This is a genomic window from Duganella fentianensis, assembly GCF_009857835.1.
GTDB lineage: Bacteria > Pseudomonadota > Gammaproteobacteria > Burkholderiales > Burkholderiaceae_D > Rugamonas > Rugamonas fentianensis.
Genome location: NZ_WWCL01000001.1, coordinates 398,565 through 511,681 on the forward strand (window position 1 = coordinate 398,565; position 113,117 = coordinate 511,681).

The window sequence follows — 113,117 nt, forward strand, 5'->3', positions numbered from 1 at the left end:
CCTTGATGTTGCGTGTGCCGATTTCCCGTTCGCCGTCGTAGTCCTTGTAGTTACGGGCTTCCCACACTTTGACGGCAGTGCGGTTGCCGCCCTTGCCGCCTATGCGTATGCCTTCCGGATTGGTGCCGCCGTGGCCGAACGGCGAAGTGCCGCCCGTGCCTATCCATTTGCTGCCGCCTTCGTGGCGTTCCTTCTGCTCCTTGAGCAGCTCCTGCAGGCGGTCCATCAGCTTGTCGTAGCCGTACTTTTCCAGTGCGGCGCGCTGTTCTTCGCTCAGTTCGCGCTTCATGCGCTGCACCAGCCAGTCCAGCGGTATCGTACCGTTTTGCTCGAAGGCGGCCTGTATGCCTTTGAAATACAGGCCGAACGCGCGGTCGAACTTGTCGAAATGGGCTTCGTCCTTGACCAGCGTGATGCGGGCCAGATAGTAGAAATCATCGAAGGAGGGGGCTATCACCTGCTTCTGCAATGCCTCCAGCAAGGTGAGAAATTCCTTGATGGTGACGGGGATCTTGGCGTCCCTCAGCGTGTAGAAAAAATCGATCAGCATGTCAGACGGTTCCGTGTTGCGCCAGCTTGTAGCGCAGGTGGGCTTTGATTTCCGGCCATTCGCCGGCCGTGATGCTGTACATGACGGTGTCGCGCACGCTGCCGTCGCGGCGCAGGGCGTGGTGGCGCAGCACGCCATCCTTCTTCGCACCCAGCCTTTCGATGGCGGCCTGCGAGGCGTGGTTGAAATTATCCGTGCGCAGGCCGACCAGCGCCGCGCCCAGCGTTTCGAAGGCGTGCGTCATCAGCATCAGCTTGCAGCTGGTGTTGACGTGGCTGCGCTGGGCGCTGCGTGCATACCAGGTATAGCCGATTTCGAGCCGGGCGATGGCCGGCACGATGTCGTGGTAGCTGGTGGTGCCCAGCACCTTGCCGCTGGCCGCATCGAGCACGGCGAAGGCCAGCCGTTCGGGGCGCTGGCCCAGTGCCTTGCTGATGTAGGCGTCCACCTGATCGGGTTCCGGCACGGAAGTGATGCGCAGCTTCCACAGTTCGCCGTCGCTGGCAGCGGCGCGCAGGCCGTCCGCATGCTGCGGACCCAGTGGCTCGAGGCGTACGCCGTGCAGTTCCAGCGTGACGGGCGCGATAGGTGCGGCAGGGTGGGCGAGAGTATGCATCAGCGATTATTCCGTGACATATAGACCAGACGTTCGAACAGGTGCACATCCTGCTCGTTTTTCAGCAGGGCGCCATGCAGCGGCGGCACGATGGCCTTGGCATCGTCGCTGCGCAGGGCGGCAGGCGGAATGTCTTCTGCCATCAGCAGCTTGAGCCAGTCGAGGAATTCCGAGGTGGAGGGCTTCTTCTTCAGGCCCTGTACGTTGCGCAGGTCGTAGAAGGTCTGCAGTGCCTGTGCCAGCAGCTCTTTCTTCAGATGCGGGTAGTGCACCTGCACGATCTGCTCCATGGTGTCGCGGTCCGGGAACTGGATGTAGTGGAAGAAGCAGCGGCGCAGGAAGGCGTCCGGCAGCTCCTTCTCGTTGTTGGAAGTGATGATCACCAGCGGACGGTGTTTGGCGCGCACCATCTCGCGGGTTTCGTAGACATAGAATTCCATGCGGTCCAGTTCGCGCAGCAGATCGTTGGGGAATTCGATGTCGGCCTTGTCGATTTCGTCGATCAGCAGCACTACCGGCTGATCTGTTGTAAAAGCCTGCCACAGCACGCCTTTGACGATGTAGTTATTGATCTCGCGCACGCGCTCGTCGCCGAGCTGGGAATCGCGCAGGCGCGAAACGGCGTCATATTCATACAGGCCTTGCTGGGCTTTGGTGGTCGATTTGACATGCCATTGCAGCAAGGGCATGCCCAGTGCGGCGGCCACTTCTTCCGCCAGCATGGTTTTGCCGGTGCCCGGTTCGCCCTTGATCAGGAGCGGGCGTTGCAGCGTCAAAGCCGCATTCACGGCCAGTTTCAGGTCATTGGTAGCGACGTATTGAGCGGAACCTTCGAAGCGCGGTGTAGCAGACATGGGGCTTTGATTTCTACAGTAAAAAAGGGAAACGTCAGTATAGGGGAGAACGCTAGAGGCGGGGCTCGGATGCTGCGTGCAACAGAGTGCGGGGCAGTGTGTTGTAATGGCAATGAATTGCGTAGCCGCGCAATATTTCTTGAGTTAGAATCGCAAGCTCAATGCAAATGTCAAGTTTTTGCATCCGCGGTAGTATCCGATTACTTACCTTGCACACACTATGAAAAAAATCTCCGCACTCCTCGTGCTCGCTGGTTGCGCTAGTCTGGCTTCAGCAGCTGACCTCGTGGGCAATGCCCAGAATGCCAAAGCAAAGATTGAAATGTGTATCGGTTGTCATGGGATTCCCGGCTACAAAGCCAGCTTCCCCGAGTCGTTCCAAGTGCCTATGATAGGCGGCCAGTCGGCCAAGTTCATCGAAGGCGCGCTGAAGGCCTACCAGAAGGGCGATCGCAAACACCCGAGCATGAAGGGTATCGCGGCCAGCCTGTCGGATCAGGATATCGCGGATGTGGCAGCGTACTATTCGCAGCAAACGGCTAGCGCAAAATAAGGATAGGGACATGAAAAAACTGTTAATCGCACTGGCATGCGCCACCGTGTCCTACTCCGCTGTTGCGGGTGGCAATATCGATGCAGGCAAAGCCCTGACGGAGAAATACAGCTGCTTCGCCTGCCATGGCAAAGACTTCAACAGCCCTATCGATCCCAGCTATCCGAAGCTGGCTGGCCAGCACAAGGATTACCTCGAGCACGCGCTGACTGCCTACAAGCGCGGCGATGCGGCCAACGGCCGTAACAATGCCATTATGGGTGGTCAGGTTAAAGCGTTGAGCGATCAGGATATCCGCGACATCGCGGCCTACCTGCACAGCCTGCCGGGCAGTCTGGTGTCGCACCGCTAAGCGGCTACCAGGCTTACTCAGCCGTCGGGGCCAGACGGGCAGCGCAGCAGATCAGTGATCTGCCGGCGCGGCCCGCTGGCCCCGATGCTTTTAGCGGCGGATTTTCTTTGTTCTTGCCGCTTACAGCAGACGGCGTACCGCTTCGATATAGGCGGCGCCGTCAGGCTGGGTGCCGTTGCGCTGGGCGTTCCAGATCATTTCACCGAGACATTCCATGATGGCGTGCTGGGCGGCGTGGGCGTCATCCAGCTTCAGCGTTAGCGCTGTGGCGGCGGCACGGATGCCGGGCGGCTGGTCGATGGAAATCTGCTCGTCGATCGACAGGTGCATGGACAGATGCAGGAAGGGATTGCTGACATTGCCGCCCGAGTAGTCGCGCGTCAGTGCCTGTTCCACATCGGCCAGCACATCGTGGTATTCGGGGTGGTGGCGTATCCAGTCGCTGGCCATGGCTTCGAGCGGGGTCAGGAGTTCGTTGGCCCGCTGCTTGCGGAAGGTCTCGCAGAAGAAGCGGCGGACGTCGTCGGAAGATGGATTAAACATGGCGGTATTGTACCTGCTAGGCCGTTGCGGGCAGAAATGACAACGGGACAGCATGCTGTCCCGTTGGTGTTTGTTGCGTTGCGATGCCGGCTGTTTTTAGCTGCTTTTGCTGGCTGCAGCGTCGCTACCGGCCGGTGCGGGCGCTGTTTCTGCTGCGTTGCCGCATGGTGCGGCCGGCGTTGCGCTGGCCGTGTTAGCGGTCTGTACTGCAGCCGGCGGGTTGTTGCGCGGCTGGCGCAGATAGCGTGCGCCGTGGCGACGCTCCTGACCGTTGGCGGGCCAGGTCAGGAAACGCGACAGCTCCTGCAAGGCACGCTGATAGACGTCGCGCTTGAATTCAATCACCACATCCAGCGGCACCCAGTAGTCATGCCAGCGCCAGGCGTCGAACTCGGGGTGGTCGGTCAGGCGCAGATTTACATCGTTGTCGCGTGCGCACATGCGCAACAGGAACCAGATCTGCTTCTGGCCACGGTAATGGCCACGGATTTCCCGCTTGATAAAGTGATCCGGTACCTCGTAACGCAGCCAGTCACGCGTGCGACCGACGATTTTTACATGTTCTGCCCTTAATCCGATTTCCTCTTCCAGCTCCCGGTACATCGCCTGTTCCGGCGTTTCTCCATATTTAATGCCGCCTTGCGGAAACTGCCAGGAGTGCTCGCGCACCCGTTTACCCCACCACACCTCGTTCTGGGCGTTTAGCAGGATAATGCCGACGTTGGGCCGAAACCCTTCACGATCGAGCATATTGCACCTCAATACTTTCTGCGACCGAGCTCCCTGCTTATATTTTTGCCCACAAAACCGCACGCCGGCACGTCTTTCGGGGTACGAAAGCGGCCGGACAGGCATCAATTGAACGCATTTGTATAAAGTATGGACGCATCAGCCAGCTAATCCTTTAAAATTAGGTTGATTATAACCCTCTCTTTTTAAAAAGAATTCACCGTATGCGCGCCTCACGATTTTTTATTTCCACGCTTAAAGAAGCTCCTTCCGACGCCGAGATCGTCAGCCACCAGCTGATGATGCGCGCCGGCATGATCAAACGCCTCGGTTCCGGTATCTATACCTATATGCCGATGGGCCTGCGCATCATCCGTAAAGTCGAAGCCATCATACGTGAAGAGATGAACAAGGCCGGCGCTATCGAGCTGCTGATGCCGCTGGTACAGCCTGCCGAACTGTGGCAGGAGACTGGCCGCTGGGACAAAATGGGCCCGGAACTGCTGCGCGTGAAAGACCGCCACGGCCGTGACTTCGCCATCCAGCCGACGTCGGAAGAGGTGATTACCGACGTAGTCCGTACGGAAATCAAATCCTACCGTCAGCTGCCGTTGAATTTTTACCACATCCAGACCAAGTTCCGCGACGAGCGCCGTCCACGCTTCGGCTTGATGCGCGGCCGCGAGTTCACCATGAAGGATGCCTATTCCTTCGACCGCGATCAGGCCGGCATGCAGCAGTCCTACCAGCGCATGTTTGACGCCTATGTGTCCATCTTCAACCGCTTCGGTCTGAAATTCCGCGCCGTGGCTGCCGATAACGGCGCCATCGGCGGTACCGGCTCGCACGAATTCCACGTCATCGCCAGCACCGGCGAAGATGCGCTGGTGTACTGCGCCGATTCCGATTACGCCGCCAATATGGAAGCGGCCGAAGCGCTGCCGCTGGTCGCCAGCCGTCCGGCCGCTGCCGAAGCACTGACCAAGGTGGCCACGCCTGACGCCACCAAGTGCGAGACCGTGGCCGAACAGCTCAAGCTGGACCTGAGCCGCACCGTGAAAACCATCGCCCTGACGGTGGAAACGGAAACCGACGGCAAACTGACTAAACAGTATTTCATGCTGCTGTTGCGTGGCGACCACGAACTGAACGAAGTCAAGGTTAACAAAGTGGCCGGTCTGGGCGCCTACCGCTTCTCGACCGAAGCGGAAATTCTGGAAGTCTACGGCTGCGTACCGGGCTATCTGGGCCCGGTCGGCACCAAAGCGCCAGTCACCGTGGTGGCTGATCGCACCGTGGCCAATATGGCCGACTTCGTCTGCGGCGCCAACGACGCCGGTTTCCACTACACGGGCGCCAACTGGGGCCGCGATACGGCCGAGCCTAGCATCGTCGCCGACCTGCGCAACGTGGTGGCTGGCGACGCTTCGCCGGACGGCAAAGGCGTGCTGGCGATCGAGCGCGGCATCGAAGTGGGCCACGTATTCCAGCTGGGTACCGCCTATTCGGAATCGATGAAAGCTACCTTCCTCGACGAAAACGGCAAACCTGCACCGCTGCAGATGGGCTGCTACGGTATCGGCGTGACGCGTATTCTGGGCGCCGCCATCGAGCAGAACTTCGATGACAAGGGCATCATCTGGCCAGCCGCGCTGGCACCGTTCGAACTGGTGCTGTGCCCTATGGGTATGGATCGCAGCGAGGCGGTCAAGGAAACCACCGAGCGTCTGTATGCAGAAGCCGTGGCGGCCGGCATCGACGTGATTCTGGATGATCGTGGTCTGCGTCCGGGCGGCATGTTTGCCGACTGGGAGCTGATCGGCGTACCGCACCGCGTGGTGATCGGCGACCGTGGCCTGAAAGAAGGCAATCTGGAATATCAGGGCCGTCGCGATACGGAAGCGACTGCCGTGCCGGTGGCCGATGTGATCAGCTTCATCAAAGGCAAGATCGCAGCGTGAAACGGCAACGCAGGCTAGTGCGATGGGGCGCTGCGGCAGTGTTACTGGCCGCAACGCTGCCCGCGCTGGCCGGCAACCAGAAGGAAGAAGCGCTGGCCGACTCGGTGCGGCTGGCGCTGGCCAACGCCATCCGCGATGCGGCGCCACCGCAGCCCAGCTTCCGCACGGAAGCGGAGCGTCAGCGTTACCAGCAGTGGCTGGAGCAGATGTCGGCACGCCTGCAACGGCGCCTGCCCGACCAGCAGACCCGTACCGAATTCCTTGCCACCGTGTGGTATGAAGCGCGCCGCGCCGGGCTCGATCCGGCCATGGTGCTGGGCCTGATACAGGTGGAATCAGCCTATCGTAAATATGCCGTGTCTATGGTGGGCGCGCGCGGCTATATGCAGGTGATGCCGTTCTGGACCAGCGTGATCGGCGACCATAACCGCAGCGCGCTATTCAATATGCAGACCAATCTGCGCTATGGCTGTGCCATCCTGCGCATGTATCTCGATATGGAAGCAGGCAATCTGTTTCTGGCGCTGGGCCGCTACAACGGCAGCCGCGGCAAGTCCGATTATCCGAATGCCGTACTGGCAGCATGGAACCACTGGAAGCTGCCCGCCGAAATAGGCAACGCGATCGCGCCGCGCATGGCAGTGGGTAGTGCGCGCTAGCCGGCTACTTGCTTACTGACCGCGCGCCGCATCAGGTGCGTCGATATTCACGACCTGAACCAGCGTCTGTGTGTGCAGTTCATAGAGGATGTTGCTGTCGAAAAGGACTAGCGCCATTCAGCCCTCAGAGCGCGCTGATAATCCAGTCCATCTGCAGGAATGTCTTCCCGTTCTGCCCACAAGCCGGCGATCTTCCGGAGTGCAGCCATGCGGCGGGCACGAGCTTGCGCTATGGTTTCTTCTGGGGTGACGGGGCTCTCGCAGCGGGCCTTTGCTGGTGTTTCGTGAGGACGGTTTAGCCTAGCCATGGCGGCCTCGCACTAATCTGGATGATTTATCCAGTCTAGCCGAATTGCGCTGGTCCGGCATCGTTGCCGCTAAGTGTGGAGTTGGAAATACGGGGTGATATTTGACGGCGCTCAAAGAAGCAAGCGGAGTCGGCAGAAGGTTGCGCGGAAGGGATGGAAACGCAAGAAGGGGAATTCTGTAACCCTTTGATTTAAAGGGTTACAGCGCAGTACTGCGATTACTTCAGGTGGTCGGAAATGAGCTTGGTCATTTCGAACATGGACACCTGAGCTTTGCCGCCGAATACAGCTTTCAGCTTGTCGTCGGCATTGATCATGCGGCGGTTGGCCGGATCTTGCAGGTCGAGCTTCTTGATGTAATCCCAGACTTTTTTGGTGACTTCCGTGCGTGGCAGCGGAGCTGCGCCCACCACGGCTGCCAGTGCGGCCGATGGGGTCATGGCCTTCATGAAGGCGGCGTTGGGTTTGCGCGGTGCGGCCGGCGCTTTTTTCACTGCGGCAGGCTTGGCGGCTGCTGCCTTGGCTGGTGCGGCTTTCTTCGCGGCTGCCGGTTTAGCGGCCGCAGCTTTCTTAGCGGGTGCTGCTGGGGTTTTTTTGGCTGTTGCCATATTCGAGCCTCCTTAACGAACACATGGAAAAATTGCGCAATTGATCGCACCGGTTAATATTGGTGGTGATTTGCGCTATGTGCAAGTGTTTTTCGCGTTTTTTCCCGGAAACACCACGTAAACACGGGCTTTCTCGAGGGAGGCACAACGTTGCGGGGCGTTTTGCCCCGCATTTTTCTACTTATGGCTTTGCCTAGCGCATGCCCGGCATCATGCCCTTCATCGAGCGCATCATCTTCATCATGCCGCCGCCCGAGAGCTTTTTCATCATGGTCTGCATCTGCTCGAACTGGGTCAGCATGCGGTTCACTTCCTGCACCTGCACGCCGGCACCGGCGGCAATACGGCGTTTGCGGGTGGCTTTGATCAGCTCCGGCTTGGCGCGTTCCTGCGGTGTCATCGAGTCGATAATACCGACCATGCGGCGTACCTGCTTGTCCGCCTGATCCATGTTGGCGCCGTTGGCGGCCTGCTGGAACTGGGCTGGCAGCTTGTCCATCAGATTGGCCATGCCGCCCATTTTCTTCATCTGGCCCAGCTGGGCCTTGAAGTCGTTCATGTCGAACTTGCCGCCCACCTTGATCTTGTTGGCCAGATCGGCAGCGGCCTTGCTGTCCACGCCTTTGCGGGCTTCTTCCACCAGCGCCAGAATGTCGCCCATGCCCAGCACGCGGTTGGCCATACGGGTAGGGTCGAAAGCTTCCAGACCGTCGAGTTTTTCCGACACACCGGCAAACTTGATCGGCTTGCCCGTAATGTGGCGTACCGACAGCGCTGCACCGCCGCGCGAATCGCCATCGAGCTTGGTCAGCACGATACCGGTCAGCGGCAGCGCATCGTTAAAGGCCTTGGCTGTGTTGATGGCATCCTGACCCAGCATGGCATCGACCACGAACAGGGTTTCGATAGGCTTGACGGCGCTGTGCACGGCAGCGATTTCGCGCATCATCTCTTCATCGATACCGAGACGGCCGGCCGTGTCGATGATCAGCACATCGTGGTAGTGCTTCTTGGCCCAGTCCAGTGCCGCCAGGGCGATATCGACCGGCTTGTCCTGTGCGGTGGAAGGGAAGAAGTCGGCGCCAACCTGACCCGTGACCGATTGCAGCTGGGCGATAGCGGCCGGACGATACACGTCGGCCGACACGGTCAGCACTTTCTTTTTCTTCTCTTCTTTCAGATACTTGGCCAGTTTACCGACCGTGGTGGTTTTACCCACACCTTGCAGACCGGCCATCAGGATGATGGCGGGCGGCTGCTGGGCGAAGCTGAGCTGGGTGGCTTCGGCGCCCAGATCGGCGCCCATCAGGGCGGCCAGTTCGCGTTGCACCACGCCGACCAGCGCCTGACCCGGCGACAGCGAGGCGATGACTTCTTCACCCAGCGCTTTTTCCTTGACGCGGGCGATGAATTCGCGCACGGCTGGCAGGGCCACGTCGGCTTCGAGCAGGGCCATGCGCACTTCGCGCAGCATTTCGGCGGTGTTGGCTTCCGTCAGGCGGGCCTCGCCGCGCATGGTTTTAACGACCTTGGCAAGGCGTTGGGTAAGATTGTCTAGCATGATGAACCCGGATTAAAACAGTGGCCGCCATTTTACCCCATCCACTGCCACTAGTCCCCCGCCACGGAGGCGCTTATGGTTTATATTCTTATGTGGAAACAGACAGCGCAGCGCAAGCTGTTGGTATGATGCAGTGATCACAAGAATCGGGAGGATGAACACGATGAAACGTACGATCTGGTGGAAGACGCTGGTGCTGGGCGCCCTGATGACGGCGCAGGCCGTATCTCCGGCACAGGCGCAGGAAGTGGTGCGGCTGGGTAATCTGAAATTCGCCCACTACGGCGCGGTCTCCTATATTAAGGAGATTGCTCCCAAATGCGGCATCAAGGTGGAGGAGCGCGTGTTCGCCAAAGGCCTGGATGTGATGCAGGGGATCATTGCCGGCGAGCTCGATGTCGGCACCACGGCTTCGGAAGCGGCGATTTCCGGCCGTGCCAGCGGCGCGCCCATCGTGGTGGTGGCCGGCTTTGCCAAGGGCGGTGCACGGCTGGTCAGCCGCGCCGACCTGAAACTCAAATCCGTCAAGGATCTCAAAGGCAAGCGCGTGGGCGTGACCCGTGGCGGCATCCAGGAAGTGCTGCTGCTGGCCGAGCTGCAGATGGCCGGCCTGACGGCGTCCGACCAGCCGGGCAAGGATGTGCAGCTGATCTATCTGCCTTTCGCTGACCTGAATCAGGCGCTGATCGGCAAGAACATCGATGCCATGATGAACTCCGAACCGCAGTCTTCTCAGGCCATCAACAAAGGCTTTGGCACGGAAATCATCAAGCCTTACGACACGCCTATCGGCGAACCGATCCGCACCATGGTGATGACGGAGAAGTTCTATAAAGAGAAGCGCCCGCTGGCGGAAAAATTCATGCGCTGCTTCGTCGAAGCCACCAAGACCTTTATCGAACAGCCGGCGCTGGCCGAAAAATATGTGCGCGAAACCGTGTTCAAAGGCCAGATCACCAAGGATGATTTCGACGATGCCATCGGCAATTCGCCATATTCCTACGACGTCACGCCGGAACATATCCAGATTACGACCGACGTGATGTTCAAGACGGGCGTGGGCCGCATGGCCAAACCGCCGGCTGCCAAAGAGTGGGTCAAGACCGACCTGCTGGACGCGGCCAAGAAAAGCGTGGGCGTTAAATAATGGCCGGCGCGGGCCGCAAAGCAGGGCAGGGCTGGCGCCAGCTGGCGGTGGGCATGATCGTGCCCGTCATCGTGATCGCCATCTGGCAGCTGGCCGCCACGCAGGGCTGGGCCAATCCGCAGATGCTGCCGTCGCCGCTGGCGGTGGCCGAGCGCTGGCTGGCCTATCTGCTGCCCGTGCAGCCATATAGCGCGGAGCAGGGCAGCTGGCTGGCGTGGGCCGTATCGGGTGAGCTGATTCTCGATGCGCTGGGTAGCCTGTACCGCGTGGCGCTGGGCTTTGCCATAGGCGCGGCACTGGCGCTGCCACTGGGCCTGCTGATGGGCGCCAGCCCGCTGGTGTACGCATGGTTTAACCCGCTGATGCAGTTGCTGCGCCCTATCCCGCCCATCGCCTATATTCCCCTGTCCATCCTGTGGTTCGGGCTGGGGAATGCGCCGGCCGTGTTCCTGATCGTGCTGGGCGCCTTCTTCCCTGTGCTGATGAATACCATCGCCGGAGTACGGCAGGTAGACGGTATTTATCTGCGCGCGGCGCGCAATCTGGGTGCCAGCGGCAGCACGCTGTTCATCCGCGTGATCCTGCCTGCTGCCGTGCCGTATATATTGTCGGGCGTACGGATCGGCATAGGCACTGCCTTCATCGTGGTGATCGTGTCCGAGATGATCGCCGTGAACAACGGCCTCGGTTTCCGCATCCTGGAAGCGCGCGAGTACTTCTGGTCGGACAAGATCATGGCCGGCATGATTACCATCGGCCTGCTGGGGCTGGCCATCGATAGCGCCGTCAACAAACTGAATAACTATCTGCTGCGCTGGCACCGCGGTCTGGAGAACTAATGGATAGCGCACATATCAGCGTGGCACATGTCGGCAAGGTGTTCCAGACCGACGAACGCGCCGTGGTGGCCCTGCAGGACATCAATCTGGAAATCCCGCGCGGCCAGTTCGTCTGCCTGCTGGGCCCTTCGGGCTGCGGCAAATCCACCCTGCTCAATGCAATTGCCGGTTTTGCCCTGCCCAGCAGCGGCAGCATCGTGGCCGATGGCCAGACTGTCACCGCACCGGGGCCGGAACGGGGCATGGTGTTTCAGGAATATGCGCTGTTCCCCTGGATGACGGTAGCGGAAAATATCGCTTTCGGCTTGCAGATCAAGGGCTTAGCCAAGGCCGAAATCAATGCGACGGTGGACCGGCTGCTGGCCATGCTGTCGCTGAGCGACTTCCGCAACCGCTATCCGAAGGACCTGTCCGGCGGCATGCGCCAGCGGGTGGCGATTGCCCGCGTGCTGGCGCTCGATTCACCCATCATGCTGATGGACGAGCCGTTCGGCGCGCTCGATGCGCTGACCCGGCGCAATCTGCAGGACGAGCTGCTGCGCATCTGGGCCGAGCTGAAAAAGACCATCATCTTCGTCACCCACAGCATAGAGGAAGCCATCTATCTGGCCGACCGCATCATCGTCATGACCTACCGCCCCGGCACCGTCAAGCGCGACCTGATGGTGGAACTGCCGCGCATGCGCGATCCGGCCGCACCGGAATTCAATGCGCTCAAGCGCGAACTGGGGCAGCTGGTGATGGAAGAACAGCAGCGCCACCATAACGATGAGCTGCGCATGGCTGCCGTGGACTGAGCGATAGTGTAAACTGGGGCTTATGCAGAATTTCCTACTCATCGCAGCCATCGTGCTGTACCTCGTATGTGCGGCGCTGCCTTCGCGCCGTGCCGGTCTGATTTCCGCCATGACGGCGCTAGCCTGGCTGCTGCATGGCGCCGGCCTGTGGTTCGATCTGGCCACTGTCGGCACCATCCGTCTCGGCTTTGCCGCCATGCTGTCGTCCGCCCTGTGGGTGTCGGTCGCGGCCTACTGGGTGGAAAACCGCAACTTCAGTCTGGACAGCATGCGCCATCTGGTCATGCCGAATGCCGCGCTGGTCGTCGCGCTGCAGGTGGGCTTCCCCGGCAGCGTGATTGCGCTGGAAGACAAGTCGCCCCTGTTCGGCTGGCATATCGCGATTGCCACCATGGCCTACAGCACGCTGACGGTAGCGGCCTTCCATGCCGTGCTGATGGCCCTGCAGGAGCGCCACCTGCACGCGGCCACCCAGCGCAAAACCTTCCTGACGAATGCGCTGGATCAGTTGCCGGCCCTGCTGACCATGGAAAAGCTGTTGTTCCGTATGATCAGTTTCGGCTTTGCCCTGCTCAGCCTGACCGTGTTTTCCGGCATCGTGTTCTCGGAACAGGTGTTCGGCCAGGCCCTCAAGTGGGACCATAAATCCGTCTTCACGCTGCTGTCATGGCTGCTGTTTGCTGCCCTGCTGGCCGGCCGCCGCTTCCGCGGCTGGCGTGGCCGCACGGCGCTGAGCTTCACGCTGGCCGGTTTCGCCACGCTGCTGCTGGCCTATGTGGGCAGCCGCTTTGTGCTGGAAGTGCTGCTGCACAAGGGGGCCATATGAGCCGCCTGCTGTTCTGGCTGGCGCTGATCTTCCTGGTCGGCTTTGCCATCCGCAGCAAGATCCGCGAAGCGCAAAAGCGTCAGCAGCCGTTCGACCAGCCACCGCCGGCCGGTGCCGGCCCGGCCCCGGGCCCCGCCGCTGCACGCCAGCATGGCAATACCGAAGTCGAGACCATGCTGCAATGCGCCCACTGCGGCGTGTTCTATCCCGCTTCCGAAACGGTGCAGGCGCGCGGACGCGACTACTGCAGCGCAGCCCACGCGGCCATGCCGCCGGCCTGATCCAGCGTGGAATCCGGCCACACCGCCGCTCCGGCCGAAGCGCGCGCCTCGTTCTGGCGCTCGCTGCAGACGCTGAGCATTTCGCGCGTCGTGATCGCGCTGGTGCTGCTGGTGTATCTGAGTTTCGACCGCAACGGCCTGCGCGCCGATAGCTCCTACCTGAACCTGCAGCTCTGCGTGGTCTACCTGATGGTGGCACTCGGCTATGCCCTGCTGGCCGTGTACTGGCAGCAGCGCTTCCGCTGGCAGCTGCTCTCCCAGATCGCAGCCGATCTGGTGATCATTTCGCTGCTGTTCATCGTCGGTGGCGGCCTGCGTAGCGGGCTGGCCATCCTGTATCTGTTCCCGCTGGCCGGTGCGGCCATCCTCGCGCCGCTGCTGCTGTCGCTGTTCTGCACGGCGCTGGTAGCCCTGTTCATGCTGGGCGAAAGCATCTGGCGCGTGCTGATGATGGAAAGCGAACGGCCTTTCCTGCAGGCCGGCCTGTACGGCGCGGCCTTTTTCGCCGCCGTGCTGGTGGTGAACCGGCTGGCCGCGCGCCTGATCGGACAGGAAGAACTGGCCATCCAGCGCGGGGTGGAAGTGAATGTGCAGCAGGCCGTCAACCAGCTGGTGATGGCCAATGTGGGCGATGGCATCCTGGTGGCCGACCGTGCCGGCCATATCTACGCCAGCAATCCGGCGGCGCAGCAGATGCTGGGCATGCTGGGCGCGCAGCAGGATTTCAGGCTGGCCGATTCGGGCGCACTGGCGCCGCTGGCCGAGGCCTATGCTGCCTGGTGCGAAGAACGCAGCCGCAGCACAGCGTATGTCACCATCAAGCCCTATGCCGACGACGCCCTGCAGCAGGTAACGGCGGCATGGAGCGTGCGGCGCGACCTGTCGGCCCACCTGAAAGTGCGCTTTGCCGCGGTTGACACGGCAGGACTGGGCACGGAACGCAGCGTGATCTTCCTGCAGGATGTGACGGGCATAGAAAATCAGGCGCAGCAGCTGAAACTGGCCTCGATGGGCCGGCTGACGGCCAGCATTGCCCACGAAGTGCGCAATCCGCTATCGGCCATTGGCCACGCCACTGCGCTGCTGGGCGAGGACATGACAGACGGGGTGCAGACCCGTTTGCTGAAGATCATAGGCGATAACGTCAGCCGGGTGAACCGCATGGTGGAGGACATATTGCAGCTGTCGCGCAAGGCGCAGCCGCACAATGAACCGCTGGCGCTGCAAGGCTTCCTCACCGAGCTGGTACAGGAATTTACCGAAACCCATGGCCTGCCGGCCGACATGCTGGGACTCACGCTGGCGGAGGCGGCGCCGGTGCGCTTCGATGCCCTGCATCTGCGCGAAGTGCTGCTTAACCTGCTCAATAATGCTGTGCGCTATGCCAGTGGCAGCGCCCGCTCGATCCGGCTGGACCTGCGCAGCCTGCCCTCGCACGCGCTGGAACTGCATGTGCAGGATGATGGCCCCGGCATAGAGCCGGAAGTGCGGGCCCACCTGTTCGAGCCGTTCTACACCACTTCGAGCAAGGGCACGGGGCTGGGGCTGTATCTGGCGCGGGAATTATGTTTGAATAACGAGGCGCGGCTGGACTATGAATACCGTTTCGACGGTCAGCAGGATGCCAGCGGCAAGCCGCGCTCGAGCGGGCGTTTCGTAATCACTTTCGCCCATCCGGCCCCGAAGTAGAGAGGTAGTTTGATGACTGTTCGATTCCCTCGCGTGCTGGTGGTGGATGATGAAGCCGACCTGCGCGAGCTGCTGGAACTGACTCTGCTCAAGATGGGGCTGGAGGTCGATTGTGCCGCCACGCTGGGCGAAGCGCGTGCGCTGCTGGCGCAGGCCGGGGTGGAATACCAGCTGGTGCTGACCGATATGCGCCTGCCCGACGGGCTGGGGCTGGAACTGGTACGCGAAGTCAGTGCCAGCCACCGCAATACCCCTATCGCCGTAGTGACGGCTTTCGGCAGTGCGGAAAATGCCGTGGTGGCGCTGAAAGCCGGCGCCTTCGACTATATTTCCAAGCCGGTGGCGCTGGACCAGCTGCGCGTGATGGTACGTTCCGCCCTGCGCCTGAGCTCCGGCCAGCCGGAAGATGAAGCGCCGGCCGCCAAGCCGGCGGCCAGCCGGCTGCGCGGCAATTCGGCCGTGATCGAAGCGCTGCGCGCCCAGATCGCGCGGCTGGCCCGTTCGATGGCGCCTATCGCCATCAACGGCGAATCGGGCAGCGGCAAGGAACTGGCGGCGCGGGAAATCCATGCCCAGAGTTCGCGCGCAGCCAAGCCTTTTATCGCCGTCAATTGCGGCGCGATCCCGGAAGCCCTGATGGAGGCCGAGTTCTTCGGCTACCGCAAAGGTGCGTTCACCGGTGCGGCCGACGAGCGCGATGGCTTCTTCCAGGCGGCCAATGGCGGCACCCTGATGCTCGATGAAGTGGCCGATCTGCCGCTGGCCATGCAGGTCAAGCTGCTGCGTGCCATACAGGAGCGGCGCGTGCGCAAGATAGGCGCCACTGCCGAAGAGCCGGTGGACGTGCGCATCATCAGTGCCACGCACAAGAATCTGGCCCAGTGCGTGGAGCAGGGCAGCTTCCGTCAGGACCTTTATTACCGCCTGAATGTGATCGAACTGAGTCTGCCGCCCCTGCGCGAGCGCCTCGACGACCTGCCCGTGCTGACCGACGGCATACTGGAAAGGCTGGGTACTTTCGAATCCGAGGTCAGGCTGGGCGAGGGCGTGCTCGATGCGCTGCGCAGCTATTCCTTCCCCGGCAATGTGCGCGAGCTGGAAAACATCCTCGAACGGGCGCTGGCATTTGCCAATGATGGCGTGATCGAAGTGGCCGATCTGGCGCTCAAGGGCGCGCGCATGGTGGAGGCCACCGTGCCGCTACCGACGCCGACCACGCCGACGCCATATCTGGCGGCCACGGAAGCTGCGGCCATGCGGCTGCCACAGACGGATGACGGCGCCGCGACACATAGCGCTACTGACCTGCATCCGCCATCCATGGTCACGGGACTAGCCGCTGCCGGCGCAGGTGGCGTGCTGGCAGCAGCAGCTGCGCCGCTGGCGCTGGACAGTGCGCAGACTGCGGCCGACTGGCCGCCGCTGCCGCAGATCGATGTGCTGCCGCCGAATCTGCCGGACTTCCTCAACCGTATCGAGCGCGAGCTCATATTAAGAGCACTGGCCCAGACCCAGTTCAACCGCACCCAGGCTGCCCAGCTGCTGGGCATCAGCTTCCGCCAGCTGCGCTACCAGATGCAGAAGCTCGATATCCAGGAGCCGGACACGTGAACCCGTCCCCGTCCAACGCCGTGCCGGACATGACGCCGGTGGATGACGGCGGCTGGTGGCCGCTGGCACAGCGCTACGACAGCCCGCACTACGACGAGCGGCCCGACCCGGCCGATATCACCCTGCTGGTGATCCACAATATCTCGCTGCCGGCCGGCCAGTTCGGCGGGCCGCACGTGTCCGACCTGTTTACCGGCCGTCTCGATTATAATGCTGACCCCTCGTTTGCCGACCTGCGCGGGCTGAGAGTGTCCAGCCACTTTTTCATCCGCCGTGACGGCCGCGTACTGCAGTATGTTTCTGCTAACGCGAGGGCCTGGCATGCCGGACGCTCCGAGTTCTGCGGACGGGAAAAATGTAATGATTTTTCCATCGGTATCGAGCTGGAAGGTACGGACAACACGCCATTCGAAGCGGCCCAGTACGAGGCACTGGCGGTGCTGACGCTGGCACTGCAGCAGCGCTATCCGCTGGCCGATGTGCTAGGTCATGAACACATTGCGCCGGGCCGCAAGACCGATCCCGGAGTGTTGTTTGACTGGTCACATTATCAGCAAAGCTGGCGCAAAAACCGGCAGCTGGCGCTGTCGCAATGCGCCACGTTAGTGGGCGCTCTCGGGGAACTGCGCTTTGTAAAAGGGCTCCTGCAAAGTCAATAGAAAAATTGCCGTTTATAGCAAAATTTCCACTTGTCTTAGCCCACTCCGATCACTACAATCAGTGTATCGATTCACGTCTATCACTAGATATAGTAGTTCCCAAGACACTGGTTCTTAAACTATTTGCAATTCGTTGAGACCAGTCGATCACGCTTTTTATTGCAGCTTATTTGGCAATTGAGTCAGCCAGCAATCAGGGCTGAACGCAGTATTTCGGCCTTTTTTATACAACATTACGTCGCGCAGCACTGACTGCACGCTGTTTTCGGGGAGCTTAAATGCAATCTACTCAAGACATCACCATCAATCCGGCACTGGTACCTTCAGTTGCTGCGAGCACCGCCAGCAGCCCTGTTACGGCCGCCAGCGACCTCGGTGACTACCGCATCATCCGCCGTAACGGCGCGGTCGTCGCGTTTGAACCGTCGAAGATCGCCGTAGCGATGACCAAAGCCTTCCTGGCCGTGAATGGCGGTCAGGGCGCGGCTTCGGCCCGCATCCGCGAACTGGTAGAACAGCTGACCGCCAGCGTGGTGGCAGCACTGGTGCGCCGCCAGCCTTCGGGCGGCACTTTCCACATCGAAGATGTGCAGGATCAGGTTGAACTGGCGCTGATGCGTTCGGGCGAACACGATGTGGCCCGTGCCTACGTGCTGTACCGCGCCAAGCAGATGGAAGAGCGCCGCGCCGCCAAGGAAGCCGCCGGCGCCACCGCTATCACTGCACCGCAGATCCACGTGCTGGAAAACGGCGAGCGCAAGCTGCTGGAACTGGACCGCGTATCGAACCTGATCAATGCCGCCTGTGCCGGTCTGGAAAAGCACGTCGATGCCGACGCGATTCTGGCCGAGACCATGAAAAACCTGTACGACGGCGTGCCAGTGGAAGAGCTGCACAAGTCGGCCATTCTGGCGGCCCGCGCCCTGATGGAAAAAGATCCGGCCTACTCGCAAGTGACGGCCCGCATCCTGCTGCACACCATCCGTAAGGAAGTCTTCGGCAAGGAAGTGGCACAGGCTGCCGCTGCCGCCGAATACGTGAGCTACTTCCCGCAATACATCGCCAAAGGTATCGCCGCCGATCTGCTGGACGCCAAACTGGCCGAATTCGATCTGGCCCGTCTGGCCAAGGCACTGGTGGCCGACCGCGATCTGCAGTTCGGCTACATCGGCCTGCAGACCCTGTACGACCGCTACTTCCTGCACGTGCGCGACATCCGCATCGAAATGCCGCAGGCCTTCTATATGCGTGTCGCCATGGGTCTGGCCCTGAACGAAACCGACCGCGAAGCGCGCGCCATCGAGTTCTACAACCTGCTGTCGACCTTCGACTTCATGTCGTCCACCCCGACCCTGTTCAACTCGGGCACCCAGCGTTCGCAGCTGTCGTCGTGCTACCTGACCACCGTTTCCGACGATCTGGAAGGCATCTACGACGCCATCAAGGAAAACGCACTGCTGGCCAAGTTCGCCGGCGGTCTGGGCAACGACTGGACGCCGGTACGTGCACTGGGCGCCCACATCAAGGGCACCAACGGCAAATCGCAGGGCGTGGTACCGTTCCTGAAAGTGGTCAACGACACCGCCGTGGCGGTGAATCAGGGCGGCAAGCGCAAGGGCGCCGTCTGCGCCTACCTGGAAACATGGCACATGGACATCGAGGAATTCCTCGACCTGCGCAAGAACACCGGCGACGACCGCCGCCGTACCCACGACATGAACACGGCTAACTGGATTCCCGACCTGTTCATGAAGCGCGTGATGGAAAAAGGCGACTGGACCCTGTTCTCGCCTTCGGACACGCCTGACCTGCACGATCTGGTCGGTAAAGCCTTCGAAAAAGCCTATCTGGCCTATGAAGCCAAGGCCGCTGCCGGCGAAATCCGCGTGTCCAAGAAAGTGGCTGCGCTGGACCTGTGGCGCAAGATGCTGTCCATGCTGTTCGAAACCGGCCACCCATGGATCACCTTCAAAGACCCATGCAACATCCGTTCGCCACAGCAGCACGTGGGCATGGTCCACAGCTCCAACCTGTGCACCGAGATCACCCTGAACACCAATGCCGACGAAATCGCCGTCTGCAATCTGGGTTCGGTCAACATGCCGGCCCACATGAAAGAAGGCAAGCTGGATCACGTCAAGCTGAAGAAAACCATCCGCACCGCCATGCGCATGCTGGATAACGTGATCGACATCAATTACTACGCCGTCGACAAGGCCCGTAACGCCAATATGCGTCACCGTCCGGTCGGTCTGGGTGTGATGGGCTTCCAGGACTGCCTGCACATGATGCGCATTCCTTACTCGTCCAACGAAGCCGTGGCCTTTGCCGATACTTCGATGGAAGCAGTGTGCTACTACGCCTATCTGGCTTCGACCGAGCTGGCCGAAGAACGTGGCCAGTACCAGTCGTACAAAGGCTCGCTGTGGGACCGCGGCATCCTGCCACAGGATTCCGTCAAGCTGCTGGCCGAAGAGCGCGGCGGTTATCTGGAGCAGGATCTGTCGGCGAGCATGGACTGGGCACCGGTACGCGAACGCATCCAGAAGTTCGGTATGCGTAACTCGAACTGCGTGGCGATCGCTCCAACCGCCACCATTTCGAATATCATCGGTGTGTCGGCCTGTATCGAGCCGACCTTCCAGAATCTGTACGTGAAGTCCAACCTGTCGGGCGAGTTCACCGAGATCAACGCCTATCTGGTACGTGACCTGAAAGCTCGCGACCTGTGGGATGAAGTGATGATCGCCGACCTGAAGTACTTCGACGGCTCGCTGGCCAAGATCGACCGCATCCCGCAAGATCTGCGTGACATTTATGCAACCGCCTTCGAAGTCTCGCCGACCTGGCTGGTGGAAGCGGCTTCGCGTCGTCAGAAATGGATCGATCAGGCGCAATCGCTGAACATCTACATGGCAGGCGCGTCCGGTAAGAAGCTCGATGAGACCTACAAGCTGGCATGGCTGCGTGGCCTGAAAACCACCTACTACCTGCGTACCATTGCAGCGACCCACCTGGAGAAATCCACCACCCGTACCGGCGCGCTGAATGCCGTGGCGGTCGATGGCGGTGTTTCGGCCAGCGCGGCAGCCGCCGCGCCGGCAGCACCGGCACCGGTAGTGGCCGAAGGTGCGGCCTGCTACCTGCGTCCGGGTGACGACGGTTTCGAGGAATGCGAAGCCTGCCAGTAAAAACTCTGCGTGCCGGTGCATCGTGTGATGGGCCGGCCGCTCCGATTTAATTAGAAACTTAATTAATCCAACCGAATTCTGAAGGAAAACACTATGTCGCTGTCCTGGGACGATGAGGCCTCTACGGCCGCACCACAAGCTGTCAATCAAGCTGCACTGGAGTCGGGCGAAGCTAGCGCCGAGCAGGTCGCCCTGCGTGTCAACGCCGACGACAAGCGCATCATCAACGGTAAAACCGACGTCAACCAGCTGGTGCCGTTCAAATACAAATGGGCCTGGGATAAATACCTGGCCGGCTGCGCCAACCACTGGATGCCGCAGGAAGTGAATATGCAGCGCGATATCGAGCTGTGGAAGAATCCGAACGGCCTGACCGACGACGAGCGCCGTCTGGTGAAACGCAATCTGGGCTTCTTCGTGACGGCCGACTCGCTGGCCGCCAACAACATCGTGCTGGGCACCTACCGCCACATCACGGCGCCGGAATGCCGCCAGTACCTGCTGCGTCAGGCCTTCGAAGAGGCCATCCACACCCACGCCTACCAGTACATCGTCGAGTCGCTGGGTCTGGACGAGGGCGAGATCTTCAACGCCTACAACGAGATCAAGTCCATCCGTGACAAGGACGAGTTCCTGATCCCGTTCATCAACACCCTGACCGATCCTAAGTTCACCACCGGCACGGTGGAAAGCGACCAGACCCTGCTCAAATCGCTGATCGTGTTCGCCTGCCTGATGGAAGGCCTGTTCTTCTACGTCGGCTTCACCCAGATTCTGGCGCTGGGCCGCCAGAACAAGATGATGGGCGCCGCCGAACAGTACCAGTACATCCTGCGCGACGAGTCCATGCATTGCAACTTCGGCATCGACCTGATCAACACCATCAAGATGGAAAACCCGCTGCTGTGGACTCCAGCCTTCAAGGAAGAAATCAAGCAGCTGTTCCTGCGCGCCGTGGATCTGGAATACGCCTACGCCGAAGACACCATGCCACGCGGCGTGCTGGGTCTGAACGCCACCATGTTCAAAGGCTACCTGCGCTTCATCGCCAACCGTCGTGCTACCCAGATCGGTCTGGAGACGCTGTTCGATCAGGAAGACAATCCATTCCCATGGATGAGCGAGATGATCGACCTGAAAAAAGAGCGTAACTTCTTCGAGACCCGCGTCACCGAATACCAGACCGGTGGTGCTCTGAACTGGGACTAAATGTCCGGCCAAATGGCCACGCTGAAAAACGGATCCTGCGGGATCCGTTTTTTTTGCGCGCGCTGCACGATTGCGGTGCTTGCCATTCGCTGCGCTCTGTCTCATAATCGCGACGAATTTGTAAACAGCGTGTCGTGTTCGCGTGATGGCTACGCAGCGGCGCTCTCGAAACAGCAAGCAGCAGCAAACAGAATTCATCCGGAACCGGAGCGATTCAAAGAAACCCAGATGGAATAAGGCGCGCTTTAAAGTGCGAAATTTCCGCCGGAGTTTGCAGCCAGCGCTTTCTGCGACGATCGAGCGCGCGCAGTGGTCAGCGCCTGGCGATACGAGGCAGCAGATTGTGTGCTCGAAGGTGAGCCGAGTCGCATAGCGCAGAAAAAATGCACGTGAATCCGTATCGTGCTGGTTGCGCACCGACAAGGTTTTCGTGTACTTTACGAAATTGAAAAAGCGTGTTTGCAAATCAGCGGATTTTTTGATACGCACGGGCTGCAAAACAGGACGCTAAACAGGATACAGAACCACAACCATATGCTGACACCACACTGTTTTTGATCGACCGTCTTGCCTGAACCGGTTCAGGCCGGGCGGTTTTTTGTTTTGAGAGTGAGACAGTAGTGGTCTGCGACGTAGGTCCCTGGAGCTGAGTACACGCCCGACCACCCGCAAAACGTCGCGACAAGATTTGTATCTGTACGCTGCGCCGGCCACGGACTGCGAACAGATCGATGGCTGAAGTGCTGCACTCGTGAGGAGGGGCAGCAGTTCAGCTAGTGCCGAATTCATTAGCGCAAACGGCTTTCGTTTGTGCCGATGAATAATTCGCCTAGCCTAATCCCGGGCTGGACGGGTTTAAATCTTGTAATGAATTTTCCCATCCCCGATGAAGGAGAACTAAAAATGGCAACCGCCGCAAAAAAACCAGCTGCCAAGAAGCCGGCAGCGAAAGCTGAAGCTCCAGCAAAAAAAGTAGCCGCCGCTAAACCGGCCGCCAAACCAGCAGCTAAAGCCGCTGCCAAACCAGCCGCTAAACCAGCAGTGAAAAAAGCCGCTGCCAAGCCAGCCGCTAAAGCAGCAGCCAAGCCAGCAGTGAAAAAAGCTGCAGCTAAACCAGCCGCTAAACCAGCAGTGAAAAAAGCCGCCGCTAAACCAGCAGCCAAAGCAGCCGCCAAGCCAGCAGTGAAAAAAGCTGCCGCTAAACCAGCAGCTAAACCAGCAGCTAAGGCAGCCGCCAAGCCAGCAGCAAAAGCTGCAGCTAAACCAGCAGTGAAAAAAGCCGCTGCCAAGCCAGCCGCTAAAAAAGCTGCAGCTAAACCAGCCGCCAAGAAGACCGTCGCTAAAGCCGCTGCCAAACCAGCTGCCAAGAAGGTAGCCGCTAAGCCAGCCGCGAAGAAAGCCGCTGCCAAGCCAGTCGCTAAAAAAGCTGCTGCCAAGCCAGCCGCAAAACCAGCAGCTAAAAAAGCTGCCGCCAAACCAGCTGCTAAACCAGCAGCCAAGAAAGCCGCTGCCAAGCCAGCAGCTAAAGCCGCCGCCAAACCAGCTGCTAAAGCCGCAGCCAAGCCAGCTGCTAAAAAAGTAGCTGCCAAAAAACCAGCGGTAAAAGCGGCAGCCAAACCGGCTGCAAAGGTGGCAGCTAAGCCTGCAGCAAAAAAGCCAGTTAAGGCTGCGGCTACCAAGCCAGCAGCCAAAGCAGCGGCCAAGCCAGCTGCAAAGCCAGCCGCTAAGCCAGCGGCTAAAGCTGCAGCCAAGCCAGCCGCGAAAAAACCAGCTGCCAAGAAAGCTGCTCCAGCCGCTGCTCCGGTAGCTGCTGCTCCAGCCGCACCAGCTGCTGCCAAGCCAGCTGCTAAAAAAGCTGCGCCGAAAAAAGCTGCTGCTAAACCAGCTGCCAAGCCAGCCGCTGCACCAGCTGCTGCGCCGGCCGCTGCTGCTGCGCCAGCTCCGGCCCCAGCCGCTGCTCCGGCACCAGCACCAGCTGCTGCCGCTCCAGCCCCTGCACCAGCTGCTGCGCCAGCAAAGACCGTGGTAGCTCCAGCAGCTGCCTGGCCTTTCCCGACCAGCACCCGTCCATCCTAAGCTTGATAAAAAGCTAGGTGGCCTGCTGAGGCAACCAGCCGCTGTGTGAGACAATCACACAGCGGTTTTTTTTTGGAGGAGTTCCGTGCTGAGTATCGTCATGTTGATCGTCGACGCCATCGCCACCCTGTTGGGCGGTGCGCTGCTGCTGCGCTTCTGGATGCAGGCTATCCGCGTACGGCCACCGGCCTCGGTGGCACAATTCACTTTCCAGTTGTCGGACTGGCTGGTGCGTCCGCTGCGCCGTATCGTGCCCGGGGTAGGCGGCTATGACTGGGCCAGCCTGATTGGCGCCTTCCTGATCGTGCTGTTGGCGACTTCGGTGCTGCTGCTGGCAGGGCTATCGCCGCAGATGGTGGCGCTGGCGGCCTTGCAGCGCTTCCTGAGCTGGATACTGTACGGCTTTATGGCCTTGCTGATCGTCGAAGCGATCTTCAGCTGGGTGAATCCCCATGCGCCGCTGGCGCCCTTCGTGCGCGCGCTCAACGAGCCGCTGCTGCGGCCTATCCGCCGCACCGTGCCGCTGGTGGGTAATCTCGATCTGTCGCTGCTGGTGGCCGTGATCCTGCTGCAGATCGCCCAGATTCTGCTGGGGATGCTGTTCAGCGGTCATTTCTAGGTAGGAGAGGCTGCGGGCACGCCGCAGCCGGAGTCAGACCATGCAGCGCCAGATCAGACTGGGCCTGGCGCGCTGCATGCGGGACGACGCCTGCGGGCGTCGTTTTGCTTAGTAGCGGTAGCCGAAAGCCGCTTCGAAGCGGTCGGCGATTTGGGCCGGCGTGAACTTGTGGTTCTGCGCACCCTTGTGGGCGATCTTGATGGCGCCCAGCAGGCTGGCCAGACGGCCCGTGGTTTCCCACTTCCAGCCCTGCGTGATGCCGTACAGCAGGCCGGCGCGGTAGGCATCGCCGCAGCCGGTAGGATCGAGCACCTGTTCCGCCTGCACGGCCGGAATCACGATGCGTTCGCCCTGGGTGTAGATCTCGGAACCCTGCTCGCCACGGGTCACGATCAGCGCTTCCAGACGGGACGCGATGTCCGGTATGGTCAGGCCGGTGCGCGACATCAGCAGTTCGATTTCGTAATCGTTGGCGGTGACGTAGGTGGCTTTGTTGATGAAATCGATGAGTTCATCGGCATTGAACATCGGCAGCTGCTGGCCCGGATCGAAGATGAACGGAATCTCCAGCTTGACCAGATCGGCCGCGTGCTTCTGCATGCCCAGATGGCCGTCCGGCGAAATGATGGCGATGCGCGCCGGACCGGCTTTGGCGATATCGTTCTCGTGCGCGTAGGACATGGCGCCAGGGTGGAAGGCGTTGATCTGGTTGTTGTCTTCATCGGCCGTGACGAAGCACTGGGCGTTGTAGGCTTCCGGCTTGATCAGGATGTTGTCCGTCGACAGGCCCAGCTTGCGCAGGCGTTCCGTATAGGCGCCGTGGTCCTGGCCCATCACGCCGACGATGCGCGGATCACCGCCCACCATCATCAGGTTGTAGGCGATGTTACCGGCGCAGCCACCGAATTCGGTGCGCATGGTCGGAGCGAGGAAGGACACATTCACCTTGTGCAGCTGGTCGGCCAGCAGCAGGCTGTCGAAACGGCCGGGGAATTGCAGAATGGTGTCGATAGCGATCGAGCCGCAGATCAGGGAAGTCTGGTTCATGGTGTGCTTTATGGGTAGAAGACGGCGATATGATAGCCGGAGGCTTTCAGCTGGTTCAGTTCGAAGAACAGTTTGACAGCTTGTTCGGTGTGCGGAGCGAAGCCCTTATCGAGCGGCACGTCGGGGCCGAGGTAGTCACGCGGGGTGAATACGCGGCGCAGTACGGCCTTGTCGCTGGCATCGTCCAGCACCAGTTCGATGTGCGGCCAGCTTTGCGCCGTGGCGCTCTGGTTACGCAGCAGGGTGTTGAACGAGAAGGTGGTGTCGCTCAGGGTTTGCAGTTCGCCCTGTTCGATGTTCAGATCGTCGATCTGGGCCGGCAGTTCGATTTTGCAGCCCAGTGCATTGCAGGCTGCCGTCAGCGCCGGCTTCAGGGGCGGCATGGCTGCGGCTAGCTGGTTGCGGAAGGTGGTCACGCCTTGTGCGCCCAGTGCGCCGACCAGCGCGACGCTGCCCAGTGCCATGGCAATGCTGATGGCTTTGCCGTATTTCTGACGGCGCCGGTCGCTCTTGATAAAGCCGGGTTCCTCGCCAGCTGCCTCTTCGGCGGCAGCTTCGGTGGTGCGGGCCGGTTGCAGCAGCAGGTCGGCCTCGGTGCCAGCCTGCGTCATGGGATGGTTGCTGGCGGCCTGTTTGCTGGCCGACGACAGCTCCACCAGCGTATCGTCATCGTCATCCAGCGCGTGCAGATCGACCGCAGACGTGGCCGGCGCGTTGAAGGATGGTTCTGGCGTCAGCGGGGCATCGAAACTCGGTTCGATGCGCTCACTGGCGCTGCTGGCCTTGGGCTCATCGTCAGCGCCTATGCTGCGCTCCATCACGGCCAGTTCGGCAGCCAGTGCTGCTTCCAGCTCGGCATCCGACATGGTTTCGATCGCCAGCTGCTCTTCCAGCGCGGGATGATCCACCATCGCGGGACCAGACTGGGCTTCCGCTGCTGGCGGCCAGCTATCCGTCTGCGCCGGGCTGGCTGGTTCGGTGTATGGTTCCGGCTCTGGTTCTGGCTCCAGAGCCAGCATCAGTTCAGGTTCGGCTGGTGCCAGCTCTGGCTCCAGCTCTGGCTCCGGTTCCGGCGCCAACTCCGGCGCTGCGGGCGCTAGCTCGACCGGTGCGACTGGCGCTGCTTCGGATTCGATGTCCAGATCGAGTTCCAGTGGCAGGTCGATGGCATTGGGCAGGCTGGCCGGGGCCGGCGGTAATTCCAGCGGATCGGCGATTGCTTCGGTCGCTGCAGCGTACATAGCCTGTGCCGCAGGATCGCCTTCGTGGCTATCGAGCTCGATGGCGGTATCCAGTTCCAGCGCTGCTTCGGTATCGGCAGCTTCATCCTGCAGTGCTTCCGCTGCGCGTGTGTCGAGCGCGTCCATTTTGGCGTCAAATGGCGTCTGCTGCGGCAAGGGCGCAGGCGTAGGCTCGGGAGCAGGGATAGGCGCAGGCTCAGGTTCAGGCTCAGGCTCAGGCTCAGGTTCCGGCTCAGGCGTAGGCTCGGTTTCGAGCGGCGCATCATGGTCATCATCGACCGGCAGGACGGGTAAATCAGCGAGACTGCTGTCTGCAGCGGCAGCGGCAGTGGCAGGGGCAGTGCTGAGTTCTGGTGCCGCTGGCGCCGGAGTCGGCGCAGGTGCTGCTACAGGAGGTGCTACGGACGCTGCGGCAGGCGCAGCAGGCAGGGGAGCGGCAGCGGGCGGCGCCAGTAGCGCCGCATTGCCGTCAAAGACTTCGTTACAGGAGCCGCAGCGTACTATGCCCCCACGTAATTTCAGTTGGTCGTGAGCGACCCGAAATACCGTGTTGCAGTGGGGGCATTTAGTGGCGAGCGCCATTGCTGTGGTTAGCGTGCCGCTGGAACCACGTCACTGCCGAGGCGGCCATGCAGCGCCACCCAGCCATCCTGTTCGGCCCACACGCCCAGTTTGATGAACGGAGCGTAGGCAGCCGCTACTTCTTCCGCCTGACGTGCCAGCACGCCGGACAGGATCAGCGAACCGCCTTCGGCCACGCGACCCGACAGCATAGGTGCCATCAGTTTCAGCGGGCTGGACAGAATGTTCGCCACCACGATATCGAAACGCTGCGTCGCATATTGCGAGGTGGCGAAGCTATCGGGCAGGAAGTAGTCGATCTCGCACTGGTTGCGCAGCGCGTTATCCTTGGCCGATTCGATGGCCTGCGGATCGATGTCCACACCAGCCACCGTGCCGGCGCCGATCTTCTTGGCCACCATGGCCAGAATGCCGGAACCGCAACCGTAGTCGAGCACGGTTTTACCCGGTGCCGGATGGGCTTCCAGCCATTCCATGCACAGGCGGGTGGTCGGGTGGCTGCCCGTACCGAAAGCCAGACCGGGGTCCAGTTCCAGTATCAGGGCGTCCGGGTCTGGTGCTTCGTGCCAGCTCGGCACCACCCAGATGTTCTTGCCGATGTGAATAGGCGCAAACTGCGACTGGGTCAGACGTACCCAGTCCTGCTCTTCCACCTTGCGGGTGGTGAAGCGGGGCAGGGTCTGCAGGCCGATCTGGGCGGCTGCTGCGCCCACGATCAGCGCGTGATCATCGTCCTCGTTGGTCAGGGCGACCACGCGGCTGTGATCCCAGGCCGCTTCGGTCGGTTCCATGCCCGGCTCGCCGAACAGCGGTTTTTCCGCGTCGGTGCCTTCGTCTGCATCCTCGACGGAAACCGACAGGGCGCCGACATCCATCAGCGCTTCCGACAGGGTTTCCGCGTGGTCGCGGGCGATTTCGATGACGATTTCAGTCCAGCTCATTTTTATGCTTGTGCCTTGTTACTCAGACTCAGTTTGTGCAGATCGGGCATATCGGCCAGTTTCTGCTCCAGATAATGGATGTTGGTACCACCTTCGATGAAACGGGCATCAATCATCAGTTCGCGGTGCAGCGGGATGTTGGTCTGGATACCTTCGACCACCATTTCCGACAGCGCGATCTGCATGCGACGGATAGCCTGTTCACGGGTCGCGCCGTAAGCGATCACTTTGCCGATCATCGAATCGTAGTGCGGTGGTACATAATAACCTGCATACGAGTGCGAGTCGACGCGTACGCCCGGACCGCCCGGTACGTGCCATGCCGTGATGCGGCCCGGCGACGGGGTGAACTTGAACGGATCTTCCGCGTTGATACGGCATTCTACCGCGTGACCGGACAGCATCACGTCGCGCTGACGGAAGCGCAGCTTCTCGCCGGCGGCGATGCGGATCTGTTCCTGCACGATATCGATGCCGGTAATCATTTCCGTCACAGGGTGTTCCACCTGCACGCGGGTATTCATTTCGATGAAGTAGAACTCGCCGTTTTCGTACAGGAACTCGAAAGTACCTGCGCCACGGTAGCCGATCTTGCGGCAGGCTTCAGCGCAACGATCGCCGATTTTCTCGATCAGTTTGCGTGGAATGCCCGGTGCCGGTGCTTCTTCGATGACCTTCTGGTGGCGGCGCTGCATCGAGCAGTCGCGTTCGCCCAGCCAGACGGCGTTTTTATGTTCGTCGGCCAGAATCTGGATTTCCACGTGACGCGGATTTTCCAGATACTTCTCCATGTAGACTTCCGGATTGCCGAAGGCAGCACCGGCTTCCGATTTGGTCATGGCCACGGCGTTGATCAGGGCAGCTTCCGTATGCACCACGCGCATACCACGGCCACCACCGCCACCAGCGGCCTTGATGATCACAGGGTAGCCGACTTTGCGGGCAATTTGCACGATCGCCTTAGGATCGTCTGGCAAAGCGCCATCCGAACCTGGCACGCACGGTACGCCGGCGCGGATCATGGCCTGCTTGGCCGAAACTTTGTCGCCCATCATGCGGATCGAATCCGAACGTGGACCGATGAAGACGAAGCCGGATTTCTCCACGCGCTCGGCGAAGTCGGCGTTTTCCGACAGGAAGCCGTAGCCCGGGTGGATAGCTTCCGCATCCGTGACTTCAGCGGCGCTGATAATCGCCGGCATGTTGAGGTAGCTCAGGCTCGATGGGGCAGGGCCGATACAGACCGACTCATCAGCCAACTTCACGTATTTGGCGTCTTTGTCGGCTTCCGAGTGCACTACAACGGTTTTGATGCCCAGTTCGCGACAAGCGCGCTGAATCCGGAGGGCGATTTCGCCACGATTGGCGATGAGGATTTTTTCAAACATGATAGGTTCGCTAGGTCTGTGAGTACCGGTCGCGCCGGTGACGTCAGGTAGAGGAGGGAAGGCGGACCAAGCCGGTCAGCCCGCCACCAGCAGGGGCGGGCAGGAACCGGTCTTAGCCTATCACAAACAGCGGTTGGCCGAATTCGACCGGTTGGCCGTTTTCGACCAGAATCTGGGTAATGGTGCCGGCTTTGTCGGCATCGATTTCGTTCAGCAGCTTCATCGCTTCGATGATGCACAGGGTGTCGCCTTCTTTCACGGTGGCGCCCACTTCAACGAAAGCTGGCGAGCCCGGAGCGGACGAACGGTAGAAGGTGCCGACCATAGGCGACTTGACCACGTGGCCAGTCGGTTCGGCGGCCACAGCGGCAACCGGAGCGGCAGCGGCGGCAGCGGCCACTGGGGCGGCAGCAGGGGCGGCGTGGTATTGAGGCATGCTTTGCGGCTGCATCATGACCATCTGATTTTGTGGCATGGCGGACGACTTGACGATGCGAACTTTGCTTTCGCCTTCGGTCACTTCGAGTTCGGCGATGTCCGATTCTGCGACCAAATCAATCAAGGTCTTCAGCTTGCGTAGATCCATGTAACCCCCAGGAATGTCTTTGATTAGTGTAATGAGCGACCCGGCCTTTTGAGCTAAATCGCAGCGGTTGCGCGCAGATTGCGTAGGTTATCGCTTTTTAAGAACGAAGTCGATGGCAAACCGATATCCTTCGATACCTAGTCCGCAGATCGTACCCAGTGCGATCGCGCTAAGAAAAGAGTGATGGCGGAACGATTCCCGTTGATAAATGTTCGAGATGTGTACCTCGACAAACGGTATCGCCACGCCCGCCAGTGCGTCGCGTAACGCCACGCTGGTGTGTGTCAGTCCTCCCGGATTGATAACGATGGCCTCCACTCCCTCGGTACGGGCTGCGTGGATGCGGTCTATCAATGCGCCTTCGTGGTTGCTCTGAAAACAGGACAGGCTGGCACCGGCCGCTGCAGCCTGAGCTTCGGCAGCGCGTTCGATGTCGGCCAGCGTCTGCACGCCGTAAACCTCAGGCTCGCGTGTGCCTAACAAATTCAGGTTAGGACCGTTGAGCAGTAACAGCTTAGTTGCCATGGTTTCAGGACCGTTTTCCGCGAAAGTTCCGCATTTTGCCGCCAACCGCCGGCAATGGCAAGAAAAAAAAACTCATGAAACCAGTTAAAGACTTGCTAAATCCTTGCGCAACTCGTCGAATTTGAGGCGGCCCAGATAGGTCTTCTTGACCTGACCATCGGCGCCGATCAGAACCGTGTAGGGCAGGCCGCCGGCACCGTTGCCGAACTGGCGCGACAGCTCGGTTCCGGCCATGCCGGCCACGAAGACCGGATAGCTGATTTTAAACTTGTTGCTAAAATCGGCGATATTTGTTGCCGAATCAATACCAATTCCGATAACTTGCAGCTTCTTGCCCTCTTCTCCGGCGGCCAGTGCTGACAGTTCCGGCATCTCCTGCACGCAGGGGGCGCACCACGGGGCCCAGAAATTCACCAGCATGGCCTTGCCCTGATACTGGGATAGTGCATGGGTTTTGCCAGCCGCATCCGGCAGGCTCTGCTTATATAGTTCGGCTACCGGACCCGTCACGCCGGCCGGCATGGTGGTGGTCAGCGGTGGTGCTGGCGCTTTCTTATTCATGCCGACATAGGCGCCGGAAGCACCAAATAACAAAGCGACAACAGCATAAGCAGCCAGATGTTTTTGATTCATGATAAGTTTTATTCGTTAGTTGTTTGATCGGTACTAATATTGCCGTGGGTAGTATTAATTAGTAGGGCACGCACACTATCCAGATCGGCTCGCATGATTTTGCCATCGGCGCGGCTTTTCACGGCACCCCGCAAATCATCCAATTCATACAATTCCGCGTGCACGCCTTCCTTGTGCCACATAAAACTGACTGTTTCCACCATGCCGAAGCGGGGCCCTTTGAAATGAGGCGTCTCGGAGATGTCAATTTGCAAATTTTTATTGAGCAGGAAGATTTCCACTTCCTTGGCGCTGTCGGCAAACAGTTGCAAATGGATGTCGTCGTGCGGACCGGCCGTGCCATTTAATACAGAGCCTGTCAGGTGAGGCTGGTAGGCCGACAGCTTCTCCATGATTTCCACCGCCAGCGTGCGCAGCCGGAATAGCCGCGCCGGCTGGGTATTGCTATGGAATAAAGACTGGTAAAGCCGGACTTCGGCTTCGATCTGCGCGTGATCAGGTAATAGATTAGGCGGCGGCTGGGTATCGCCCAGAATCTGGCGCGCCGCTTTGCGTTTGGCACTGTTGTAGTCAGCGCCGTCCTGCGCGATCAGGCGTGCCGCCGCAGCAGCAATCTCGGCACGCAAAAGCAGGACTTCGGGAATTCCATGTGCAGTCATGAACGTGATCATACTCTGAACCGGGAAAAGGGCGGCAGGTCGGGTAAAATCTCATCTTCTGTTCGCCTTCATATTAATTACTTTAGTTCCGGTTCTCGCTTTATGCACATTCACATACTTGGTATCTGCGGCACTTTCATGGGTGGTCTTGCTGTTCTGGCAAAAGAAGCGGGGCACCGCGTGACGGGCTGTGATGCCAATGTCTACCCGCCTATGAGCACGCAATTACAGGCGCAGGGCATAGAACTGATACAGGGCTTCGGGCCGGAACAGGTGGAGCTCAAGCCTGATCTGTATGTGATCGGTAACGTGGTTTCGCGCGGTAATCCGCTGATCGAGGAAATCATGAATCGCGGTCTGCCCTTCGTTTCGGGCCCGCAGTGGATAGGCGAACATATATTAAAGGACCGCTGGGTGCTGGCCGTGGCCGGTACGCACGGCAAAACCACCACGTCGTCCATGCTGACGTGGATACTGGAAGATGCCGGCTACGCGCCGGGCTTCCTGATCGGCGGCGTGCCGATGAACTTCGGCGTGTCGGCGCGTATGCAGGGCGACAAGGATTCCATCTTCTTCGTGATCGAAGCCGACGAATACGACACGGCCTTCTTCGACAAGCGCAGCAAGTTCGTGCACTACCGCGCCAAGACCGCCATCCTGAATAATCTGGAATACGATCACGCCGACATCTTCCCCGATCTGGCTGCCATCGAAACCCAGTTCCACCATCTGGTGCGCACTGTGCCCGGCATCGGCCGCGTCATCGTGAATGCCGATCAGGACTCGCTGCAGCGCGTGATCAAGCGCGGCTGCTGGAGCGAGCGCGAAGGCTTTGGTGCCAGCGAGGCGGCGGACTGGCGCATGAAGGAATACGACGACGGTAGTTTCGATGTGATCTTCCAAGGCGAGGTAGCGGGCCACGTGCAGTGGCAACTGACGGGGCAGCACAACCGCAACAATGCGCTGGCGGCCATCGCTGCGGCGCGCCATGTCGGCGTGCCGGTGGTGCAGGCGGCGGCCTCGCTGGCTCGCTTCGAGAACGTCAAGCGCCGCATGGAAGTGCGCGGCGTGGTGAATGGCGTAACCGTGTATGACGACTTTGCCCACCACCCGACGGCAATCGAAACCACCGTGGGCGGCCTGCGCCAGAAGGTGGGCGCGGATACCCGCATCCTCGCTGTGCTGGAACCGCGTTCCAACACCATGAAGCTGGGCGCCATGAAAGATGCGCTGCCGGGCAGCCTGCATGCGGCCGATCTGGTGTTCGGCTACGGCAGCGAAGCAGCGCTGGGCTGGAGTCTGGGCGACACGCTGGCACCGCTGGGCGACAAAGCCAGTGCCTATGACGACATCGATACGCTGGTAGCAGCCATCGTCAAGGCAGCTCGCTCCGGTGATCAGATACTGGTCATGAGTAACGGCGGCTTCGGCGGCATCCACGGCAAAATTCTCGCGGCGCTGTCTCAATGATTCTCTATCTGCACGGATTCCGTTCCTCGCCGCGCTCCATGAAGGCGCGCCTGATGGCCGAGCGCATGGTGACACTGGGGCTGGAACAGCAATGGCTATGTCCGCAGTTGCCTGCTTCGCCCAAGCTGGCGATGGAACAGGTGCTATCTCTGATCGAAGGCGTGCCGGCCAGCGAACTGCGTATCGTCGGTTCTTCGCTGGGCGGCTATTACGCCACCTGGCTGGCCGAACGTCTGGGCTGCCCTGCCGTGCTGCTCAATCCTGCCGTGGTGCCGCTCAAGGATCTGGACAAGCATGTGGGCGTGACCACGGCCTACCACTCGGACGAGCCGTTCGAATTCAAGCGCGAATATATTGATGAACTGCGCGCGCTGGCCGTCGCCAAAATCACTGAGCCACAGTGCTATCTGCTGCTGGCCGCAACCGGCGACGAAGTGCTCGACTACCGCGACATGGTGGCCCACTATGCCGGTGCACAGCAGCACATCATCGAAGGCAGCGACCACGGTATTAGCGAATTCGCCAACTATCTGGATGAGGTGCTGGCCTTCTGCGGTATCGGAGCAAAGTCTTGAAGCATACTCTGACGCCTGCGCGCAGCGCCTCGCTGCGCCAGACCCGCTGGCAGCCGCACGTGCTGGCACTGAATGCTCCGGTCGCACTGCGTCCGTGGCTGACGGAAGATGGCTCGCTCACGGCACGCCTGAAAGCTCACAGCAGCAGCTTCCGTGTGCAGTGTCTGCACCAGCAGACTGCCCTGTGCCTGAACGACGAAGCGGCCAGTATCGGCATGCACCGCGCCGGGCGGGTGTGGGAGCGCGAGGTGCTGCTACGCTGCGATAATACGCCTGTGGTATTTGCCCATACTGTGGTGCCGATGTCGGCCACGGCCAGCGACTGGCCTTTATTCAGTGCGCTGGGAGAACGTTCGCTGGGCACCACGCTGTTCGGCGATCCGCAGGTGCGGCGAGGCGAACTGGAATTTGCCCGTCTGCGTGCGGGCCATCCGCTGGCGCTGCGGGCGCGCAAGGCGCTGGGACTGGATGGCCCCGACGCTGCCGGCGCAGATGAACTGATACTGTATGCGCGCCGCTGCCTGTACCGGCGGCGGCAGGGCAGCCTGCTGGTGACGGAAGTGTTTCTGCCCTCCGTGCTTGCGCTGCTGCCGCAGCATACAAGTAAATAAACAAGCAATAACGATAGCAACAACGAATCAACCCTACAGAAAAACAGCAATGAATTTATTCTTCGAAGAATCCGGCGATTTCAAGGTCGGCACCATGATGACGCAGGCTGGCGAGGCCTATCAGGTTGAAATGGCCAGCGGCAAGCGTACCAAGGTCAAGGCCAAGGACGTGCTGCTGCAGTTCGAAAAGCCGGCACCGGCCGAACTGATGGAGCAGGCCCAAACCATCGCCGCCGAGATCGACCTCGATTTTCTGTGGGAAGTGGCCGGTGAAGAGGAATTCGGTTTTGCCGAACTGGGCGCCGAGTACTTCGGCCATGCGCCACTGCCAGCCGAAGCAGCGGGCCTGATCCTTTGCCTGCATTCCTCACCCATCTATTTCTACAAAAAAGGTCGTGGCCGTTACAAGGCGGCGCCCGAGCAATCGCTGCGCGCTGCGCTGGCCGGCATCGAGAAGAAGAAACAGCAGGCGCTGATACAGGCCGGCTATGTCGATCAGCTGAAAGCCCAGCAACTGCCGGAAGCCATGCAGAGCATGGTGCTGCAACTGCTGTTCAAGCCGGACAAGAACACCATCGAATTCAAGGCACTGGAAGCGGCGGCCAATGAACTGCACACCACGCCGCAGCGTCTGATGCTGGCCGTGGGCGGCGTAGCATCGCCCAAAGCGCTGCACATGGCGCGCTTCCTGTTCGAGAACTTCCCCCGTGGCGCAGGCTTCCCTGAAGTGCCAGTGCCGCAGGCACCTGCTGGTTTACCGGTGGCCGATGTACAAGCTTTCTCGATCGACGATGTGACCACCACCGAAATCGACGATGCCTTCTCGGTCACCATGCTGGATGAGGGCAAGGTCAAAATCGGTATCCACATTGCTGCGCCGGGTCTGGGCATCAAGCCGGACGACGCCGTGGACAAGCTGGCACGTGCGCGCATGTCCACCGTGTATATGCCGGGCGATAAAATCACCATGCTGCCGGACGCCGTGGTGGAAGCGTTCACGCTGGCTGAAGGCAAAACCTGCCCGGCGTTGTCGCTGTATGCCACGCTGAATATGGCCGACTGGTCTGTGCTGGCTACCGAAACCCGTGCCGAACTGGTGCCGATTGCAAACAACCTGCGCCACAACGATCTCGATGATCTGGTCAACGAAGAAACGCTGGCCAGTGGCGAGGGCGAGTACCCGCACAAGGAATCGCTGCGCCTGATCTGGCAATGGGCACAGGTGCTGGAAGCAGCCCGTATGGTCAAGCGTGAAGCGTGGGGCCTGAAGCCGGAACAGAACAACCGTGTCGATTTCAACTTCTATGTGGAAGACGATGTGGTGACGGTAAGCCGCCGCAAGCGTGGCGCGCCGCTGGACAAGATCGTGGCCGAGCTGATGATCTTTGCCAATAGCACCTGGGGTAAGCTGATGCACGACCATGGCGTGCCCGGCATCTACCGTAGTCAGGGGCAGGGCGTGGGCGGCTGGGCTGCCAAGATGCAGGTGCGTATGCTGACGCACGCGGCACCCCATCAGGGGCTGGGCGTGGACCAGTATGCATGGAGCACCTCGCCGCTGCGCCGCTACACCGATCTGGTCAACCAGTGGCAGATTCTGGCCTGCGCCGAGCATGGCGTGACGGCGCCGCTGGTGGCCAACTTCAAGCACAAGGATGCCAATCTGTTCGCCATCGTGTCGCAGTTCGATGCGGCATATGCAGCCTATAACGATCACCAGTCCACCATGGAACGTTACTGGTGTCTGCGCTGGCTGGGTCAGGAAAATGCCCGCCAGGTCGATGCCGTGGTGCTTAAGGACGAGGTGCTGCGTCTGGTCGATATTCCGCTCATTATCCGTCTGCCGGGCATGCCGCAGGTGGCGCGTGGTCTGCAGGTCAAGCTCGATATTCTGCGCTGGGACGAAGTGGATCTGAGCATCGAAGCCCGTATTCTGGAAATACCGGCCGCCGATGCGGCACCGGCCGATGCCGATCTGGACTTCGAAGACGACGAAGCACCGGAAGAAGCCGTGGATGCGCCGGAACTGGCAGTGGAAGCGCAGGCCGAAGCCGGCGCGGAAACGCCGGCCGAAGGCGAAGCGGCAGCCGATGCTAAAAATGGCGACGGCGAGGATGCGGCGCCGGCGGCCTAAAAAGCCGTTGCCGCGCGCCTGCTTTCACGTAAAATCAGCCCATATTATCTGCCTATAAAGCGCCAACCCTAGCTAGCGGCCCTGTGTGAAGTCCTTCCGAGAAAATCGCCTCCTGTATCTGGCCTGCGGCATATCGCTGCTGGCCCACGGTGCAATGCTGGCCGTGCGGCTGGTGGCGCCTGTTGCGGCGCCTGTGAAGCCGACCGATCCCGGACTGGAAGTGATTCTGGTGAATGCCAAGCATAGCAAGGCGCCGCTCAAGGCCGATGCACTGGCGCAGGCCAATCTGGATGGCGGCGGCACGGTCGATCAGGGTCGTTCCAAGTCGCCCATGCCCGATATGCGCAAGATGGAAACGGGCGACAGCATCAAGGCGGCCAAGCGCCGCATCGCCCAGCTGGAAGAGCTGCAGCAAAAGCTGCTGACGCAGGCCAAGGTGGCCACCCCCTTTGTGGCACCGCCCGTAACGGAAAAGAGCAAGCCCGATCCGACCCCGACTGGCGCCGACCTGCTTGACGCCAGCAAGGCGATAGCCCGCCGTGCGGCGGAAATCAGCGAAAGCATCGAAGACCAGAACAAGCGCCCCAAGAAAACCTTTATCACGCCGAGCACGCGCGGGGTGGGCTACGCCATGTATTACAAGGCGATCCAGAAGCGCATCGAGGATATCGGTACGCTGAATTTCCCGCAGGCGCGCGGGCGCAAGCTGTATGGCCAGCTGGTGCTGTCGATTCCGGTTTTCCAGGATGGCACCATCTACATGGCTGATGGCGGCATCAAGGTAGACCGTAGTTCCGGCAACCCTGAGCTGGATGCTGCAGCCGTGAACATCGTGCGCCGTGCCGCGCCATTCGGCAAATTCCCGCCGAATATGCTGTCGAATGAAAAAGACGATCTGTGGGTGATCGTCACCACGTTCAAATTTACCCGCGAAGATAAACTACAAGCCGATTTAAGCGGCGGAGGACACTGATGGATCGCTACTGCGTTTTTGGCAACCCTATCGCCCATAGCAAATCACCCGATATCCACGCTGCGTTTGCAGCCCAGACGGGGCAGCAGCTCAGCTACGAGCGCCGGCTGGCGCCACTGGACGGTTTTGCCGCCGCAGTGCAGGACTTCATCGCCGAAGGCGGCAAGGGCGCCAATGTCACCGTGCCGTTCAAGCTGGAAGCCGTCAAGGTGGCGCAGGCGCTGACCATCCGTGCCCGCGCTGCCGGTGCCGTCAACACGCTGCACTTTACGGACGAAGGCATCATCGGCGATAACACTGATGGCGCCGGGCTGGTGGCCGATATCGTGCGCAATGCCGGTGTGCCGATTACGGGCAAGCGGGTGCTGCTGCTAGGTGCCGGTGGTGCAGCGCGCGGCGTGGTGCTGCCGATACTGGAATACCGTCCGGCCCAGCTGGTGATTGCCAACCGCACCGTGGCGACGGCCGAAGCGCTGGTCGAGCAGTTTGCTGCACTCGGTGGCGAGGGCGTGGTATCGGCCTGCGGCTATGCCGAAATTCAGGGGCAGTACGACATTATCATCAATGCCACGTCGGCCAGCCTGAGTGCCGAGCTGCCGCCCGTGCCGGCCAGCGTGTTCGCGCCGGCTGCGCTGGCGCTGGACATGATGTACGGCGCCCAGCCTACCGTGTTTCTGCAGTTCGCGGCCCAGCATGGCGCGCGCCTGCGTGACGGGCTGGGCATGCTGGTCGAGCAGGCAGCGGAAGCCTTCAGCCTGTGGCGCGGCGTGCAGCCGGAAACGGCGGCCGTGCTGAAGGCACTGAGGGAGCAGCTGTGAGCGCGGGCAAGCGCGGTATCTGGCGCTGGCTCAAGTGGTTGATACTGGCGCCGCTGCTGCTATTCACGCTGGTGCAGCTGTATTTCTTCGTGCAGATCTGGTGGTGGGTAGACCATAACCCGAGCAGCACCAGCTTTATGCGCGCCCAGCAGGCCGCGCTGCGCGAAAAGAACCCCAAGGCGAATATCCAGCAGCTGTGGGTGCCGTATGCGCGCATCTCGAATAACCTCAAGCGCGCCATCATCGCTTCGGAAGATGCCAACTTCTCCGACCACGACGGGGTGGACTGGGAAGCCATGCAGAAGGCTTACGACAAGAACGCCAAGAAGCACAAGGTGGTATCGGGTGGCTCCACCATTACCCAGCAGCTGGCCAAGAACCTGTTCCTGTCCGGCTCGCGCAGCTATCTGCGCAAGGGGCAGGAGCTGATCATCACCTATATGCTGGAAACCATGATGGAGAAGGAGCGCATCTTCGAAATCTACCTGAACGTGGTGGAATTCGGCACGGGCACCTTCGGCGCCGAGGCAGCAGCGCGGCATTACTACGGCGTCAGCGCGGCCAATCTTGGCCCGGCGCAGGCGGCCAAGCTGGCCGTGATGCTGCCTAATCCGCGCTTTTTCGACAAGCACCGCGATTCCAACTATCTGGCGAAGCGCACGGAAGTGATCCTGCGCCGCATGAATTCGGCAGAATTACCCTAGACGGGCAGAAAAAAGCACGGTAGGTGCGGAAATTCGCCTATACAGGCTGGCTTAGGCAGGGCCTTTGCGGGTACACTTGCGCTGTTTCCAGAAGGCTCGCGCACCCATGATTAATGTTTTCGTACTCCAGAACGGCCGGCTCAACCAGGTACCTATCGATACGCGCGCCGATCTGGAGCAGGTCGAACCGGTCTGGGTGGACCTGACCGACCCGACGGATGACGAACGTGCATGGGTCAAGACCATCTACGGCGTAACGCTGCCGGGTGAAGACGAAGTCAAAGACATCGAAGCGTCGGCCCGTTACTACGAAGCGGAAAACGGCGATCTGCACCTGCGCACCGACTTCCTGCTGGAAGAAGAGGATGGCCCTTCGCGCATCGTGACGGTGGCGTTCATCCTCGCGCGCAAGATGCTGTTCTCCGTACATACCGACGATCTGCCGGTGTTCCGGCTGGTGCGCATGCGCGCCCGTTCGCGCCCCGGCTCGATTGCCGACTACATGGACGTGCTGCTCGACCTGTACGCCACCGACGCCGAGTACTCGGCCGATGCGCTGGAAGGCATCTACCAGAATCTGGAAGAGGTCAGTGGCCGCGTGCTGCAGGAAGAATTCACCGACCAGGACGCAGCGGCCGCACTGAACGCCATCGCCCACGAGGAAGATTTGAATGGCCGTATCCGCCGCAACATGATGGATACGCGCCGCGCCGTCAGCTTCCTGATGCGTGGCCGTTTGCTCAACTCCGAGCAGTTCGAGGAAGCGCGCCAGATTCTGCGCGATATCGAATCGCTGGACGGGCACACCTCTTTCCTGTTCGATAAGATTAACTTCCTGATGGACGCCACCGTCGGCTTCATCAACATTAACCAGAACAAGATCATCAAGATCTTCTCGGTGGCCAGCGTGGCCTTCCTGCCGCCTACCCTGATCGCCTCTATCTACGGCATGAACTTCAAGTGGCTGCCGGAACTGGAATGGTCGCTCGGCTATCCGTTCGCGCTGCTGCTGATGGTAACCAGCGCCATCGCCCCGTTCTGGTACTTCCGCCGGCGCGGCTGGCTGAAATAAGCCCACTGTTCGAACTTTCAGTTCTGTAATAAAGCTGGCCGGTTTTATCGCTTAAAATCGCGCCAGTGTCACTTTCCGGTCAAACGCATCGGGTATGCTGGCCATCGAAAGTGCGAACATGAACAAAAAACGGCAATTTTTCCCACGCCAGGTCGTGGAAGCCGGCGGTAACCGCTGGGACTGGGCTTTGCTGCCCATCGTATTAGCAGTCTTTGTGCTGATGGCCTATGGTAGCCAGCAGATGGCGCGCCCCTATGAGCTGGGGCAGGCGCTGCCCCTGTCGCTAGACCCCAGTTATCTGCCTTACTATCTGTTGCGTACCACACTGCGCATGTTTATCGCGCTGGGTGCCTCGATGGTGTTCAGCTGCGTGTTCGCGGCGCTGACCACCAAGTACCGGCTGGCGGAAAAAGTGCTGGTGCCGCTGCTCGATATACTGCAGTCGATCCCGATTCTGGGTTTTTTGTCGATTACCGTGACGGCGTTTATCGCGCTATTCCCCGGTAATCTGCTGGGCGTCGAATGCGCGGCCATCTTCGCCATCTTCACGTCGCAGGCGTGGAATATGGCTTTCTCGGCCTATCAGGGCTTCCGCACCGTGCCGGCCGAACTGTCCGAAGCAGCGCAGGTGTACCAGTTGTCGGGCTGGCAGCGCTTCTGGCGGCTGGAGCTGCCGTTCGCCATGCCCGGCCTGCTGTGGAATATGATGATGTCGATGTCCGGCGGCTGGTTCTTCGTGGTGGCTTCGGAAGCGATTTCGGTCTCGGGCCAGGACATCAAGCTGCCCGGTATCGGCTCCTACATCGCGCTGGCAATTGCGCAGAGCGATATGCACGCCATCGGCTGGGCGATTGCCGCCATGTTCGTGGCCGTGCTGATGTACGATCAACTGTTCTTCCGTCCTTTGCTGGCATGGGCCGACCGCTTCCGTTTCGAGGAAACGGGTAGCGACACGGCACAGCAATCGTGGCTGCTGACGTGGCTGCGCCGTACCGAGCGCACGCAGGCCATCGTGGCATGGTTTGGCGATCTGCTGGGGCGTTCGATTGCGCTGTTCCGTCTGGGCCACGATGGCACCTCGATCCGTGCGCGGCGCGATCAGCCTTCGCTGGTGCCGCAGCGCGTATGGGATGCCGTGATTGCTGCCGTGGTGTTCTATGCGCTGTGGAGTCTGGGGCACTTCATCAGCACGGAAGTGGGCTGGAGCGAAGTGGGGCACGTGTTCGTACTGGGCCTGTACACGCTGGTGCGCGTCATCCTGCTGCTGGCGCTGGCCGCGCTGGTGTGGGTGCCGGTCGGTGTGTGGATAGGCATGAACCCGCGCTGGGCTTCGCGCACGCAGGCGGTGGCGCAGTTCCTGGCGGCCTTCCCGACCAATCTGGTGTTTCCGGTAGCGGTAGTGGCCATCGTGCGTTTCCATCTGAATCCCGATATCTGGCTGTCGCCGCTGATGATCCTCGGTACCCAGTGGTATCTGCTGTTTAACGTGATTGCCGGTGCTTCCACCATCCCCACCGAGTTGCGCCACGCGGCGCAGAACTTCGGCCTGACGGGCTGGCTGAAATGGCGCCGCTATCTGCTGCCGGCCATCTTCCCCAGTTTTGTCACGGGGGCGATTACGGCAACGGGCGGTTCGTGGAATGCCAGCATCGTGGCCGAATATGTGAGCTGGGGGCCGACTACGCTGAAGGCGCACGGCATCGGCAGCTATATTCAGGAGATGACCACGGCGGGCGACTTCCCGCGCATTGCGCTGGGCATAGGCGTGATGTGCATCTTCGTCATGGGCTTCAATCACTTTGTCTGGCGCCGCCTGTACACGCTGGCCGAGAGCCGCCTGCACTTCTAGTGCGCTAACAGTATCAGTATCAGTATCGGAATCGAATTATGAGCACTCCTATCGTCGAATTGAAAGCCGTCGGCAAGCATTTCCGTGGCGCCGATGGTTCTGCCCGTGCAGTGCTGGAAGGCGTGGACTTCACGCTGCATGAAGGCGAGATCGTGGCGCTGCTGGGCCAGTCCGGCTCGGGCAAATCCACCATGCTGCGGATTATGGCGGGGCTGATCCAGGCCGATGCGGGGCAGGTGCTGTATCGCGGCATGCCGCTGTACGGCACGGCGCGCGGTATCCGCATGGTGTTCCAGTCGTTCGCGCTGTTCCCGTGGCTGACGGTGCAGAAGAATGTGGAACTGGGCCTGGAAGCGCAGGGCATGCCAGCTGAAGAACGGGCGCGCCGCGCGGAGAAAGTGATCGACCTGATCGGCCTGTCCGGCTTTGAAGGCGCACTGCCGCGCGAGCTGTCGGGCGGCATGCGCCAGCGTGTCGGCATTGCCCGCGCGCTGGTGATGGAACCGGAAGTGCTGCTGATGGACGAAGCGTTTTCCGCGCTCGATGTGCTGACGGGCGAACGCCTGCGCGAAGAAATTCTGGAACTGTGGCAGTCGGGCCAGATTCCTACCAAGGCCATACTGGTGGTGTCGCACAACATCGAAGAAGCCGTGATGATGGCGGACCGCGTACTGATCTTCGCCAGCGATCCGGGCCGTGTGCGCGCCGAGCTGCCGATTTCGCTGCCGCAGCCGCGCAAGGCCGAAAGCAATGAAGTGCGCCAGCTGATCGACAAGGTGTACGAGCTGATGACGGCAGGAGCAGGGCGCCGTGGCCTGATCAGCGAGAAGGAAGTCAAGCTGCAACTGGGCGACCGTCTGCCGCAGGCCGGCATCGCCCACATGGAAGGGATACTGGAGCTGCTGGCGGAAGAGCCGTTCCATGGCCGGGCCGACCTGCCGCAACTGGCAGAAGAAACCGAGCTGACGGACGCGGAACTGCTGGAAGTGCTGAATGGCCTGATACTGCTGGGCTTTGCCTACCTGACCAACGGCGACATCCTGCTCACTGAGCTGGGTAGCAAATACGCGGCCGCCAGCAATACGGAGCGGCAGGAAATGTTCGGCCACCAGCTGCTGGAGCACGTACCGCTGATTGCCTACATCTGCCACGGGCTGGAGCAGGACAAATCGGGCGACCTGCCGGAAGACCTGTTCCTCAAACTGCTGCGGTTTACGCTGAGTGCGGAAGAAGCGGAAAAAGCGTTGCGTGTAGCGATCGAATGGGGACGTTACGGCGATCTGTTCGAGTACAACTTCAACACCGGCGTGATCCAGATGGCCAAGGAAGACGAAGAGGACGAAATCTAGGCGGATTGCCTAGGCGGTAAACGCCGGCGGGCAGGTCCCGCAAACCAGCGATGCAATATAAGCATCGCCAGTTTGCCGGACCTGCCCGCCGTTTTCTTACGCCAGTTTTTTGAAGACGCGTGCAGCAGCAGCGATGGTTTCGTCGATCACGGCATCCGTGTGCTGGGCCGAAACGAAGCCTGCTTCGAAGGCGGCCGGTGCGAAGTACACACCTTCGTCCAGCATGGCGTGGAAGAACACGTTGAAGCGTTCGCGGTTACCGGCCATCATTTCGGCGTAGTTGTTCGGCGGCGTAGCGCTGAAGTACAGGCCGAACATGCCGCCGATGGCGTCGGCGCAGAATTCGATGCCGGCATCCTTGGCAGCCTGGGTCAGGCCGGCAGCCAGACGGCTGGCGCTGGCGCTCAGGCGGTCGTAGAAGCCGTCTTCCTGAATCAGCTTCAGGGTGGTCATGCCGGCCGCCACGGCGACCGGATTGCCGGACAGGGTGCCGGCCTGATACACGGCACCCAGCGGCGCCATTTTGCTCATCAGGGCTGCGCTGCCGCCAAAAGCTGCCACCGGCAAGCCGCCGCCGATCACTTTGCCCAGCGCCGTCAGGTCCGGCTTGATGCCGTACAGCTGCTGGGCGCCGCCCAGTGCCACGCGGAAGCCGCACATCACTTCGTCGAAGATCAGGATGGCGCCGTGCTTGGTGCACAGATTGCGCAGGGCTTGCAGGAACTCGGGCGTGGCCTTGATCAGGTTCATATTGCCGGCCACTGGCTCGACGATCACGCAGGCGATTTCGTCGCCGTAGGAGGCGAAGGCGTCTTCGATCTGCTGCACGTTGTTATAGTCCAGTACCAGCGTGTGCTTGACGAAGTCTTCCGGCACGCCGGCCGAAGTCGGGTTGCCGAAAGTGAGCAGACCGCTGCCGGCCTTCACCAGCAGGGCGTCGGCGTGGCCGTGGTAGCAGCCTTCGAACTTGATGATCTTGTCACGGCCGGTAGCGCCACGGGCCAGACGCAGCGCGCTCATGGTCGCTTCCGTGCCCGACGAAACCAGACGCACCTGTTCGATCGATGGCACCAGTCGGCAGATTTCTTCCGCCATCAGGATTTCGCCTTCGGTCGGCGCGCCGAACGACAGGCCGCGCGTTGCCGCTTCCTGTACGGCTTTGATCACGGTCGGATGGGCGTGGCCGACGATGGCCGGACCCCAGGAACCGATGTAGTCGATATAGCGCTTGTCATCGGCATCCCAGAAGTAAGGGCCTTCGGCACGGGTGATGAAGCGCGGCGTGCCGCCTACCGAGCGGAAGGCGCGCACGGGCGAATTGACACCGCCGGGCGTGGTTTTCTGGGCGCGTTCGAACAGCTGATCGTTCTTGGAAGTGGTAGTCATGATGGCGTCGTCGAGTTCAAATAGGTAAAGCTTGCTGGAGATGGAAAAAACGGTTGGGCACCAGTTTGCCCATACCGTAGCGCTGTGCATGGGCCAGCGCGCCGACAGTATATTCCTGCGCCGTGGCCACGGCGTCAACCGCGTCGGCGCCGCGCGCCATGAAGGCGGCTATGGCAGCCGACAGTGTACCGCCGGCGCCGATGAAGGGGCCGGCCATGTGCTGCCAGGCGTCGTGGCTGAGCAGGCCGTCGGCGCCATACAGGGTGTTGGCCAGTGTGTTGGGTGCGGCGCTTTCGCCTTGCGCGGCAGCGGCGCTGGTGCCGGTGACCAGCACGAATTCGCAGCCCAGTGCCAGCAGGTGGTCGATGTCCGACTCCATGCTCTCGTCGCCGCCTTCGCGCCAGGTTTCGGCCAGCCGGCCCAGCTCCACCTGCGACAGCATCAGCAGGGTGGCTTGCGGCACCAGTAGCTGGCGCACAGCCGTCATGACTTCTTCGGCATCGTCATCGGACAGGGCCGGCAGGCGCGAACTGAAGGGATCGAGGATCAGTGGGGCATCGGGATAGTCGGACAGGATTTCCGCAATCGCGGCCACCTGCTCGACGTTGGTCAGCGCGCCCACCTTGAAGGCGGCCACGGTCATATCTTCCAGCAGCACGCGGGCCTGGTCGGAGACCCAGTCGGGATCGACTTCCTGCACGTCTTCGATGCGGGCACTGTCGCCGATCAGCAACGCGGTGGTGGTGCTCAGACCCGTGCAGGCCAGCGCGGAAAAAACCGCCAGATCGGCCTGCACACCGGTGGCGCCGGCCGGATCGGCGGCGCCAAAGCTTAATATCAAGGGAGAAGTTTGGATTTGCACGGCGGGTAGATTAAGATACCTGATTCAGCATTTTACTAGATTGAAGGGTAGGCCAACGTGAGTAGCAATGAAACAACGCAGCCATTCAAGACGTGGATGTGCCTGATCTGCGGCTGGATCTACGACGAGCAGGCCGGCCTGCCGGATGAGGGCATCGCGCCCGGTACCCGCTGGGCCGATGTGCCGATGAACTGGAGCTGCCCGGAGTGCGGCGCGCGCAAGGACGATTTCGAGATGGTTGCCATCTGATGTCGCCGGGCCGGGATTTACGCCGATGGCGCCCTGCCTATGCTATGGTATGGCTATCCATCCAGTGTCTAGCGTGTAGCGTATGACTGTCTCTCCGTCCGCTCAAAATCTGATCATCATGGTGATCGACGATAGCAACACCATCCGTCGGTCGGCCGAGATTTTTCTGACGCAGGCCGGCTATCAAGTCGTGCTGGCCGAAGACGGCTTCGATGCGCTCGCCAAAATCGCCGATCATCAGCCGGCACTGGTGTTCTGCGACATACTGATGCCGCGCCTGGACGGCTACCAGACCTGCGCGCTGATCAAGAAAAGCGCCAGATTCCATGCCACGCCCGTGCTGCTGCTGTCTTCCAAGGATGGCCTGTTCGACCGCGCGCGCGGCAGTATGGTGGGCGCCGCCGCCTACCTGACCAAACCTTTTACCAAGGACAGCCTGCTGGCCGCCGTGCGCGAGCACACGGGCGCAGCGCCGGCCGCCGATCCGATAGTCGAGGCATAGCATGGCCATACACCACGTCCTGATTGTGGATGACTCGCCCACTGAGCGTTATTACCTGAGCGATATCCTGGTACGGCAGGGCTATAGCGTGAGCACGGCCGAAACGGGCGAAGAAGCCATGCTGAAAATCCGCGCCAGCAAACCGGACCTGATCCTGATGGATGTGGTGATGCCGGGGGCGAACGGTTTTCAGGTAACCCGCTCCATCGCTCGTGACCCGGAGTTGAAGGATGTGCCAGTCATTATCTGCTCAAGCAAGAATCAGGAGACCGACAAGATCTGGGGTTTGCGGCAGGGCGCCTGCGCCTATCTGGTGAAACCGGTGGTAGCGGGCGAGCTGCTGGCGCAGATCGCCGCACTGGGCTGAAGATGGAAGCCAGCATGCCGGAACGCCGCAGCCGTTTGCGCCAGTATCAGGTGCAGCTGCTGGAACGTATGCAGGCTGCGAAGACAGGGCCGGCCAGCACGGGCCGCGAACTGGGCGTGATGATAGGCGGGCGGCACTGCCTGCTGGACTTGACCCAGATCAGTGAAATCGTGCCGCTGCAGGCGCTGACGCCGGTGCCGCTGACGCAGCCATGGTATCTGGGGCTGGCCAATATCCGCGGCCAGCTGACGGGGGTGGTGGAACTGGCCAGCTATCTGCATGGCCAGCTGCCGGCACCGACAGCGTCGGGCCAGCGTGACATTACGCTGTCACCTGCGCTGAAGCTGCATTGCGCTGTGCGGGTAGAAGCGGTGCTGGGCTTGCGCTATCTGGCGGATATGGTGGCGCAGGACGATGCAGCGCAGGCACCGCAGTGGTGCCGCCAGCAGTTCGAAGATAGCGAGGGCTGCCGCTGGAACCGGCTCGATCTGGCCCAGCTGGTACGCGAACCCGGCTTTCTGCAGGTAGGCTTATAAGAATTTTCAGGGATCAGGGATGCTGCCCGGGCAGCGTCAGTGATGGTGATTGCAAGGAAAGGCGACCAAGATGGGGATATTCTCGCGCGGCACCCGGCCAACCCAGCCAGCGGTGGACGATGCTGGCGGCGATACGCTGATGATGGGACAGGAGCCGGCCGGGGCCAGCGAGGGGGATGCGCCTTTGCGTCTGCGCGATGCGCTGGTGTTGCGCACGCCGGCGGCGGCTGCGCCGCTCGATGCGGGCGGCAGCTTCCGCCTGCCGCTGATCGGCCACCTGCCTGCCCAGCGTCAGCTCAGCATTCTGTCGACCACGCTGGCCCTGAGCCTTTTGCTGAGCGTGGGGGCGGTCGCCCTGAATACCATCCACAGTGGCTATCGCTCTACCCAGACCCAGGTGGCCAGCGATGCGCTGGTGCACTCGCAACGGATAGGCAAGGCGGCATCGAGTGCCGTGCAAGGCAGCGAGGAAGGCTTCCGCCAGCTGGAACAGAGCCGCAAGGAGCTCAATGGCGCCTTCCATCTGATGCTGCGCGGCGGCAGCTATCAGGGACGCGGACTGGGCGAACCTATCGAAGCGCTGGCCCCCACGGTCGCGGCAGCGCGCAAGCAGTGGCAGGCTTCCGATCTGGCCGCCGGCACTATCCTGTTGCTGAAGAAGGACCTGAGCGGCGTGGAAAAGACGCTCAAGGAATTGAACGCCATGTCGCCGGACCTGCTGCAGCGTACCGAGGAAGTGCTGGCGTTGAAGGTGCAGCAGGGTGGCACGCCGCGCGAAATTGCCGCACTGGGCAAACTGACCATGCTGACCCAGCGCATGAGCCGCAATGCTGGCGAATTTCTCACCATGGGTGGCGTCAGTTCGGAAACGGCATTCCAGCTGGGGCGCGATACCACCGTGTTCCGCAATACGCTCGATGGCTTCCTGAACGGCAGCCCGGCGCTGGGACTGAGCGCCGTACATACGACGGAACTGCGGGAAAAGATCGCCGGTCTGAAAGCCGACTTCGAGGATTATCAGAAGCTGGTCGCGGGCATACTCGACAAACTGGATAAATTCAGCGCGGCGAAAAATGCAGAGCAGCTGATTTTCAATGATAACGAGGCGCTGCGCCAGCGCCTGAGCGGCTTGCAACAGGCCTACCGCGCGGAACAGGATGCGCTGGGTCTGGCGTTCTGGCTGATGGTGGTGTGCGGTACGCTGACGCTGCTGCTGGCCGCTGCAATCGGCCGGGTGCTGCTGCTTGATTCGCTGCAGCGGGCCCGCAGTTCGGAGCGGCGCCGGCGCGAGGCCGAGGCCATGCGCCAGCAATCGCAGCAACAGGAAGAGCAGGCCAAGGCGGCCAATGCACAGAATCAGGCGGCGATTTTGCGCCTGATGAACGAACTGCAGGAAGTGGCCGATGGCGACCTGACCGTGCAGGCGACGGTATCGGAAGACATCACGGGCGCAATCGCCGATTCCGTCAACTACACGGTGGAAGAGTTGCGCGGGTTGGTAGGGCGGGTGACGGAAACGGCCGTGCAGGTGACGCAGGCCTCCAGTCAGGCACAGAATATTTCCAGCGGCTTGCTGGCCGCTTCGCAGCAGCAGTCGCGCGAGATTATCGACGCTTCTGCTACGGTGGTGCAGATGGCGGACCAGATTAACGATGTGTCGCGTTCGGCCAGCGAATCGGCCGAGGTGGCGCGCCAGTCGGTCGCCGCAGCCCAGCAGGGTGCGACCGCGGTGGCCAATGCCATCAAAGGCATGCATGAAATCCGCGAGCAGATACAGGACACGTCCAAGCGCATCAAGCGGCTGGGCGAATCGTCGCAGGAGATCGGCGAGATTACCGAGCTGATTTCCGATATCACTGAACAGACCAATGTGCTGGCGCTGAATGCCGCCATTCAGGCTGCGTCGGCCGGCGAGGCCGGGCGTGGCTTCTCGGTGGTAGCCGAAGAAGTGCAGCGGCTGGCCGAGCGCTCTGCCGGAGCGGCCAAGCAGATCGGGGCACTGGTGCGCACCATCCAGACCGATACCCATGACGCCGTAGCGGCGATGGAAAAATCCACGCAGGGCGTGGTAGAAGGCGCACGCCTGTCCGATGCGGCCGGCGCCGCTCTGAACGACATTTCGCAAGTGTCGGACCGGTTGGCCGAACTGATTTCCGGCATTGCGCTGGCCACCAGCCAGCAGGCCACTTCGGCCAGCGGCGTGGCGCAGAATATCCAGCATATCCTGATGGTGACCGAGCAGACGCAGGAAGGTACCCAGCAGACCACTTTATCCATTCACAAGCTCTCAGTGCTGGCGCAGGAATTGAAGAATTCCGTCGCGCGCTTCCGCATCGCGACCTGATGCGCCAGTATTGAAAGACCGAGGCAAGTATGACCACAGCAGATTTTCCACCTCTTCCGCAGTTCGATACCGGCCCCCTGTCGTGGGTGATGGTAGAGATACGCGAAGCCCTGGCACGCTCGAAGACGGCACTGTTCGAAGCGGGCGGACGCGCGGCAGAAGATCAGGCCACCCAGTTGCAGCATGCGCGCTCGCACCTGCATCAGGCGCACGGCGCGCTGCAGCTGGTGGATCTGGACGGACCGACCCAGCTGACCCGCCTGGCCGAAACCGCGCTGGACCGCTTCAAGGATGGCAGCCTGAAATGCACGACCGATCATGCACAAGTGGTGGCCGATGCGTATCAGGCGCTGGTGGAATACCTGCAGGAGCTGCTCGACGGTTCGCAGGTGCAGCCGCTGCGCCTGTTCCCCTACTATCAGGCTTTGCAGCAGATGCTGGGGGCGGAGCGCATCCATCCGGCCGATCTGTTCTATCCGCCCATGCAGCCGGCGCAACCCTTGCCGGTAGCCAGCGCGCCAGCGGCACCGGCTGATTACGCTGCCTACCGTGCCAGCTTCGAGAAGGCGCTGCTGCCGTATTTGCGCAGCACTGATCTGGAACAGCAGCAGGAACATGCGGAAGGCTTGCTGGCGGCCGTGCAGTCGATTGCCGGCGCGCAGACGGATGTGCAGGCGCAGACCTTCTGGCGTGCCATGCAGGCTTTCGCCGAACTGGTGGCAACGGGAAAACTGGCAGGCAGCCTGTATGTGAAGCAGCTGTTTGGTCTGATCAATCTGCAGATCCGCCGGCTTAGTCAGGGTAATCCGGCGCAGCCGGAAGGTATGCTGCGTGATGCGCTGTTCTTTGTCGCCTCGGCCGACACCACGCTGGCCTCCGACACGGTGCAGCAGATCCGCAAAGGTTTTGCACTGGATGGGCAGGTACCGGCCAACTATGAGCAGAAGCGTTACGGCCGCATCGACAATGGCGCGCTGGCACATGCGCAGGCTGGCATGACCAAGGCCAAGGCAGCGTGGGACCGGCTGGCAGCTGCCGAACATGATCCTGCGCTGGAGGCAGGCTTCAGCTCTGCGCTCGCGGACGTGGCGCGCGCTTCCGAGCAATTGAGTTTGCCGGCGCTGGGGGCGCTGATGCGCGAGCTGTCCAGCGTGGCCGACCATACGGCGCACGGCGGGCGCAGTGATGCGCTGGCGCTGGAAATCGCTTCGACGCTGCTGTTTGCCGAACATGGGCTGGCGCAGATCCGTCATCTGCCCGGCGACTTCGCGGCCCATGCCGATACGCTGGGCGCCCGTCTGCATGCGCTTGCCAGCGGTACGACGCCACCGCCTACGGGGCAATGGCAGGATGGTATCGCCGAGCATATGCAGCAGGACGATACGGTGGTGGCGCTGGCGCACGAGTTGAAGAATAGTCTGCGTCAGGTCGAGAAGACTTTGGATGAGTTCTATGCTGATGCCAGCCAGCGTGCAAGCTTGCTGGAACTCGATCCCGTGCTGCATCAGTTGCAGGGGGCACTGGCCGTGCTGGATCAGGATGACGCAACCCGTGCGGCGCAACATGTGCAGGCTACCGTGGCGGCGCTGGCGCAAGGCCGCAGCACGGGCAGCGATGCTGCGACGCTGGAAGAGGTGGCGCAGAATGTGGGCGCATTGGGCTTCTTCCTCGATATGCTGGGCCAGAATGCGGCTGCGGCACGTCAGCGCTTTGCTTTCGACGCCACGCTGGGGCGCTTCCGTTCCGTGCCATTCCGTAAGCTGGCCGCGGTCAGTAGTGTGCCAGTGCTGGATCAGGCGGTCAGCACTGCGCCGGCACCGCTGCAGTTAGTGCCGCCGATTGCGCCGGTTGCGGTGCAGGAAGAGGCGTCGCAGGCGGAATTGCTGGAGATTTTTGTCGCCGAGGCGCAGGAAGTGCTGCACACGGTTGGCGCCGCGCTGGCGCAGGGTGCACATGCGGGCGAAGCGGAACTGGCGACCTTGCGCCGTTCCTTCCATACGCTCAAAGGCAGCGCGCGCATGGTGGCGCTGTTCCAGTTTGCCGATGCTGCCCATGCCGTGGAGCGGGTGCTGAATGTCTGGCTGGCAGAAGGCAAGCCTGCCACGACGGCATTGTTTGACATGCTGGAACTGGCGCACCGTGAAATGAAAGTCTGGGTAGGGGAGTTGGCCGCAAGTGGTACATCGGCGCTCGATGGCACTGCTATTATCGCGGCCGCAGCGCGCTTGCAGCATGGTGGCGATGAAAGCGGCGCTGAAGTACAGGCCGCATCGGACGCCGTGGCAAGCGCAGAAGTCGAAGCCGACGCAGAAGCAGAAGCAGAAGCAGAAGCAGAAGCAGAAGCAGAGGCAGAGGCAGAGGCAGAGGCAGAGGCAGAGGCAGAGGCAGAAGAGAGTACCGCGATCGAAGTGGACGAGGTCGAGCCGTCGGAGCCGGCAGCGCCGCCGCGTCCAGCGCCTGCAGTCAGCGGGAATGTCATCGAATTCCCGACAATCGCGGCTGCTCCGCGCGACGACAATGTGAAACAGGTAGGCGAGCTGGAAATCCCGCTGCCGCTGTATAACATCTATCTGCACGAGACGGATGAACTGGTGCGTCTGCTGGCGCAGGATTTCGGCGAGTGGCGTCATGAGCCGCGCCGTCCCGTCAATCCGCAGGCCTTGCAGGCAGCGCATACGCTGGCCGGAACTTCCGGCACGGTGGGCTTTACTGCCTTGCGCGAGCTGGCGCTGGCACTGGAAGCCACGCTGGAAGCATTGTTGCCACCGGCTCCCCATCTGGATCAGGTGCAGCATGATCTGCTGGACTTTACGATAGCCCGTATCCGCCAGATGCTGCAAAGCTTTGCCGCAGCAGAAATGCCGGCGGCGCAACCGGAGCTGATTGCGGCTCTGCGTGATCTGGCCGAACAACTGGCCGCCACGGCGCCTGCAGCAAGCCCCGATATCGAAGCGCGGCTCGACGATCTGGTGGCCGACACCATGGACAGCCTGAATGCGCAGAAGCCTATGGATGCCGCGCTGGATCAGTTGTTCCGTGATACGTTTGCTGAAATCAGCGCCAGTGCGAAAGACAGCGCCGGCGAGGCGGCTGCTGCTCCGGAAATGGTCAAAGCGCGTGGCGAGGATAGTATTGATGATCTGTTCAATGCTGCCTTCGATGACACTTTTGCCGAGCCGCCGCTGCGGATGGCGGAACCAATAGCACTCGCACCAGAACTGGCGCCTATTCCTCAGGTAGAACCAGAGCCGGTCATAGCGCCAGAGCCAGAACCTGAATCGGAACCAGAGCCAGAACCTGAGCCAGAACCAGAACCAGAGCTTGAGCCCGAGCCCGAGCCCGTGCTGGAGGCCGTTCCCGCGCCTATGTCCATGCAGGTGGTGCCAGCAGCGGAGGCCGAGCTGATCGAACCTGTTCCACCGGCCGTGTACACGGATGAGCTGGATGCCGATCTGCTGCCGGTCTTCCTTGAAGAAGGTGCTGATCTGCTGCCGCAGGTTGGTGCAGCGCTGCGTGCGTGGCAGCACGAGCCGCAAGACAAGGAGCCGGCACAATCGCTGGTGCGCCTGCTGCACACGCTCAAGGGCAGTGCACGCATGGCCGGTGCAATGCGACTGGGCCAGCATGTGCACGAAATGGAAACCCATATCGAGAACATGCTGCACGCCGGTGCCGCTACTCCACAGGCCTTCGAAGAATTGCTGACGCAGTATGACCATGCGCTGCTGCTGTTCGAGCAGTTGCAGCAACCACCTGTCGCCGACGAAGCCAGTGCGGCTGGTGCCGACACTCCGGCCGAAGAAGACGCGCAGGCAAGCGGCAAGGCGCCTATGGTACGCGTGCGCGCCGATATCCTCGACCGGCTGGTGAATCTGGCTGGTGAAGTGTCGATAGCCCGCTCCCGACTGGAAAACGAAGTGGCCACTTTACGCACTTCGCTCGGCGACTTTTCGGAGAATCTGCAGCGCTTGCAGCGCCAGTTGCGCGAAGTGGAAATGCAGGCGGAATCGCAGATCGCTTCGCGCATGTCGATTTCCGGCGAGCGTGAGTTTGATCCGCTGGAATTCGACCGCTTTACCCGCCTGCATGAGCTGACCCGCATGATGGCCGAAAGCGTCGCCGACGTCGCCGCCTTCCACGAAGGGCTGGAGCGCAGTGTGGAAAGTGCTGGCGATGATCTGGTACAGCAAGCCCGTTTGACGCGCGAGCTGCAGCACGATCTGATGCGCGTGCGCATGGTGCCGTTCTCCAGTATTGCTGAACGCCTGTTCCGGGTTGCCCGTCAGAGTGCCAAGGAAGTCGACAAGCGCGTCAACCTTGATATCCGTGGCGGTAACGTAGAAATCGATCGCAGCGTGCTGGAACGCATGGCCGCACCGTTCGAACATCTGGTGCGTAACGCGATTGCGCACGGCGTCGAAAGCCGTGCAGCACGTAGCGCGGCCGGCAAGCAGGAAGTGGGCGAGCTGCTGGTGCAGGTGAGCCAGCAAGGTAACGAAGTAGTGCTGGAATTTAGTGATGACGGCGCCGGCCTCGATCTGACCCGCATCCGTGCCAAGGGCATAGAAAATGGCCTTCTGGCTCCTGAAGCATCGCCTAGCGATGCCCAGATCGCCCAGCTGATTTTCACCCCCGGTTTCTCTACTGCCAGCGCGCTGACCGAACTGTCGGGCCGCGGCGTGGGCATGGATGTGGTGCAGTCGGAAGCCCAGTCGCTCGGTGGCCGCGTCGAGCTGGCAACCGAAGCGGGCAAGGGTGCCCGCATAACGATACATCTGCCGATCACGCTGGCCGTTTCGCAGGTGGTGCTGGTACGTGCAGGCGACAAGTCCTATGCCGTGCCCGCCGTGATGGTGGAGCAGGTGGCGCAGTTGAGGGAATCGCTGCTGGCGGAAGGCCAGAGCCACGGCAGCATCAGCCTGCAGGGCCAGCAACTGGCATTTGATTATCTGCCTGCGCTGCTGGGACATCCCGGCCCATCGGCAGCGTTGCGTGCTGCTCCCGTGCTGATGCTGCGCCATGGCGCGGAGCGGCTGGCGCTGGTGGTCGATGAAGTGCAGGGCAACCGCGAAGTGGTGATCAAGAATCTGGGTCCGCAACTGGCGCGCATGGTCGGCATTTCCGGTGCGACGGTGCTGGGGTCTGGCGAAATCGTGCTGATTCTGAATCCGCTGGCGCTGGTGCAGCATCTGGCCCAGCATCCGGAACTGCGCCAGCGCTATGCTCAGGCGACGCAGGAGCATGCGCTGCCACAGGTGGCGGCTCGCAGCGTGATGGTGGTGGATGATTCGCTCACCGTGCGCCGCGTTACCCAGCGTCTGCTCGAACGCGAGGGCTATCAGGTCATGCTGGCCAAGGATGGCGTGGATGCGCTCGAACAGCTCCAGACCAGCGTGCCGGACCTGATGCTGGTCGATATCGAGATGCCGCGCATGGATGGTTTCGATCTGACGCGCAATGTGCGCGGCGATGAGCGCAGCCGCCATGTTCCCATCATCATGATCACCTCGCGTAGCGCCGACAAGCACCGCAATCTGGCGCTGGAACTGGGCGTGAATGCCTTCTTCGGCAAGCCGTATCAGGAAGAGGTGTTGCTGCAGGCGATAGCCGGCTTGCTCGAGCAGAGCAAGCAGTAGCGCCTGACGGATAGCGGGGACGGGGTATGAGCAGGGCCGGCGCTGCGGCCTGCTGCGGTTTTAGTCGGTCTTTTTGACGACGGCGTAGCGCTCCAGTGTACGTTTGCGCGCTTCGTCGTGCATCACGATAGGCTCGGGATAATCGGGCCGCAGCATACGCGGCACCAGCCATGGTGCATGGATTTCCTTGTCGCTCAGGCTTTTCAGTTGCGGCAGATAGCGGCGGATGAATTTGCCGCTGGCGTCGAATTTCTCCGACTGCGTGATCGGATTGAAAATGCGGAAGTAGGGCTGGGCATCGCAGCCGGACGAGGATGCCCACTGCCAGCCGCCGTTGTTCGAAGCCAGATCGAAGTCGTTCAGATGCAGGGCAAAATAGGCTTCGCCCCAGCGCCAGTCTATGCCCAGATCCTTGATCAGGAAGCAGGCCGTGACCATGCGCAGGCGGTTGTGCATATAGCCGGTCTGGTTCAGCTGCGCCATGGCGGCATCCACCAGCGGGTAGCCGGTGCGGCCTGCGCACCATGCGGCAAACAGCTCTTCCGCCTGCGCTCCCTGTTCCCACTCGATGGCGTCATAGGCCGGCTTGAACGAGCCGCCCACCACGTACGGGTGGTGGTAGAGGATCATGGCGTAGAACTCGCGCCAGATCAATTCTGCCAGCCATATGGCAGCACCTTCGCCGCCCGCGCCGCGCTCCATCAGATCGACGATGGTGCGCACCACATGGCGTACCGACAGCGTACCGAAGCGGAAATGCAGCGACAGATAGGACGGGCCTTTCACGGCCGGGAAGTCACGCGCATCCTTGTACTGGGCGATACGGGGCAGGAACTGCTCGAACAGACTGGCCGCGCCGGACATGCCGGTAGGGATCTGCAGGCTGGCCAGATTGCTAGGTTCGAAACCCAGTTCGGCCAGCGTTGGCAGCGGCGTGGCGGTGGCTGGCGGCGGCGCCAGTCGCGCCGCATGCGGTTCGATATGGTAGGGCGCCAGCACAGTGGGATCGGCGGCCAGCTTTTTCAGCCAGGCGTTCTTGTAGGGCGTGAACACGGAGAATACGCCGCCCGTCTGCGACAGCACTTCGCTTTTCTCGAAGATCACCTGATCCTTGTAGCTGTAGAACTGGCGGCCGTCGGCCTGCAGGGCCAGCTGCACGGCTTCGTCGCGGGCGATGGCCTGCGGCTCGTAATCGTGGTTGCAGAACACGGCATCGACACCCAGTTCGGCCGCCAGTTGCGGGATGGCCTGTAGCGGATCGGCATGGCGGGTGATCAGATAGCCGCCCAGCTGGCGCAGTTCGGCATCGACTTCGGCGATGCTGGCGTGGATGAAATCGACGCGGCGGTCTATGCGCGGCAGTACGGATAGGATGGTGCTATCGTAGATAAAAACACAATACACGCGTTCGCTATGTTGCAAAGCCTGATGCAGGGCCACGTGGTCGAAGGCGCGCAGGTCGCGGCGCAGCCAGACCAGCGAAGATTTCAGTTTCATTCTGTCTGTCTCAAGAGGTTCGGGTGTGGTCAAACGTGGTTGTTGGCGCAATTCAGTGTAAACTATCGCTGAAATGATGGCTGTACACCGAGAGAGTTGCTCGCCGGCAGGCAGAAGCAGGACGCTGCCCCGCGCGAATACTACAGGAATTGTTGGCAGCTCAGAAAGATCACGATTATGACGAAAAGCAAACTCGGCACCACCACGTCTGCGCCCGGCCCCCTGCCTGAGGCCGCCGATCCGCTGGCCGCCGTCGCCCAGGGCGCGCCCGCCGCGCTGAATCTGGCGGATAATTTCCTAATTGCAATGCCGTCCATGCAGGACCCGGTCTTCGGCGGCACGGTCGTCTACGTTTGCGAGCACAATGAAAACGGTGTGCTGGGCGTAGTGATCAACAAACCCACCGATATGACGATGGAAACTCTGTTCGAGCGCATCGACCTGAAACCGGTCGATAGCGTGGACATCGATGAACCCATCATGTTCGGCGGCCCCGTGCAGGATGACCGCGGCTTCGTGCTGCACACGCCGGGCAAGCGCTATTCCTCCTCGCTGACGGTGACCAAGGACGTGGCCTTCACTACGTCGATCGACGTGCTGGAAGCCGTGGCTGCAGGCGAAGGGCCGCGCCGCATGCTGGTGTCGATCGGTTACGCGGGCTGGAGCCCCGGCCAGCTGGAAGGGGAAATCAGCCGCAATGGCTGGCTGACCGTCAGCGCCGATCCTGAAATTCTGTTCAATCTGCCCATCGAGCAGCGCTACACGGCAGCCATGCGCCTGCTCGGTATCGACCCGCTGATGCTCACTTCCGAGGCTGGCCATGCATAAGGATGCCTTGCCACTGTGAGCGCTGAAACCATTTTCGCCTTCGATTTCGGCGTCAAACGCATCGGCATCGCCATGGGCAATACCCTGATCCGTCAGGCCCAGCCTATTAAAGTCATCAGCGCGGTCGACAATGCCACCCGCTTTGCCGCCATAGCCGCGCTGCTGGAAGAATGGCAGCCCGGCCTGCTGGTGGTGGGCTTGCCGCTGCACCCCGATGGCGCCGAACACGAGATGACGGCACGCTGCCGCAAGTTTGCCAACCAGCTGCATGGCCGCTTCAACCTGCCGGTGGAACTGGTCGACGAACGCTATTCTTCCGCCGTGATCGGCGGCCAGCGCGGCGAAGTGATCGACGACCGCGCCGCCGCCATCATCCTGCAGCAGTATTTTGATACCCACTGATTTCTAAAACGAGAACGCGCCCTAAGCAGGTGCTAGCCACCCCATGACCTTACTCAACCCTCAACAACTCGACGCCGAAGCGCTGTACGCCACGCTGCTGGCCGACGTGCGCGCCGGTCTGGCCGGTGTGGCCGATGTGGCCATCGTCGGCATCCACTCGGGCGGCGCCTGGCTGGCCGAACGTCTGGCTGCCGATCTGGGCCTGACCGAACGCTGCGGCGTGCTCGATGTGTCGTTCTACCGCGACGACTACGCCAAGAAAGGCCTGCCGGCCGACGTCAAGCCGACCCGCATCAATTTCGATGTCAACGCTGCCACCATCCTGCTGGTGGACGACGTGCTGTACACGGGCCGCACCACCCGCGCTGCGCTGAACGAACTGTTCGACTACGGCCGTCCGGCCCGCATCATGCTGGCTGCGCTGGTGGACCGTGGCGAGCGCCAGCTGCCCGTCGCCGCTGATTTCGTCGCCGCCCACGTCAAGGTGGAAGCGGGCAAGGCGCTGGTGCTGCAGCAGTCCGACGATGGCAAATTCACGCTAACCATAGACCAGGCTTAATTCATCATGCTCAATCCGCAACTCAACAAACACGGCGAACTACAGCACCTGCTGTCGATCGAAGGGCTGCCCAAGTCTATCCTCAACCACATCCTCGATACGGCTTCTTCCTTCGTCGGCATTTCCGACCGCGATGTGAAGAAGGTGCCACTGATGCGCGGTAAGTCGGTGTTCAATCTGTTCTTCGAGAACTCGACCCGTACCCGTACCACTTTCGAAATCGCCGCCAAGCGTCTGTCGGCCGATGTGATCAACCTGAATATTCAGGCTTCCTCGGCCAGCAAGGGCGAATCGCTGCTCGACACCATCGACAACCTGTCGGCCATGCATGCCGATATGTTCGTGGTGCGCCACGCGCAATCGGGTGCGCCTTACCTGATCGCCAAGCACCTGCAGGATTCCGGCCAGTCGCATGTGCACGTGGTGAACGCCGGTGACGGCCGCCATGCCCACCCGACCCAGGGCCTGCTGGATATGTACACCATCCGCCACTACAAGAAAGACTTCACCAATCTGACGGTGGCCATCGTAGGCGACATTCTGCACAGCCGCGTAGCCCGTTCCGATATCCATGCACTGACCACGCTGGGCGTGCCGGAAGTGCGCGCCATCGGCCCGCACACGCTGCTGCCCGGTGGTCTGGAGCAGATGGGCGTGCGTACATTCACCAATATGGATGAAGGCCTGAAAGGCGTGGACGTGATCATCATGCTGCGTCTGCAGAACGAGCGCATGAGCGGTGCGCTGCTGCCGTCGGCACAGGAATACTTCAAGAGCTACGGCCTGACGCCGGAACGGCTGGCGCTGGCCAAGCCGGATGCCATCGTGATGCACCCGGGCCCGATGAACCGCGGCGTGGAAATCGATTCGGCCGTGGCCGACGGCCCGCAGGCCGTGATACTCCCGCAGGTCACTTTCGGTATCGCAGTACGGATGGCAGTAATGAGCATAGTCGCAGGGACGCAAGCATGAAACTACACATTAAAAACGGCCATCTGATCGATCCGGCCAATGGTATCGACGCCCAGCAGGATCTGTTTATCGAGGCCGGCAAGGTGGTTGCCGTAGGCGCGGCGCCAGCCGGCTTCAGCGCCGAGCAGACTATCGACGCCAGCGGTCTGGTGGTAGCACCGGGTCTGGTGGACCTGTCGGTACGCCTGCGCGAACCGGGCTACGAATACAAGGCCACGCTGGAATCGGAACTGCAGGCCGCGATGCAGGGCGGCGTCACCAGTCTGGTGTGCCCGCCCGATACCGACCCTGTGCTCGACGAGTCGGGGCTGGTGGAGATGCTCAAGTACCGCGCCAAGACGCGCAATCAGGCCAATGTGCACCCGCTGGGCGCACTGACGGTGGGCCTGAAAGGCGAGGCGCTGACGGAGATGGCGGAACTGACGGAAGCGGGCTGCATCGGTTTCTCGCAGGCGGAAGAGCCGATCGAAGACACCACCGTGCTGCTGCGCGCACTGCAGTATGCCAAGACCTTTGACTACACCGTCTGGCTGCGTCCGCAGGATGCCCACATCGGCCGTGGCGGCATTGCGGCCAGCGGCGCGATCGCTTCGCGTCTGGGCCTGTCCGGCGTGCCGGTGATGGCCGAGACCATCGCCCTGCACACCATCTTCGAACTGATGCGCGCAACCGGCGCCCGCGTCCACCTGTGCCGTCTGTCCTCGGCGGCCGGCATCGAGCTGGTACGTCAGGCCAAGCGCGAAGGCCTGCCGGTCAGTTGCGACGTCGGTGCCCATCATGTGCACCTGACTGATGCCGACATCGGCTTCTTCGATTCGAACGCGCGCCTGACGCCGCCGCTGCGCAGCCAGCGCGACCGCGACGCCATCCGTCTCGGTCTGCTCGATGGCACCATCGATGCGCTGTGCTCGGACCACACGCCGGTGGACGATGATGAAAAACTGCTGCCGTTCGGCGAAGCCTCGGCTGGTGCCACCGGTCTGGAACTGCTGCTGTCGCTGACGCTGAAGTGGGCCAACGACTACGCTGCCACCCAGGCTGCTAGCGGTCCGCGTCCGCTGGCACGTGCAGTGGCGCTGATTACTTCGCAGGCGGCCAAAGTGGCCGGGCTGTCGGCCGGTACGCTGTCGGTCGGTGCCTCTGCCGACGTCTGCATCTTCGATCCGCAAGCTCACTGGACGGTGCAGGCGGCTGCGCTGGCCAGCCAGGGCAAGCATACGCCTTTCCTCGGCTATAACCTGGCAGCTCAGGTGCAGACCACCATCGTGGCAGGACGTGTGGCTTACCAGCGCAATGCTGCCTGACTGAGTGGGTGGCATGAAACTGCTGACGTTTTTCCGCATCGTGCGGGTGCTGCTGCACGTCCTTAAGGGCATGCTGATCTGCGCCGTGGTGTTTCCGTGGCTGGGCCATGCGGCGCGCAACGCGCATATCCGCCGCTGGTCCACCCATCTGCTGGGCCTGTTCAATGTGACGGTGCGCCAGTCGGCGACTAGCGCGCCGGTGCTCGATACGGCGATGGTGGTGGCCAACCACATTTCGTGGCTGGACATCTTCGTGATCCACAGCCTGCACCCCAGCCATTTTGTCGCCAAGGCCGAGATCCGTTCCTGGCCGCTGGCGGGCTGGCTGGCGCAGAAAGCCGGTACGGTGTTCATTTCGCGCGGTAGCCGGCGCGATCTGCGGCATATCTTCAAAGGGCTGGTGCACAGCCTGCAGAACGGCGAGCGGGTGGCCTTCTTCCCCGAGGGCACCACGGCGGCGCAAGGCACGCTGCTGCCTTTCCACGCCAATCTGTTCGAAGCCGCTATTGACGCCCATGTGCCGGTGCAGCCGTTTGCACTGTCGTATCAGGGCGGCGACGGCGGCCACCATCCGTCGGTGGATTTTATCGGCGAGATGAGTTTCGCCGAGAGCATCATGCTGATACTGGATGGCCCGCCCGTCGTGGCGACGCTGGATATCCTGACCCCGCTGAGCAGCGCGGGGGCGCACCGGCGCGAGCTGGCGCAGGCGGCCGAGCAGGCTGTTGCAGCGGCGCTCGGCGTGCAGGTGCTGAGCGCGCCGGCCGCGACGGCCGACTAGCGCGGACGCGCGGCGAGCCGCCGCGCTGGGACCGGCCTGTCACGCCGTGCCGGCCGTTCAGCTGGCCGCCTGTTTGCCGCTGTGCTGCTGGAATTCCGGGCACTGGGCCTGCAGCAGGCTGCGGTCCTGCAGGCAGACGGCCGAGAGCTGGCCACCCCAGACGCAGCCGCTATCGAGGCCTATCACTTCCGGCCGCATGATCAGCCCCAGGGCCGACCAGTGGCCGAACACCACGGTCTGGCCGGCGCTGCGCCGCTGTGGCACCTCGAACCACGGCATCAGGCCGGAGGCCGGATCGGCCGTGCCGCTATCCTTGATCTTGAAATCCATCACGCCGTCGGCCGTGCAGAAGCGCAGCCGTGTCATGGCGTTGATGATGCAGCGCAGCCGGTCGGCGCCCTGCAGGCTGTCATGCCAGCGGTCGGGCTGGTTGCCATACATATCGGCCAGAAAATTGCCCAGGCCTTCGCTGCGCAGCATCTGCTCCACTTCGGCCGACAGGGCCAGCGCCTGTGCGCCATCCCACTGGGGCAGCAGCCCCGCATGCACCAGCAGATGGCCGTCCGCCTCCAGTGCCAGCGGACGCTGGCGCAGCCAGCCTATCAGTTCGTCGCGGTCAGGCGCGGCCAGTATCTCGTCCAGCGTGTCGGAGGCATGGGCGGGGCGGATGCCGTAGGCCACTGCCAGCAGATGCAGATCATGGTTGCCCAGCACACTGTCGATGCGGCCGTTGCTTTCTTGCGCCAGCTGGCGCACATAGCGCAGGGTGGCGAGGGAGTCCGGGCCGCGGTTGATCAGGTCGCCGGCGAACAGGATGCGCAGCTCGGGCGTGCCGGCATGGGCCTGTATGCGCGCCACCATGTCGCGGGCCTGCTGGTGGCAGCCCTGTAAATCACCGATTACGTAGGTTTTCATGGGGATACTCTTGAGTTGGTGGCAGGGCAAACTGGTTTAATCTGTTATTCGGGTGCAGAGTTTCGATATTTGCCCGTTATGGTGTGGCTTTCACATAGAATAATGCCTACTCCTCTTTTGACTCTTGCTGCGGGATACTAAATGATTTTTGTGACTGGTGGGGCGGGTTTCATAGGCTCGAACTTCGTGCTGGACTGGCTGGCCCAGTCTGATGAGCCGGTGATTAACTACGACAAGCTGACCTATGCCGGCAATCTGAATAATCTGGCATCGCTCAAAAATGACAGCCGGCATATCTTCGTGCGTGGCGATATCTGCGATCAGGCGCAAGTGCTGGCGCTGTTCCGCCAGCATCAGCCGCGCGCTATCGTGCACTTTGCGGCCGAGAGCCATGTGGACCGTTCCATTCTCGGTCCCGGCGAATTCATCCAGACCAATATCAACGGCACGTTCAGCCTGCTGGAAGCGGCGCGCGCCTACTGGTCGGAACTGGCGGAAGCCGAGAAAGCGGCGTTCCGCTTCCTGCACGTTTCCACCGACGAGGTGTACGGCACGCTGGGGCCGGACGATGCACCGTTCAGCGAAACCACGGCGTTTGCACCGAACAGCCCGTACTCGGCGTCGAAAGCGGCCTCCGACCATCTGGTGCGGTCCTATCACCACACCTATGGCCTGCCGACGCTGACCACCAATTGCTCGAATAACTACGGTCCATATCACTTCCCCGAGAAGCTGATCCCGCTGATTATCGCCAATGCGCAGGCCGGCAAGCCGCTGCCTATCTATGGCGACGGCCAGCAGATCCGCGACTGGCTGTATGTGAGCGACCACTGCGCGGCCATCCGCCGCGTGCTGGAAGCGGGCCGTCTGGGCGAGACTTACAACGTGGGCGGCTGGAACGAAATGGCCAACCTCGACGTGGTGCATACCCTGTGCGACATGCTGGACCAGCAGAAGCCCAAAGCCGATGGCAGCAGCTATCGCGCCCAGATCACCTATGTCAAGGACCGTCCCGGCCACGACCGCCGCTACGCCATCGATGCGCGCAAGCTGGAGCGCGAACTGGGCTGGAAACCGGCCGAGACCTTCCAGACCGGCATCGCCAAGACCGTGCAATGGTATCTGACGCATCAGGACTGGGTGACGGATGTGCAGTCTGGCAGTTATGCCAAATGGGTAGAAACCAATTACTTTAATCGCGAAGGCTAGCCATGAGTACGACCACTCCTCGCCGCAAAGGCATTATTCTCGCCGGTGGTTCGGGCACCCGTCTGTATCCGATCACCATGAGCGTGTCCAAGCAGTTGCTGCCGATTTACGATAAGCCCATGATCTACCACCCGCTGACGGTGCTGATGCTGGCCGGGATTACGGAAATTCTGCTGATTTCCACGCCGCAGGATACGCCCCGTTTCCGCGATCTGCTCGGTGACGGCAGCCAGTGGGGCTTGCAGCTCAGCTATGCGGTCCAGCCTTCGCCCGATGGTCTGGCCCAGGCTTTCATTATCGGCCGCGAATTCGTCGGCGATGCACCGTCCGCGCTCATCCTTGGCGACAATATCTACTACGGCAATGACCTCGATGCGCTGCTGCGCCACGCCACCGAGCAGACCGATGGCGCCACCGTGTTTGCCTACCACGTACAGGACCCCGAACGTTATGGCGTGGTGGAGTTCGATGCCGACCATCAGGCCGTGTCCATCGAAGAAAAGCCGCTCAAGCCCAAGTCCAACTATGCCGTGACGGGGCTGTATTTCTACGACAATCAGGTATGCGATATCGCTGCCGGCATCAAGCCGTCGGCGCGGGGCGAACTGGAAATTACCGACGTCAACCGCGTGTATCTGGAAAAACAGCAGCTCAATGTGGAAGTGATGGGGCGCGGCATGGCCTGGCTGGATACCGGCACCCATGAATCGCTGCTGGACGCTTCGCAGTTTATTGCTACCATCGAAAAGCGTCAGGGCCTGAAAGTGGCGTGCCCGGAAGAGATCGCGTATCGCAAGGGCTATATCGACGCAGCCCAGTTGCGCAAGCTGGCCGAGCCGCTGAAAAAGAATAACTATGGCCAGTATCTGCTGCAGATTCTTGAAGATAAGGTTGTACCGCGATGAAAGTGATTACTACGCCGCTGGAAGGCGTACTGCTGCTGGAGCCCAAGGTGTTTGGCGACGAGCGCGGGTTTTTCTTCGAAAGCTATAACGGCCGCCGCTTTGCCGAGCTGACGGGCGTGGAGGCCGCCTTTGTGCAGGATAACCACTCGCGTTCGCTCAAGGGCGTGCTGCGTGGTATGCACTACCAGATCCGTCAGGCCCAGGGAAAACTGGTGCGTGCTAGTTCGGGCAGCGTGTTCGATGTGGTGGTGGATTTGCGCAAGAGTTCCAGCACCTTTGGCCAGTGGTTCGGTACCGAGCTATCGGCCGAGAACAAGCTGCAGATGTGGATCCCGCCCGGCTTTGCCCATGGTTTCATGGTCACCAGCGATGCGGCCGAATTCCTCTACAAGACGACCGATTACTGGGCGCCCGAACACGAACGTTCTATCCTGTGGAACGACCCGGCCATAGGCATACAGTGGCCTGAGCTAGGCATGGCGCCGCTGCTGTCCGGTAAAGATCAGGCTGCAGCGTTGCTGGCCGATGCCGAGGTGTTCGCATGAAAATCCTGCTGACGGGCAGCACGGGGCAGGTAGGCTACGAGCTGGCCCGCAGTCTGCAAGGTGTGGGTGTAGTGGTGGCCGTGGACCGTCAGCAGATGGATCTGGCTGATCTGGATCAGGTACGCCGCGTGATCCGCACCGTGCAGCCGAATATGATCGTCAATCCGGCTGCCTACACGGCCGTGGATAAGGCCGAGAGCGAGCCGGAACTGGCGTTCCGGGTGAATGCCGAAGCACCGGCCCTGATGGCCGAGGAAGCCCGTACCCTGGGGGCATCTCTGGTGCACTACTCGACGGACTATGTGTTCGATGGCACTCAGGCCGGCGCAAGGGTGGAAGATGACGCCACGGGGCCCCTGAACGTGTATGGCGCCAGCAAGCTGGCCGGTGAACAGGCCATCGCTGCGGCGGGGATACCGCACCTGATCTTCCGTACCAGCTGGGTGTATGGAATGCGCGGCAAGAATTTTCTGCTGACCATGTTGCGGCTGGCGCGCGAGCGCGACGAGCTGCGCGTGGTGGCCGACCAGCACGGCGCCCCCACCTGGAGCCGCACCATCGCCGATGTGACGGCGCAAGTGCTGGCGCAAGCTCATGCCGGCGGGCGCGAATGGTGGGTACAGAACCGCGGGGTCTATCATCTGACGGCGCAAGGCCAGACCACATGGTATGACTTCACCCGCGCCATTCTGGCCGAAGCGGGCATAGACTGCCGCGTGGTGCCGATTAGCAGTGCCGAGTATCCGGTGCCGGCCCGGCGCCCCGAATTCTCGGTGCTCTCCAGCGAACGGCTGATGAGCCGTTTCTGCCATTTGCCAGAATGGCAACAGGCGCTGCAGCTATGCATGCGCTAGTCTGCTCACGGTTCCCCTCCAGTTGTATCCTTTGGTAAGCAAGCCTGCCTGATCGGCGGCGGGCTGCTATGATGCCGGCGCCCTGCAACGGACGCCGGCAGGCCGGTGCCGTTGCAAAAGCGCGGCGGCAGGTCTGGTTTAGGACAGACTTGCTGCGTAAATGCCGGTCCGGACGGCTGAATCCGGTACAATCGCGTGTCAGTCTGCAGGCAGCGGGAGGCGCACAAGGCCTGCCGGATGTCGCCAGTCTTTTTACTATAAAAATATGTTTTCCTTCCTCCTGAGCTTTGTTGCTTCGGCACTGCTAACCCTGCTGGTGATCAAAGAAGCGCGCTTGCATGGCCCGGCGCTGGATGCGGATTTCTTGGGAGTGCAAAAAGTCCATGTGCACCATGTGGCACGCATAGGCGGCTTGTCGATCTTTCTCTCGGTCGCCCTGAGTTCCGTGATTTCCCTGTGGCGGGTGCCGGCCATGACTTACTGGCTGCTGGCGCTGCTGGGCTGTTCCTTCTTCGCCTTTGTGGGCGGCATCGTGGAAGACTACACGGGCCGGGTAAGTGCCGGCCGGCGGCTGGTGCTGACCATGATCGCGGCGGCCATGGGCTATTTCCTGCTCGATGCGCGGGTCGACCGGCTGGACTGGCTGTTTTCCTCGTGGATGCTGCCGTATATGTGGCTGACCCTGCCGCTGACCGTGCTGGCCGTGGCCGGCATCGCCAATGCCGTCAACATCATCGACGGCTTCAACGGGCTGGCCAGCGTGGTGGTGATCTGCATGCTGCTTTCGCTCGGCTATGTGGCACTGCAGGTCAACGATATGTTCGTGCTGATTGCGGCCCTGATGGTGGCCGGTGCCACGGCGGGCTTCCTGATCTGGAACTACCCGGTGGGCATGATCTTTCTCGGCGACGGTGGTGCCTATTTCATCGGTTTCATGCTGGGCGAACTGGCCCTGCTGCTGGTGATGCGCAATCCGCAAGTGTCGACCTGGTATGCGGCCCTGCTGCTGATCTATCCGACTTTCGAAACCCTGTTCTCGGTCTACCGCCGCATGTTTGTGCGCGGTAAGTCGCCCGCCATGCCGGACGGTATCCACCTGCACAGCCTGATTTTCCGCCGCATCGTCCAGTGGGCCGTGGGGCGCAAGGAAGCCCGTGCCCTGATCCGGCGTAATTCCATGACTTCGCCCTACCTGTGGCTGTTCTCGTTGATGGCAGTAATACCGGCCACCATATTCTGGCGCCATACGTGGATCTTGATGCTTTCCTGTATATTGTTTATTGTCAGTTATGTATGGATTTACGTCCGCATCGTGCGCTTCAAGGCGCCGCGCTGGATGATCCGGCATAAAAAAACCTGAGCGGCTGACTCTGCCCCTTTCAACTTTTAAATCTGATCGATACATCATGGTTCCTATTTCCCCGTCTATTTTCAAAGCTTATGACATCCGCGGCATCATCGATAAAACCCTGGATGCTGGCGTCGCGCACAAGATAGGCCAGGCCTTTGGCCAGGCCGCGCTGGCCAAGGGCGAACGCACGGTGGTGATCGGCCGCGATGGCCGCCTGTCCGGCCCTGCGCTGGCCGCCGCACTGGCACAGGGCCTGCAGGCCGCTGGCGTGAACGTGATCGATCTGGGCGTGGTGGCCACGCCCATGGTGTACTTCGGTACCAATGTGCTGGGCGCTGCTTCCGGCATCATGGTTACGGGTAGCCACAATCCACCGGACTACAATGGTTTCAAGATGGTGCTGGCTGGTGAAGCTATCCACGGTACCGCCATTACCGCCCTGTACGATGCCATCGTGGCGCATGACGGCAGCAGTGCCGCCACGCCGGGCAGCTACAGCACCCACGATATCCGCGCCCAGTACCTCGAGCGCATCATTGGTGACGTCAAGCTGGCGCGCCCGATCAAGATCGCCGTCGATTGCGGCAATGGCGTGGCCGGTGCGTTTGCGCCGGACCTGTTCCGCGGCATGGGCTGCGAAGTGATCGAGATGTTCTGCGAAGTCGATGGCAACTTCCCTAACCACCACCCTGATCCGGCCCATCCGGAAAACCTGCAGGACCTGATCCGCATGCTGCAGGACACCGATGCGGAACTCGGTATCGCCTTCGATGGCGATGGCGACCGTCTGGGCGTAGTGACCAAGGATGGCCAGATCATCTTCCCTGACCGCCAGATGATGCTGTTCGCGGCCGACGTGCTGACCCGCCATCCGGGCGAGCAGATACTGTACGACGTCAAATGCACGCGCCATCTGGCACCGTGGATCAGCAAGCACGGTGGCGTGCCGCTGATGTACAAGACCGGCCACTCGCTGGTGAAAGCCAAGCTGCGTGAAACGGGCGCTCCGCTGGGCGGCGAAATGAGCGGCCACATCTTCTTCAAGGACCGCTGGTACGGTTTCGACGATGGCCTGTATTCGGGCGCACGTCTGCTGGAAATCCTCACCCGTGTAGCCGATCCCTCGGCCCTGCTGAATTCGCTGCCGCAGTCGGACAGCACGCCGGAACTGCATCTGCACCTGAACGAGGGCGAAAACGTCAAACTGATGGATCAGCTGCGCAGCAATGCCGAATTCCCCGGCAACCAGCAGATCATTACCATCGACGGCCTGCGCGTGGAGTACGAAGACGGCTTCGGTCTGGCCCGTTCGTCCAACACCACGCCGGTGATCGTGATGCGCTTTGAAGCGGAAACCCCGGCTGCGCTGGCACGCATACAGGGCCAGTTCAAGCGCGTGATTCTGGCGGCCAAGCCGGACGCCGAGCTGCCGTTCTGACGCCATGACGCTAGCTACCACCGGCAGCAAGCCGTTAAACATTCTGCTGGTGCGCGTCTCCTCGCTGGGAGACGTGCTGCATAACCTGCCGATGGTGGCCGACATCGCGCGCCACTACCCCGACGCGAATATCGACTGGGTGGTGGAAGAGGGCTTCGTCAGTCTGGTGCGGCTGAACGCGCGGGTGCGCAACATCATCCCGTTTGCACTGCGGCGCTGGCGCAAGAGTCTGGGCAAACCGGAAACCCGCGCCGAAATGAAAGCCTTCTGGCGCACCCTGCGCCAGCAGCAGTACGACTATGTATTCGATACCCAGGGCCTGCTGAAGACGGGCGTGATCATGGGCGCGGCACGCATCGTGCCCGGCGGCCGCAAAGTGGGGCTGGCCAACGGTAGCGAAGGTTCGGGCTACGAAGGCATTTCGCGTATCTTCCATAACATCAGCGTGCCGACCGATCCGCGCACCCATGCCGTAGCACGGGGCCGTATCGTGGCTGGTGCTGCACTGGGCTATGCGGTCGATACGCCGGCCGATTTCGGTCTGCCTGAAGTGTCGCCGAATGAGCCGCGTCCCGACTGGATGCCGGACCAGCCGTACGCCGTGTACTTCCATGGCACGGCGCGCGACGCCAAGAAATGGGCGCCGGAAAACTGGATCGCACTGGGGCGCGAACTGGCGCCTATGCCTATTCTGCTGCCATGGGGCTCACCGAAAGAACTGGCGGAGGCACAGGTGCTGGCCGCCGGCCTGCCGAATGCGCGCGTGCTGCCCAAACTGTCCATGGCCGATGCCATGCTGCTGGCGCGCCACGCTGGGCTGGTGATCGGCGTCGATACGGGCCTGACCCATATTGCAGCGGCCTTCGTGCGGCCGACGGTGGAAATCTATGCCGACTCGCCACGCTGGAAGACGGAAGGCAACTGGTCGCCGCGCATCCTTAATCTGGGTGATCAGGGCACGCCGCCCTCGGTGGCCGAAGTACTGGCCGCAGCCCGCAGCCTGCTGGCGCAAGGCTAAGGACTGCTGGCACGACTATGCGATTGATCTACTCCTTACTCTGGTGGCTGGCCTTGCCGCTGGTGCTGACCCGTCTATGGCTGCGTGGCCGCAAAGAACCCGGCTACCGCCAGCATTGGGGCGAGCGGCTGGGTTTCTATGGTGCGCCCATGGCCGGCGCTGGCCAGGTGCTGTGGGTGCACGCCGTCTCCGTGGGCGAAACCCGCGCGGCCGAGCCGCTGGTGGATGCTTTGCTGGAGGCCTATCCGGACAGCCGCATCATCCTGACCCACATGACGCCGACGGGCCGCGCTACCGGCAAAGCTTTGTTTGCCCGCCATGGCGTGCGTCTGCAGCAGGCATATCTGCCGTATGACACGGCCAGCATGGTGGGGCGCTTTATCCGCCATTTCCGTCCTGCCATCTGCATCCTGATGGAGACGGAAGTGTGGCCGAATCTGATCGCCGTCTGCGGCACGCGCAGTGTGCCGGTGGTGCTGGCCAATGCCCGCCTGTCCGAACGGTCGCTGCGCAAATCGCGCCGCCTCGGTTCGCTGCTGCTCGACGCGGCGCGCGGCATTACGCTGGTAGCAGCACAGACGCAAGCTGATGCCGAACGGGTACGCTCGCTGGGTGTAGCGCGGGTGGAAGTCACGGGCAGCATCAAGTTCGATGTGGTGGTAGCACCTGCTGCGCTGGAGATAGGCGCGCGCCTGCGTGCTGCCATCGGATCTCGTCCCGTACTGCTGTGCGCCAGCACGCGCGAAGGTGAAGAGGAGCTGATACTGGCTGCTTTCGAACAGGCGCGGGCCAGTCTGCCGCAGGATGTGCTGCTGCTGATCGTGCCGCGCCACCCGCAGCGCTTTGCCGATGTGGAAGCGATGATCGCGGCCCGTGGTCTGCGCGTGCAACGGCGCAGCACGCTGGCACTGGAGCCGGCTGGCGCTGCGCAGCAGGGCGCTGATGCTGCCAACGACGCTATGCTGCCAAGCGATACCGATGTGCTGCTGGGTGACTCGATGGGCGAAATGTTTGCCTACTACGCTGCGTGCGACTGCGCGTTTGTGGGCGGCAGTCTGCTACCGCTGGGCGGGCAGAATCTGATCGAACCGGCCGCACTGGGCAAACCCGTGCTGATCGGCCCGCATACCTTCAACTTTGCACTGGTGACGGAAGATGCGCTGGCCGCCGGTGGCGCGCTGCGCGTGGCCGATGCCGCGGAGCTGATGCAGACTGCAGCACGGCTGCTCAACGATGCTGCCGTCCGCGACAGCATGGGCCAGCAGGCGCTCGCCTTCGCCAACCAGCACCGTGGCGCCACCGCCCGTACGCTGGCTTTGCTGCCTGCCCTGATCGCGCCGGAGCAGCAGTCTAGCCGCTAAATTTCACGGAAACAGTACCGGCAGCTCCTGCGCGCGCTTGCGCAGCAGGTTGCGGGCTTCTTCGTATTCGGGATAGATCAGGCCTACCGTGTTCCAGAAGCGGGCGCTGTGGTTCATTTCGAGGATGTGCGCCAGTTCGTGCGCGATCACGTAGTCGATCAGCGGCAGCGAGAAGTGGATCAGCTTCCAGTTCAGGCGGATTTTGCGCTCGGCCGTACATGAGCCCCAGCGCGTGCCGGCCGACGACAGGCCGAAGGCGCTGTAGCGCACGCCCAGCCGCTCCGCATACAGGTCGAGCCGCTGCACGAAGAGCTGCTTGGCTTCCTGCTGATACCACGCTTTGACGCGTTCCTTGAGCATTTCTTCCGTCGCACCGGGCACGAGGATGATGCTCAGGGTGCGCGTCTCGGCATCATAGCTGCTGCGGTTGCGGCCACCGACCAGCAGGCGCAGGCTGATGTCGCTGCCCAGATAGGGCAGCTTGGCGCCATCGATCCATTCCACCGGCGGTTTTTCCAGCCGCGCCGCGCGGCGTTCGCGCCGCTCTTTCAGTTTGCTGAGTATCCAGTGCTGTTTGGCGTGGATGGCATTGTCGATTTCGGCGATGCTGATGCGCTTGGGCGCGGTGATGCGCAGCCCTTCATCATCGATCATGAAGCCTATCGAACGGCGGGTAGAGCGGCGTAGCGAATATTCGAGTACGAAGTCGCCCACCAGCAGCTGGCGCTTGGGCGGCTGCTCGGCTGTGGGCGGCGTGGTGGCACGCGGCTTTAAGGGAACGGCGGTTTGTGGTGGTGCGACGTAGGGAGAAACGGGAGGTGGCTGGCGCGGCGTGGCACCGGATGGCGTAGTCCATACCGGTTCGGTATAGACGGGCCGCGCAGGCGCTGCTTCGCGGCCGAACAGATCTAGCTGGCTGGTGTCCGGCTTGGCCGGCTGCACCAGCGTGACCAGATCGTCTAGCCAGCGTTGTAGACGTGGGGCGAAATGACGCGCATTTCTGATTCTATCCAATTTTCCACCTGTTGCATCATCGCTTCCGGAGTCTGGCCTTCCGGTGAAATCGGTTTGCCTATCGATACTGTAACAAGACCGGGGCGCTTGATGAAAGAATTTTTTGGCCAGCATTCGCCGGAATTATGCGCAATCGGTACGACCACGGCGCCCGTTTCGATGGCGAGGCGGGTGCCGCCGCTTTTGTATTTGCCGGCCTGACCGACAGGGATGCGCGTCCCTTCCGGGAACATGATAATCCACTGGCCGTCGGCAAGGCGGCGCTTGCCGTGACGGACCACGTGCTGGAAGGCGTTTTTACCTTGCGAGCGGTCGATGGGAATCATGCGCAGCAGCGCCATGGCCCAGCCGAAGAAGGGAATGTAGAGGATCTCTTTTTTGAAGACGAACACCAGCGGGCGTGGCAGGTTAGGCAGCAGGAAGATGGTTTCCCATGCCGACTGGTGCTTGGCCAGCACTACCGCTGGGGCATCAGGGAAGTTCTCCGCGCCTTTGATTTCGTAGCGGATGCCGCAGATGACTTTCAGGCACCAGATCATGAACACGTTCCAGCGCGCGGTGACGTAGAAGCGCTGGTTGTATGGCAGCGGCGCGACGAGGAAGCACACGCAGGCCCAGACGATGGTGGAGATCACCATGATGATGGTGAAAATCAGGGAACGTAAAAACAGTACGGGATGACCCAATGCAGACTCCAAAAACGGTTTAGCTGGCCGAGGACGAGGCGGCGGCCGCGTTACTCTTGAGCAGATGATTGACCATGGCAGCGAGGTCGGGGAAGACCATGGTGCCGGGCGGCAGACCGCCGGTAGCCTGAGTCTTTTCGCCTTTGCCGGTCAATACCAGATAGGGGATGCAGCCGCTGACAAAGCCGGCCTGCAGATCGCGCAGCGAATCGCCCACGGTGGGCACGCCTTTCAGGCTGATTTTGTAGCGCTGCGAGATTTCCGTGAACATGCCCGGCTTCGGTTTGCGGCAATCGCAGTTGTCGGCGCCGGCGTGCGGGCAGAAGAAGATGGCATCGATGCTGGCGCCTACCTGCTGGGCCAGATTGTGCAGCTTCTGGTGGATGGCGTTGAGGGTGGCCATGTCGAACAGTTCGCGCGCAATGCCGGACTGGTTGGAGGCCACCACCACTTTGTAGCCCGCCTGATTCAGACGGGCGATCGCTTCCAGCGAGCCGGGTACAGGGATCCACTCGGCCGGCGATTTGATGAAGTCCGGCGAGTCGTGGTTGATAACGCCGTCGCGATCGAGAATGATCAGTTTCATAGACGGCGTTCCCATTTAGGCCGCCAGCTTGGAAATGTCGGCCACGCGGTTCAGCATGCCGTGCAGCGACGACAGCAGCGCCAGACGGTTGTTACGCAGCGCCACATCCTCGGCCATTACCATCACGTCGTTGAAGAAGGCGTCTACGTCGTCACGCAGCTGGGCCAGGGTTTTCAGCGTGCCGGTGAAATCGCCCTTGGCGAAAGCCGCATCGACTTCCGGCAGCACGCGCACCACGGCGGCGTGCAGGTTTTTCTCGGCCACGTCCTGCAGCAGCGCGCTGTTCACGCCTGCGCCACCGGTGGCAGCCAGCGCTTCTTCGTTCTTCTTCAGGATGTTGGTGATACGCTTGTTGGCAGCAGCCAGCGAGGCCGATTCCGGCAGGGCAGCGAAAGCCTGTACCGCTTCCAGACGCTGCACGATGTCGTCCAGACGGTCCGGATTCTGTGCCACCACGGCTTCGATTTCGTTAGGCGAGAAGCCACGTTCGCGCAGGATGCCGCGCAGACGGTCGATCATGAACACGGTGACTTCGGCCGACGGGTCTTTGAAACCGGCCACATCGCCGAACAGGGCAGCGGCTTGCGCCAGCAGGGTGCTGATGGCCAGCGGCAGACGTTTTTCGATCAGCATGCGCAGCACGCCCAGTGCATGACGGCGCAATGCGAACGGGTCTTTGTCGCCGGTCGGTGCCAGACCGATGGCCCAGATGCCGACCAGGGTTTCCAGCTTGTCGGCCAGTGCCACGGCGGTGCCGGTCACGGTCGAAGGCAGGGCGTCGCCAGCGAAGCGCGGCTGGTAGTGTTCGGAAGCAGCCAGTGCCACATCTTCGTGCTCACCGTCGTTGCGGGCGTAGTAGGTGCCCATGATGCCTTGCAGCTCAGGGAATTCACCGACCATTTCCGTGACCAGATCGGCCTTGGACAGTTTGGCTGCGCGGGTCGCCAGTGCAGCGTCGCCGCCGATGGCGCCGGCGATGAAGGCAGCCAGCTTGGCCACGCGTTCGCCGCGGGCAGCCTGGGTACCCAGCTTGTTGTGGTAGACGATTTTTTCCAGCAGCGGCAGACGCGATTCCAGCGTCTTCTTGCGATCCTGCTCGAAGAAGAACTTGGCGTCGGACAGGCGCGGACGCACCACGCGCTCGTTACCGTCAATGATTGCGGCTGGCGTATCAGTTGCGATGTTGGAAACGATCAGGAAGCGCGAGCGCAGTTTGCCCTTGCTGTCGGTCAGAGCGAAGTATTTCTGGTTGGTCTGCATGGTCAGGATCAGGCATTCCTGCGGCACAGCCAGATATTCTTCTTCGAATTTGCATTCATAGACCACTGGCCATTCGACCAGCGCAGCCACTTCGTCCAGCAGGGCTTCCGGCATCAGCACCGTGTCGGCACCGGCTTTGGCCAGCAGTTCGGCGCGGATTTTCTCCTTGCGCTGCTCGACGCTGGCCAGCACTTTACCGGCGCTTTCCAGCGTGGCGGCGTAACTGTCGGCATCGGCGATGGTGACCATGCGCTGACCCGGCGCGGTCAGGAAGCGGTGGCCTTCGCTGACGTTGGAGGCGGTCAGACCCAGCAGGGTGAGCGGAATCACGCTAGTGCCATGCAGCGCGATCAGGCTGTGCGCCGGACGCACGAACTGCACGGTGCTGCCGTCAGGACGCTGGTAGCTCATCACTTTCGGAATCGGCAGCTTGGCCACGGATTCTTCCAGCGCAGCCTGCAGGCCGCTTTGCAGCGCGCTACCGGCTGCCGTGTAGGTGTAGAAGAAGCTTTCGGCCTTGCCGTCCTGCGCGCGTTCCAGATCGGCCACTTGCAGGTCAGGGAAGCCCAGTGCTGCCAGTTTCTTGGCCAGCGGAGCGGTCGGGTTGCCATTGGCATCGAGTGCCACGGCGACCGGCAGCACTTTTTCGCGGATGGATTTATCGGGCGAAGTGGCGCGCACTTTGGTGATGGACACGGCCAGACGGCGTGGCGAGGCGAACGGGGTGGCAACGCTGTCGGCTTCGAGGAAGTCGCGCGATTTCAGGCCGTTGACGATGCCGGCGGCGAACGCTGCGCCCAGTTTGGCCAGCGCCTTCGGTGGCAGTTCTTCGGTCAGCAGTTCGATGAGCAGAGTTTGAGTCATAAGATTTATACGGTTTATTCAGCGGCGGCAGCGGTAGCCTGGGCAGGCAGCATAGGGAAGCCCAGACGTTCGCGCGAATCGTAGTAAGCCTGTGCAACCAGACGCGACAGGGCGCGCACACGGCCGATGTAGGCAGCGCGTTCCGTCACGGAGATGGCGCCACGGGCGTCCAGCAGGTTGAAGCTGTGCGAGGCTTTCATGATCTGCTCGTAGGCTGGCAGAGTCAGCTGGGCTTCGATCAGGCGCTTGGCTTCCGATTCGTGATTGTTGAACTGGGTGAACAGCAGTTCCGTGTTCGAGTGCTCGAAGTTGTAGGCCGATTGCTCCACTTCATTCTGGTGGAACACGTCGCCGTACTTGAGCACTTTGGTCTCGCCGTTTTCTTCCCAGGTGGTCCAGATCAGGTCGTACATATTTTCTACGCCCTGCAGATACATGGCCAGACGCTCGACACCGTAGGTGATTTCGCCCAGCACGGGCTTGCAGTCCAGACCGCCCACTTGCTGGAAGTAGGTGAACTGGGTCACTTCCATGCCGTTCAGCCAGACTTCCCAGCCCAGACCCCAGGCGCCCAAAGTTGGCGATTCCCAGTCGTCTTCGACGAAACGCACATCGTTCTGTTTCAGATCCAGACCCAGCGCTTCCAGCGAACCCAGATACAGGTCAAGGATGTTTTCCGGTGCCGGTTTCATGACGACCTGATACTGGTAGTAGTGCTGGCCACGGTTAGGATTTTCGCCATAGCGGCCATCTTTCGGACGGCGCGAAGGCTGCACATAGGCAGCGCGCCAGGGTTCCGGGCCGATTGCGCGCAGGAAGGTGCCGGTGTGGAAGGTACCCGCACCCACTTCCATATCGTAGGGCTGGAGCAGGGCGCAGCCTTGCTTGTCCCAGTAGGTTTGCAAGGTCAGGATAATTTGTTGAAATGTCAGCATCTTGTGTCGTCAAAGGCGCGGCCTGTGGGCGCGCGGTGTGAGGTTCGCTAAAAAAACAATTTTAGCGGGTTTTACTAGGAGCCTGTAGAGATTAAGCGGCTTTTGGCCCCTTTTTTGTGCGCTGCGACCAAAACCATGCCGCTGCCAGCGACACGGCGGTGAGCAGCAGCAACAGGCGGTTGCCCCAGAGAATGTACGGGGTGTTGCCCTGCATGCCTTGCACGCGGGCGGCCAGCGTGCCGCTCTGGTTGACCGGCAATTGATGCAGTACCTGTCCACGGCCATCGATGATGGCGGTGGCGCCGGTATTGGTGGCGCGCAGCATGGGGCGGCCTGTTTCCAGCGTACGCATCTGCGAAATCTGCAAATGCTGGGGGATGGCGATGGTGTCGCCAAACCACGCGAGATTGGAGACATTCAGCAGCATGGTAGCCGGCTGCTGGCCTGCGGCCGGCTGGTGCAGCTGGGCCGCGATTTCCTCACCGAACAGGTCTTCGTAGCAGATGTTGGGCAGCACGCGCTGGTCACGTACGGTAAAGGCGGGCTGGATGTCAGCGCCGCTGGTCTGGTCACCGAGCGGTATGGCCATCAGATCGACGAACCAGCGGAAACCGAGCGGGATGAATTCGCCGAACGGCACCAGATGGTGCTTGTCGTAGCGGTAATAGCTGGCGCCCGGCTGGCCGGTTAGGCCCAGCACGCTGTTGAAGTAGGCGGTCTGGCTATCGGCCACGGGGATGCCGAGGATGAGCTGGCTGCCTGTGCTCTTGAGGAATTCGGAGATGGTCGGCAAGTAGTCGGTCGGCAACTGGTGCGGCAGCATGACGATGGCCGTTTCCGGTGTGGCGATCAGATCGGCTGGCGCTTCCATGATGGCGCGCTGGTACTGGGTGATGGCGGCGGCCACATGGGCGCCATTAAATTTCTCATCCTGCGGCACATTGCCTTGCAGCAGGCGCACGCTGATGGGCTGGCCTTGTGGCATGGTCCATTGCACCAGGCTCAGGGTGGCGCCTCCGGCCAGCGCAGCCACGGCCGTGCCGGCAGCGATCCAGCGCGTGCGGTGGAAAGTCAGTAACAGGGCGCCGGCCAGCGTAGCGGCCAGCCAGCCCAGACCGTACATGCCGATAATCGGCGCGAAACCGGCCAGCGGGCTGTGGTTGTGCGCATAGCCGGCCGATAGCCACGGGAAGCCCGTGAACAGCCAGCCGCGCAGCCATTCGGCCAAGGTCCAGCAGGCTGGCAATACCAGCAGATTGGCAGCGGCCAGCGGCAGCGCCCAGCGCTGGCGCAGCCAGGCTGCGCCGCCCATGGCTAGCGCCACGTACAGGCCCATGCCTGCAGCCAGCAGCAATACGGCCAGCGCCGCCAGTGGTGCGGCCATGCCGCCATAGGTATGCAGGGAAACGTAGAGCCAGTGGGTGCCAGCAGCGGTCCAGCCCAGGCCGAAAGCCCAGCCGATCAGGGCAGCGCTTTTTATGCTATCGCTGCGCAGCACCTGATAGAACAGTGTAGCCAGACCCATGATCTGCAGCGGCCACCAGCCGAACGGGGCAAAGGCGAACACGCACAGGGCGCCGGCGACGGCCGTGATGGTCATGCGGCCGCGGGTGGAACGCTGCGGCCGAGGCTGGTTCGGGTCGGTACGGCGAAAACGCATCAGGCGTCGTCGTCCGCCGTGCTGGCAGGCGGCAGTTTTTCTACCAGCAGCACGTGGATCTGCCTTGCATCCGCGCGCAATACTTCGAAACGCATGCCTTCGTAGTCGAACACGTCGCCTTTGTGCGGCATACGGCCCAGATGTTTGGCCACCAGACCGCCTATGGTATCGACTTCGTCATCGGGTAGGGCGGTGTCGAGCTCTTCGTTGAACTGGGTGATCTCGGTCAGGGCCTTGATGCGCCAGCGCGGACCATGGGCACCTTCCTTGATCGACAGGATGTTGTCTTCTTCTTCGTCGAAATCGTATTCATCTTCGATATCGCCGACGATCTGTTCCAGCACGTCCTCGATCGTGATCAGGCCGGCAACGCCGCTGTATTCATCGACCACGATGGCCATGTGGTTGTGGTTGGCGCGGAAATCGCGCAGCAGCACGTTCAGGCGTTTGGATTCGGGTATGAAGATGGCGGGACGCAGCATGTCGCGCACGTCGAACGATTCTTCGGCGTAGTAGCGCAGCAGGTCTTTGGCCAGCAGGATGCCGATCACCTTGTCGCGTTCGCCTTCGATGGCGGGGAAACGCGAGTGCGCCGTCTGCAGCACGGTGGGCAGCCATTCTTCTATCGGTTTGGCGATATCGATCACGTCCATCTGGGAACGGGGAATCATGATATCGCGGGCAGACAGATCGGAAACCTGGAACACCCCCTCGATCATCGACAGGGCGTCGGCATCGATCAGGTTGCGTTCATGGGCGTCGTGCAGAACTTCCAGCAGTTCGGCGCGGTTCTCTGGTTCGGGGGAAATCAGTGCGGTCAGGCGTTCAAACAGTGACCGGTGGGGTTTAGCGTCAGTCTTGACGCTACTAGAGTGCTCTTGCATAGGAGGCGTGAGCCGTTGTTTCGATGGCCTATAGGATACACCAAATGGGAGTGGCTAGCCGATTTTGTCAGTTTGACCACTCCAATCGGGCGCTCAGGCGTAGGGATCGGCGTAGCCGAGGGCGGCCAGCAGTTCGGTTTCTATGCCTTCCATTTCGGCCGCTTCCTCGTCTTCGAGGTGGTCATAGCCTTGCGCGTGCAGCACGCCGTGGATGATCAGGTGGGCGGCGTGTTCTTCCACACTCTTCTTCTGTTCGGCCGCTTCCTTTTCCAGCACGTCGGTGCACAGGATGATGTCGGCGCGGGTCGGTTCGTCTTCGGCAAACTCTTCGCCTTCATTGTAGGCAAAGGTCAGCACATTGGTGGCGTAGTCTTTTTCGCGGTATTCGCGGTTCAGGGCGCGGCCTTCTTCCGCGTCAACGAAGCGGATGGTCAGCTCGGCCGGTGCGAACAGGGCAGCCTGTACCCAGCGACGGATTTTCGGACGGGGCAGGGCGTCCTGCAAACGGGTATCGGCGTACTGGACGGACAGGGAGAGTTTATTTTTTGCGGACATTTTTGATCGCAGTCGCTTTGATTAAGGGGGCGATTTCCGCCTCATGGGTTTGCGCCGTTTCGTAGGCGTCGACGATGCGTGCCACCAGCGGGTGGCGCACCACATCTTCACTGCCGAAGTGGCTGAAGGCAATGCCGCGTACGTCTTTGAGTACCTGCATGGCATCGATCAGGCCGCTCTTCTGGCTCTTGTGCAAGTCCACCTGCGTCACATCGCCCGTGACCACGGCCTTGCTGCCAAAACCTATGCGGGTGAGGAACATCTTCATCTGTTCCACCGTGGTGTTCTGGGCTTCGTCGAGGATCACGAAAGCATGGTTGAGCGTGCGCCCGCGCATATAGGCCAGCGGCGCGATTTCGATCACTTGTTTCTCGAACATTTTCTGCGTGCGGTCGAAGCCCAGCAGGTCGTACAGTGCATCGTACAGAGGACGCAGATAGGGATCGACTTTTTGACTCAGATCACCGGGCAGGAAGCCCAGCCGTTCGCCCGCTTCCACCGCCGGGCGGGTCAGGATAATGCGTTTGATGGCATCGCGCTCGAGCGCATCGACGGCGCAGGCCACGGCCAGATAGGTTTTGCCGGTGCCGGCCGGCCCCACGCCGAAGCTGATGTCGTGTTCGAGGATGTTGCGCAGATAGCGGATCTGGTGCGGGGTACGGCCGCGCAGATCGCTGCGGCGAGTCTTCAGGACCGGGCTATCGATGCTCGGTTCCACAAACGGCGCCGCCACCACCTGGGCCACGGCGGCTGCATCGCCGCTGGCAACGGCCGCCACCTGCTGGCTGGTGCGCTGCTCGACCAGTGCCAGCTGCACTTCTTCGATAGGAATGACTTTTTGCGCTACGGCATAGAACTGTTCGAGGATCTGCACCGCGCGTTCGGCATTGTGGCCGCTGACGATGAATTTCTCGCCGCGGCGGAAGATGGTGACGTCGAGTGCGGCCGAAATCTGGCGCAGGTTTTCGTCGAGCGGGCCGCACAGGTGCGCGAGCCGGGTGTTATCCATGGGCTCGGGCACAAAGTAGTGGGGCTGAACAGGTGTTTTGGTTTTCAAGGTCGTGCTTTTCAGTAAGGCCGCCTGACGCGGCGCAGGCGCTAGTTTACCGTACTTTGTCCCGCCCCCGCCTATGTAAAGACAGCCATGCCTGATGTAACAGTTTCCTACAAGTTCTTGCGTGCGCCACCTCCCAGCCCCATGTGCTGAAATAACCATGTTGCCAAGCTTTCTAGCTCGCGCTTGATACGGCTTAAGTTCCGCTCAGTGGGCGATGCAGGAATGCACGGTAATGCGCATAGAATTAAATTGCGCATATGGCAACTTGGCGCGGTCGGACTAGGTAAGAAATTGCAGCGCAGTTTGTATCTAAGTTGCATTTAAGTTCAGGCTTGCACACTCCATCCACCTAACCAATGAAGGAAACATCATGGCACATCATGCACTTGCTTCGCAGGAAAGCTATAACCCGAATCACTTGCTCGATATCTTGCTGGGCAAGATGCAACTGAAAAACGATGCGGCGCTGTCGCGTCTGCTGGAAGTTGCGCCGCCCGTCATCAGCAAGATCCGTCACCACCGTTTGCCGGTCGGCGCTTCGCTGCTGATCCGCATGCATGAAGTGACGGGCATGAGCATCCGCGATCTGCGCGACCTGATGGGCGACCGCCGCACCAAATACCGTCTGTCCGATGCGCAGGGCCGACCGAAGCCGGAAGAGCGTCAGGGACAGGATAAGGTCGAGGCCGGAAATTATGCGCGGCATTGATGCGCGCCCATTGCTGTAGTGCAGAGTGCTGCGCTGGACGGCACACCGTACCAGCGCAGCCACAGCGGAGGTTCTACCGGTTGAACTGAATTAACCGAGCAGCACCATGGAAATCTCTTCGTACTGCAGTTCCGTTTCGCGGAACAGATGCAGATAGGCTTCTTCGTTCAGTCCCAGCGCATTCCAGGCCACGCTGGAAATAGGAGGGACCAGATCATCTTCATCTTCCACCAGATCGAGCGCATGCACGACGGCATTGGCGATATGGATGATGGCGGCAAGGAAACCGGCACCGGGCGTTTCCGGATCATGGTGGCCCGCGATGGCGAGGCGCATGGTATCGGAGAAGTTCCAGTGTTCGGCCAGCGCCAGACCGGCATCCACATGGTCCACACCTAGCACGCTGCGCTCCGCTTCGAGCATATAGCAGTCGTGGGCTTTGCGATAAGCCAGCGCCTGGCCGTACTGCTGGGGGAAACAGGATACCAGCACCAGCCGGCCTATGTCGTGTAACAAGCCCGCCGTGAAAGCATAATCCTGATTGAAACGCATCTGCCGCGCCAGCACTTTGGCGCAGGCGGCAGTAGCGATCGAGTGGCGCCAGAAGGCCTGATGGTGGAAGCCGGGGCAATGGCTTTCGGCAAAACAGCCTGTCAGCGCGGCGGCCGTGATCAGGTTGCGTGTGGTCTGGAAGCCGAGGAAGGTAATTGCCTGCTGGATGGTAGTGACTTTGACCTGCAGACCATACAGCGAAGAATTGGCCAGTCGCAAGGTCTTGGCCGTCAGCGCCTGATCGTGCGAGACTTTTTTGGCCAGCACGGCGATATCGACATCTTCCTGATCTATGCTGTTGAGCAATTCCATCACCACGGCCGGCAGCGAAGGCAGATCGTCCAGCGTGCGGACCACGTCTTCGTAGCTGACGACGCTGCTCACGATGTTATTGATCGGATTACTCATTTTCAGGCGCCTCCTCTGCACCATGCCGGTAGTCACTGATGAAACGGCGCAATTGCGCGGTGGCCCAGTGGGTATCGATGTCGGCGTCGTTTTTACGGAACAGCCGCGCTAGCCGGGCTTCATGATGGTGCACCGTGGCTTCGATGGCCTCGGCCGTATATTCGGCCTGCTGTATGGGCAGCACGCTGATGCCATGACGCGGCATCAGGGTCAGCATGGCTTCGGTCAGCACCGTGCCTTGCGGCAGCAGTACTTGTCCTTGCATATCTAGCAACTCATCGGACAAAACCATGCCGGGCCGGACGTCCGTCAGTGCCATCTGGTGAAAATTTCCGCTCATGGGGTGCTCCTTGGGTGTGCTGCAAGATTGCCGTATTGCCACATTGCCTGATCTTGCGCCGGGGTGCAAGTAAAGTCTGTCATAGGGCACACTGGCGCAGGTCGAACTTGCCAAGACGCATGTCATACCGTACATTGGGGCGTAATTCCTACTTGTATGCGAGGCTGGTCAATGTTTGGTATTCAAGGCCGTTTGACACTGCTATTTGTGGTCATCGTGACCCTGGTACTAGGCATTTCAGGTACCTACGCCCAGTATAGTCTGGGGCATGAACTGGAGGTGGCCAATCAGCGTCTGCGCGAAGGGGTGCTGACGCGACTGCAGACCAGCCTGCCTTCCGCCCTGTGGGACCTGGATAAAGCCAAGGTCGATAATATCGTGGCGGCGGAAATGCTGCCGCCGGAACTGGTATCTATCCGCGTCTACGATACTTCGGTAGGCCTGTTCTCGGGCAAGCTGCGTAACGAAAACGGTTCGGTCAGTGCCATCGAGAATGACCTGAATGTGGGCGGCACGCCCGTGGTGGCCGATCTGGCCTACCGCGATTCCGGCGCGGCCGGGGCTTCCCTCAAGCCGGTGATCGTGGGCCGGGTGGTGGTCAATTTCAGCCGCGCCCAGATCGATGCGACACTGGCTGCGGAAGTGCGGCGCAAAGTCACGGAAGTGCTGCTGCTCGATCTGATTCTGGTGGCGGCACTGGCGCTGTCGCTGCGCATCGTGTTCGATCCCCTCAAGCGCCTGCGCGATGGTCTGTTTGATCTGGCCACGCGCGGTAGCGACGAAGTGGAAGAGTTGCCGGAAAACCGGCAGGACGAGCTGGGCGAAGTGATCCGCGGCTTCAACGCCATCCAGCGCAAGATCAAATCGAATATCCAGCGCATCCGCGAAGCGGAAGACGAAGCGCGCAAATCGGCCCAGACCACCACCAAGGCACTCGATGATCTGCGCCGTACCCAGGAATCGCTGCTGCAGGCCGAGCGGCTGGCATCGCTGGGCGGTCTGGTGGCGGGCGTGGCCCATGAAATCAATACGCCGGTGGGCATCGCCCTGACCAGTGCCTCGGTGCTGCTGGAGGCAACGGAAAAAGTCCATCATGCCGTCGATGGCGGCAACGTCAAGAAGTCCGACATCATGCGCTATCTGGAAACGGCGTCGGAAAGCACGCGCCTGATCATGAACAATGCCTACCGCGCTGCACACCTGATCCACAGCTTCAAACAGATCGCGGTCGATCAGGTCAGCGAAGCGCGGCGCCGCTTCGAGCTGCGCGATTACATCAACGAGGTTGTCTCCAGCCTGCAGCCCAAGCTGAAGAAAACCCGTATCGCCGTCAGCATCAGCTGTCCGCCTGATGTGATGCTCGATAGCTACCCCGGCGCGCTGGCGCAGGTGATTACCAATCTGACGCTGAACTGCCTGGAGCATGCTTTCAATCCCGAGGACGAAGGGCAGATCCGCATCAGCGTGGTACAGCAGGCCGACTGGATAGAAATGCAGGTGGCCGATGACGGCAAAGGCATCGCGCCGGAAATGCTGGATAAAGTGTTTGATCCATTTGTCACCACCCGGCGCGGTCAGGGCGGAACGGGGCTGGGTCTGAATATCGTTTTCAACCTGATCGTCAAACAGTTCTGCGGCACCATATCGGTGGCCAGCAAGCTGGGCGAGGGCGCCTGTTTCACGCTGCGTATTCCCTGTGTTACTCCAACGGAAGAGCAGCACCATGCTTTACCAACTGAACAACAGCAGCACGACTAGAGTGAGCCATCATGCCTAAAGTGAGTGGAGAATTCAGCGTCAGAATCACGCCGGAAAGCATGTCCAGCGTGGCCAATGAGAGCAGTATCAACCGGATGTCGCTCGACAAGCAGTACACGGGGGCGCTTTCGGCCAGTGGCCGTGGCGAGATGCTGGCATTTATGAACCGCGATATCGGTTCGGGCGCCTATGTGGCGATGGAGCGGGTGCAGGGCACGCTGGATGGCTTGCACGGCAGTTTTCTGCTGCATCACTGTGGCACCATGCAGCGTGGCACCTCAGGCCTGACCGTAGCGGTGGTGCATGATTCGGGACAGGATGAACTGGCTGGCCTGAGCGGCACGCTGCAGATCCGCATCGAAGAGGGCAAGCATTACTACGATTTCGATTACCAGCTCCATCCCGCTACGTGATCGTCGCGGTAGCAGCGCACCTACTGCAGGCAAAAAAAATCCCGCTATCTGCGGGATTTTTTTTCTGGCCCAGCGGCTGGCTAGTCGGTGAATTTTTCCGAGGCGCTGCCACGGCGCGAGGCAAAACCGAGAACAACCAGACCCAGCATCAGCATGACAAAAGTCTGCGGCTCGGGAATCTGGGCAACCGGCTCTACTTCCTGCGCCCGTTTCGGGTCGTTGGCAGGCAGGGCTTCCGGCTCGCTATTTTTACCAGCAGTATTATTACCATCATTATCCAGACCGCATGGTTGGGCCGCGTGCTGGTCGCAATGCGCTAGAACAATTGTTGCAGGTGCAATATTGGCTTTTTCAGCCTGCGCCTGAGCACCGCCAGCGAGGCTGAGCATGACGAACGCGCAATTGAGCAAAGTCGAAATTTTCACTATGTACTCCTGTAAGGCATACTGGACAAGGTGTTAAGGCAGACCTAACGCAAAATCGCTAGAGTTTTTCTTTGCGACGGAGCATGCGCTGTCCAATGAATAGCATTAAACCACAATTCGTAACAAATTGCCATCTGTGTTTTATTTTAGACAAGCAAATAATGCAACGCAACACGAAATATATTAATTGACGCCTGTGGCGCAGGTCTGCGCCAATATGCAAGCAATAATTGAATTTGATCGGAGACAGCTTTAGATGATTTCTTTATTTGGACGGCGGGTCGGCTTGATTTTGCTCATGGCCGCATTTCTTGCGGGCTGTAGCACGGCGGGCAGTCCTGTAGTGAACAAAACTGCGCCAGATGTTGTTGCGGCGCAAGTCTGGCTGCTAGGAGAAGTACACGATAATCCGGCTGGCCAGCGCCAGCGCCATGCCTTGCTGCGCCAGCGGGTGGAAGCGGGCTGGCGGCCGGTGCTGGTGCTGGAACAGTTCGACCGCGAGAATCAGGATCTGCTCGATAAGGCGCAGAAATCCTGCCTCGACGCCCAGTGCCTGATCCGCGTCGCCGGTGGCGGGCGCTGGGACTGGCAGCAGTATTATCCGCTGCTACAGCTGGCGCTGGATTACCACCTGCCGCTGGTCGCCGGCAATCTGTCGCGTGCCGATGCTTCGCGCGTGGTGCGCGACGGCATGCGTGCCGTGTTCGATGCCCAGAGCATGGGCGACTACCAGCTGGAGCAGGCGTTACCGGCCCGGCTGCGCGCGGCACAGGCGGCCGAAATCGCCAGCAGCCATTGCAATATGGTGCCGGAAATGATGGTCGATGGTATGGTCAACGCGCAGGTAGCGCGCGATATCTGGATGGCCAGACTGATACGCGAGCAGCGCCCGCGCGATGTGGTGCTGATCGCCGGCAATGGCCACGTGCGCAAGGATATCGGTGTGCCGTACTGGCTGGCTCTGCTGCAACCACCGCTGAGCCTGCATAGTGTGGGCTATGCGGAAGCGCCCGTAGCAGCGGGGCAGTATGATACGGTGGTGCAGGTGGCTGCACCTGTGCGGCCCGATCCCTGTGCCAGCCTGAAACAGCGAGCAAATTAAGCATGGAAACTGTGTACACCCCCGCTGCACCCGAGCGCAGCAGCATCGATGCACTGGCTGGCGCTGCCGTACTGGAATTCGGCACCAACTGGTGCGGCCACTGCATGGCCACCCAGGCGCCGCTGGCGCAGGCCATGGCGGCCCACCCGCAACTACGCCATTACAAGATCGAAGATGGTCCGGGCCGCGCTCTGGGGCGCTCCTATCGCGTGAAACTGTGGCCGACGCTGGTCTTCCTGCGCGATGGCGTGGAAGTGACGCGGCTGGTGCGGCCTTTGCAGGCAGACGATATCGCTGTGGCTTTGGCGCAAATTGTTGACTAGTCGACAGCCTTAACTTCTTGGCAGCATCTGCCAGGCCTGTGTATGATCGTGGCCACTTTTCCTTTTGCAGGAGTTGCCCCGCATGTCACAGCCACACCCGAGCACGACCCCGCGTAACTCGCCCGCCACGGTGCTGTTTGCCAGCCTGATAGGCACCACCATCGAGTTCTTCGACTTCTACATTTACGCCACGGCGGCCGTGCTGGTGTTCCCCAAGCTGTTCTTCCCTGCCGGTGATGCGGCGGCGGCCATGCTGCAATCGCTGGCCACGTTTGCCATCGCCTTCTTTGCCCGTCCTGTCGGCTCCGCCCTATTCGGCCATTTTGGCGACCGCATAGGCCGCAAGGCCACGCTGGTGGCGGCACTGCTGACCATGGGTCTGTCCACCGTGCTGATCGGCGCCTTGCCCACCTATGCCAGCATAGGCACGTGGGCGCCGGCGCTGCTGGCGCTGTGCCGCTTCGGCCAGGGCCTGGGTCTGGGCGGCGAGTGGGGCGGGGCCGTGCTGCTGGCGACGGAAAATGCACCGGCCGGCAAACGCGCCTGGTATGGCATGTTCCCCCAGCTGGGCGCACCGATAGGCTTCTTCATGTCGGGCAGCATTTTCCTGCTGCTGAGCCAGACGCTTAGCGACGCCGATTTCTTCAGCTATGGCTGGCGCATTCCCTTCCTCGCCAGCTCCTTGCTGGTGGTGGTGGGCCTGTACATCCGACTGAAAATCCATGAAACGCCGGACTTTCAGAAAGTTATCGAGCGTAATGAACGGGTGCAGGTGCCGGCCTTGACGGTGTGGCGCGAGCATCGCCGCGTGCTGCTGCTGGGCACGCTGATCGCCATGGCCACCTTTGTGCTGTTCTACCTGATGACGGTGTTTGCTCTGAGCTGGGGCACCACGGCGCTGAAATTCAGCCGCAAGGACTTCCTGATCCAGCAACTGTTTGCCGTGCTGTTCTTCGGCCTCACCATCCCTATCTCGGCCCTGTGGGCGGACCGCCATGGCCGCCGCATCACCCTGATCGCCGTATCGGCTGCCATTGCCGTGTTCGGCCTGAGCATGGCGCCGCTGTTTGGCTCCGGCAATAGCCTGCTGGTCAGCGTCTTCCTGTCGCTGGGGCTGGGCCTGATGGGCATGACTTACGGCCCGCTGGGCACGATCTTGTCGGAACTGTTCCCGCCCGCCGTGCGCTACACGGGCGCTTCGCTGACCTTCAATCTGGCTGGCATACTGGGAGCTTCGCTGGCGCCGTATGCGGCGACATGGCTGGCCACCAACTACGGCCTGCAGTACGTGGGCTACTATCTGTCGGCTGCGGCGCTGATCAGTCTGGTGGCGCTGCTGCTGGTCAAACGCGAGACCACTCACTAAGTTGTCGTATGACTTGCTAGCTTGCCCGTAGCGGCAAGCTACTGATTTTTCAGGATAGATAGAAAAATTACGGTTTTACTTGCCTCGCCAGTTTTATGGTTGTACGATGACATACAACCAGTGATCTCGTGGAGACCGAGAGATCATCACTAGAACATCCGATAAGAAGTGATGCCATGAACCTGAACGAGCCCGTGAACGTCGGTGCGGCCATCGGTAAATACCGCTGGACTATTTGCGCCCTGCTGTTTTTCGCTACCACCATCAACTATCTGGACCGGCAGGTGCTCAGCCTGCTGGCGCCCCAGCTGTCGCGTGAATTCGGCTGGAGCAATACCGATTACGCCAACATCACGGCGGCCTTCCAGTTCGTGTATGCGCTGTCCATGCTGTTCGCGGGACGGGTGGTGGACCGCATCGGCACCCGTGCTGCCTATGTGGTAGCGATCTGCATCTGGTCGCTGGGTGCGCTCATGCACGCTTTCTCCGTTCCCATGGGCGAGGGCGTGGGCGTGCTGCTGGGGGCGGCCGGCATCGTGGTGGCGCCATCGATACTCGGCTTCATGCTGTCGCGTGCCGTGCTGGCCATAGGCGAAGCCGGCAACTTCCCTGCTGCCATCAAGGCCACGGCCGAATACTTTCCCAAGAGCGAACGTTCGCTGGCCACCGGCATCTTCAATTCCGGCGCCAATGTGGGCGCCATCCTCGCCCCCATCACGGTACCGCTGATCGCCAGCATCTGGGGCTGGCAGAGCGCCTTCATCATGATAGGCATGGTGGGCTTCATCTGGATGAGCGTGTGGCTGACGCTATACGATACGCCGGAACGCCAGCCACGCCTGTCGGCGCAGGAGCTGGCGTACATCCGGCGCGATCAGATTGCGGCACCGGCGGCGGCAACTTCTGCCGCGCCGGCCACCAAAGTCTCGTGGCTGCAGTTGCTCAAATACCGCCAGACCTGGGCCTTCGCCTTCGGCAAATTCATGACGGATGGCGTGTGGTGGTTCTTCCTGTTCTGGCTGCCCACCTATCTGTCGGCCCAGTACGGCATGAAGGGCGATGCCATCGTGGTGCCACTGGCCGTGTTGTACAGCATGACCATGATAGGTTCCATAGGCGGCGGCTGGTTCCCCAGCTATTTCATGGCACGCGGCTATGCACCGTATGATGGCCGCATGCGTGCCATGCTGGTGATCGCCTTCTTCCCGCTGGTGGTGCTGCTGGCCCAGCCGCTGGGCAGTGTCAGCTACTGGGTGCCGGTGCTGCTGATCGGCGTGGGCGCTTCGGCCCATCAGGCATGGTCGGCAAATATCTTCACTACCGTATCCGACATGTTCCCGCAGAAGTCGGTCGCCTCCGTGATCGGCCTGGGCGGCATGGCAGGTGGCATAGGCGGCGTGCTGCTGACCAAGCTCGGTGGCTGGGTGTTCGACTACTACAAGGCGCGCAACGATATCGGCACCGGCTACATGATACTGTTCACCATCTGTGCGCTGGCCTATCTGGTGGCCTGGTGCGTGATGAAAACGCTGGTGCCACGGCATAAGGAAATCACCGATCTGTAAGCGCTTTCAGTTAGCGGATGCAGACATGAAAACGCCAGACCAGCCGTCGTTGCGGCGGGTCTGGCGTTTTGCCTTGAAGCGCGCCGTTGTACAGCGCGCCAGTGCCCGGGTTTAGAAGAACTTGCTGACGTCAGGACGGGTAGCCAGTGCCTGCTGCACGATGGCGGTAACGCGGGCGCGGTCGGCGCCTTGCAGCGGCTGGCGCGGACGGCGTACGTTTTCATTGCCTACACCGGCCAGCGTTTCGACCAGCTTCAGGTTCTGTACCAGCTTGGTGGAAACGTCGAGGTGCATCAGCGGCATGAACCACTGGTACAGCTTCAGAGCCTCGTCGAAGCGCTTGGCCTTCATCAGTTTGTACAGAGCCACCGTCTCTTTCGGGAAGGCCACCACCAGACCGGCCAGCAGGCCGTCGGCACCAACGGCCAGACCTTCGAAGGACAGATCGTCCACGCCCATGAACAGCTGATAGCGCTCGCCCACCGCATTACGTAGGTCGGTAATACGGCGCACGTTGTCGGTCGATTCCTTGATCGCCACGATCCATTCGCAATCGGCCAGTTCCTTGAAGTCTTCCGGCGTCAGGTCGACTTTGTAGGACACGGGATTGTTGTACACCATGATAGGCAGCTGGGCTGCTTTGGCGATGGTGCGCAGGTTGTCCATGGCTTCGCGCGAGTCGGCTGCGTACAGCACGGATGGCATCACCATCAGGCCCTGCACGCCCAGATCGCGCGCCTGCTCGACGAAGCGGCAAGCAGTGGCGGTACGGGTTTCGCTGACGTTGACCAGCACCGGCACGCGGCCAGCGGCCACGTTGAGCGCCGTCTTGGTGACTGCCAGCTTTTCATCGAACGACAGGGTGCTGGCCTCGCCCAGCGAGCCGCAGGTCAGCAGCGCATCGACACCGCTATCGATCTGGAAAGCAAAGTGCTTTTCCATCGCGGCGTGGTCGAGATCTTCGTTCTCCTTGAATTTGGTGGTCACTGCAGGGAAGACCCCTTGCCATTTTGCTGCTGCCATAATGCTCTCCTTGTGATGGTTCGGTTGGGCGTACGCTTACTGGTTTACTTAATTGTCCGGCGTCTATTCCGGGGCTGATTCGATCATGCTGGCTACGCGGGCCGGTACGATAGGGCTGCGCACGGCCGCTGGCCGCCAGCCGTACAGCAATTCGGTGGCGCCACCGCAGATACGGCCCTGACAGGGGCCCATGCCGCAGCGCGTATGCAGCTTGGCACTACGCCAGCTGCTATGGGTTTTCAGTTCGCCGTGGCAGACATCTTCGCAACGGCAGACGATGGTGTTGTCCTCGGCCAGCGCCAGTATTTCGGGACGCAGTGCGAAGGTGCGTTCCAGCCGGCTGGCGAATTTGCGCCAGCGGGTGCGCTGATGGAACAGTGTTGCCGTTTGCGCCACGGCGCCGCTGGCCGCAAGTCCCGCAATACGGCCTTCGACCAGCGCCAGATCCACACCGCCTATGCCCGTGCCTTCACCGGCGCAGTACACATTGCTGATGCGGGTCTGCTGCCAGCTATCGATGGTGACGGCGGTCTGGCCCTTGCGGCTATGGGTAGCGGCGCCCAGCGCCTGCGCCAGCTCCACATTCGGCAGCAAGCCGTAGCCGCAGGCGAGGTAGTCGCATTCGAGCGTGATGGTGCTGCTGCCCTTTTGTATGCGGACGGCGCGCAACTGCGGTGTGGCCGCAACGGCGGCGTTGCCAGATGTATCCAGCGCAGCGCGCACATAGCTATCGGACCAGTAAGGGATGCCGCGTAACTGGCGCGCCAGCTGCAGCGCCTGCGCCGCTTTGGACGGTGTCGCCAGCAGGCCGGCGCCAAAGCGGGCCAGTGCCGGCAAAGGCGCCTGCTCGACGATGGCGACGATCTGCGCACCGCGCGCGCGCAGCGTGGCCGCCACCGCCAGCAGCAATGGTCCGGTACCGGCCACCACTACGCGCTTGCCGGCGACCGGATAGCCGCCTTTGCTGAGCGCCTGCAGGCCGCCTGCTCCGGTCACGCCGGGCAGAGTCCAGCCGGGGAAGGGCAGCAGGCGTTCGCGCGCACCGGTGGCCAGTATCAGGCGCTGGTAGTGCACGGTCATGGCGCTGCTGGCTGTCTGTACCTGCAGCTGCTGCGCGGCCGGTGCGTACAGCACCCGCGTCTGGCTGAGGAATTCCACATTCGGCGCATCCTGCAGGGATAGCCACAGGGCGCGTGCCCGTGCATCGCTCTGGCTGGCGGGACCGCCGCGCCAGATCTGGCCACCGGCCTGCGGATTGTCGTCGATGATGCCGACCGTGCGCCCGCTGGCCGCAGCTGCCTGCGCTGCCGCCAGTCCGGCCGGACCGGCACCGATGACCAGAATATCGTAATGCTTCATCGCGCTACCTCGCAGCGTTCGATGCGCATGCCTTCCACACATGGCGTCTGGCAGGCCAGCTGGTGCGGCAGGCCGTTGATGGTGGTGCGGCATTCCTGGCATACGCCCATGCCGCACAGGGGCGCACGGGCGGTACCCGTGACCGAGTAGCGCGTCACGGTGCTGCCATGGATAGCCAGTGCGGCAGCCACACTAATGCCGGCTTCCACGCGTACAGCCTGCTGGTTGAGATAGATGGTGATGTCAGCCATGGAATCGTTCCGGCAAATAGGGGCTGGTGGCAATCGCGCTGCTGCCGCCACACATCTGGCTGGCCAGCAGCTGCGCCGTGGCCAGCGAGGTGGTAATGCCCAGCCCTTCGTGGCCTGTGGCCAGCCACAGGCCCTGGCGTGCAGGGTGGGGGCCGATCAGGGGCAGGCCGTCCGGCGTGGCGGCGCGCAGGCCGGTCCAGCAGCGCAGGATGTGGTGCTGTGCCAGTGCCGGAGTAAAGCTGACGGCATGGCGCAGCATGGCTTGTAGCATGGCGTTATCCACGGCCAGATCGGTGGTGCCGAACTGGCGCGACGAGCCGATCAGAATCTGGCCAGTGGGACGCGGTTGCAGATTGAAGGCGACCGAGCTGCCGCTGGCAGCGTGGGCGCTCTTGATGTAGCCCAGTTCTACCAGCTGGTGGCGGATAAAGCCCGGATAGCGGTCAGTAACGGCGATATGGCCTTTCTTGGGCTGCAGCGGCAGTTCCGGCAGCAGCAGGCTGCAGCGCGAGCCGGCCGCCAGCACAATGTGTTGGGCGCGCAGCGTGCGGCCATCGGCCAGCACCACGCCATGGTCTTCCAGTGCCGTCACGCTGCCGTATTCCAGCACGGCGCCGCGCGCCTGCGCTTTGCCCAGTAGCAGGCGGGCGCTCTTGGGGGCATATACCAGCCCGTCACCGCCTACCAGCAGGCCACCGGCCAGACCGGCGCGCAGCTGCGGTTCCGCCGCATACAGCTGGTTCGCATCGAGCATGTCGCAGGCGATGCCGTGGGCGCTGAGCACTTCGGCCTTGGCGCGGGCCGCCGCCATTTCTTCTTCGTCAGCCGCGACCCAGATGGTGCCGCACTGGCTGTATTCGTGCCGGGCTGCCTGATCCTGTCCGGCCGCCAGCTGGCGCCACAGCGTCAGCGAGTAGGACGACAGGGCCAGTTCGGCCGCATTATCGTCCATCACCACCAGATGGCCCATGCCGGCGGCGGTGGCACCGCTGCCCGGCACATCCTGTTCGATCACCGTGACCTGCAGCCCGCGCTCGCTGAGCGCGTCGGCACAGGCGGCGCCGATGATGCCGGCGCCGACGATGATGACGTCGGCCTGTCTCACTTGATGCCCCAGCCGAAAGGATCGCTAGGATCGATCAGCAGGCGCGCTTCCGCATTGACCCAGGCGCGGCCACGGATGCTGGGGATCAGCTTGCCGTCGCGGTAGTGGTAGCGGCCTTCGAATACGCTGCCGATTACACTTTCCTGTTTCCACAGTGCGCCTTCGGCCAGCTTGCCGTCTGCCGCCAGACAGGCCAGCTTGGCGCTGGTGCCCGTGCCGCAAGGAGAGCGGTCGTAAGCCTTGCCAGGGCACAGCACATAGCTCTGGCTATCGGCGCCTGTGCGCGATGGGGCGAACAGTTCGATGTGGTCGATCAGGCCGCCGTTATCGCCGCGGATGCCGGATTGTTCGAGCGCAGCGCTGATGGCCACCGAGAAGTCGGTCAGCGCATCGATGTTTTTCAGGCTGACTTCCATGCCGTGATCGGACACCAGGAAGAACCAGTTGCCACCCCAGGCGATATCGCCCGTGACAGGGCCGTAGTCCGGCACGTAGACGGTGACACCGGCCTGACTGCGGTAGGCGGCCACGTTATCGAGCGTCACGCTGCCGTCGGCATGCAGTTCCGCTTCCACCACGCCCACTGGCGTATCGATACGGTGGCGGCCCACGCCGATGCGGCCCATGTGGGCCAGCGAGGCGACCAGACCGATGGTGCCGTGACCGCACATGCCGAGGTAGCCCACGTTGTTGAAGAAAATGACGCCCGCAGCACAATCGGCGGCATGCGGCTGGCATAGCAGGGCGCCTACCAGCACATCCGAGCCGCGCGGCTCGCATACCACCGCAGTGCGGAAGGCATCATGCTCCTGCTTGAATCGTGCAAGCCGCTCGCTGAGCGGGCCGCTGCCCAGTTCCGGGCCGCCATCCACCACCAGACGGGTAGGTTCGCCGCCGGTGTGGGAATCAATGATGTTGATGGTTTTCATACCGCCATGTTAGGCCGAGCGGGGTGGTCTGTCTTGCATGGTCTGCGCATGATGGATGACGAAATCTGCACAATCGCGAAAAAGTCCGCGACATGCCGCAAACGCGCTGGCAGAATCGGAACTATGCATACATCCCACCATGACGAGGTGGCGCGGCGCGCTCTGGGCGCGGCCATCGCCGACCCTTTTTTCAGCGAAGCGCTGTTCGATGCGCTGCCCGATGTGGTGTTCTTCGTCAAAGATGAACAGTGCCGCTACGTGGTGGTGAACCAGACGCTGGCCCAGCGCTGCGGCCAGAAGCACAAGGCCGCCCTGATCGGACGCACGCCGGCCGAAGTGTTCGGCCATCCGTTCGGCCACTCCTATCTGGCACAGGATATGGCAGTGCTGGCCGGTGGCGCCGAACTCGATGAACAGCTCGAGTTGCACCTGTATCCCAACCGCGATCCCGGCTGGTGCCTGACGCGCAAGAAGGCGCTGCGCGATAGCCATGGCCGCATCGTCGGCCTGACCGGGGTATCGCGCGATCTGGCCATGGCCGACAAGAAGAATCCGGCCTACCGTAAAGTGGCGGCCGCCGTCAGCCTGATCCACGAGGAATACGGCCGCCCGCTGGCGCTGGCGGAGCTGGCCGCCACGGCACATATGTCGGTGGCGCAGATCGAACGCTACTTCCTGCGCATCTTCCATCTCACACCGCGCCAGATGATCATCCAGACCCGCGTCGATGCCGCCTCGCGCCTGCTCAAAGGCGATACCAGCGTGGCCGATATCGCCCAGGCCTGCGGCTATGGCGACCATTCGGCCTTCACGCGCCAGTTCAAAGCTACCACGGGCGTTACGCCCAGCCAGTACCGTCAGCTGGCCGTACGGGGTGGCTAATCTGCCACAAGCGCGCGTCAGGACAGCCTGCAGGGCGCCCGAACGTTGACAGCCATGGGTTAGATATTGACAATCGGAGACCGTGTTTTTTTCTTCACCCTGACCCGAATTCCGTCTTCATGCCTATGCCGTTCAACGACCCGCCCATGGCCAGCAGCTATCTGCGCCAGATTGCCGATCAGGTAGCCAGCATGGGCGGCGATGTGGATGCGTGGCTCGGACGTCAGGGCCTGCAGGCGGCCCAGCTGGAAGATGCCAGCTTCCAGCTCTCTTTCCCCGTATTCCGTCTGCTGCTGCTCGATGCGCTGGAGCTGACGCGCGAACCGTCGCTAGGACTGCTGATCGGCGAACGCATGCGCGCCCATACCCACGGCATACTCGGTTATGCCGCCATCAATAGCGGCACGCTGCGTCAGGCGCTTGATGTGACGCGGCGCTACTTCCGCCTGCGCACCACCATGCTCGATACGGCCATCGATCTGCAGGGCGACTATCTGCGTCTGCAACTGGTGGAATGCCTGCCGCTGGGCGATATTGCCCGCCCTGTGCTGGAAGCCGTGCTACTGGCGATCAAGAACATCCTCGACTTCATTGCGCGCGGCAGTGCGCCCTGCCAGCTGGTGTCCTTCCACTGCGCGGCGCCGGACGATATGGCGCTGGCGCGCGAACTGTTCCAGTGCGAGGTGCGCTATGGCCAAGACTGGACCGGCATGCTGCTGCCCGCTGCAGCGCTGGATATTCCCCTCAAGGTGGGTGATGCGGCCAGCTTCGAGCAGGCCTTGCAGATCTGCCAGCGCGAACTGGACAAACTGGTGACGCCGTATTCCACTGCCGCGCGGGTGCGTAAGCTGATGCTGGAACAGCGCACCGCCTTTCCCTCACTGGCGCTGACGGCGCGCATGCTGCACCTGACCCCGCGCACCCTGCACCGGCGCCTGCTGGCGGAACACAGCTCCTACCAGCAGATACTGGACGAAGTGCGGCACATGCTGGCACTGGAATACCTGCGCGGCGGCCAGACCAGCGTGCAGGAAATCAGCTATGCGCTGGGCTATACGGATATCGCCAATTTCAGGCGGGCATTCAAGCGCTGGGAAGGAGTGCCGCCCACGGCATGGCAGGCGGCCTAGGTAGGACGATGGCGGCTTAGTGCGCGTTAGGCCTGGCGCTGGCCATGGCGACCTGATTGCTGGACGGGATATTCTGTTCTATCCACTTCAGCATGTCCTGCCAGATGCGGCGCATTTCGGCCTGATCGGGCAGGCGGCCGGCGCTAGGCAGTTCTATGGTCAGCACCGGCACCTGATTGCCGCTGTAGGCACCGAGCGAACCCGGATACACGCCGATAGGCGCGAGGCGCAGCGCGCCAAAGCGCACGGGCGGATCGACCGGACCGTCGAAATCGAGCACGCCGAACGGCGCGTGCACGGAGATGATGAGCTGCGGCTTGAAGCGTTTGATTTCTTCGCTGAGCCAGCGGCTTTCCGGTTCCGACAGGGGGCTGGAGCCGGGGAAGCGGCGCGGGTCGCGCCCCGTCTTGCTGACCCAGTAGCGCTGCGCTTCCACATTCCAGCGCGGCGTAGGGAAGTTGCGGTTCAGGTCCACGCCGTTGGCGTTGACGCGGCGCGGCTTGGCCGCCAGCATGCCGTCCGGATTCAGTACCGGCACGATATTCCAGTGCAGCGGGCTGCTATCGGCTGGCGGCAGCCACTGCATCCACTGGAACACGGCCGAAGAAGCGCTCAGTTCATCGCCATGGATGCCGCCTATCAGCAGCACGCGCACGGAATCCTTCTTGCTGGTGGATGCCTGCTGGCGCGTGAGGATAGGGAAACCCTGACGCGAACGGGCGCCCGACTGCACCAGCTGGCTGTTCTGGCACATGGCCGGCGTGACGCTTTGCAGGCGCGCCGTCAGGCGTGCGCAGGGCGTGCGGGCATTCGCCGTATTGCTGGCTGCAGGAGCGTTGTTTTTATGTGCAGGTGCGTGGCCATGGGCTGCAGCATGGGCCGGAGCCGCCAGCGCTGCGGCGCTGAAAACGGAGCTGGTGCACGTTATGGAGAACGTCAGTAAGGCGAGAAAATTGAGTGGTCGCATCAGGTAGCTGGGGTGTGCCGGAGTAGTCCGCATCCGGCTCACATTATAGCTGAATTCCCCCGTTTCCTCGCCCGGGATTTGACTGCTGGTTACTTATCGCGCTTATTTATCGCACCCACTCAGACGGCCGGTGACTGGAACTTCTTGCGGTAGGACGCGGGCTGCATGCCGACACGCTGCTGGAACAGACGGCGGAAAGAATTGCTGTCTTCATAACCCACCTTGAAGGTGATGCTGTCCAGATTCATGCGGGTCGATTCCAGCAGGTGTTTGGCCCGCTCCAGCCGCAGCGTCTGCAGGTAGGCCAGCGGCGTGTACTGGGTGGCTTCCTTGAAGCGGCGCACGAAGTTACGCGGGCTGAAGCCGAAGCGCTGGGCCAGTTCGTCTATGGCCAGCGGCTGGTCGAAATGCTGTTCCAGCCAGTTCTGCACGCGCAGGATGTCGGCATCGCCATGGGCTTTGGGCATATTCCACATCACGTACACGGATTGCTCGGTGGGGGCGCTATCGATCAGCAGGTAGCGGCTGCATTTCTGCGCCAGTTCCAGCGAACCGTAACGGCGGATCAGGTGCAGCAGCAAATGGGCCGAGGCACCGGCGCCGCCACTGGTGATGACGCGGTTGTCTTCGCACAGCACGTCGCGCTCGGCCATGCGGATCTGCGGGTAGCGGCGGCGGAACAGGTCGGCCAGCGCCCAGTGGGTGGTGGCGCGCGCATCGTCGAGCAAGCCCGTTTCGGCCAGCATGAAAGCGCCCGTGCACAGCGAGGCCAGCACGGCGCCGCGGCTGTGCTGCTGGCGCAGCCAGTCCGTGTAGCGGCCAAAGCCGGGCAGGGCATCGCGCAGCGTGAACAGAAAACCGGGCACCAGCACCAGATCGGTATGGCTGATGGCGCCCAGCGCCAGATCGGCATGCAGGGTCTGGCCGCTCAGGGTGGCCACGGGGCCGCCGTCCAGCGAGGCCGTGTGGATTTCGAAGATGGGCTGGCCGGCAAACAGATTGGCTGCCTTGAGCAGTTCCAGCGCCGTGGTGGCGCTGGCGGCGGAGCATTGTTCGGACAGGAGCAGGGTCAGGTGCATGGCGGATTTCGCATGAAATAAGTCATTTCTGCACCTACTTTAGCAGAATCGCCTGACCTATAGTGGTGTCCATCGTCTACTTTGCTATCCCCATCATGAATCTCTGGTTCCGTCTGCTCAACATGCTGCTGCGCCGTCCGTGGCGCCAGTCGGTCGATCCGTTTTCCACCACCGTGGTGGGCATGCGGGTGTGGCCGTTCGATCTCGATCTGAATTTCCATGTGACTAACGGGCGCTATCTCACCATGGCCGATGTGGGCCGCATGGACTATGTGCTCAAGACGGGCGCCTTCCGTACGGCGCTGCGCCACAAGGCCGTGCCCATCGTCGGCGATGTGTGGGGCAAGTTCCGCCGCGAGCTGCGCCTGTTCGAGCGCTTCGAGATCCATACGCGCATGCTGGGCTGGGATGAAAAATGGCTGTTCGTCGAACACCGCTTCATGAGCAAGGGCCGGGTCGTGGGCGTGGTCATCATGCGCGGCGTGTTCCGTTCAGGCCGCGGTCCGCTGCCGCCTATCGAAATCGTGCGCGATCTCGGCGTGCCGGAACAGTCGCCGGCATTGCCGGAATGGCTGCAGCGCTGGTCCGACAGTTGTGACGGCCTGAGCGGCCATCTGCGCGGCGAAGAAGGCCGCGCCCTGCGCGCGGCCTAGCTGCCTAGCTGCGCGCGCCCAGCGCCGAGCAGTTCAGTTCAATGATGCCGCGCTGCAGGGCCAGCACGGCCGCATGGGTGCGGTCGTTGGCCATCAGCTTGGTCAGGATGTTCTTGACGTGGGCTTTGACGGTGTCTTCGGATATATCCAGATTGAGGGCGATGCGCTTGTTGGACTTGCCATCGGCCACCAGCTTGAGCACTTCCACTTCGCGCTTGCTCAGCGTATCGCCGCCGGCCGGCGCAATCATTTCCATGGCGATTTCAGGCGGGATGCAGCGCCGTCCGCTGTACACCTGGCGCACCGTATCGAGCATATCCTTGCGCAGCATGCTTTTCAGCAGATAGCCGGAAGCGCCCGCTTTCACGGCGCGCAAGGCGCGCACATCGCCCTCGTAAGTGGTGAGGATGATGATTTTCGCCTGCGGGAATTCCTTGCGGATGGCGATGGTGGCATCGATGCCGTTCAGATCCGGCATCTGGATGTCCATCAGCGTGATGTCGGGCTGCAGGCGGCGGAACACTTCCAGTGCTTCGCTACCGCTGGCGGCCGTGCCCACCAGGCGCATATCGGCCTGGCTTTCGATGACGCTGGCAATACCCTGCCGCATCAGTGGATGGTCATCCACGGAAAGTATGTTGATCACTGCGGTCGATTCGCAAGCTTCCATGATTCCAACTGCAAAAAGGACCTGGGTGCTAACACGCCACACGCGGGCGTCACTAGCATCCACAGTATTGATATAAATCACAACTATAGCACCGATTTAACAAACCGGTAGTCGGTTACAGGGCTGCGCTGTGGCTCTGATATTGCAGTGCAGGCAGGGGCGCCAAGTCAATTACCCGAAAGAGTCATTGTGGTCCGGCGCCAGAGGGGCGACAGTGCATTTTTCTGCCCGGAGCCTGGGTGCCATGTTGCTATCTCCTGACGTTGTTCTGGCCTTGCTGTACGCAGCGCAGGCGCAGGATCAGTATGCGCTGCTGAATGTGCTGGCCAGCAGTGTGCTCGTGTACGCGCTGTGCAGTGCAGCGATGCGGCGTGCGCGCCAGCTGGCGGGCGGCCCGCTACCGCTGCAGCTCAACCAGCACGACGCGCTGATTCAGGGCGGTCAGGGTTTGATGCTGAGCCTGTATGGGGCGGCGCTGCAACTACCCGCAGGCAGCCCGGGCCGTCGCGAGCTGGAGCAGGTGCTGGACGAGGGTGACCGCTGGCTGGCGCACAGCCGTCAGGCTGTGCAGCGGCAGCGCCAGAGCGATAGCCGGCTGGAGCAGCAGCTGCTCGAGCTGCCCGAGCGGGCCGGCTGGCCGGCGCAGGTGGCGTATAGCGTCAGCGTGCAGGGCGCAACGCGGGCCTTGCCTGTCAGCGTGCAGCAGGCCTGTCTGCAGGTGGTACAAGCCATGCTGGAAAGTGCTTTGCCGCAAGGCCGTCAGCTCGAAGTGGAACTGTGCTTTGGCTGGGACCTACTGCGCTTGCGTGTGCGCCATGATGGTAGCGCTACCACGATTAGCCACCCGCTCGATAGCGCCCGTCTGGCCGGCTTGCTGCCGCGCTCGCGGCACGCCGCGCTGCAAGTGTGGAGCGGCGCCAGCACGGGCGTGGAACTGTCGCTGCAGTTCGGGCTAGTCGCCAGCCCGGCAGCGCGGCCCGTGCATGTTGCCAGCCTGTGCTGGCATGCGCTGCGGCGCCGGCTCTATCCGTTCTAACACGCCCGCGGCGCCGCTCCCATTACCCGAAAGAGTAGGCCGCCACCCCCGCTTAATGGCGATGTGCAATGTTATCCATTTTCCTAAACTGCTGATTCACGTGGTCCAGTCTGTTGTGGTCTGGCCGCGCGGCGCTCCGTGCAATGTCTGTGCGCAGCGTAACCGTCAACCAGATCCGATAGGAGCAATCATGGATAGCGAAGAGCAGGTAGACCAGCAGCGCCGCACGGTCATGCTCGGTGGCGTGGCCGCCCTGGGCGCGCTCAACTTCCCCTTCGTCGCAACGGCAGCAACTGCCAATCAGGCACATCAATTTCACGGAGAGAAAAAAATGGCTTACTTCAAAACCAAAGACGGTACCGACATCTACTACAAAGACTGGGGCTCGGGCCAACCAGTAGTGTTCTGCCACGGCTGGCCGCTGAACTCGGACAGCTGGGAATCGCAGATGATCTTCCTCGCTGCGCAAGGCTATCGCTGCATCGCCCACGACCGCCGTGGCCACGGCCGTTCCAGCCAGCCATGGCAGGGTAACGATATGGACCACTATGCCGACGATCTGCACCAGCTGATCGAGCTGCTGGATCTGAAGAATGTGATCCTGTTCGGTTTTTCTACTGGCGGTGGTGAAGTGGCCCGCTACATCGGCCGCCATGGCAGCAAGCGTCTGGCCAAAGCCGGCCTGATTTCGGCCGTGCCGCCGCTGATGCTGAAAACCGACAGCAACCCGGGCGGCCTGCCGATGTCAGTCTTCGACGGCATCCGCGCCGGTTCGCTGGCCAATCGCGCCCAGCTGTATCTGGATATCGCCGGTGGTCCGTTCTACGGCTTCAACCGCCCCGGTGCCAAAGTCTCGCAAGGCCTGATCTATTCGTGGTGGGCACAGGGCATGCAGGCAGGCCACAAGAACACCTATGACTGCATCAAGGCTTTCTCGGAAACCGATTTCCGCGAAGACCTGAAGAAGTTCAACATCCCGACCCTGATCGTGCATGGTGACGATGACCAGATCGTGCCTATCGACGCTGCTGGCCGCGCTGCCGCTAAGCTGGTGAAGAACTCCAGGCTGATCGAGTACGCCGGCGCGCCCCATGGTCTGACTGACACCCACAAGGAACAGTTCAACAAGGACATGCTGGCCTTTATCAAGGCTTAAACCCACGTCCATGCAAAGACTGTATGCCATGTTCCCGGCCGGCAGGGCCGGGGCAGGATTGCTGATCCTGCGGGTAGTGGTGGCCCTGCAGCTAATGGCCGTCGGCGGCACTTGTGCCCGACCCGTGCTGGGCACGCTGATGAGCTGGCTGGCCCAGTTGATGGCCTTACTGCTGTGTATCGGCATCGCCACGCCCGTGCTGGCTTTGCTGTATGCGGCCGTGGCGAGCTACTGCCTGCTGGACCACTGGTCGGCGCCGCCGCCTGTGCTGGTGATGTATGGACTGATCATCGCCAACAGTGTGGCGCTGGCCTTGCTGGGCCCCGGTGCGTATTCGCTCGACGCGCAATTCTTCGGCCGCCGTCTGATCGTGGTGCGGGATGGCGAGTCTGGCACAGCGGCCAGCCCTGACGATCGCCCTGACGATGAAATCTGATAAGCGAGAATGATGATGACTAAATTGATCACTTCCCTGACCACAGCCGCCGGCGCACCGGTAGCCGATAACCAGAATACCCAGAGTGCCGGCCCGCGCGGCCCGCTGCTGCTGCAGGATGTGTGGCATCTGGAAAAAATGGCCCACTTCAACCGCGAAGTGATTCCCGAGCGGCGCATGCATGCCAAGGGTTCCGGCGCCTTCGGCACCTTCACGGTCACGCACGATATTTCGGCGTATAGCAAAGCCGCGCTGTTTGCCGAAGTGGGCAAGCAGACCGATATCTTCATGCGCTTCTCTACCGTGGCGGGCGAACGCGGTGCGGCCGATGCCGAGCGCGATATCCGCGGCTTCGCCGTCAAGTTCTACACGGAGCAGGGCAACTGGGATGTGGTGGGCAATAACACGCCCGTGTTCTTCATGCGCGACCCGCTCAAGTTCCCCGATCTGAACCATGCGGTGAAACGCGACCCGCGCAGCAATCTGCGCAGCGCCGACAACAACTGGGACTACTGGACCCTGATGCCGGAAGCGCTGCACCAGATTACCATCGTGATGAGCGAGCGCGGCATCCCTGCCAGCTACCGCCATATGCACGGTTTCGGCAGCCACACCTTCAGCCTGCTCAATGCCAGCAACCAGCGCTTCTGGGTCAAGTTCCACTTCATCTGCCAGCAGGGCATCATCAATCTGACCGATGCCGACGCCCAGCAGCTGATAGGGCAGGACCGCGAAAGCGCCCAGCGCGATCTGTACCACAGCATCGAGCATGGCGATTTCCCGCGCTGGGTGCTGAAGATACAGGTGATGCCGGAGCACGACGCGGCCAGCTACCACCTCAACCCTTTCGATCTGAGCAAAGTCTGGCCGCATAAGGACTATCCGCTGATCGAAGTGGGCGTGCTGGAACTGAACCGTAATCCCGATAACTATTTCGCCGATGTGGAGCAGTCGGCCTTCTCGCCCGCCAATGTGGTGCCCGGCATCGGTTTCTCGCCCGACCGCATGCTGCAATCGCGTTTGTTTGCCTATGGCGATGCGCAGCGCTACCGGCTCGGTGTGAACCACCACCAGATTCCCGTCAACGCACCCAAGTGCCCGTTCCACAGCTACCACCGCGACGGTGCGGGCCGGGTCGATGGCAACTATGGCAGCACGGTGGGCTACGAGCCCAATTCGCGCGGTGCATGGCAGCAGCAGCCCGAGTTTGTCGAGCCGCTGCTGGCGCTGCAGGGCGCAGCCGGCCACTGGGATCACCACATCGACGAAGACTATTACAGCCAGCCCGGCGCGCTATTCCGTCTGTTTAATGCGGAGCAGCGTCAGGCCCTGTTCGATAACACGGCCCGTTCGCTGCATGGCGTGGCGAGCGAGATCCAGCAACGCCATATCAGCCATTGCACGCTGGCTGATCCGGCCTACGGCGCCGGCGTTGCGGCGGCGCTGGCCGCCCTCGAACGCTAGGCCCTGGTACGCAGCAAGCCCAGTGTGAATAAGCAGCTTTTTATATTTGATTTACCCACCCCAACCAAGGAAAACATCATGCCTATCGCAAAAGCCGAAGCCGGCAAAGCCCTGCTGAACCCGACCAACCACACCCTGATCATGATCGATCATCAGCCACAGATGGCCTTCGCCACCAAGTCCATCGATCCGGTGGCGCTGCGTAACAACGCGGCCATGGTGGCCAAGGCCGCCAAGGAATTCAAGGTGGCGACCATCCTGACCACGGTGGCGGAAAAATCCTTCTCCGGCCCCATCTTCGAAGAAATCAAGAGCGTGTTCCCCGATGAGCACATCATCGACCGCACCACCATGAATACCTGGGAAGATGGCCGCATCGCCGAAGTGGTAAATGCCAAAGGCAAGGACCGTATCGTGCTGGCCGGTCTGTGGACCTCGGTGTGCATCGTCGGCCCGGCCATCTCGGCACTGGAACAGGGCTTCGAAGTGTATGTGATCGCCGATGCCTGCGGCGACGTGTCCGACGAAGCGCATGAACGCGCGATGGAACGCATGATCCAGATGGGCGCCCGTCCGATGACGTCGCTGCAGTATCTGCTGGAACTGCAGCGTGACTGGGCCCGTGGCGAGACCTACAACCAGACCGTGGCTACGGCCGTGACCCATGGCGGCGGCTATGGTCTGGGCCTGATCTATGCCAAGAGCATGTTCAACGCCAGCGAAGGCCATTAATCCCTGCTGCTAGTTAGTTCTTTAGCTTGTTAGACTGGAAGCGGCCAGCGTGTAGGCTGGCCGCTTCCACACCCCGAATACCGGAAGGCCCCCCATGTCCGCAGACCTGATACTCCATAACGGCCAGTTCCACACCGTGGACCGCAGCCAGCCACTGGCCACGGCCGTCGCCATCAAGGATGGCAAATTCCTCGCCGTCGGCGACGACGCCAGCATCATGCGCTTGCTGACCGAACAGACCCGCGTGATCGACCTGCAGAAACGCTGCGTGATCCCCGGCTTGAACGATTCCCACATTCATCTGATCCGCGGCGGACTCAATTACAACCTCGAACTGCGCTGGGAAGGCGTGCCTTCGCTGGCCGATGCGCTGCGCATGCTCAAGCAGCAGGCTTTGCGCACGCCATCGCCGCAGTGGGTGCGCGTGGTGGGCGGCTGGACGGAATTCCAGTTTGCCGAACGGCGCATGCCTACGCTCGATGAAATCAACACGGCGGCGCCCGATACGCCCGTGTTCATCCTGCACCTGTACGACCGCGCTCTGCTCAACCGTGCCGCCTTGCGCGCGGTGGGCTATACCAAGGACACGCCGAATCCCCTCGGTGGCGAAATCCAGCGCGATGCGTCCGGCAATCCGACCGGCATGCTGATCGCGCGTCCGAACGCCATGATTCTGTATGCCACGCTGGCCAAAGGCCCCAGGCTGCCGCTGGAAATGCAGGTCAATTCCACCCGCCAGTTCATGCGCGAACTGAACCGGCTAGGCCTGACCAGCGCCATCGATGCGGGCGGCGGCTTCCAGAACTACCCGGAAGACTACGCCATCATCGACCAGCTGGCGCGCGAGCAGCAGCTCACCGTGCGCATTGCCTACAACCTGTTCACCCAGAACAAGGGGCAGGAGTTGCAGGACTTCGAGCGCTGGAGCGAGATGGTCAAGCCCGGCGATGGCAGCGATTTCTACCGCCACAACGGCGCCGGTGAAATGCTGGTGTTCTCGGCTGCGGACTTTGAAGACTTCCTCGAGCCGCGCCCCGATCTGGCCGCCGGTATGGAAGACGAACTGGAAAAAGTGGTGCGCCATCTGGTCAGCCAGCGCTGGCCCTTCCGTCTGCACGCTACCTATGACGAATCGATCAGCCGCATGCTGGACGTGTTCGAAAAGGTCAACCGCGAGATTCCTTTCGATGGCCTGCACTGGATGTTCGACCACGCCGAGACTATCTCCGAGCGCAATATCGAACGGGTGCGCGCACTGGGCGGCGGCATCGCCATCCAGCACCGCATGGCTTTCCAGGGCGAGTACTTTGTCGAACGCTATGGCGCCGAGGCGGCCAGCGCCACGCCGCCCGTGGCCAAGATGCTGGAAATGGGCGTGCCGGTCGGTGCCGGCACCGATGCTACCCGTGTGGCCAGCTACAACCCGTGGACGGCGCTGTACTGGCTGGTGTCCGGCTGCACCGTGGGCGGCTTGCGCATCGCCGGCGTGAACGCCCGCCTGTCGCGCGATGCAGCGCTGGAGCTGTGGACCCGGGGCAGTAGCTGGTTCTCCAACGAGCAGGGCAAGAAAGGCCAGATCAAGCAAGGCCAGCTGGCCGATCTGGCCGTGCTGTCGGCCGATTACTTCAGCGTGCCGGAAGGCTGCATCAAGGATATCGAATCCGTGCTCACTATCGTCGACGGCAAGATCGTCTATGGCGCAGCCGAATTCGGCCCGCTCGGTCCGCCGGCCTTGCCCGTGCTGCCCGAGTGGTCGCCTGTGAGCAAAGTCAGCGGCCATTACCGCGCCGTGTATTCGTCCCAGGCCACACCGGCGCTGGCGCACCAGTGCCGCGGTGCCTGTGGCGTGCACGCGCACCAGCATGATGTGGCGCGCCGCTCCAAAGTGCCCGTGTCCGACTACGCCGGCTTCTGGGGCGCGTTCGGCTGCAGCTGCTTTGCTTTCTGACGGAGGGGCTATGTCTTATGCCAAAGTGTTACTGGGGCTGGTGATCTCGTTCATCACCGGTGCCGGCTGCCAGCTACTGCACATTCCCGTACCGTCGCCGCCCGTGCTGAGCGGAGCGCTGCTGGTGTTTGCCATGAGCGTGGGTTACTGGCTGGTGGACCGTTCCATGCGCCACTGCGAGGCACGCCATAAAAGCCTGTGCGGCGGCCATGCCATCAGCACGGGCAAGGAGAGCTGAAATGGGACTGCTGCTAGGAGTTCTACTGGGACTGGCCATCGGTGGCCTGTGCCGCTGGCTCGATATTCCTTCACCGGCCCCGCCCACGCCCATCGGCGCACTGCTGGTGGTGGCCATGACGGCCGGCTATCTGGCCGCCGCCCAGCTGCTGTGAGGACGCCATGCTGAAATCATTCCCATGGCTGGCGCCCCAGCCCGATCTGGGCCTGCTGCTGTTGCGCCTCGGTGGCGCCGTGCTGCTGCTGACGGTGCACGGCCTGCCCAAGCTGCAGCATTACGCAGGCGAACTGGCGCATATCGACGATCCGCTACACATCGGGCGCGAGCTGACCCTGTGGCTGGCCTTGCTGGCCGAGGTCGCGTGCCCGCTGGCGATAGCGGCTGGTGTGCTCACGCGGCTGGCCTGTGTGCCCGTGCTGGTCCTGTTGCTGGTGTCCATGCTGGCGGTGCATCCGGACTGGAGTCTGGCCGACGGCCAGTTCGGCTGGCTGCTGCTGGTGATCTTTGCCAGCATCAGCGTGGCCGGCGCTGGGCGCTACACGCTGCCTGCGCTGCTGCGCATGGGGGCGCCGTCCGCTGCCCGGCCGCCGTCTGGCGGTGCTGGCCATGGCTAGCCGGCACGCGCTCGGTGTGGCGCTCGGCTATACGGCAGGCTATGTGGACACGGTGGGCTTTGTCGCTCTGTTCGGCCTGTTCACGGCCCACGTCACGGGCAACTTCGTGCTGATAGGCAGCGAGCTGGCGCGGCCCGGCCACGGTGTGCTGATCAAGCTGCTGGCCTTTCCCGCTTTCATTCTTGCGGTGGCGGCCGCGCGCTTGCTGGCCGTGTGGCTGGAAGCGCGCCAGCGTCCGGCGGCCCGGGCGCTGACGTTGCTGCAACTCGTGCTGCTGCTGGCGTTCATGTTGCTGGGCCGGGCTGCCACGCCCGTGCAGCAGACGGACGCGCTGCTGCCGCTGCTGGCCGGCATGGCCGGTGCTGCGGCGATGGGCGTGCAGAATGCGGCCAGCCGGCTGGTCTGGAGCGAACTGGCACCGACCACCGTGATGACGGGGAATGTGACCCAGCTGGTGATCGATCTGGTCGATCTGGCGCGCGCCAGTGCTGCGCCGGGCACGCTGTCGCGGCTGTGGAAATTCCTCTGGCCCGTGCTGGCCTTCGGCCTCGGTGCCATCCATGGCGCGTTTGCCTACCAGTGGGCCGGCTTCTATGCCTTGCTGCTGCCGATAGCCATACTGGGCGCGCTGCTGGCAGGCTGACGATGTGAAAAAAGTCATCGCCGCCAGCCCTTTACCTTCTTGTGTTTCTGGTTACACTATCATTTCCATAATGCCCAGAGGAATGTTTGTGTATTTTGAAAAAATGCGGGCCGCGTTGAGCAGCGGCCTGGCGGCCTGCTGTGCCATCCTGTTGCTGGTGTTGCCGCCCGCGCAGGCAGGGACCGCACTGGCCGCTCCGCCCAGCCCGCTGCTCTCCGATTACACCCATACCGCGTGGAATGGCCTGAACGGTGCCCCCATCGATGTGCACAAGATCGCCCAGACCAGCGATGGCTGGCTGTGGGCGGCCACGCCTGCCGGTCTGTTCCGTTTTGACGGCCTGCATTTTGAGCGGATGGACAAGGTGTACGGGCAGGCGCTACGCTCGAGCAATGTGATGGGTTTGCTGGCCCCGGCCGACGGCAGCCTGTGGGTGGGCTACCGGCTCGGTGGCCTGAGCGTATTCGACAGGCAGGGCGTGCGCCATTTCGGTCCCGAACAGGGCTTGCCGGATAGCGCCGTGTGGAGCATCACGCAGGGACCGGATGGTACGGTGTGGGTGGCCACCAGCGCCAGTATGGCCAGTCTGGCGCCCGGTGCGCAGCGCTTCACCACGCCCGATGCAGCGTCCGGGCTGGCCCAAACGCTGGTGCGCCAGATCGTGTTCGACCGCGCCGGTGTGCAGTGGGTGTCGGCTCAGGGCGGGGTGTATTTCCGCGCCCCCGGCGCCAGCCGCTACACGCAGGCCTGGCCACTGCTGGACCTGATGGGTATGGCGCAAGGGCCGGATGGCACCATGTGGGCCTGCGATGGCCTGAGCAAATGCTACCGCATGAGCATGACGGCACCGGCTAGCCATGCGCCAGCGCGGGCGGAAGTGGAAGGCAACGGCATCCATTTCGACCGCGCCGGCGGCATGTGGACTTTGCGCTTCCATGCGCTGCTACGCCATCTGCAGCCGGGCAGTGGGGTGGTGCCACCGGCCCAGCAGCTGAGCAAGGAAAACGGCATGAGCGGCCCGCTGCCGCAGACGTTTTTTCAGGACCGCGAAGGCAGTATCTGGATAGGTACCTCGAACGGCATCGACCGTTTGCGGCGTAACCGACTGCAGGTGATGCCCGTAGCCGTGCCGTTCGACCAGCCCATGATGGTCAGCGCCGGCAATGGCGAAATGCTGATCTCCGATTCGGCCGCGCCGCTGCGGCGCTACCTGCCCGATGGCAGCGCCCAGCCTGAGCTGCCCGGCAATTTCGATAGCGCCTACCGCGACGAGCAGGGCGCGGTCTGGCTGGGCAATGGCGACGGGCTATGGCGCCGCAACGGGCCGGCCCAGTACAGCCGCACACCCATGCCGGCCGAACTGGTGGGCTTCCCTGTGCAGGCCATGGTGCATGATCCGGTGCAGCAGATGTGGGTATCGATAGGGCGCAAAGGCCTGTACCGCATCGAGGGCGGACAGTGGCGCAAGCATGGCGGACTGGATGGCCTGCTGGACGACATGGCCATGTGTCTGGCCAGGGATGGAATGGGGCGGGTCTGGGTAGGCTATCTGCGCAATCAGGTGGCGATGATAGAAGGCCGTACGGTGCAGCGGTATGGCCCCGTGCAGGGACTGGCGCTGGGCAATGTGCTGGCCTTGCTGGTGGATGGCGATCACCTGTGGCTGGGTGGTGAAACGGGGCTGGCCGTGCTGGACCTGAAGCACAAGCCGTTGCACTTCATGCCGGTCCATCTGGCAGCGAGCGGCGTGGCGATAGGCCTGCGCGGCATCTCCGGCATCGTGCGCACGGCCGATGGCGAGCTATGGCTGCATGGCGCTAGCGGAATTACCCGCATAGGCGCCGCCGATGTACGGCGTTTGCTGGCCCAGCCGGAACAGACGGTGGCGGCCGAACAGTTCAATGCGCTCGATGGTCTGCTCGGTTTGCCGGGCCAGTTCCGCCCCCTTTCCAGCGTACTCGAGGACAGCACGGGGCGGCTGTGGTTCTCCACGGCCAGCGAAGTGGCCAGCCTTGATCCGCGCCACATTGCCCGCAATCCGCTGGCGCCGTCGGTGCAGATCACCAGCATCCGTGCAGGCGGGCTCGATTATCCGGCCGGCGCGGCAGTGCAGCTGCCGCAGGCCCAGCGCGACGTGCGCTTCAATTTTACGGCACTGAGCCTGAACATGCCGGAGCGGGTGGCGTTGCGCTACCAGTTGCAGGGTTATGACAGGGACTGGCAAGACCCGCAGGGCCGGCGCGAAGCGTTCTACACCAATCTGGCGCCGGGCAGCTACCGCTTCGTCGTCAAGGCCGCCAATGAAGACGGGGTATGGAACGAGCAGGGCGCCGACGTGTGGCTGAATATCGCACCGGCCTTCACGGAGACGGCGCTGTTCTACCTGCTGCTGGCCGGTGCGGCGCTGGTGCTGCTGTATATTTTTTACCTGTTGCGGGTGCGCTATCTGACCGCGCATATGCAGGACCTGATGCACGAACGGCTGGCCGAGCGTGCACGGATCGCCCGTGGCCTGCATGACACACTGCTGCAGAGCGTACAGGGCCTGATCATGTATTTCGACAGTCAGGCGCGGCGTCTGCCCAGCGATTCGGAAGAACGGGCCAAGCTGGAACAGACGCTGGATCTGGCCGACCAGCTGATGGTGGAAGGGCGCGAGCACATCATGGACCTGCGCAGCGAAGCCATACCGGACCAGCTGGAACAGGCGCTGCAGCAGTATGGGCGCGTGCTGCTGCATGATCACTTCACCATGCGCGTGCTGGGCAAGCCGCGTGTGCTGTGCGACGCCGTGCGCAATGAGGTGCATGCCATCACCCGTGAGGCGCTGCTCAATGCGGCGCGCCACGCCAAGGCCAGCATGGTGGTGCTGGAAATCGATTACCAGCGCGATTACTTCATCGTGCGGGTCAGCGATAACGGTCAGGGGCTGCCGTGCCACATCGCCCAGACCGGCCAGCGCGAAGGGCACTGGGGGCTGGTGGGCATGAAGGAAAGGGCCGTAGCCATGGGCGCCCAGTTCCGCCTTGATTCGGCTGCGGGGCAGGGCACCCGCATCGAGCTCAGACTGAGCATGACGCTGGCCACCGCCCAGCCGGGCAAGCCTGACCTGTCGGGCCAGGCGGGAGTGCTGCCGCCGGCCTGGTGGCGCAGGCTGTTGCGCCGGCTGGCACGGGGTAAATAAATACTTCCCGATCAGAGAACTCTGGCATATCATCGCGCAAGCAGCCTAGCGTCGCGGTAATCCTTCAGATCTCACATCGGGAGTATTTCATGCAAGAGCGTTATGATCCGTTGCAAGCCATCGCCGAGCAGGCCGACAAGATTATGCTGGGCGTGCTGGGCGCCTTGCTGCTGTTTTCCTTTGCGCTGGCAGGCCTGAACCAGACCTGGGGCCTGGCCCTGCTGATCGGCGTGCCCGCTGCCGCCATTCCCGCCCTGCTGCACTTCAACGCGCCCGGCGCCTTGCCGACCCGCTGCATCATCGCCGTAGCGCTGATGGTGTTCGCGGCGCTGAATATCCATCAGGGTGCGGGCCTGACGGAACTGCACTTCGGTATCTTCGTCTATCTGGCTTTTCTGCTGGCTTACCGCGACTGGCGCCCCATCGTGGTGGCGGCGGCCGTGATCGCCGTGCACCACCTGAGTTTCCACTATCTGCAGGAATGGGGCTATGGCGTGATGTGCTTTACCCGCCCGCAGCTCTCCACGGTGTTTATCCATGCGGCCTATGTGGTAGTGGAGTCGGCAGTGCTGATTCATCTGGCCCTGATCCTGCGCCGTGCAGCCTGTCAGGCGGCCGAGCTGGAAAGCATAGTGGCAGCGCTGGCCGCCATCGAAGGGCGCATCGATCTGTCGGCAGCGGAGACCAGCCCGCGCAGCCGGTTAGCGAGCAAGCTGGTGGAAATGCTCACTACTATGCGCGAGACCATAGGCGGGGTGCGCGCCGGGGCCGATGCCATCGCTGCTGCTTCGGGCGAGATCGCGCACGGGAATGCCGAACTGTCGCGCCGCACCGAACGTCAGGCCAGCAGCGTGGAGCAGACGGCCACCTCGATGGCGCGGCTGGCGGCCATGGTGCGGCAGAATAACGAGAGTGCGCGCCAGGCCAATGCACTGGCACAGAGCGCCTCGCAGATCGCCGAGCGCGGCGGCGAGGCAGTGCGGCAGGTGGTCGATACCATGGGCGTCATCAATGCCTCCTCGCGCCAGATCGTCGACATCATCAGCGTCATCGATGGCATCGCTTTCCAGACCAATATCCTGGCCCTGAACGCCGCGGTGGAAGCGGCCCGCGCGGGCGAGCAGGGGCGCGGCTTCGCCGTGGTGGCGACCGAGGTGCGCAATCTGGCGCACCGCTCCGCTGCGGCGGCCAAGGAAATCAAGGAGCTGATCAACAACACCGTGCAGACGGTGGAAAGCGGCAGCCGGCTGGTCGACGGCGCCGGCAGCACCATGCTGGAAGTGGTCAGCAGCGTGCAGCGCGTGACGGCCATCATGGGCGAAATGAGCAATGCCAATCAGGAGCAGAACGAAGGCATAGAACGGATCAACCATGCCATCGTGGCGTTTGATGAGACCACCCAGCAGAATGCTGCGCTGGTGGAAGAAGATGCTGTAGCGGCCGATGCGCTGGCACAGGAAGCCCAGCATCTGGCGGCGCTGGTGGCCGCCTTCAAGCTGGGCGAGCGCCAGAACGCGGCGGCGGCCAGCGCCCCCCGTCTGGCCCTCGCGGCCAGCTAGCGGCGGCGCCGCCTAGAAGCTGTAGCTCAGTCCTGCATCGAAGGAACGGCCCATGCCGGGCAGGGCGCGCAGACTGCCGCCTGCGGCACGCAGGCCGGACAGGTAGACGCCGGACAGCGGATCGGCATAGGTCTTGTCGAGCAGATTGCTGATACCCGCGTTCAGCTGCAGCTGTTTGCCCAGCTGGTAGCGCGTGTGCAAGGCCAGCAAGCCATAGCCGGCCGTCGCCGCTTCGATACGGCGCTGATCGAGCTGGGTCTTGCGTCTCACCAGCTTGAGTTCGAGCTGGTTAGTCCACGCACCGCTGCGCTGCTCCAGCGTCAGCAGGGTATTGAGCGGCATGATGTGATACAGGGCGCCGCCATCGGCGCGCTGGCCCCG

At 61.8% G+C, this 113,117-nt stretch carries 110 protein-coding genes (2 of these 110 cut by a window edge); 68 read left to right on the forward strand and 42 right to left on the reverse strand.

Annotated features, from left to right (window positions below):
- The 3 genes in view from GTP23_RS01810 to GTP23_RS01820 are tightly spaced (at most 1 nt apart) and all read right to left on the reverse strand, a layout consistent with a single transcriptional unit that may run on beyond the window.
- Positions 1 to 550 carry the 5' portion of a vWA domain-containing protein gene (locus GTP23_RS01810; RefSeq protein WP_161033615.1) on the reverse strand. It extends 620 nt beyond the left edge of the window, so only the first 550 of its 1,170 coding nucleotides appear in the window; it begins with the start codon at positions 548 to 550; its stop codon lies off the left edge, out of view.
- Between the two features lies 1 nt (position 551).
- Positions 552 to 1,166 carry a GNAT family N-acetyltransferase gene (locus GTP23_RS01815; RefSeq protein WP_161033616.1) on the reverse strand — a complete coding sequence of 205 codons (615 nt, stop codon included), beginning with the start codon at positions 1,164 to 1,166 and terminating at the stop codon, positions 552 to 554.
- The gene (locus GTP23_RS01820) at positions 1,166 to 2,020 is read right to left on the reverse strand and encodes an AAA family ATPase (RefSeq protein WP_155432862.1); all 855 of its coding nucleotides are present in this window, start codon (positions 2,018 to 2,020) and stop codon (positions 1,166 to 1,168) included. The genes GTP23_RS01815 and GTP23_RS01820 overlap by 1 nt, the downstream gene beginning before the upstream one ends.
- 220 nt (positions 2,021 to 2,240) lie before the next feature.
- On the opposite strand from GTP23_RS01820, the gene GTP23_RS01825 reads away from it, so the two are divergent.
- Positions 2,241 to 2,573: a c-type cytochrome gene (locus GTP23_RS01825; protein ID WP_155432863.1), complete on the forward strand. Its 333-nt coding sequence runs from the start codon at positions 2,241 to 2,243 to the stop codon at positions 2,571 to 2,573.
- Positions 2,574 to 2,583: 10 nt separating this feature from the next.
- The gene (locus tag GTP23_RS01830) at positions 2,584 to 2,925 is read left to right on the forward strand and encodes a c-type cytochrome (protein ID WP_161033617.1); all 342 of its coding nucleotides are present in this window, start codon (positions 2,584 to 2,586) and stop codon (positions 2,923 to 2,925) included.
- A gap of 120 nt (positions 2,926 to 3,045) precedes the next feature.
- Here the strand turns inward: GTP23_RS01830 and GTP23_RS01835 are convergent, their stop codons facing one another.
- Together GTP23_RS01835 and GTP23_RS01840 are read right to left on the reverse strand one after the other, a co-directional pair.
- Positions 3,046 to 3,468 (reverse strand): DUF1841 family protein, encoded by a 423-nt coding sequence (locus tag GTP23_RS01835; RefSeq protein ID WP_161033618.1) that lies wholly within the window; start codon positions 3,466 to 3,468, stop codon positions 3,046 to 3,048.
- A gap of 96 nt (positions 3,469 to 3,564) precedes the next feature.
- Positions 3,565 to 4,218: an RNA pyrophosphohydrolase gene (locus tag GTP23_RS01840; RefSeq protein WP_229255890.1), complete on the reverse strand. Its 654-nt coding sequence runs from the start codon at positions 4,216 to 4,218 to the stop codon at positions 3,565 to 3,567.
- Positions 4,219 to 4,421: 203 nt separating this feature from the next.
- Here GTP23_RS01840 and GTP23_RS01845 point away from each other — a divergent pair, with 203 nt between their 5' ends.
- Entirely contained in the window at positions 4,422 to 6,158 is a 1,737-nt protein-coding gene (locus GTP23_RS01845; RefSeq protein ID WP_155432866.1) for a proline--tRNA ligase, read from the forward strand.
- Between the two features lie 38 nt (positions 6,159 to 6,196).
- A complete protein-coding gene (locus GTP23_RS01850) occupies positions 6,197 to 6,817 on the forward strand; it encodes a lytic transglycosylase domain-containing protein (RefSeq protein WP_371866782.1) in 621 nt (206 codons plus the stop codon).
- 526 nt (positions 6,818 to 7,343) lie between these two features.
- On the opposite strand, the gene GTP23_RS01855 is transcribed toward GTP23_RS01850, so the two are convergent.
- Positions 7,344 to 7,733: an SWIB/MDM2 domain-containing protein gene (locus tag GTP23_RS01855; protein ID WP_155432867.1), complete on the reverse strand. Its 390-nt coding sequence runs from the start codon at positions 7,731 to 7,733 to the stop codon at positions 7,344 to 7,346.
- Positions 7,734 to 7,926: 193 nt separating this feature from the next.
- Complete coding sequence (ffh, locus tag GTP23_RS01860) at positions 7,927 to 9,294, reverse strand: signal recognition particle protein (protein WP_155432868.1); 1,368 nt, start codon at positions 9,292 to 9,294, stop codon at positions 7,927 to 7,929.
- Positions 9,295 to 9,457: 163 nt separating this feature from the next.
- On the opposite strand from ffh, the gene GTP23_RS01865 reads away from it, so the two are divergent.
- From GTP23_RS01865 to GTP23_RS01915, 11 genes are all read left to right on the forward strand, one after another.
- A complete protein-coding gene (locus tag GTP23_RS01865) occupies positions 9,458 to 10,441 on the forward strand; it encodes an ABC transporter substrate-binding protein (RefSeq protein WP_161033619.1) in 984 nt (327 codons plus the stop codon).
- The gene (locus GTP23_RS01870) at positions 10,441 to 11,280 is read left to right on the forward strand and encodes an ABC transporter permease (RefSeq protein ID WP_202411890.1); all 840 of its coding nucleotides are present in this window, start codon (positions 10,441 to 10,443) and stop codon (positions 11,278 to 11,280) included. Before GTP23_RS01865 ends, GTP23_RS01870 begins: the two co-directional genes overlap by 1 nt.
- Entirely contained in the window at positions 11,280 to 12,077 is a 798-nt protein-coding gene (locus GTP23_RS01875) for an ABC transporter ATP-binding protein (RefSeq protein ID WP_161033620.1), read from the forward strand. Before GTP23_RS01870 ends, GTP23_RS01875 begins: the two co-directional genes overlap by 1 nt.
- 22 nt (positions 12,078 to 12,099) lie before the next feature.
- Positions 12,100 to 12,903 carry a cytochrome C assembly family protein gene (locus GTP23_RS01880; RefSeq protein WP_155432871.1) on the forward strand — a complete coding sequence of 268 codons (804 nt, stop codon included), beginning with the start codon at positions 12,100 to 12,102 and terminating at the stop codon, positions 12,901 to 12,903.
- Positions 12,900 to 13,184, forward strand: a complete 285-nt coding sequence (locus GTP23_RS01885) for a PP0621 family protein (protein ID WP_161033621.1) — start codon at positions 12,900 to 12,902, stop codon at positions 13,182 to 13,184. Before GTP23_RS01880 ends, GTP23_RS01885 begins: the two co-directional genes overlap by 4 nt.
- Positions 13,185 to 13,190: 6 nt before the next feature.
- A complete protein-coding gene (locus GTP23_RS01890; protein WP_161033622.1) occupies positions 13,191 to 14,873 on the forward strand; it encodes a sensor histidine kinase in 1,683 nt (560 codons plus the stop codon).
- Positions 14,874 to 14,885: 12 nt separating this feature from the next.
- The gene (locus tag GTP23_RS01895) at positions 14,886 to 16,484 is read left to right on the forward strand and encodes a sigma-54-dependent transcriptional regulator (protein WP_161033623.1); all 1,599 of its coding nucleotides are present in this window, start codon (positions 14,886 to 14,888) and stop codon (positions 16,482 to 16,484) included.
- Positions 16,485 to 16,513: 29 nt separating this feature from the next.
- A complete protein-coding gene (gene ampD / locus GTP23_RS01900; RefSeq protein WP_161034589.1) occupies positions 16,514 to 17,143 on the forward strand; it encodes a 1,6-anhydro-N-acetylmuramyl-L-alanine amidase AmpD in 630 nt (209 codons plus the stop codon).
- 278 nt (positions 17,144 to 17,421) lie between these two features.
- On the forward strand, positions 17,422 to 20,334 hold the full coding sequence (locus GTP23_RS01905; RefSeq protein WP_161033624.1) for a ribonucleoside-diphosphate reductase subunit alpha: 2,913 nt from the start codon (positions 17,422 to 17,424) through the stop codon (positions 20,332 to 20,334).
- Positions 20,335 to 20,427: 93 nt separating this feature from the next.
- Positions 20,428 to 21,543 (forward strand): ribonucleotide-diphosphate reductase subunit beta, encoded by a 1,116-nt coding sequence (locus GTP23_RS01910; protein WP_161033625.1) that lies wholly within the window; start codon positions 20,428 to 20,430, stop codon positions 21,541 to 21,543.
- 12 nt (positions 21,544 to 21,555) lie between these two features.
- Positions 21,556 to 21,780 (forward strand): hypothetical protein, encoded by a 225-nt coding sequence (locus tag GTP23_RS01915; protein WP_161033626.1) that lies wholly within the window; start codon positions 21,556 to 21,558, stop codon positions 21,778 to 21,780.
- A 551-nt stretch (positions 21,781 to 22,331) separates the two neighbouring features.
- On the opposite strand, the gene GTP23_RS01920 is transcribed toward GTP23_RS01915, so the two are convergent.
- Both GTP23_RS01920 and GTP23_RS01925 read right to left on the reverse strand, forming a co-directional pair.
- On the reverse strand, positions 22,332 to 23,435 hold the full coding sequence (locus GTP23_RS01920) for a hypothetical protein (protein ID WP_161033627.1): 1,104 nt from the start codon (positions 23,433 to 23,435) through the stop codon (positions 22,332 to 22,334).
- On the reverse strand, positions 23,420 to 23,560 hold the full coding sequence (locus GTP23_RS01925) for a hypothetical protein (protein WP_161033628.1): 141 nt from the start codon (positions 23,558 to 23,560) through the stop codon (positions 23,420 to 23,422). Before GTP23_RS01925 ends, GTP23_RS01920 begins: the two co-directional genes overlap by 16 nt.
- Positions 23,561 to 23,719: 159 nt before the next feature.
- Here GTP23_RS01925 and GTP23_RS01930 point away from each other — a divergent pair, with 159 nt between their 5' ends.
- Positions 23,720 to 24,238, forward strand: a complete 519-nt coding sequence (locus tag GTP23_RS01930) for a YggT family protein (RefSeq protein WP_155434069.1) — start codon at positions 23,720 to 23,722, stop codon at positions 24,236 to 24,238.
- A 108-nt stretch (positions 24,239 to 24,346) separates the two neighbouring features.
- Here GTP23_RS01930 and GTP23_RS01935 read toward each other — a convergent pair whose 3' ends face one another.
- From GTP23_RS01935 to GTP23_RS01975, 8 genes are all read right to left on the reverse strand, one after another.
- On the reverse strand, positions 24,347 to 25,285 hold the full coding sequence (locus tag GTP23_RS01935; protein ID WP_161033629.1) for a carbohydrate kinase family protein: 939 nt from the start codon (positions 25,283 to 25,285) through the stop codon (positions 24,347 to 24,349).
- Between the two features lie 8 nt (positions 25,286 to 25,293).
- Positions 25,294 to 27,108, reverse strand: coding sequence for a DUF3426 domain-containing protein (locus tag GTP23_RS01940; RefSeq protein WP_229255891.1), 1,815 nt, complete (start codon positions 27,106 to 27,108; stop codon positions 25,294 to 25,296).
- A gap of 8 nt (positions 27,109 to 27,116) precedes the next feature.
- On the reverse strand, positions 27,117 to 28,049 hold the full coding sequence (prmA, locus tag GTP23_RS01950) for a 50S ribosomal protein L11 methyltransferase (protein ID WP_155432879.1): 933 nt from the start codon (positions 28,047 to 28,049) through the stop codon (positions 27,117 to 27,119).
- A 2-nt stretch (positions 28,050 to 28,051) separates the two neighbouring features.
- Positions 28,052 to 29,437, reverse strand: coding sequence for an acetyl-CoA carboxylase biotin carboxylase subunit (gene accC / locus GTP23_RS01955; RefSeq protein ID WP_155432880.1), 1,386 nt, complete (start codon positions 29,435 to 29,437; stop codon positions 28,052 to 28,054).
- A gap of 112 nt (positions 29,438 to 29,549) precedes the next feature.
- A complete protein-coding gene (accB, locus tag GTP23_RS01960; RefSeq protein WP_155432881.1) occupies positions 29,550 to 30,023 on the reverse strand; it encodes an acetyl-CoA carboxylase biotin carboxyl carrier protein in 474 nt (157 codons plus the stop codon).
- 87 nt (positions 30,024 to 30,110) lie between these two features.
- Complete coding sequence (gene aroQ / locus GTP23_RS01965) at positions 30,111 to 30,548, reverse strand: type II 3-dehydroquinate dehydratase (RefSeq protein WP_155432882.1); 438 nt, start codon at positions 30,546 to 30,548, stop codon at positions 30,111 to 30,113.
- Between the two features lie 84 nt (positions 30,549 to 30,632).
- Positions 30,633 to 31,181, reverse strand: a complete 549-nt coding sequence (locus tag GTP23_RS01970) for a TlpA family protein disulfide reductase (protein WP_161033630.1) — start codon at positions 31,179 to 31,181, stop codon at positions 30,633 to 30,635.
- An 8-nt stretch (positions 31,182 to 31,189) separates the two neighbouring features.
- Positions 31,190 to 31,840 carry a hypothetical protein gene (locus tag GTP23_RS01975; protein ID WP_161034591.1) on the reverse strand — a complete coding sequence of 217 codons (651 nt, stop codon included), beginning with the start codon at positions 31,838 to 31,840 and terminating at the stop codon, positions 31,190 to 31,192.
- 138 nt (positions 31,841 to 31,978) lie between these two features.
- On the opposite strand from GTP23_RS01975, the gene mpl reads away from it, so the two are divergent.
- The 10 genes from mpl (at position 31,979) to GTP23_RS02025 (ending at position 43,395) form a co-directional block, all read left to right on the forward strand.
- A complete protein-coding gene (gene mpl / locus GTP23_RS01980) occupies positions 31,979 to 33,310 on the forward strand; it encodes a UDP-N-acetylmuramate:L-alanyl-gamma-D-glutamyl-meso-diaminopimelate ligase (RefSeq protein WP_229255892.1) in 1,332 nt (443 codons plus the stop codon).
- Entirely contained in the window at positions 33,307 to 33,885 is a 579-nt protein-coding gene (locus tag GTP23_RS01985) for a YqiA/YcfP family alpha/beta fold hydrolase (RefSeq protein WP_161033632.1), read from the forward strand. The genes mpl and GTP23_RS01985 overlap by 4 nt, the downstream gene beginning before the upstream one ends.
- A complete protein-coding gene (locus GTP23_RS01990; protein ID WP_371866784.1) occupies positions 33,882 to 34,496 on the forward strand; it encodes a chorismate--pyruvate lyase family protein in 615 nt (204 codons plus the stop codon). Before GTP23_RS01985 ends, GTP23_RS01990 begins: the two co-directional genes overlap by 4 nt.
- Positions 34,497 to 34,545: 49 nt before the next feature.
- Positions 34,546 to 36,630, forward strand: coding sequence for a ribonuclease catalytic domain-containing protein (locus GTP23_RS01995; RefSeq protein WP_161033633.1), 2,085 nt, complete (start codon positions 34,546 to 34,548; stop codon positions 36,628 to 36,630).
- Between the two features lie 85 nt (positions 36,631 to 36,715).
- On the forward strand, positions 36,716 to 37,603 hold the full coding sequence (locus GTP23_RS02000; protein ID WP_161033634.1) for an energy transducer TonB family protein: 888 nt from the start codon (positions 36,716 to 36,718) through the stop codon (positions 37,601 to 37,603).
- Positions 37,603 to 38,421, forward strand: a complete 819-nt coding sequence (gene aroE, locus GTP23_RS02005; RefSeq protein WP_161033635.1) for a shikimate dehydrogenase — start codon at positions 37,603 to 37,605, stop codon at positions 38,419 to 38,421. Before GTP23_RS02000 ends, aroE begins: the two co-directional genes overlap by 1 nt.
- Complete coding sequence (mtgA, locus tag GTP23_RS02010; RefSeq protein WP_161033636.1) at positions 38,418 to 39,125, forward strand: monofunctional biosynthetic peptidoglycan transglycosylase; 708 nt, start codon at positions 38,418 to 38,420, stop codon at positions 39,123 to 39,125. Before aroE ends, mtgA begins: the two co-directional genes overlap by 4 nt.
- Before the next feature lie 106 nt (positions 39,126 to 39,231).
- Entirely contained in the window at positions 39,232 to 40,197 is a 966-nt protein-coding gene (gene corA / locus GTP23_RS02015; protein WP_155432888.1) for a magnesium/cobalt transporter CorA, read from the forward strand.
- Between the two features lie 118 nt (positions 40,198 to 40,315).
- Entirely contained in the window at positions 40,316 to 42,046 is a 1,731-nt protein-coding gene (locus GTP23_RS02020; protein WP_155432889.1) for an ABC transporter permease, read from the forward strand.
- A gap of 38 nt (positions 42,047 to 42,084) precedes the next feature.
- Positions 42,085 to 43,395, forward strand: coding sequence for an ABC transporter ATP-binding protein (locus tag GTP23_RS02025; protein ID WP_161033637.1), 1,311 nt, complete (start codon positions 42,085 to 42,087; stop codon positions 43,393 to 43,395).
- Between the two features lie 96 nt (positions 43,396 to 43,491).
- Here GTP23_RS02025 and hemL read toward each other — a convergent pair whose 3' ends face one another.
- Entirely contained in the window at positions 43,492 to 44,781 is a 1,290-nt protein-coding gene (gene hemL, locus GTP23_RS02030; RefSeq protein ID WP_161033638.1) for a glutamate-1-semialdehyde 2,1-aminomutase, read from the reverse strand.
- A 16-nt stretch (positions 44,782 to 44,797) separates the two neighbouring features.
- Positions 44,798 to 45,643 carry a bifunctional hydroxymethylpyrimidine kinase/phosphomethylpyrimidine kinase gene (thiD, locus tag GTP23_RS02035; protein WP_161033639.1) on the reverse strand — a complete coding sequence of 282 codons (846 nt, stop codon included), beginning with the start codon at positions 45,641 to 45,643 and terminating at the stop codon, positions 44,798 to 44,800.
- A gap of 96 nt (positions 45,644 to 45,739) precedes the next feature.
- Between thiD and GTP23_RS02040 the strand changes: the two genes are divergently transcribed.
- The 6 genes from GTP23_RS02040 (at position 45,740) to GTP23_RS02065 (ending at position 55,277) form a co-directional block, all read left to right on the forward strand.
- Positions 45,740 to 45,892 (forward strand): rubredoxin, encoded by a 153-nt coding sequence (locus GTP23_RS02040; protein WP_020701174.1) that lies wholly within the window; start codon positions 45,740 to 45,742, stop codon positions 45,890 to 45,892.
- Between the two features lie 82 nt (positions 45,893 to 45,974).
- Positions 45,975 to 46,394: a response regulator gene (locus tag GTP23_RS02045; protein ID WP_161033640.1), complete on the forward strand. Its 420-nt coding sequence runs from the start codon at positions 45,975 to 45,977 to the stop codon at positions 46,392 to 46,394.
- A gap of 1 nt (position 46,395) precedes the next feature.
- Positions 46,396 to 46,761, forward strand: a complete 366-nt coding sequence (locus GTP23_RS02050) for a response regulator transcription factor (protein WP_161033641.1) — start codon at positions 46,396 to 46,398, stop codon at positions 46,759 to 46,761.
- 14 nt (positions 46,762 to 46,775) lie between these two features.
- A complete protein-coding gene (locus tag GTP23_RS02055) occupies positions 46,776 to 47,297 on the forward strand; it encodes a chemotaxis protein CheW (RefSeq protein WP_229255893.1) in 522 nt (173 codons plus the stop codon).
- Between the two features lie 70 nt (positions 47,298 to 47,367).
- Positions 47,368 to 49,641 (forward strand): methyl-accepting chemotaxis protein, encoded by a 2,274-nt coding sequence (locus tag GTP23_RS02060; protein WP_371866787.1) that lies wholly within the window; start codon positions 47,368 to 47,370, stop codon positions 49,639 to 49,641.
- 29 nt (positions 49,642 to 49,670) lie between these two features.
- Positions 49,671 to 55,277, forward strand: coding sequence for a hybrid sensor histidine kinase/response regulator (locus GTP23_RS02065; RefSeq protein WP_161033643.1), 5,607 nt, complete (start codon positions 49,671 to 49,673; stop codon positions 55,275 to 55,277).
- Positions 55,278 to 55,337: 60 nt separating this feature from the next.
- On the opposite strand, the gene GTP23_RS02070 is transcribed toward GTP23_RS02065, so the two are convergent.
- Positions 55,338 to 56,774 carry a cryptochrome/photolyase family protein gene (locus tag GTP23_RS02070; protein ID WP_161033644.1) on the reverse strand — a complete coding sequence of 479 codons (1,437 nt, stop codon included), beginning with the start codon at positions 56,772 to 56,774 and terminating at the stop codon, positions 55,338 to 55,340.
- A gap of 177 nt (positions 56,775 to 56,951) precedes the next feature.
- Between GTP23_RS02070 and GTP23_RS02075 the strand changes: the two genes are divergently transcribed.
- Genes GTP23_RS02075 through GTP23_RS02100 form a run of 6 tightly spaced genes read left to right on the forward strand, consistent with a single transcriptional unit; the run spans position 56,952 to position 61,620 of the window.
- Positions 56,952 to 57,602, forward strand: a complete 651-nt coding sequence (locus GTP23_RS02075; RefSeq protein WP_155432898.1) for a YqgE/AlgH family protein — start codon at positions 56,952 to 56,954, stop codon at positions 57,600 to 57,602.
- A 15-nt stretch (positions 57,603 to 57,617) separates the two neighbouring features.
- On the forward strand, positions 57,618 to 58,004 hold the full coding sequence (ruvX, locus tag GTP23_RS02080) for a Holliday junction resolvase RuvX (protein WP_161033645.1): 387 nt from the start codon (positions 57,618 to 57,620) through the stop codon (positions 58,002 to 58,004).
- 43 nt (positions 58,005 to 58,047) lie between these two features.
- A complete protein-coding gene (gene pyrR, locus GTP23_RS02085; protein WP_161033646.1) occupies positions 58,048 to 58,563 on the forward strand; it encodes a bifunctional pyr operon transcriptional regulator/uracil phosphoribosyltransferase PyrR in 516 nt (171 codons plus the stop codon).
- Between the two features lie 6 nt (positions 58,564 to 58,569).
- Positions 58,570 to 59,535: an aspartate carbamoyltransferase catalytic subunit gene (locus GTP23_RS02090; RefSeq protein WP_155432900.1), complete on the forward strand. Its 966-nt coding sequence runs from the start codon at positions 58,570 to 58,572 to the stop codon at positions 59,533 to 59,535.
- Positions 59,532 to 60,839: a dihydroorotase gene (locus GTP23_RS02095; protein ID WP_161033647.1), complete on the forward strand. Its 1,308-nt coding sequence runs from the start codon at positions 59,532 to 59,534 to the stop codon at positions 60,837 to 60,839. Before GTP23_RS02090 ends, GTP23_RS02095 begins: the two co-directional genes overlap by 4 nt.
- Before the next feature lie 13 nt (positions 60,840 to 60,852).
- Entirely contained in the window at positions 60,853 to 61,620 is a 768-nt protein-coding gene (locus GTP23_RS02100; RefSeq protein WP_161033648.1) for a lysophospholipid acyltransferase family protein, read from the forward strand.
- 57 nt (positions 61,621 to 61,677) lie between these two features.
- Here GTP23_RS02100 and GTP23_RS02105 read toward each other — a convergent pair whose 3' ends face one another.
- Positions 61,678 to 62,535 (reverse strand): symmetrical bis(5'-nucleosyl)-tetraphosphatase, encoded by an 858-nt coding sequence (locus tag GTP23_RS02105; RefSeq protein WP_161033649.1) that lies wholly within the window; start codon positions 62,533 to 62,535, stop codon positions 61,678 to 61,680.
- A gap of 141 nt (positions 62,536 to 62,676) precedes the next feature.
- Between GTP23_RS02105 and rfbB the strand changes: the two genes are divergently transcribed.
- The 8 genes from rfbB to waaA all read left to right on the forward strand — a co-directional run bounded on the left by rfbB (position 62,677) and on the right by waaA (position 71,216).
- Positions 62,677 to 63,744 carry a dTDP-glucose 4,6-dehydratase gene (gene rfbB, locus GTP23_RS02110; protein ID WP_161033650.1) on the forward strand — a complete coding sequence of 356 codons (1,068 nt, stop codon included), beginning with the start codon at positions 62,677 to 62,679 and terminating at the stop codon, positions 63,742 to 63,744.
- A 2-nt stretch (positions 63,745 to 63,746) separates the two neighbouring features.
- The gene (gene rfbA / locus GTP23_RS02115) at positions 63,747 to 64,649 is read left to right on the forward strand and encodes a glucose-1-phosphate thymidylyltransferase RfbA (RefSeq protein ID WP_161033651.1); all 903 of its coding nucleotides are present in this window, start codon (positions 63,747 to 63,749) and stop codon (positions 64,647 to 64,649) included.
- Entirely contained in the window at positions 64,646 to 65,194 is a 549-nt protein-coding gene (gene rfbC, locus GTP23_RS02120) for a dTDP-4-dehydrorhamnose 3,5-epimerase (RefSeq protein WP_161033652.1), read from the forward strand. Before rfbA ends, rfbC begins: the two co-directional genes overlap by 4 nt.
- A complete protein-coding gene (gene rfbD, locus GTP23_RS02125; RefSeq protein ID WP_161033653.1) occupies positions 65,191 to 66,048 on the forward strand; it encodes a dTDP-4-dehydrorhamnose reductase in 858 nt (285 codons plus the stop codon). Before rfbC ends, rfbD begins: the two co-directional genes overlap by 4 nt.
- A gap of 265 nt (positions 66,049 to 66,313) precedes the next feature.
- Positions 66,314 to 67,408, forward strand: coding sequence for a glycosyltransferase family 4 protein (locus GTP23_RS02130; RefSeq protein WP_161033654.1), 1,095 nt, complete (start codon positions 66,314 to 66,316; stop codon positions 67,406 to 67,408).
- A gap of 46 nt (positions 67,409 to 67,454) precedes the next feature.
- The gene (locus tag GTP23_RS02135; RefSeq protein ID WP_161033655.1) at positions 67,455 to 68,837 is read left to right on the forward strand and encodes a phosphomannomutase/phosphoglucomutase; all 1,383 of its coding nucleotides are present in this window, start codon (positions 67,455 to 67,457) and stop codon (positions 68,835 to 68,837) included.
- Positions 68,838 to 68,841: 4 nt separating this feature from the next.
- On the forward strand, positions 68,842 to 69,855 hold the full coding sequence (gene waaC / locus GTP23_RS02140) for a lipopolysaccharide heptosyltransferase I (protein ID WP_161033656.1): 1,014 nt from the start codon (positions 68,842 to 68,844) through the stop codon (positions 69,853 to 69,855).
- Between the two features lie 17 nt (positions 69,856 to 69,872).
- Complete coding sequence (waaA, locus tag GTP23_RS02145) at positions 69,873 to 71,216, forward strand: lipid IV(A) 3-deoxy-D-manno-octulosonic acid transferase (protein ID WP_161033657.1); 1,344 nt, start codon at positions 69,873 to 69,875, stop codon at positions 71,214 to 71,216.
- Positions 71,217 to 71,219: 3 nt separating this feature from the next.
- Here the strand turns inward: waaA and GTP23_RS02150 are convergent, their stop codons facing one another.
- From GTP23_RS02150 to GTP23_RS02190, 9 genes are all read right to left on the reverse strand, one after another.
- Positions 71,220 to 72,158, reverse strand: a complete 939-nt coding sequence (locus tag GTP23_RS02150) for a M48 family metallopeptidase (RefSeq protein WP_161034594.1) — start codon at positions 72,156 to 72,158, stop codon at positions 71,220 to 71,222.
- Positions 72,159 to 72,175: 17 nt separating this feature from the next.
- On the reverse strand, positions 72,176 to 72,868 hold the full coding sequence (locus GTP23_RS02155) for a lysophospholipid acyltransferase family protein (RefSeq protein ID WP_371866742.1): 693 nt from the start codon (positions 72,866 to 72,868) through the stop codon (positions 72,176 to 72,178).
- A gap of 67 nt (positions 72,869 to 72,935) precedes the next feature.
- On the reverse strand, positions 72,936 to 73,502 hold the full coding sequence (gmhB, locus tag GTP23_RS02160) for a D-glycero-beta-D-manno-heptose 1,7-bisphosphate 7-phosphatase (RefSeq protein WP_155432913.1): 567 nt from the start codon (positions 73,500 to 73,502) through the stop codon (positions 72,936 to 72,938).
- Between the two features lie 15 nt (positions 73,503 to 73,517).
- A complete protein-coding gene (gene glyS, locus GTP23_RS02165; RefSeq protein WP_161033658.1) occupies positions 73,518 to 75,626 on the reverse strand; it encodes a glycine--tRNA ligase subunit beta in 2,109 nt (702 codons plus the stop codon).
- A gap of 14 nt (positions 75,627 to 75,640) precedes the next feature.
- On the reverse strand, positions 75,641 to 76,561 hold the full coding sequence (gene glyQ / locus GTP23_RS02170) for a glycine--tRNA ligase subunit alpha (protein ID WP_161033659.1): 921 nt from the start codon (positions 76,559 to 76,561) through the stop codon (positions 75,641 to 75,643).
- Positions 76,562 to 76,652: 91 nt separating this feature from the next.
- Positions 76,653 to 78,221 carry an apolipoprotein N-acyltransferase gene (lnt, locus tag GTP23_RS02175; RefSeq protein ID WP_161033660.1) on the reverse strand — a complete coding sequence of 523 codons (1,569 nt, stop codon included), beginning with the start codon at positions 78,219 to 78,221 and terminating at the stop codon, positions 76,653 to 76,655.
- Positions 78,221 to 79,105, reverse strand: a complete 885-nt coding sequence (locus GTP23_RS02180; protein ID WP_161033661.1) for a CorC family transporter — start codon at positions 79,103 to 79,105, stop codon at positions 78,221 to 78,223. Before GTP23_RS02180 ends, lnt begins: the two co-directional genes overlap by 1 nt.
- A gap of 93 nt (positions 79,106 to 79,198) precedes the next feature.
- Positions 79,199 to 79,660, reverse strand: coding sequence for an rRNA maturation RNase YbeY (gene ybeY / locus GTP23_RS02185; protein WP_155432918.1), 462 nt, complete (start codon positions 79,658 to 79,660; stop codon positions 79,199 to 79,201).
- Positions 79,644 to 80,717 carry a PhoH family protein gene (locus tag GTP23_RS02190; protein WP_155432919.1) on the reverse strand — a complete coding sequence of 358 codons (1,074 nt, stop codon included), beginning with the start codon at positions 80,715 to 80,717 and terminating at the stop codon, positions 79,644 to 79,646. The genes ybeY and GTP23_RS02190 overlap by 17 nt, the downstream gene beginning before the upstream one ends.
- 370 nt (positions 80,718 to 81,087) lie before the next feature.
- Here GTP23_RS02190 and GTP23_RS02195 point away from each other — a divergent pair, with 370 nt between their 5' ends.
- Positions 81,088 to 81,426, forward strand: a complete 339-nt coding sequence (locus GTP23_RS02195) for a hypothetical protein (protein ID WP_161033662.1) — start codon at positions 81,088 to 81,090, stop codon at positions 81,424 to 81,426.
- A gap of 90 nt (positions 81,427 to 81,516) precedes the next feature.
- Here the strand turns inward: GTP23_RS02195 and GTP23_RS02200 are convergent, their stop codons facing one another.
- Together GTP23_RS02200 and GTP23_RS02205 are read right to left on the reverse strand one after the other, a co-directional pair.
- Complete coding sequence (locus GTP23_RS02200; RefSeq protein WP_202411892.1) at positions 81,517 to 82,386, reverse strand: HDOD domain-containing protein; 870 nt, start codon at positions 82,384 to 82,386, stop codon at positions 81,517 to 81,519.
- Positions 82,379 to 82,726, reverse strand: a complete 348-nt coding sequence (locus GTP23_RS02205) for a hypothetical protein (protein WP_161033663.1) — start codon at positions 82,724 to 82,726, stop codon at positions 82,379 to 82,381. Before GTP23_RS02205 ends, GTP23_RS02200 begins: the two co-directional genes overlap by 8 nt.
- Positions 82,727 to 82,897: 171 nt before the next feature.
- On the opposite strand from GTP23_RS02205, the gene GTP23_RS02210 reads away from it, so the two are divergent.
- Positions 82,898 to 84,484 carry a sensor histidine kinase gene (locus GTP23_RS02210; RefSeq protein ID WP_161033664.1) on the forward strand — a complete coding sequence of 529 codons (1,587 nt, stop codon included), beginning with the start codon at positions 82,898 to 82,900 and terminating at the stop codon, positions 84,482 to 84,484.
- 11 nt (positions 84,485 to 84,495) lie between these two features.
- Entirely contained in the window at positions 84,496 to 84,897 is a 402-nt protein-coding gene (locus tag GTP23_RS02215; protein WP_161033665.1) for a DUF3224 domain-containing protein, read from the forward strand.
- Positions 84,898 to 84,977: 80 nt separating this feature from the next.
- On the opposite strand, the gene GTP23_RS02220 is transcribed toward GTP23_RS02215, so the two are convergent.
- A complete protein-coding gene (locus GTP23_RS02220) occupies positions 84,978 to 85,322 on the reverse strand; it encodes a PEP-CTERM sorting domain-containing protein (RefSeq protein WP_371866788.1) in 345 nt (114 codons plus the stop codon).
- A gap of 343 nt (positions 85,323 to 85,665) precedes the next feature.
- Here GTP23_RS02220 and GTP23_RS02225 point away from each other — a divergent pair, with 343 nt between their 5' ends.
- From GTP23_RS02225 to GTP23_RS02240, 4 genes are all read left to right on the forward strand, one after another.
- Entirely contained in the window at positions 85,666 to 86,424 is a 759-nt protein-coding gene (locus GTP23_RS02225; protein WP_371866789.1) for a ChaN family lipoprotein, read from the forward strand.
- A 2-nt stretch (positions 86,425 to 86,426) separates the two neighbouring features.
- On the forward strand, positions 86,427 to 86,747 hold the full coding sequence (locus GTP23_RS02230) for a thioredoxin family protein (protein ID WP_161033667.1): 321 nt from the start codon (positions 86,427 to 86,429) through the stop codon (positions 86,745 to 86,747).
- Between the two features lie 82 nt (positions 86,748 to 86,829).
- On the forward strand, positions 86,830 to 88,113 hold the full coding sequence (locus GTP23_RS02235; protein WP_161033668.1) for an MFS transporter: 1,284 nt from the start codon (positions 86,830 to 86,832) through the stop codon (positions 88,111 to 88,113).
- A 176-nt stretch (positions 88,114 to 88,289) separates the two neighbouring features.
- Entirely contained in the window at positions 88,290 to 89,678 is a 1,389-nt protein-coding gene (locus GTP23_RS02240; protein ID WP_161033669.1) for an MFS transporter, read from the forward strand.
- Between the two features lie 111 nt (positions 89,679 to 89,789).
- On the opposite strand, the gene GTP23_RS02245 is transcribed toward GTP23_RS02240, so the two are convergent.
- The 5 genes from GTP23_RS02245 to GTP23_RS02265 form a co-directional block, all read right to left on the reverse strand.
- On the reverse strand, positions 89,790 to 90,701 hold the full coding sequence (locus GTP23_RS02245) for a dihydrodipicolinate synthase family protein (RefSeq protein ID WP_161033670.1): 912 nt from the start codon (positions 90,699 to 90,701) through the stop codon (positions 89,790 to 89,792).
- A 63-nt stretch (positions 90,702 to 90,764) separates the two neighbouring features.
- On the reverse strand, positions 90,765 to 92,060 hold the full coding sequence (locus tag GTP23_RS02250; RefSeq protein ID WP_161033671.1) for an NAD(P)/FAD-dependent oxidoreductase: 1,296 nt from the start codon (positions 92,058 to 92,060) through the stop codon (positions 90,765 to 90,767).
- Positions 92,057 to 92,311 carry a (2Fe-2S)-binding protein gene (locus GTP23_RS02255; protein WP_202411893.1) on the reverse strand — a complete coding sequence of 85 codons (255 nt, stop codon included), beginning with the start codon at positions 92,309 to 92,311 and terminating at the stop codon, positions 92,057 to 92,059. The genes GTP23_RS02250 and GTP23_RS02255 overlap by 4 nt, the downstream gene beginning before the upstream one ends.
- The gene (locus GTP23_RS02260) at positions 92,304 to 93,416 is read right to left on the reverse strand and encodes an NAD(P)/FAD-dependent oxidoreductase (RefSeq protein ID WP_161033672.1); all 1,113 of its coding nucleotides are present in this window, start codon (positions 93,414 to 93,416) and stop codon (positions 92,304 to 92,306) included. Before GTP23_RS02260 ends, GTP23_RS02255 begins: the two co-directional genes overlap by 8 nt.
- A complete protein-coding gene (locus tag GTP23_RS02265) occupies positions 93,413 to 94,345 on the reverse strand; it encodes a 4-hydroxyproline epimerase (RefSeq protein ID WP_161033673.1) in 933 nt (310 codons plus the stop codon). Before GTP23_RS02265 ends, GTP23_RS02260 begins: the two co-directional genes overlap by 4 nt.
- Before the next feature lie 123 nt (positions 94,346 to 94,468).
- Between GTP23_RS02265 and GTP23_RS02270 the strand changes: the two genes are divergently transcribed.
- The gene (locus GTP23_RS02270) at positions 94,469 to 95,227 is read left to right on the forward strand and encodes a helix-turn-helix domain-containing protein (protein WP_308494783.1); all 759 of its coding nucleotides are present in this window, start codon (positions 94,469 to 94,471) and stop codon (positions 95,225 to 95,227) included.
- Between the two features lie 119 nt (positions 95,228 to 95,346).
- Entirely contained in the window at positions 95,347 to 96,357 is a 1,011-nt protein-coding gene (locus GTP23_RS22940; protein WP_267874479.1) for an AraC family transcriptional regulator, read from the forward strand.
- Positions 96,358 to 96,373: 16 nt separating this feature from the next.
- On the opposite strand, the gene GTP23_RS02280 is transcribed toward GTP23_RS22940, so the two are convergent.
- Both GTP23_RS02280 and GTP23_RS02285 read right to left on the reverse strand, forming a co-directional pair.
- Positions 96,374 to 97,324 (reverse strand): M14 family zinc carboxypeptidase, encoded by a 951-nt coding sequence (locus tag GTP23_RS02280; protein ID WP_161033675.1) that lies wholly within the window; start codon positions 97,322 to 97,324, stop codon positions 96,374 to 96,376.
- Positions 97,325 to 97,443: 119 nt separating this feature from the next.
- Positions 97,444 to 98,403 carry a GlxA family transcriptional regulator gene (locus tag GTP23_RS02285; RefSeq protein ID WP_161033676.1) on the reverse strand — a complete coding sequence of 320 codons (960 nt, stop codon included), beginning with the start codon at positions 98,401 to 98,403 and terminating at the stop codon, positions 97,444 to 97,446.
- A 95-nt stretch (positions 98,404 to 98,498) separates the two neighbouring features.
- On the opposite strand from GTP23_RS02285, the gene GTP23_RS02290 reads away from it, so the two are divergent.
- Positions 98,499 to 99,056: a thioesterase family protein gene (locus GTP23_RS02290; RefSeq protein WP_155432937.1), complete on the forward strand. Its 558-nt coding sequence runs from the start codon at positions 98,499 to 98,501 to the stop codon at positions 99,054 to 99,056.
- Positions 99,057 to 99,060: 4 nt separating this feature from the next.
- On the opposite strand, the gene GTP23_RS02295 is transcribed toward GTP23_RS02290, so the two are convergent.
- Entirely contained in the window at positions 99,061 to 99,726 is a 666-nt protein-coding gene (locus tag GTP23_RS02295; RefSeq protein ID WP_161033677.1) for a response regulator, read from the reverse strand.
- 244 nt (positions 99,727 to 99,970) lie between these two features.
- Here GTP23_RS02295 and GTP23_RS02300 point away from each other — a divergent pair, with 244 nt between their 5' ends.
- The 12 genes from GTP23_RS02300 (at position 99,971) to GTP23_RS23005 (ending at position 112,736) form a co-directional block, all read left to right on the forward strand.
- On the forward strand, positions 99,971 to 100,762 hold the full coding sequence (locus GTP23_RS02300; RefSeq protein ID WP_161033678.1) for a hypothetical protein: 792 nt from the start codon (positions 99,971 to 99,973) through the stop codon (positions 100,760 to 100,762).
- 190 nt (positions 100,763 to 100,952) lie between these two features.
- The gene (locus GTP23_RS02305; protein WP_202411894.1) at positions 100,953 to 101,918 is read left to right on the forward strand and encodes an alpha/beta fold hydrolase; all 966 of its coding nucleotides are present in this window, start codon (positions 100,953 to 100,955) and stop codon (positions 101,916 to 101,918) included.
- Between the two features lie 10 nt (positions 101,919 to 101,928).
- Positions 101,929 to 102,354: a DoxX family protein gene (locus GTP23_RS02310; RefSeq protein ID WP_202411895.1), complete on the forward strand. Its 426-nt coding sequence runs from the start codon at positions 101,929 to 101,931 to the stop codon at positions 102,352 to 102,354.
- Between the two features lie 27 nt (positions 102,355 to 102,381).
- Positions 102,382 to 103,818, forward strand: coding sequence for a catalase (locus GTP23_RS02315; protein ID WP_371866853.1), 1,437 nt, complete (start codon positions 102,382 to 102,384; stop codon positions 103,816 to 103,818).
- A gap of 78 nt (positions 103,819 to 103,896) precedes the next feature.
- Positions 103,897 to 104,550 (forward strand): hydrolase, encoded by a 654-nt coding sequence (locus GTP23_RS02320; RefSeq protein WP_161033680.1) that lies wholly within the window; start codon positions 103,897 to 103,899, stop codon positions 104,548 to 104,550.
- Between the two features lie 94 nt (positions 104,551 to 104,644).
- Entirely contained in the window at positions 104,645 to 106,498 is a 1,854-nt protein-coding gene (locus GTP23_RS02325; protein ID WP_161033681.1) for an amidohydrolase, read from the forward strand.
- A gap of 10 nt (positions 106,499 to 106,508) precedes the next feature.
- Positions 106,509 to 106,736, forward strand: a complete 228-nt coding sequence (locus GTP23_RS02330) for a DUF1427 family protein (RefSeq protein ID WP_161033682.1) — start codon at positions 106,509 to 106,511, stop codon at positions 106,734 to 106,736.
- Position 106,737: 1 nt separating this feature from the next.
- Positions 106,738 to 106,890 (forward strand): XapX domain-containing protein, encoded by a 153-nt coding sequence (locus GTP23_RS02335; RefSeq protein ID WP_155432944.1) that lies wholly within the window; start codon positions 106,738 to 106,740, stop codon positions 106,888 to 106,890.
- 7 nt (positions 106,891 to 106,897) lie between these two features.
- Positions 106,898 to 107,350, forward strand: coding sequence for a DoxX family protein (locus GTP23_RS02340; protein ID WP_161033683.1), 453 nt, complete (start codon positions 106,898 to 106,900; stop codon positions 107,348 to 107,350).
- A complete protein-coding gene (locus GTP23_RS02345; RefSeq protein ID WP_161033684.1) occupies positions 107,343 to 107,993 on the forward strand; it encodes a YoaK family protein in 651 nt (216 codons plus the stop codon). The genes GTP23_RS02340 and GTP23_RS02345 overlap by 8 nt, the downstream gene beginning before the upstream one ends.
- An 88-nt stretch (positions 107,994 to 108,081) precedes the next feature.
- Positions 108,082 to 111,177, forward strand: a complete 3,096-nt coding sequence (locus tag GTP23_RS02350) for a sensor histidine kinase (RefSeq protein ID WP_161033685.1) — start codon at positions 108,082 to 108,084, stop codon at positions 111,175 to 111,177.
- Between the two features lie 89 nt (positions 111,178 to 111,266).
- Complete coding sequence (locus GTP23_RS23005) at positions 111,267 to 112,736, forward strand: methyl-accepting chemotaxis protein (protein ID WP_161033686.1); 1,470 nt, start codon at positions 111,267 to 111,269, stop codon at positions 112,734 to 112,736.
- A gap of 12 nt (positions 112,737 to 112,748) precedes the next feature.
- Here the strand turns inward: GTP23_RS23005 and GTP23_RS02360 are convergent, their stop codons facing one another.
- Positions 112,749 to 113,117: the 3' portion of a TonB-dependent receptor plug domain-containing protein gene (locus GTP23_RS02360; RefSeq protein WP_161033687.1), read on the reverse strand. 1,749 nt of this gene lie beyond the right edge of the window; the window shows 369 of its 2,118 coding nt (coding positions 1,750-2,118); its start codon lies off the right edge, out of view; its stop codon occupies positions 112,749 to 112,751.

Excerpts from the sequence above, each read along its gene's own strand:
- GTP23_RS01815 (WP_161033616.1), bottom strand. The coding sequence starts at position 1,166 with ATGCATACTCTCGCCCACCCTGCCGCACCTATCGCGCCCGTCACGCTG.
- GTP23_RS01820 (WP_155432862.1), bottom strand. The coding sequence starts at position 2,020 with ATGTCTGCTACACCGCGCTTCGAAGGTTCCGCTCAATACGTCGCTACC.
- GTP23_RS01825 (WP_155432863.1), top strand. The coding sequence starts at position 2,241 with ATGAAAAAAATCTCCGCACTCCTCGTGCTCGCTGGTTGCGCTAGTCTG.
- GTP23_RS01830 (WP_161033617.1), top strand. The coding sequence starts at position 2,584 with ATGAAAAAACTGTTAATCGCACTGGCATGCGCCACCGTGTCCTACTCC.
- GTP23_RS01835 (WP_161033618.1), bottom strand. The coding sequence starts at position 3,468 with ATGTTTAATCCATCTTCCGACGACGTCCGCCGCTTCTTCTGCGAGACC.
- GTP23_RS01840 (WP_229255890.1), bottom strand. The coding sequence starts at position 4,218 with ATGCTCGATCGTGAAGGGTTTCGGCCCAACGTCGGCATTATCCTGCTA.
- GTP23_RS01845 (WP_155432866.1), top strand. The coding sequence starts at position 4,422 with ATGCGCGCCTCACGATTTTTTATTTCCACGCTTAAAGAAGCTCCTTCC.
- GTP23_RS01855 (WP_155432867.1), bottom strand. The coding sequence starts at position 7,733 with ATGGCAACAGCCAAAAAAACCCCAGCAGCACCCGCTAAGAAAGCTGCG.
- ffh (WP_155432868.1), bottom strand. The coding sequence starts at position 9,294 with ATGCTAGACAATCTTACCCAACGCCTTGCCAAGGTCGTTAAAACCATG.
- GTP23_RS01865 (WP_161033619.1), top strand. The coding sequence starts at position 9,458 with ATGAAACGTACGATCTGGTGGAAGACGCTGGTGCTGGGCGCCCTGATG.
- GTP23_RS01870 (WP_202411890.1), top strand. The coding sequence starts at position 10,441 with ATGGCCGGCGCGGGCCGCAAAGCAGGGCAGGGCTGGCGCCAGCTGGCG.
- GTP23_RS01875 (WP_161033620.1), top strand. The coding sequence starts at position 11,280 with ATGGATAGCGCACATATCAGCGTGGCACATGTCGGCAAGGTGTTCCAG.
- GTP23_RS01880 (WP_155432871.1), top strand. The coding sequence starts at position 12,100 with ATGCAGAATTTCCTACTCATCGCAGCCATCGTGCTGTACCTCGTATGT.
- GTP23_RS01885 (WP_161033621.1), top strand. The coding sequence starts at position 12,900 with ATGAGCCGCCTGCTGTTCTGGCTGGCGCTGATCTTCCTGGTCGGCTTT.
- GTP23_RS01895 (WP_161033623.1), top strand. The coding sequence starts at position 14,886 with ATGACTGTTCGATTCCCTCGCGTGCTGGTGGTGGATGATGAAGCCGAC.
- ampD (WP_161034589.1), top strand. The coding sequence starts at position 16,514 with ATGACGCCGGTGGATGACGGCGGCTGGTGGCCGCTGGCACAGCGCTAC.
- GTP23_RS01905 (WP_161033624.1), top strand. The coding sequence starts at position 17,422 with ATGCAATCTACTCAAGACATCACCATCAATCCGGCACTGGTACCTTCA.
- GTP23_RS01910 (WP_161033625.1), top strand. The coding sequence starts at position 20,428 with ATGTCGCTGTCCTGGGACGATGAGGCCTCTACGGCCGCACCACAAGCT.
- GTP23_RS01915 (WP_161033626.1), top strand. The coding sequence starts at position 21,556 with ATGGCCACGCTGAAAAACGGATCCTGCGGGATCCGTTTTTTTTGCGCG.
- GTP23_RS01930 (WP_155434069.1), top strand. The coding sequence starts at position 23,720 with ATGTTGATCGTCGACGCCATCGCCACCCTGTTGGGCGGTGCGCTGCTG.
- GTP23_RS01935 (WP_161033629.1), bottom strand. The coding sequence starts at position 25,285 with ATGAACCAGACTTCCCTGATCTGCGGCTCGATCGCTATCGACACCATT.
- GTP23_RS01940 (WP_229255891.1), bottom strand. The coding sequence starts at position 27,108 with ATGGCGCTCGCCACTAAATGCCCCCACTGCAACACGGTATTTCGGGTC.
- prmA (WP_155432879.1), bottom strand. The coding sequence starts at position 28,049 with ATGAGCTGGACTGAAATCGTCATCGAAATCGCCCGCGACCACGCGGAA.
- accC (WP_155432880.1), bottom strand. The coding sequence starts at position 29,437 with ATGTTTGAAAAAATCCTCATCGCCAATCGTGGCGAAATCGCCCTCCGG.
- accB (WP_155432881.1), bottom strand. The coding sequence starts at position 30,023 with ATGGATCTACGCAAGCTGAAGACCTTGATTGATTTGGTCGCAGAATCG.
- aroQ (WP_155432882.1), bottom strand. The coding sequence starts at position 30,548 with ATGGCAACTAAGCTGTTACTGCTCAACGGTCCTAACCTGAATTTGTTA.
- GTP23_RS01970 (WP_161033630.1), bottom strand. The coding sequence starts at position 31,181 with ATGAATCAAAAACATCTGGCTGCTTATGCTGTTGTCGCTTTGTTATTT.
- GTP23_RS01975 (WP_161034591.1), bottom strand. The coding sequence starts at position 31,840 with ATGACTGCACATGGAATTCCCGAAGTCCTGCTTTTGCGTGCCGAGATT.
- mpl (WP_229255892.1), top strand. The coding sequence starts at position 31,979 with ATGGGTGGTCTTGCTGTTCTGGCAAAAGAAGCGGGGCACCGCGTGACG.
- GTP23_RS01985 (WP_161033632.1), top strand. The coding sequence starts at position 33,307 with ATGATTCTCTATCTGCACGGATTCCGTTCCTCGCCGCGCTCCATGAAG.
- GTP23_RS01995 (WP_161033633.1), top strand. The coding sequence starts at position 34,546 with ATGAATTTATTCTTCGAAGAATCCGGCGATTTCAAGGTCGGCACCATG.
- aroE (WP_161033635.1), top strand. The coding sequence starts at position 37,603 with ATGGATCGCTACTGCGTTTTTGGCAACCCTATCGCCCATAGCAAATCA.
- corA (WP_155432888.1), top strand. The coding sequence starts at position 39,232 with ATGATTAATGTTTTCGTACTCCAGAACGGCCGGCTCAACCAGGTACCT.
- GTP23_RS02020 (WP_155432889.1), top strand. The coding sequence starts at position 40,316 with ATGAACAAAAAACGGCAATTTTTCCCACGCCAGGTCGTGGAAGCCGGC.
- GTP23_RS02025 (WP_161033637.1), top strand. The coding sequence starts at position 42,085 with ATGAGCACTCCTATCGTCGAATTGAAAGCCGTCGGCAAGCATTTCCGT.
- hemL (WP_161033638.1), bottom strand. The coding sequence starts at position 44,781 with ATGACTACCACTTCCAAGAACGATCAGCTGTTCGAACGCGCCCAGAAA.
- GTP23_RS02040 (WP_020701174.1), top strand. The coding sequence starts at position 45,740 with ATGTGCCTGATCTGCGGCTGGATCTACGACGAGCAGGCCGGCCTGCCG.
- GTP23_RS02045 (WP_161033640.1), top strand. The coding sequence starts at position 45,975 with ATGACTGTCTCTCCGTCCGCTCAAAATCTGATCATCATGGTGATCGAC.
- GTP23_RS02050 (WP_161033641.1), top strand. The coding sequence starts at position 46,396 with ATGGCCATACACCACGTCCTGATTGTGGATGACTCGCCCACTGAGCGT.
- GTP23_RS02055 (WP_229255893.1), top strand. The coding sequence starts at position 46,776 with ATGCCGGAACGCCGCAGCCGTTTGCGCCAGTATCAGGTGCAGCTGCTG.
- GTP23_RS02060 (WP_371866787.1), top strand. The coding sequence starts at position 47,368 with ATGGGGATATTCTCGCGCGGCACCCGGCCAACCCAGCCAGCGGTGGAC.
- GTP23_RS02065 (WP_161033643.1), top strand. The coding sequence starts at position 49,671 with ATGACCACAGCAGATTTTCCACCTCTTCCGCAGTTCGATACCGGCCCC.
- GTP23_RS02070 (WP_161033644.1), bottom strand. The coding sequence starts at position 56,774 with ATGAAACTGAAATCTTCGCTGGTCTGGCTGCGCCGCGACCTGCGCGCC.
- GTP23_RS02075 (WP_155432898.1), top strand. The coding sequence starts at position 56,952 with ATGACGAAAAGCAAACTCGGCACCACCACGTCTGCGCCCGGCCCCCTG.
- pyrR (WP_161033646.1), top strand. The coding sequence starts at position 58,048 with ATGACCTTACTCAACCCTCAACAACTCGACGCCGAAGCGCTGTACGCC.
- GTP23_RS02090 (WP_155432900.1), top strand. The coding sequence starts at position 58,570 with ATGCTCAATCCGCAACTCAACAAACACGGCGAACTACAGCACCTGCTG.
- GTP23_RS02095 (WP_161033647.1), top strand. The coding sequence starts at position 59,532 with ATGAAACTACACATTAAAAACGGCCATCTGATCGATCCGGCCAATGGT.
- GTP23_RS02100 (WP_161033648.1), top strand. The coding sequence starts at position 60,853 with ATGAAACTGCTGACGTTTTTCCGCATCGTGCGGGTGCTGCTGCACGTC.
- GTP23_RS02105 (WP_161033649.1), bottom strand. The coding sequence starts at position 62,535 with ATGAAAACCTACGTAATCGGTGATTTACAGGGCTGCCACCAGCAGGCC.
- rfbB (WP_161033650.1), top strand. The coding sequence starts at position 62,677 with ATGATTTTTGTGACTGGTGGGGCGGGTTTCATAGGCTCGAACTTCGTG.
- rfbA (WP_161033651.1), top strand. The coding sequence starts at position 63,747 with ATGAGTACGACCACTCCTCGCCGCAAAGGCATTATTCTCGCCGGTGGT.
- rfbC (WP_161033652.1), top strand. The coding sequence starts at position 64,646 with ATGAAAGTGATTACTACGCCGCTGGAAGGCGTACTGCTGCTGGAGCCC.
- rfbD (WP_161033653.1), top strand. The coding sequence starts at position 65,191 with ATGAAAATCCTGCTGACGGGCAGCACGGGGCAGGTAGGCTACGAGCTG.
- GTP23_RS02130 (WP_161033654.1), top strand. The coding sequence starts at position 66,314 with ATGTTTTCCTTCCTCCTGAGCTTTGTTGCTTCGGCACTGCTAACCCTG.
- GTP23_RS02135 (WP_161033655.1), top strand. The coding sequence starts at position 67,455 with ATGGTTCCTATTTCCCCGTCTATTTTCAAAGCTTATGACATCCGCGGC.
- waaC (WP_161033656.1), top strand. The coding sequence starts at position 68,842 with ATGACGCTAGCTACCACCGGCAGCAAGCCGTTAAACATTCTGCTGGTG.
- waaA (WP_161033657.1), top strand. The coding sequence starts at position 69,873 with ATGCGATTGATCTACTCCTTACTCTGGTGGCTGGCCTTGCCGCTGGTG.
- GTP23_RS02155 (WP_371866742.1), bottom strand. The coding sequence starts at position 72,868 with ATGGTGATCTCCACCATCGTCTGGGCCTGCGTGTGCTTCCTCGTCGCG.
- gmhB (WP_155432913.1), bottom strand. The coding sequence starts at position 73,502 with ATGAAACTGATCATTCTCGATCGCGACGGCGTTATCAACCACGACTCG.
- glyS (WP_161033658.1), bottom strand. The coding sequence starts at position 75,626 with ATGACTCAAACTCTGCTCATCGAACTGCTGACCGAAGAACTGCCACCG.
- glyQ (WP_161033659.1), bottom strand. The coding sequence starts at position 76,561 with ATGCTGACATTTCAACAAATTATCCTGACCTTGCAAACCTACTGGGAC.
- lnt (WP_161033660.1), bottom strand. The coding sequence starts at position 78,221 with ATGCGTTTTCGCCGTACCGACCCGAACCAGCCTCGGCCGCAGCGTTCC.
- GTP23_RS02180 (WP_161033661.1), bottom strand. The coding sequence starts at position 79,105 with ATGCAAGAGCACTCTAGTAGCGTCAAGACTGACGCTAAACCCCACCGG.
- ybeY (WP_155432918.1), bottom strand. The coding sequence starts at position 79,660 with ATGTCCGCAAAAAATAAACTCTCCCTGTCCGTCCAGTACGCCGATACC.
- GTP23_RS02195 (WP_161033662.1), top strand. The coding sequence starts at position 81,088 with ATGGCACATCATGCACTTGCTTCGCAGGAAAGCTATAACCCGAATCAC.
- GTP23_RS02200 (WP_202411892.1), bottom strand. The coding sequence starts at position 82,386 with ATGAGTAATCCGATCAATAACATCGTGAGCAGCGTCGTCAGCTACGAA.
- GTP23_RS02205 (WP_161033663.1), bottom strand. The coding sequence starts at position 82,726 with ATGAGCGGAAATTTTCACCAGATGGCACTGACGGACGTCCGGCCCGGC.
- GTP23_RS02210 (WP_161033664.1), top strand. The coding sequence starts at position 82,898 with ATGTTTGGTATTCAAGGCCGTTTGACACTGCTATTTGTGGTCATCGTG.
- GTP23_RS02215 (WP_161033665.1), top strand. The coding sequence starts at position 84,496 with ATGCCTAAAGTGAGTGGAGAATTCAGCGTCAGAATCACGCCGGAAAGC.
- GTP23_RS02230 (WP_161033667.1), top strand. The coding sequence starts at position 86,427 with ATGGAAACTGTGTACACCCCCGCTGCACCCGAGCGCAGCAGCATCGAT.
- GTP23_RS02235 (WP_161033668.1), top strand. The coding sequence starts at position 86,830 with ATGTCACAGCCACACCCGAGCACGACCCCGCGTAACTCGCCCGCCACG.
- GTP23_RS02240 (WP_161033669.1), top strand. The coding sequence starts at position 88,290 with ATGAACCTGAACGAGCCCGTGAACGTCGGTGCGGCCATCGGTAAATAC.
- GTP23_RS02245 (WP_161033670.1), bottom strand. The coding sequence starts at position 90,701 with ATGGCAGCAGCAAAATGGCAAGGGGTCTTCCCTGCAGTGACCACCAAA.
- GTP23_RS02250 (WP_161033671.1), bottom strand. The coding sequence starts at position 92,060 with ATGAAGCATTACGATATTCTGGTCATCGGTGCCGGTCCGGCCGGACTG.
- GTP23_RS02255 (WP_202411893.1), bottom strand. The coding sequence starts at position 92,311 with ATGGCTGACATCACCATCTATCTCAACCAGCAGGCTGTACGCGTGGAA.
- GTP23_RS02265 (WP_161033673.1), bottom strand. The coding sequence starts at position 94,345 with ATGAAAACCATCAACATCATTGATTCCCACACCGGCGGCGAACCTACC.
- GTP23_RS02270 (WP_308494783.1), top strand. The coding sequence starts at position 94,469 with ATGCATACATCCCACCATGACGAGGTGGCGCGGCGCGCTCTGGGCGCG.
- GTP23_RS22940 (WP_267874479.1), top strand. The coding sequence starts at position 95,347 with ATGCCTATGCCGTTCAACGACCCGCCCATGGCCAGCAGCTATCTGCGC.
- GTP23_RS02280 (WP_161033675.1), bottom strand. The coding sequence starts at position 97,324 with ATGCGACCACTCAATTTTCTCGCCTTACTGACGTTCTCCATAACGTGC.
- GTP23_RS02285 (WP_161033676.1), bottom strand. The coding sequence starts at position 98,403 with ATGCACCTGACCCTGCTCCTGTCCGAACAATGCTCCGCCGCCAGCGCC.
- GTP23_RS02290 (WP_155432937.1), top strand. The coding sequence starts at position 98,499 with ATGAATCTCTGGTTCCGTCTGCTCAACATGCTGCTGCGCCGTCCGTGG.
- GTP23_RS02295 (WP_161033677.1), bottom strand. The coding sequence starts at position 99,726 with ATGGAAGCTTGCGAATCGACCGCAGTGATCAACATACTTTCCGTGGAT.
- GTP23_RS02300 (WP_161033678.1), top strand. The coding sequence starts at position 99,971 with ATGTTGCTATCTCCTGACGTTGTTCTGGCCTTGCTGTACGCAGCGCAG.
- GTP23_RS02305 (WP_202411894.1), top strand. The coding sequence starts at position 100,953 with ATGGATAGCGAAGAGCAGGTAGACCAGCAGCGCCGCACGGTCATGCTC.
- GTP23_RS02310 (WP_202411895.1), top strand. The coding sequence starts at position 101,929 with ATGCAAAGACTGTATGCCATGTTCCCGGCCGGCAGGGCCGGGGCAGGA.
- GTP23_RS02320 (WP_161033680.1), top strand. The coding sequence starts at position 103,897 with ATGCCTATCGCAAAAGCCGAAGCCGGCAAAGCCCTGCTGAACCCGACC.
- GTP23_RS02325 (WP_161033681.1), top strand. The coding sequence starts at position 104,645 with ATGTCCGCAGACCTGATACTCCATAACGGCCAGTTCCACACCGTGGAC.
- GTP23_RS02330 (WP_161033682.1), top strand. The coding sequence starts at position 106,509 with ATGTCTTATGCCAAAGTGTTACTGGGGCTGGTGATCTCGTTCATCACC.
- GTP23_RS02335 (WP_155432944.1), top strand. The coding sequence starts at position 106,738 with ATGGGACTGCTGCTAGGAGTTCTACTGGGACTGGCCATCGGTGGCCTG.
- GTP23_RS02340 (WP_161033683.1), top strand. The coding sequence starts at position 106,898 with ATGCTGAAATCATTCCCATGGCTGGCGCCCCAGCCCGATCTGGGCCTG.
- GTP23_RS02345 (WP_161033684.1), top strand. The coding sequence starts at position 107,343 with ATGGCTAGCCGGCACGCGCTCGGTGTGGCGCTCGGCTATACGGCAGGC.
- GTP23_RS23005 (WP_161033686.1), top strand. The coding sequence starts at position 111,267 with ATGCAAGAGCGTTATGATCCGTTGCAAGCCATCGCCGAGCAGGCCGAC.